Source organism: Mycobacterium sp. 012931 (genome assembly GCF_000419295.1).
Lineage (GTDB): Bacteria > Actinomycetota > Actinomycetes > Mycobacteriales > Mycobacteriaceae > Mycobacterium > Mycobacterium marinum.
In genome coordinates this window covers 5,301,757-5,417,099 of sequence record NZ_AOPX01000001.1, presented here as the reverse complement: position 1 = coordinate 5,417,099, position 115,343 = coordinate 5,301,757, and the positions used below count along the sequence as shown (strand labels likewise).

The 115,343-nt window shown below is 66.5% G+C and carries 79 protein-coding genes, 4 tRNA genes and 11 pseudogenes (2 of these 94 only partly in view); 52 read left to right on the top strand and 42 right to left on the bottom strand.

Annotation, left to right across the window (positions count from 1 at the left end; all coding sequences use genetic code 11):
- From MMSP_RS23720 to MMSP_RS23710, 3 genes and pseudogenes are all read right to left on the bottom strand, one after another.
- Positions 1 to 22, bottom strand: the 5' end (the start) of a protein-coding gene (locus tag MMSP_RS23720) for a SulP family inorganic anion transporter (protein WP_086084901.1). It extends 1,580 nt beyond the left edge of the window; only the first 22 of its 1,602 coding nucleotides appear in the window; it begins with the start codon at positions 20 to 22; its stop codon lies beyond the left edge, outside the window.
- 292 nt (positions 23 to 314) lie between these two features.
- Positions 315 to 1,868, bottom strand: a pseudogene (locus tag MMSP_RS23715) (SulP family inorganic anion transporter).
- A 232-nt stretch (positions 1,869 to 2,100) separates the two neighbouring features.
- Positions 2,101 to 3,126: an NAD(P)H-dependent glycerol-3-phosphate dehydrogenase gene (locus tag MMSP_RS23710; RefSeq protein WP_012392837.1), complete on the bottom strand. Its 1,026-nt coding sequence runs from the start codon at positions 3,124 to 3,126 to the stop codon at positions 2,101 to 2,103.
- A 159-nt stretch (positions 3,127 to 3,285) separates the two neighbouring features.
- On the opposite strand from MMSP_RS23710, the gene MMSP_RS23705 reads away from it, so the two are divergent.
- Entirely contained in the window at positions 3,286 to 4,782 is a 1,497-nt protein-coding gene (locus MMSP_RS23705) for a trypsin-like peptidase domain-containing protein (RefSeq protein WP_015354529.1), read from the top strand.
- A 28-nt stretch (positions 4,783 to 4,810) separates the two neighbouring features.
- Here the strand turns inward: MMSP_RS23705 and MMSP_RS23700 are convergent.
- Positions 4,811 to 6,317: pseudogene (locus MMSP_RS23700) on the bottom strand (flavin-containing monooxygenase).
- A 204-nt stretch (positions 6,318 to 6,521) separates the two neighbouring features.
- Here MMSP_RS23700 and MMSP_RS27690 point away from each other — a divergent pair.
- Entirely contained in the window at positions 6,522 to 6,683 is a 162-nt protein-coding gene (locus tag MMSP_RS27690) for a hypothetical protein (RefSeq protein WP_015354531.1), read from the top strand.
- Between the two features lie 83 nt (positions 6,684 to 6,766).
- On the opposite strand, the gene MMSP_RS23695 is transcribed toward MMSP_RS27690, so the two are convergent.
- The 3 genes from MMSP_RS23695 to MMSP_RS23685 all read right to left on the bottom strand — a co-directional run bounded on the left by MMSP_RS23695 (position 6,767) and on the right by MMSP_RS23685 (position 11,335).
- On the bottom strand, positions 6,767 to 10,057 hold the full coding sequence (locus tag MMSP_RS23695; RefSeq protein ID WP_020788647.1) for a type 2 lanthipeptide synthetase LanM family protein: 3,291 nt from the start codon (positions 10,055 to 10,057) through the stop codon (positions 6,767 to 6,769).
- 148 nt (positions 10,058 to 10,205) lie between these two features.
- Positions 10,206 to 10,742, bottom strand: coding sequence for a GNAT family N-acetyltransferase (locus MMSP_RS23690; RefSeq protein WP_015354533.1), 537 nt, complete (start codon positions 10,740 to 10,742; stop codon positions 10,206 to 10,208).
- Between the two features lie 101 nt (positions 10,743 to 10,843).
- Complete coding sequence (locus MMSP_RS23685) at positions 10,844 to 11,335, bottom strand: YajQ family cyclic di-GMP-binding protein (RefSeq protein WP_011738960.1); 492 nt, start codon at positions 11,333 to 11,335, stop codon at positions 10,844 to 10,846.
- Positions 11,336 to 11,401: 66 nt separating this feature from the next.
- Here MMSP_RS23685 and MMSP_RS23680 point away from each other — a divergent pair.
- A tRNA-Tyr gene (locus MMSP_RS23680) sits at positions 11,402 to 11,487 on the top strand.
- Between the two features lie 40 nt (positions 11,488 to 11,527).
- Here the strand turns inward: MMSP_RS23680 and MMSP_RS23675 are convergent.
- The 6 genes from MMSP_RS23675 to MMSP_RS23650 form a co-directional block, all read right to left on the bottom strand.
- Entirely contained in the window at positions 11,528 to 13,915 is a 2,388-nt protein-coding gene (locus MMSP_RS23675) for an FtsX-like permease family protein (RefSeq protein WP_036426918.1), read from the bottom strand.
- A complete protein-coding gene (locus MMSP_RS23670) occupies positions 13,909 to 14,643 on the bottom strand; it encodes an ABC transporter ATP-binding protein (RefSeq protein WP_020788645.1) in 735 nt (244 codons plus the stop codon). Before MMSP_RS23670 ends, MMSP_RS23675 begins: the two co-directional genes overlap by 7 nt.
- A complete protein-coding gene (locus MMSP_RS23665) occupies positions 14,640 to 15,245 on the bottom strand; it encodes a TetR/AcrR family transcriptional regulator (RefSeq protein WP_020788644.1) in 606 nt (201 codons plus the stop codon). The genes MMSP_RS23670 and MMSP_RS23665 overlap by 4 nt, the downstream gene beginning before the upstream one ends.
- Positions 15,246 to 15,367: 122 nt before the next feature.
- Positions 15,368 to 16,180 carry a mycofactocin-coupled SDR family oxidoreductase gene (locus MMSP_RS23660; RefSeq protein ID WP_020788642.1) on the bottom strand — a complete coding sequence of 271 codons (813 nt, stop codon included), beginning with the start codon at positions 16,178 to 16,180 and terminating at the stop codon, positions 15,368 to 15,370.
- Between the two features lie 121 nt (positions 16,181 to 16,301).
- Positions 16,302 to 17,522: a sodium:proton antiporter gene (locus MMSP_RS23655; RefSeq protein ID WP_020788641.1), complete on the bottom strand. Its 1,221-nt coding sequence runs from the start codon at positions 17,520 to 17,522 to the stop codon at positions 16,302 to 16,304.
- A gap of 157 nt (positions 17,523 to 17,679) precedes the next feature.
- Positions 17,680 to 18,192 (bottom strand): hypothetical protein, encoded by a 513-nt coding sequence (locus MMSP_RS23650; RefSeq protein WP_369797337.1) that lies wholly within the window; start codon positions 18,190 to 18,192, stop codon positions 17,680 to 17,682.
- Between MMSP_RS23650 and MMSP_RS29085 the strand changes: the two are divergent.
- From MMSP_RS29085 to MMSP_RS23615, 7 genes and pseudogenes are all read left to right on the top strand, one after another.
- Positions 18,092 to 18,628: pseudogene (locus tag MMSP_RS29085) on the top strand (PPE family protein); the annotation flags it as partial. The gene MMSP_RS23650 and the pseudogene MMSP_RS29085 sit on opposite strands and share 101 nt — an antisense overlap.
- Positions 18,629 to 18,841: 213 nt before the next feature.
- On the top strand, positions 18,842 to 19,021 hold the full coding sequence (locus MMSP_RS23640; RefSeq protein ID WP_020727472.1) for a hypothetical protein: 180 nt from the start codon (positions 18,842 to 18,844) through the stop codon (positions 19,019 to 19,021).
- A 104-nt stretch (positions 19,022 to 19,125) separates the two neighbouring features.
- A complete protein-coding gene (locus MMSP_RS23635; RefSeq protein ID WP_020727471.1) occupies positions 19,126 to 20,148 on the top strand; it encodes a methyltransferase in 1,023 nt (340 codons plus the stop codon).
- A 47-nt stretch (positions 20,149 to 20,195) separates the two neighbouring features.
- Positions 20,196 to 21,020 (top strand): adenylate/guanylate cyclase domain-containing protein, encoded by an 825-nt coding sequence (locus MMSP_RS23630; protein ID WP_020788638.1) that lies wholly within the window; start codon positions 20,196 to 20,198, stop codon positions 21,018 to 21,020.
- Between the two features lie 124 nt (positions 21,021 to 21,144).
- A pseudogene (locus MMSP_RS23625) lies at positions 21,145 to 23,487 on the top strand (sulfatase-like hydrolase/transferase).
- Between the two features lie 69 nt (positions 23,488 to 23,556).
- Positions 23,557 to 25,059 carry an amidase gene (locus MMSP_RS23620; RefSeq protein ID WP_020788635.1) on the top strand — a complete coding sequence of 501 codons (1,503 nt, stop codon included), beginning with the start codon at positions 23,557 to 23,559 and terminating at the stop codon, positions 25,057 to 25,059.
- 198 nt (positions 25,060 to 25,257) lie between these two features.
- Positions 25,258 to 26,651 (top strand): annotated as a pseudogene (locus MMSP_RS23615) (cytochrome P450).
- Here the strand turns inward: MMSP_RS23615 and MMSP_RS23610 are convergent.
- Positions 26,636 to 27,805, bottom strand: a complete 1,170-nt coding sequence (locus tag MMSP_RS23610; protein WP_020788632.1) for an FAD-binding domain — start codon at positions 27,803 to 27,805, stop codon at positions 26,636 to 26,638. The pseudogene MMSP_RS23615 and the gene MMSP_RS23610 overlap by 16 nt on opposite strands.
- A gap of 100 nt (positions 27,806 to 27,905) precedes the next feature.
- On the opposite strand from MMSP_RS23610, the gene galT reads away from it, so the two are divergent.
- The 3 genes from galT to MMSP_RS23595 are packed head-to-tail and all read left to right on the top strand — an operon-like array spanning position 27,906 to position 31,194.
- Entirely contained in the window at positions 27,906 to 28,994 is a 1,089-nt protein-coding gene (galT, locus tag MMSP_RS23605) for a galactose-1-phosphate uridylyltransferase (protein ID WP_020788631.1), read from the top strand.
- Positions 28,991 to 30,091 carry a galactokinase gene (locus tag MMSP_RS23600; protein WP_020788630.1) on the top strand — a complete coding sequence of 367 codons (1,101 nt, stop codon included), beginning with the start codon at positions 28,991 to 28,993 and terminating at the stop codon, positions 30,089 to 30,091. The genes galT and MMSP_RS23600 overlap by 4 nt, the downstream gene beginning before the upstream one ends.
- The gene (locus MMSP_RS23595; protein WP_232022758.1) at positions 30,088 to 31,194 is read left to right on the top strand and encodes a TIGR03086 family metal-binding protein; all 1,107 of its coding nucleotides are present in this window, start codon (positions 30,088 to 30,090) and stop codon (positions 31,192 to 31,194) included. The genes MMSP_RS23600 and MMSP_RS23595 overlap by 4 nt, the downstream gene beginning before the upstream one ends.
- On the opposite strand, the gene MMSP_RS29995 is transcribed toward MMSP_RS23595, so the two are convergent.
- A complete protein-coding gene (locus tag MMSP_RS29995; RefSeq protein WP_255342230.1) occupies positions 31,127 to 32,656 on the bottom strand; it encodes a PE-PGRS family protein in 1,530 nt (509 codons plus the stop codon). The genes MMSP_RS23595 and MMSP_RS29995 overlap by 68 nt on opposite strands.
- On the bottom strand, positions 32,538 to 34,715 hold the full coding sequence (locus MMSP_RS29990) for a PE family protein (protein ID WP_235065827.1): 2,178 nt from the start codon (positions 34,713 to 34,715) through the stop codon (positions 32,538 to 32,540). Before MMSP_RS29990 ends, MMSP_RS29995 begins: the two co-directional genes overlap by 119 nt.
- A 289-nt stretch (positions 34,716 to 35,004) precedes the next feature.
- Between MMSP_RS29990 and MMSP_RS23585 the strand changes: the two genes are divergently transcribed.
- A complete protein-coding gene (locus tag MMSP_RS23585) occupies positions 35,005 to 35,808 on the top strand; it encodes a sigma 54 modulation/S30EA ribosomal C-terminal domain-containing protein (RefSeq protein ID WP_020788628.1) in 804 nt (267 codons plus the stop codon).
- A gap of 42 nt (positions 35,809 to 35,850) precedes the next feature.
- Here the strand turns inward: MMSP_RS23585 and MMSP_RS29070 are convergent, their stop codons facing one another.
- On the bottom strand, positions 35,851 to 36,966 hold the full coding sequence (locus MMSP_RS29070; RefSeq protein WP_020788627.1) for an FUSC family protein: 1,116 nt from the start codon (positions 36,964 to 36,966) through the stop codon (positions 35,851 to 35,853).
- On the opposite strand from MMSP_RS29070, the gene MMSP_RS29065 reads away from it, so the two are divergent.
- Both MMSP_RS29065 and MMSP_RS23570 read left to right on the top strand, forming a co-directional pair.
- The gene (locus tag MMSP_RS29065; protein ID WP_232022760.1) at positions 36,941 to 37,927 is read left to right on the top strand and encodes a hypothetical protein; all 987 of its coding nucleotides are present in this window, start codon (positions 36,941 to 36,943) and stop codon (positions 37,925 to 37,927) included. The genes MMSP_RS29070 and MMSP_RS29065 overlap by 26 nt on opposite strands.
- Positions 37,928 to 38,158: 231 nt before the next feature.
- A pseudogene (locus MMSP_RS23570) lies at positions 38,159 to 38,943 on the top strand (Mut7-C RNAse domain-containing protein).
- Here MMSP_RS23570 and MMSP_RS23565 read toward each other — a convergent pair.
- From MMSP_RS23565 to MMSP_RS23550, 4 genes are all read right to left on the bottom strand, one after another.
- Entirely contained in the window at positions 38,918 to 40,438 is a 1,521-nt protein-coding gene (locus MMSP_RS23565) for an alpha/beta fold hydrolase (protein WP_020788624.1), read from the bottom strand. The pseudogene MMSP_RS23570 and the gene MMSP_RS23565 sit on opposite strands and share 26 nt — an antisense overlap.
- Positions 40,439 to 40,499: 61 nt before the next feature.
- A complete protein-coding gene (locus tag MMSP_RS23560) occupies positions 40,500 to 40,985 on the bottom strand; it encodes a hypothetical protein (RefSeq protein ID WP_036426909.1) in 486 nt (161 codons plus the stop codon).
- A 113-nt stretch (positions 40,986 to 41,098) separates the two neighbouring features.
- Complete coding sequence (locus MMSP_RS23555; protein WP_020788622.1) at positions 41,099 to 42,394, bottom strand: haloacid dehalogenase-like hydrolase; 1,296 nt, start codon at positions 42,392 to 42,394, stop codon at positions 41,099 to 41,101.
- Between the two features lie 203 nt (positions 42,395 to 42,597).
- Positions 42,598 to 43,284 carry an LpqN/LpqT family lipoprotein gene (locus MMSP_RS23550; protein ID WP_020788621.1) on the bottom strand — a complete coding sequence of 229 codons (687 nt, stop codon included), beginning with the start codon at positions 43,282 to 43,284 and terminating at the stop codon, positions 42,598 to 42,600.
- 250 nt (positions 43,285 to 43,534) lie between these two features.
- Here MMSP_RS23550 and MMSP_RS23545 point away from each other — a divergent pair, with 250 nt between their 5' ends.
- The gene (locus MMSP_RS23545; protein ID WP_020788620.1) at positions 43,535 to 46,174 is read left to right on the top strand and encodes a GH92 family glycosyl hydrolase; all 2,640 of its coding nucleotides are present in this window, start codon (positions 43,535 to 43,537) and stop codon (positions 46,172 to 46,174) included.
- Between the two features lie 22 nt (positions 46,175 to 46,196).
- On the opposite strand, the gene MMSP_RS23540 is transcribed toward MMSP_RS23545, so the two are convergent.
- Positions 46,197 to 48,572, bottom strand: a complete 2,376-nt coding sequence (locus tag MMSP_RS23540) for a lysylphosphatidylglycerol synthase transmembrane domain-containing protein (RefSeq protein ID WP_020788619.1) — start codon at positions 48,570 to 48,572, stop codon at positions 46,197 to 46,199.
- 496 nt (positions 48,573 to 49,068) lie between these two features.
- The gene (locus MMSP_RS23535; RefSeq protein ID WP_020788618.1) at positions 49,069 to 50,331 is read right to left on the bottom strand and encodes an amidohydrolase family protein; all 1,263 of its coding nucleotides are present in this window, start codon (positions 50,329 to 50,331) and stop codon (positions 49,069 to 49,071) included.
- 131 nt (positions 50,332 to 50,462) lie between these two features.
- On the opposite strand from MMSP_RS23535, the gene MMSP_RS23530 reads away from it, so the two are divergent.
- A complete protein-coding gene (locus MMSP_RS23530; RefSeq protein WP_020788617.1) occupies positions 50,463 to 51,404 on the top strand; it encodes a class I SAM-dependent methyltransferase in 942 nt (313 codons plus the stop codon).
- A 20-nt stretch (positions 51,405 to 51,424) separates the two neighbouring features.
- Here the strand turns inward: MMSP_RS23530 and recD are convergent, their stop codons facing one another.
- From recD to recC, 3 genes are read right to left on the bottom strand one after another with little or no spacing between them, the layout of a single operon-like run.
- Entirely contained in the window at positions 51,425 to 53,188 is a 1,764-nt protein-coding gene (gene recD / locus MMSP_RS23525; RefSeq protein WP_020788616.1) for an exodeoxyribonuclease V subunit alpha, read from the bottom strand.
- A complete protein-coding gene (gene recB, locus MMSP_RS23520; RefSeq protein WP_020788615.1) occupies positions 53,185 to 56,517 on the bottom strand; it encodes an exodeoxyribonuclease V subunit beta in 3,333 nt (1,110 codons plus the stop codon). Before recB ends, recD begins: the two co-directional genes overlap by 4 nt.
- Positions 56,517 to 59,816: an exodeoxyribonuclease V subunit gamma gene (gene recC, locus MMSP_RS23515; RefSeq protein WP_020788614.1), complete on the bottom strand. Its 3,300-nt coding sequence runs from the start codon at positions 59,814 to 59,816 to the stop codon at positions 56,517 to 56,519. The genes recB and recC overlap by 1 nt, the downstream gene beginning before the upstream one ends.
- A 50-nt stretch (positions 59,817 to 59,866) precedes the next feature.
- Between recC and MMSP_RS23510 the strand changes: the two are divergent.
- The 3 genes and pseudogenes from MMSP_RS23510 to MMSP_RS23500 all read left to right on the top strand — a co-directional run bounded on the left by MMSP_RS23510 (position 59,867) and on the right by MMSP_RS23500 (position 61,957).
- Positions 59,867 to 60,380, top strand: a pseudogene (locus tag MMSP_RS23510) (nitroreductase family protein).
- A 73-nt stretch (positions 60,381 to 60,453) separates the two neighbouring features.
- Positions 60,454 to 60,930 carry a cyanase gene (cynS, locus tag MMSP_RS23505; RefSeq protein ID WP_015354638.1) on the top strand — a complete coding sequence of 159 codons (477 nt, stop codon included), beginning with the start codon at positions 60,454 to 60,456 and terminating at the stop codon, positions 60,928 to 60,930.
- A gap of 22 nt (positions 60,931 to 60,952) precedes the next feature.
- A complete protein-coding gene (locus tag MMSP_RS23500; protein ID WP_015354639.1) occupies positions 60,953 to 61,957 on the top strand; it encodes a patatin-like phospholipase family protein in 1,005 nt (334 codons plus the stop codon).
- 28 nt (positions 61,958 to 61,985) lie between these two features.
- Here the strand turns inward: MMSP_RS23500 and MMSP_RS23495 are convergent, their stop codons facing one another.
- The 3 genes from MMSP_RS23495 to MMSP_RS23485 form a co-directional block, all read right to left on the bottom strand.
- Entirely contained in the window at positions 61,986 to 62,681 is a 696-nt protein-coding gene (locus MMSP_RS23495) for a crotonase/enoyl-CoA hydratase family protein (protein ID WP_020788612.1), read from the bottom strand.
- 81 nt (positions 62,682 to 62,762) lie between these two features.
- Positions 62,763 to 63,626 (bottom strand): hypothetical protein, encoded by an 864-nt coding sequence (locus MMSP_RS23490; protein WP_036426906.1) that lies wholly within the window; start codon positions 63,624 to 63,626, stop codon positions 62,763 to 62,765.
- Between the two features lie 160 nt (positions 63,627 to 63,786).
- Positions 63,787 to 64,503 carry an MBL fold metallo-hydrolase gene (locus MMSP_RS23485; protein ID WP_015354642.1) on the bottom strand — a complete coding sequence of 239 codons (717 nt, stop codon included), beginning with the start codon at positions 64,501 to 64,503 and terminating at the stop codon, positions 63,787 to 63,789.
- Positions 64,504 to 64,626: 123 nt separating this feature from the next.
- On the opposite strand from MMSP_RS23485, the gene MMSP_RS23480 reads away from it, so the two are divergent.
- The 12 genes from MMSP_RS23480 to rplA all read left to right on the top strand — a co-directional run bounded on the left by MMSP_RS23480 (position 64,627) and on the right by rplA (position 69,707).
- Positions 64,627 to 64,836 (top strand): type II toxin-antitoxin system VapB family antitoxin, encoded by a 210-nt coding sequence (locus tag MMSP_RS23480; RefSeq protein ID WP_012392884.1) that lies wholly within the window; start codon positions 64,627 to 64,629, stop codon positions 64,834 to 64,836.
- A 141-nt stretch (positions 64,837 to 64,977) separates the two neighbouring features.
- A tRNA-Thr gene (locus MMSP_RS23475) sits at positions 64,978 to 65,050 on the top strand.
- 52 nt (positions 65,051 to 65,102) lie between these two features.
- Positions 65,103 to 65,176: transfer RNA gene (locus tag MMSP_RS23470), tRNA-Met, on the top strand.
- Between the two features lie 47 nt (positions 65,177 to 65,223).
- On the top strand, positions 65,224 to 65,391 hold the full coding sequence (rpmG, locus tag MMSP_RS23465; protein ID WP_011738995.1) for a 50S ribosomal protein L33: 168 nt from the start codon (positions 65,224 to 65,226) through the stop codon (positions 65,389 to 65,391).
- Positions 65,392 to 65,441: 50 nt separating this feature from the next.
- Positions 65,442 to 65,921, top strand: a complete 480-nt coding sequence (gene hadA / locus MMSP_RS23460; RefSeq protein ID WP_015354643.1) for a (3R)-hydroxyacyl-ACP dehydratase subunit HadA — start codon at positions 65,442 to 65,444, stop codon at positions 65,919 to 65,921.
- Positions 65,908 to 66,336 (top strand): (3R)-hydroxyacyl-ACP dehydratase subunit HadB, encoded by a 429-nt coding sequence (gene hadB / locus MMSP_RS23455; protein WP_020788610.1) that lies wholly within the window; start codon positions 65,908 to 65,910, stop codon positions 66,334 to 66,336. Before hadA ends, hadB begins: the two co-directional genes overlap by 14 nt.
- A 10-nt stretch (positions 66,337 to 66,346) precedes the next feature.
- Complete coding sequence (gene hadC / locus MMSP_RS23450) at positions 66,347 to 66,847, top strand: (3R)-hydroxyacyl-ACP dehydratase subunit HadC (RefSeq protein ID WP_011738998.1); 501 nt, start codon at positions 66,347 to 66,349, stop codon at positions 66,845 to 66,847.
- A gap of 147 nt (positions 66,848 to 66,994) precedes the next feature.
- Positions 66,995 to 67,067, top strand: a tRNA-Trp gene (locus MMSP_RS23445).
- 148 nt (positions 67,068 to 67,215) lie between these two features.
- The gene (gene secE, locus MMSP_RS23440) at positions 67,216 to 67,692 is read left to right on the top strand and encodes a preprotein translocase subunit SecE (protein WP_020788609.1); all 477 of its coding nucleotides are present in this window, start codon (positions 67,216 to 67,218) and stop codon (positions 67,690 to 67,692) included.
- A 31-nt stretch (positions 67,693 to 67,723) separates the two neighbouring features.
- Positions 67,724 to 68,437 (top strand): transcription termination/antitermination protein NusG, encoded by a 714-nt coding sequence (gene nusG / locus MMSP_RS23435; protein ID WP_020788608.1) that lies wholly within the window; start codon positions 67,724 to 67,726, stop codon positions 68,435 to 68,437.
- A gap of 46 nt (positions 68,438 to 68,483) precedes the next feature.
- Positions 68,484 to 68,912 (top strand): 50S ribosomal protein L11, encoded by a 429-nt coding sequence (gene rplK / locus MMSP_RS23430; RefSeq protein WP_020788607.1) that lies wholly within the window; start codon positions 68,484 to 68,486, stop codon positions 68,910 to 68,912.
- 87 nt (positions 68,913 to 68,999) lie between these two features.
- Positions 69,000 to 69,707, top strand: a complete 708-nt coding sequence (gene rplA, locus MMSP_RS23425; protein ID WP_012392888.1) for a 50S ribosomal protein L1 — start codon at positions 69,000 to 69,002, stop codon at positions 69,705 to 69,707.
- An 86-nt stretch (positions 69,708 to 69,793) separates the two neighbouring features.
- On the opposite strand, the gene MMSP_RS23420 is transcribed toward rplA, so the two are convergent.
- The 10 genes and pseudogenes from MMSP_RS23420 to MMSP_RS23375 form a co-directional block, all read right to left on the bottom strand.
- The gene (locus tag MMSP_RS23420; RefSeq protein ID WP_020788606.1) at positions 69,794 to 71,020 is read right to left on the bottom strand and encodes an RNA polymerase sigma factor; all 1,227 of its coding nucleotides are present in this window, start codon (positions 71,018 to 71,020) and stop codon (positions 69,794 to 69,796) included.
- Positions 71,021 to 71,035: 15 nt separating this feature from the next.
- A pseudogene (locus MMSP_RS23415) lies at positions 71,036 to 71,735 on the bottom strand (YciI family protein).
- A gap of 104 nt (positions 71,736 to 71,839) precedes the next feature.
- Positions 71,840 to 72,739 carry a hydroxymycolate synthase MmaA4 gene (gene mmaA4, locus MMSP_RS23410; RefSeq protein WP_015354646.1) on the bottom strand — a complete coding sequence of 300 codons (900 nt, stop codon included), beginning with the start codon at positions 72,737 to 72,739 and terminating at the stop codon, positions 71,840 to 71,842.
- Between the two features lie 142 nt (positions 72,740 to 72,881).
- A complete protein-coding gene (gene mmaA3 / locus MMSP_RS23405) occupies positions 72,882 to 73,763 on the bottom strand; it encodes a methoxy mycolic acid synthase MmaA3 (RefSeq protein ID WP_020788605.1) in 882 nt (293 codons plus the stop codon).
- A 133-nt stretch (positions 73,764 to 73,896) separates the two neighbouring features.
- Positions 73,897 to 74,763 (bottom strand): cyclopropane mycolic acid synthase MmaA2, encoded by an 867-nt coding sequence (gene mmaA2 / locus MMSP_RS23400; RefSeq protein ID WP_020788604.1) that lies wholly within the window; start codon positions 74,761 to 74,763, stop codon positions 73,897 to 73,899.
- A 146-nt stretch (positions 74,764 to 74,909) separates the two neighbouring features.
- A complete protein-coding gene (gene mmaA1 / locus MMSP_RS23395) occupies positions 74,910 to 75,770 on the bottom strand; it encodes a mycolic acid methyltransferase MmaA1 (RefSeq protein ID WP_020788603.1) in 861 nt (286 codons plus the stop codon).
- 96 nt (positions 75,771 to 75,866) lie between these two features.
- The gene (locus MMSP_RS23390; protein ID WP_020788602.1) at positions 75,867 to 76,811 is read right to left on the bottom strand and encodes an alpha/beta fold hydrolase; all 945 of its coding nucleotides are present in this window, start codon (positions 76,809 to 76,811) and stop codon (positions 75,867 to 75,869) included.
- Between the two features lie 9 nt (positions 76,812 to 76,820).
- Positions 76,821 to 78,206 carry an AarF/ABC1/UbiB kinase family protein gene (locus MMSP_RS23385; RefSeq protein WP_012392896.1) on the bottom strand — a complete coding sequence of 462 codons (1,386 nt, stop codon included), beginning with the start codon at positions 78,204 to 78,206 and terminating at the stop codon, positions 76,821 to 76,823.
- A 164-nt stretch (positions 78,207 to 78,370) separates the two neighbouring features.
- A complete protein-coding gene (locus MMSP_RS23380) occupies positions 78,371 to 79,255 on the bottom strand; it encodes an alpha/beta fold hydrolase (protein WP_020788601.1) in 885 nt (294 codons plus the stop codon).
- A 50-nt stretch (positions 79,256 to 79,305) separates the two neighbouring features.
- Entirely contained in the window at positions 79,306 to 80,715 is a 1,410-nt protein-coding gene (locus MMSP_RS23375) for an amidase (protein WP_020788600.1), read from the bottom strand.
- A gap of 117 nt (positions 80,716 to 80,832) precedes the next feature.
- On the opposite strand from MMSP_RS23375, the gene MMSP_RS23370 reads away from it, so the two are divergent.
- The 6 genes from MMSP_RS23370 to rplL all read left to right on the top strand — a co-directional run bounded on the left by MMSP_RS23370 (position 80,833) and on the right by rplL (position 91,339).
- Positions 80,833 to 85,032 carry an NEW3 domain-containing protein gene (locus MMSP_RS23370; protein WP_020788599.1) on the top strand — a complete coding sequence of 1,400 codons (4,200 nt, stop codon included), beginning with the start codon at positions 80,833 to 80,835 and terminating at the stop codon, positions 85,030 to 85,032.
- Complete coding sequence (locus tag MMSP_RS23365; RefSeq protein WP_020788598.1) at positions 85,029 to 85,646, top strand: hypothetical protein; 618 nt, start codon at positions 85,029 to 85,031, stop codon at positions 85,644 to 85,646. The genes MMSP_RS23370 and MMSP_RS23365 overlap by 4 nt, the downstream gene beginning before the upstream one ends.
- A gap of 6 nt (positions 85,647 to 85,652) precedes the next feature.
- Positions 85,653 to 86,561 (top strand): ROK family protein, encoded by a 909-nt coding sequence (locus MMSP_RS23360; protein ID WP_020788597.1) that lies wholly within the window; start codon positions 85,653 to 85,655, stop codon positions 86,559 to 86,561.
- A 419-nt stretch (positions 86,562 to 86,980) separates the two neighbouring features.
- Positions 86,981 to 89,884 (top strand): PE family protein, encoded by a 2,904-nt coding sequence (locus tag MMSP_RS23355; RefSeq protein ID WP_036427509.1) that lies wholly within the window; start codon positions 86,981 to 86,983, stop codon positions 89,882 to 89,884.
- 374 nt (positions 89,885 to 90,258) lie between these two features.
- Positions 90,259 to 90,879 (top strand): 50S ribosomal protein L10, encoded by a 621-nt coding sequence (gene rplJ / locus MMSP_RS23350; RefSeq protein WP_011739013.1) that lies wholly within the window; start codon positions 90,259 to 90,261, stop codon positions 90,877 to 90,879.
- Positions 90,880 to 90,946: 67 nt separating this feature from the next.
- Complete coding sequence (gene rplL / locus MMSP_RS23345) at positions 90,947 to 91,339, top strand: 50S ribosomal protein L7/L12 (protein WP_012392902.1); 393 nt, start codon at positions 90,947 to 90,949, stop codon at positions 91,337 to 91,339.
- Between the two features lie 63 nt (positions 91,340 to 91,402).
- Here the strand turns inward: rplL and MMSP_RS23340 are convergent, their stop codons facing one another.
- Positions 91,403 to 92,143, bottom strand: coding sequence for a TetR/AcrR family transcriptional regulator (locus tag MMSP_RS23340; protein ID WP_020788593.1), 741 nt, complete (start codon positions 92,141 to 92,143; stop codon positions 91,403 to 91,405).
- Between the two features lie 77 nt (positions 92,144 to 92,220).
- On the opposite strand from MMSP_RS23340, the gene MMSP_RS23335 reads away from it, so the two are divergent.
- From MMSP_RS23335 to MMSP_RS29985, 6 genes and pseudogenes are all read left to right on the top strand, one after another.
- Positions 92,221 to 93,714, top strand: a complete 1,494-nt coding sequence (locus MMSP_RS23335; RefSeq protein ID WP_369797365.1) for a carotenoid oxygenase family protein — start codon at positions 92,221 to 92,223, stop codon at positions 93,712 to 93,714.
- Positions 93,715 to 93,892: 178 nt separating this feature from the next.
- Positions 93,893 to 94,879, top strand: a complete 987-nt coding sequence (locus MMSP_RS23330) for an ABC transporter ATP-binding protein (protein ID WP_020788591.1) — start codon at positions 93,893 to 93,895, stop codon at positions 94,877 to 94,879.
- A 620-nt stretch (positions 94,880 to 95,499) separates the two neighbouring features.
- Positions 95,500 to 99,012 carry a DNA-directed RNA polymerase subunit beta gene (locus MMSP_RS23325; RefSeq protein WP_223161171.1) on the top strand — a complete coding sequence of 1,171 codons (3,513 nt, stop codon included), beginning with the start codon at positions 95,500 to 95,502 and terminating at the stop codon, positions 99,010 to 99,012.
- Between the two features lie 52 nt (positions 99,013 to 99,064).
- Positions 99,065 to 103,015, top strand: a complete 3,951-nt coding sequence (locus tag MMSP_RS23320) for a DNA-directed RNA polymerase subunit beta' (RefSeq protein WP_020788589.1) — start codon at positions 99,065 to 99,067, stop codon at positions 103,013 to 103,015.
- A 644-nt stretch (positions 103,016 to 103,659) separates the two neighbouring features.
- Positions 103,660 to 103,746: pseudogene (locus MMSP_RS27685) on the top strand (transposase); the annotation flags it as partial.
- A 152-nt stretch (positions 103,747 to 103,898) separates the two neighbouring features.
- Positions 103,899 to 103,986 (top strand): annotated as a pseudogene (locus MMSP_RS29985) (PE family protein); the annotation flags it as partial.
- A gap of 49 nt (positions 103,987 to 104,035) precedes the next feature.
- Here the strand turns inward: MMSP_RS29985 and MMSP_RS23310 are convergent.
- Positions 104,036 to 105,949, bottom strand: a complete 1,914-nt coding sequence (locus tag MMSP_RS23310; RefSeq protein WP_015354659.1) for a neutral ceramidase — start codon at positions 105,947 to 105,949, stop codon at positions 104,036 to 104,038.
- A 197-nt stretch (positions 105,950 to 106,146) separates the two neighbouring features.
- On the opposite strand from MMSP_RS23310, the gene MMSP_RS23305 reads away from it, so the two are divergent.
- From MMSP_RS23305 to MMSP_RS23275, 7 genes and pseudogenes are all read left to right on the top strand, one after another.
- The gene (locus MMSP_RS23305) at positions 106,147 to 107,013 is read left to right on the top strand and encodes an alpha/beta fold hydrolase (protein ID WP_020788586.1); all 867 of its coding nucleotides are present in this window, start codon (positions 106,147 to 106,149) and stop codon (positions 107,011 to 107,013) included.
- 80 nt (positions 107,014 to 107,093) lie between these two features.
- Positions 107,094 to 107,852 (top strand): deoxyribonuclease IV, encoded by a 759-nt coding sequence (locus MMSP_RS23300; RefSeq protein ID WP_012392911.1) that lies wholly within the window; start codon positions 107,094 to 107,096, stop codon positions 107,850 to 107,852.
- Positions 107,853 to 107,916: 64 nt separating this feature from the next.
- A pseudogene (locus MMSP_RS23295) lies at positions 107,917 to 108,745 on the top strand (PHB depolymerase family esterase).
- Between the two features lie 61 nt (positions 108,746 to 108,806).
- On the top strand, positions 108,807 to 110,435 hold the full coding sequence (locus MMSP_RS23290) for an acyl-CoA dehydrogenase family protein (RefSeq protein ID WP_036426901.1): 1,629 nt from the start codon (positions 108,807 to 108,809) through the stop codon (positions 110,433 to 110,435).
- 8 nt (positions 110,436 to 110,443) lie between these two features.
- Positions 110,444 to 111,382 carry a crotonase/enoyl-CoA hydratase family protein gene (locus MMSP_RS23285; protein WP_020788583.1) on the top strand — a complete coding sequence of 313 codons (939 nt, stop codon included), beginning with the start codon at positions 110,444 to 110,446 and terminating at the stop codon, positions 111,380 to 111,382.
- Between the two features lie 13 nt (positions 111,383 to 111,395).
- Positions 111,396 to 112,127, top strand: coding sequence for a PaaX family transcriptional regulator C-terminal domain-containing protein (locus MMSP_RS23280; RefSeq protein WP_020788582.1), 732 nt, complete (start codon positions 111,396 to 111,398; stop codon positions 112,125 to 112,127).
- Positions 112,124 to 112,897 (top strand): crotonase/enoyl-CoA hydratase family protein, encoded by a 774-nt coding sequence (locus tag MMSP_RS23275; RefSeq protein ID WP_012392916.1) that lies wholly within the window; start codon positions 112,124 to 112,126, stop codon positions 112,895 to 112,897. The genes MMSP_RS23280 and MMSP_RS23275 overlap by 4 nt, the downstream gene beginning before the upstream one ends.
- A 56-nt stretch (positions 112,898 to 112,953) precedes the next feature.
- Here MMSP_RS23275 and MMSP_RS23270 read toward each other — a convergent pair whose 3' ends face one another.
- A protein-coding gene (locus tag MMSP_RS23270; protein ID WP_020788581.1) for an RND family transporter crosses the window boundary here: on the bottom strand, positions 112,954 to 115,343 show its 3' portion. 499 nt of this gene lie beyond the right edge of the window; 2,390 of the gene's 2,889 nt are visible here — the last part of the coding sequence; its start codon lies beyond the right edge, outside the window — the gene reads right to left on this strand; it ends in the stop codon at positions 112,954 to 112,956.

Sequence of the window (115,343 nt, the reverse complement as noted above, 5' to 3'; positions counted from 1 at the left end):
CGAGCTGTTCGATGTGTGGCATCGGCCGATCCCCTCGTTGGGCCTTAGCGGGGGATGTTGCGATATCCCGCCCCACATGCTGTAACGGACTCGTAACGTGTTCGCGCACTAGCAAATACGAATGGCCGAACTCCGCCGAACTTCATTGTGTCAGTCTGCTATGCGTCCGATCATCCGAGGCTATTGAGCGGGCCAAGCGACGGCAACCTGGTTCGCCCGCTGCATAGCGAATGCAAATGTTAGGCGTGACCAGGCGCGCAAGTCCAAGTGTGATGCGAACCAGGCCGGCCGGCGATGGTCCGGCGAATCCTTCGCTAAGCGGGAGTCTCAGTGCCTGCATTCTCGACCAGGTCGTCCATCGCCCGGCGAGCGCGGTGTCCGGTATGGACGCCACCGTGGATGTGAACCGACCCGCCAGTCGAAAGTTGTCGCTGCTGCCAGTCGGCAATCGCTTGATGCGCGGCATGATCGAGGTAGATGACCGACATCGTCACGGTAACCGCTTTGCCCGCGGGGATGGACGCGAGTACGTGGGTCAGCCGGGGCACGGACAGGAAGGTGCATGTCCCAGCGACGATCACGTGCCATTCGTCGCCCGAGGGCTCGGCGTGGATCCTGAACCACATCACCCGCCACGCGGTCAGCGCGATGGCCAAGGCGAGTCCGATCAGCACGCCCTGCATGAGATTGAGGAACACGACGCCGACGATGGTCACCACATAGACGGCCAGATCACCATTGCGCATGGCGGTTTCGATATGGGCAGGCTGCAGCAGCCTGATGCCGACGAAAACCAGCATGCCGGCAAGTGCGGCGGTGGGGATCTGTTGGATCAACCCCGCGAAAAACAGCGTGAAGACGAGGATCCACACACTGTGCATGATTGTCGAGGCGCGGCTCTTGGCGCCCGCCTGGACATTGGCCGAACTACGGACGATTGCGGCGGCGATGGGGAGACCACCGACCATACCGGATGTCATGTTTGCCACACCTTGTCCGGCCAGTTCGCGGTTGAAGTTGGTGGGTGTGCCGGGGTGCATTCTGTCGATCGACACGGCTGCCAGCAGGCTCTCGACGCTGGCAATGAAAGCGACGGTGACCACGCTCATCGCGATAGCGCTCCACTTGCCATCGGGTAGGGCCGGCAGCTGCAACGCATCCAGGGGCGATCCCGTGAGCGTGATCCGGGTCAGGTCGAACGGGAACACCAACGAGATGACGGTTGCGGTCACGATGGCCACCAGCGGCCCCGGAACGGCAGCCACTTTGGCCGGGGCCCAGCGCCAGGCGACCATGATGCCGATTACCAACACGCCCAGGAACACTCCCGGTTTATGCGCCTCGACGATTTATTCGGGTAGCTCAACAACGTTTTCCCAGGATGTGGTGTGGGACTCCCCGCCCAGCAACACGTGCGTTTGCTGAAGTGCGATCGTGATTCCGATGCCGGCCAGCATCGCGTGTACGACGACAGGCGAGATCGCCAGTACCGCTCGCGCAATGCGGATGAGTCCGAAAGCGAGCTGCAGGACACCTGCGACGACCGTGATGAAACACGTTTCCCGCCAACCAAATTGGGCGACGAGGCCGACCGTGACCACCATCATCCCATTCGCGGGACCGCTGACCGCCAGTGGTGCTCCGCCGATGAGTCCAACCACGATCCCCCCGATCACCGCCGAGATCAGGCCGGAGAGCACCGGTGCGCCCGAAGCGATGGCGATTCCCACCGATAGCGGTAGCGCGATCAGAAAAACCACAATCGACGCGGGCACGTCGTACCGGAGGACCGAGCGCAGTTGCTGAGTTCGCGACACCGGCGCGCCGTCGTCTTGGGCTTGCTTGCCAAGTCGTTTGATGGACGGCATCAATCATTCCCTCGTCGGTCAGTGCGGGGGACGGTTGGACAGTCAGCTCCGTATCACCCGGGTCACCCACCCGTAGGGCCTCCGACGAAACGGGAGCGTCGTTAGTTGGCACTGCTGTCGTATCGACAGTATACAAGCGGCCAAACCGGGGTCAACCTCACATGCGGCGCGCATACCAAACGCAGATCTCCCGGCGCACCGGCTTGCCAGCTGTGCAGAAACCCCAACCGGGCTAGAACCCGGCCCCGTACACCTCATGGCCGGGTACTTCGGCGGCCAGCCCGTGGTAGGCCTGTTCGACGGTCGATCCGTGATTGATCACGGCGTCGACCTCGCGGGCGATCGGCATGGGCAGCCCGAACTCATTGGCGAATTCCATGATGACGCTGGCCGCCTTGACCCCCTCGGCGACCTGGTTCATCGAGGCGATGATCTCATCGATGGGTTTGCCGGCGCCCAATTGTTCACCAACGTGGCGGTTGCGGCTGCGCTGGCTGGTGCAGGTGACGATGAGGTCACCCAGGCCGGCCAGTCCGGGGAAGGTTTCGGTGTCACCGCCCATCGCCACACCGAGCTTGGTCATCTCGCGCAGTGAGCGGGCGATGACCAGGGCGCGGGTGTTCTCGCCGATGCCCAGCGAGTAGCCCATGCCGACGGCGATGGCGAACACGTTCTTGAGCGCACCCGCCATCTCGACTCCGATGACGTCATCGGTGGTGTAGACGCGGAACCGTCGGGTGCGAAACAGCGCGGACAGTTGGGTGGCCAGATGCTGGTCGGGCATGGCCAGCACCGCGGCGGCCGCGTACCCTTCGGCCACCTCGCGTGCGATGTTCGGCCCGGCCAGGATGCCTGCCGGATGGCCGGGCAAGATCTCCTCGATAATCTGCGACATCCGCTTGTTGGTGCCCTGTTCGAGCCCTTTGACCAGCGATACCACCGGCACCCACGGGCGCAATTCCTTGCTCAGCTCGGTCAGTACACCCCGGAAGCCGTGCGAGGGCACGCCCATGACGACGACGTCGGCACAGTTGGCGGCCTCGGAGAAGTCGGTGGTCGCGCGCAGCGTTTCGCTTAGCACGACGTCGTTTCCGAGGTAGCGGCTGTTGCGGTGGTTGTCGTTGATGTCCTTTGCGGTCGCTTCCGAACGCACCCATTGCAGCGTCGGCCCCCGCCGTGCGCAGATCGATGCAACCGTGGTTCCCCAGGAACCGCCACCGAGGACAACGACGTTGGGTTCGCGCGTAGCAGGTGCCATGGCACCCAGCGTATTGCCGAGGCTCGACATTGAGAAGCAGCCAGTGTCAGGTCGCCAAAGTCGAAACCAATGACCACCCAGCATGGGACTTCGGTCCCTACCGTCTGACACCGTCGAGGCCCGATGGTGGAGATCAAAGGATGCCTACCAGGAGGAGTCATGGTCAGCCGCGCGCGCCCGGCAAGGTTTGGGTCCGGGCCTGTTGGCGGCCGGATATTTGCACTGCTGGCGGTGGCCGCGCTGCTCATGGCCGGCTCGCCGGGCATCGCGTACGCCGATGACGGTCGGCCACAGGCCAACCCGGAGGAAAGGGCTGCGGCGCTGATCCGGCCGGCGGTCATGTACATCGTGATTGGAGCCTATGGCTGGGTGCGGCTGCCCACCGGCCAGCGGCTCTCCCACTACGGCGACAACCCGACCAAGCCGTTCACCGCGGGCTGGGGTTGCACCGCGTTCACCGTGAACCCCGACGGCTGGCTGGCGACCGCCGGGCACTGCGTTGATCCGCAAAGCGCCAGGGACCTGATTTTCGAGCATGCGGCGAGCGACTACGTGAAGCAATTCCCGGACTCGCCCGAGGCGCTGAATCCGGTTGGTGCGGTGCAGTGGCTTCGCAAGAACGCCAGGGTCGAGGGTGAAACCGCCGAGCAGGGGCCAGAAGTCAGCATCACGGTGTTGTACGGAAGCGGGGCAAAGGTGGCCGCGACGATGAACGCCGACGTCGTGGACTTCCGGCCGATCGACAAGGGTGACGTCGCGCTGCTGCGGGTGGACCGGCGCAACATGCCCTCCTCGGAGCTGACCACCGACGCCGACGTCAGCATCGGCACCCGGATTCTGGCGGTGGGATATCCGAAGAGCACCCAGGACATCACCGATCCCTCGCTTGACCCCACCTACAAGAGCGGCACGGTCAGCAAGAAATCACTTCGCCAGACCATTCCCGAATACGAGATCGATGCGCCGATCTCCGACGGCATGAGCGGCGGGCCGACCATCGAACTCAACGGCAAGGTGATCGGGCTGAACAGCTTCCGCCCGGCCAGCGAATCGCAGCCGTTCAACTTTGTCGCGCCGGTGGCCGGCCTGGCCGCATTGCTGGCCGCCAAGGGGGTCGTGCCCACCCTGGGCCCGGCCGATCTGTCCTATCGAAAGGGGCTCGACCTGTACTACTCGGGCCACTACAGCGCGGCGATCAAAGAATTCGACACGGCGTTGTCGATGTCACCGGATTTTCCCGGGTTGGTCGATCTGCGCACCAGCGCTGTCAACCTGCGTCAGCAGTACGGCGACGTTTCGGTGCTACGTGGCTCGAATCTGATGTGGTACATCGGCCTTGTCGTGGTGCTGGCGGTCGGCGGTGGCGTGACCTTCACGGTGTTGAGAAGTCGCCGGCAGCGCTCGGCGGCCTCTCCGGTGCCCGACTTTCAGCCGATTCCGGATGGGTGGGCACCGGTTGGCGGCGGCGCCGAAGGTGCCGGTGAGCACGCGGCCGATGCCGCGGCTCCCGCGGACGCGGAGCATCTGACGGCCGGTGAACCCCACTTCTGTGCGAACTGCGGGGCGCAGCATCATCACACCGAAAAGTTCTGCCCCAACTGCGGTGAGCCGATCGTCATTGACGCGTCCGCGCACGGAAAGCACGAGAAGCCCTGACGCCGCCGCGACTATCGGCTACCGGTGTTCAGCCCGCCAGGGGCGCGCGGTCGGCGGCGCGGCCGAACACCATGGCCTCGTCGATGCGGTCGAACCGGTAGTCGATGGCGTCGGCGAAATAGTTTTGCCGCACGTTCCAGGGCCGCTTGGTCCCCGATTTGGGCAGTGCGTGCAGCGACCGCAACACATAGCCGGCCCGAATGTCCCAGGACGGTTTTTCCGGCATCGCCTCGTTGCCCCGGTCCGGGTAGGCGTGCGTATAGCCGTTGGCGGCCATGTGCGCCAGCAACTTCGCCGTGGCCCGCGCGGTCATGTCGGCGCGCAGCGTCCACGATGCATTGGTGTAGCCCACACACCAGAACAGGTTGGGCACCCCTTCGAGCATGTGCGCTTTGTAGACGAACCGGTCACAGGGGTTGATCTCGGTGCCGTCCAGACTGATCTGCACTCCGCCAAGTGCCTGCAACTGCAGGCCGGTGGCGGTGACGATGATGTCGGCATCAAGATGTCGGCCGGACTCGAGTGCGATGCCGGTGGCGTCGAAATGGTCGATGTGGTCGGTGACCACTTCGGCGCGCCCGCCGGCCACGGCGTTGTACAGATCGGCATCGGGGATCAGGCACAGGCGCTGATCCCACGGGTTGTAGTTCGGCTTGAAGTGGGTGTCGACGTCATAGCCGGCGGGCAGGTTCTTGATCGCAATGCGCCGCAGCAGCCATTTGATGAAGCCCGGCAGCTTGCGGGCCAAGAACCAGAGCACCGCTTCCAGCAGGGCGTTGTATGTTCGGATCGTCAAATGAGATGCTTTGCGGGGTAATACTTTACGCGCGATGGCAGCGAATTTGCTGTACTTGGAAGACGAGATGAGGTAGGTCGGCGAGCGCTGCAGCATGGTCACCTTGGCGGCCTGCTCCGCCATTGACGGGATCAGCGTGACCGCGGTAGCGCCGCTGCCGATCACCACGACCTTCTTGCCGGTGTAATCCAGGTCGGCCGGCTAGTGCTGTGGGTGCACCACGGTGCCGGTGAACCCCTCGATGCCGGGGAAATCGGGCGTGTAGCCCTGGTCGTAGTTGTAGTAGCCGCTGGCGAAGAACACGAACCTGCTGCGGCATTGCCTCTGCACGCCGTCCTGCTCGAAGGTGACCGTCCAGCTGTCGGTGCCCGAATCCCAGTCGGCCGCCCGGACATAGCTGTTGAACTGGATATGGCCGTCGATGCCGTACTTGTGAGCGGTGTTGGCCAGGTACTCCCGGATGTGCTCGCCGTCGGCCACGCCCTCCCTGCGGGTCCATGGTTCGAACGGAAAGCTCAACGTGAAGATGCTGCTGTCGGAGCGCACGCCCGGATAGCGAAACAGGTCCCAGGTGCCGCCGATTCGCTCACGGCGTTCCAGGATGGTGTAGGTCAGTTCGGGGTCGCTCTCGAGCAGCCGGTAGGCCGCTCCGAGGCCGGAGATGCCGGCGCCGACGATGACGACGTAGAGCAAGCTCCGCTCGACCGGAGTGCGTTGGGCTTTGGGGGGTCACGCTCATCGTGGACCTCGCCTGTTTCTGGGTTGCGTCATCAGAGTAGACACCCACCGGTTGGTCGAGCCAGGGCAGTTCGGCACTAGTGCTGCGGCGGTTGTTGGACGGTGAACCGGCGCCGAGCGTGGCATCCGGCCAGGGCGCCGCGGTTTGACGCATTGCGCAACCGAGCTTGACAAAAACGTTTAGATCGGGAAACAATGCGAAACCATGATGACCACTCTTGCCATGGAACTGCCGGCCGTTGACAGCATCCTCGACTGCCGCCTCACCGACGACATGATCGAGGCCGCCGCGGGAATGAACGGCCTGGGGCCTTGTGTGGATCAAGCTTTGACCGCTCCCTGCCTGGGTTTTGCACGCCTCTCCTGAGAGTTCGGGCGCTCTGGTAGCGATCGCCTGAATTTTGTTGAGGGCCTTGATGAATGGCCCGTCTCAATCCCGGTTGCCGGTGTCTATTCCCAGAGCAGCACATTGGGCAGGGGCCGGTTGATGCGACGCAGGGCGGTATAGCCTATGCCGGCGATTCCGCGAAACAATCCAGGGTTGAATGCTTGATCGCCGCTGTTCCATCGATAGTCGCCGCGTTGGGTCGCCGCGGACACGATGTCGCTCAGGCAGCGTGCCGCAAGACCCTGAAGATCAGGCTGGTCCAACGTCGTCGCGGCTTCGCTGAGCAATTCGATGCTGCCCAGAGCACCACAACAAAGCGTGTCCAATTGTTGCTCAGCCCAGCCTTGACGGACCGAAGTCACGGCGTTGGCAATGTCGGCCGACAGTGGCTGCGCCCAGCCGCGTCGTGCCAAGCCGATGCGCCCCAAACCGATTCCGGGTGCGCCGTGGCACCACTGCGCGGGCCAGCCTTTCCCCCCGTCCACATCCAGTGCGGGCCAGCCGCCGCGCTGCCGGTCGTAGCTGGCGTTTTCAAAGGCCAGGCACTCCGCCGCGTATTGTGCGAACTCCTCGTGACCGGTTGCTGTGGCCAATGACCCCAGGGCGTACGCATAGCCCGCTGCACCGTGCGCCATGCCGTTCAGATCGCAAGAGCCGGGCACCTGTCGGCGCCAGGTGCGCCTTCCGTGCGGGCCGACGCGGGGTTGGCGCAACAGGTGCTCGCCACACCGAATCGCACGCGCGAGCACGTCGCCGGAGCCGGTGTCTCGATAGACCCGGAGCAGCCCAAGGATCGCGCCGGCGCTACCCCCGACGACATCGAGTTGCCGGTCGGTCTCGATCAGATCGTCGGTGACCAGCAGCGCCGCCCTATGCGCGTGGGCGAGCAATTCGTCGTCCTCGAGGCACTTCGCCATGACCGCCAATGCGTAGGCGATCGACCCCAAACCGGAGCCGCCGCTGATTCCCAGCGAGCGGGCCACGCGCGGCGCGTTGCGGCCGGTCAGTTCGGTGCACACGTGTGCGACCCCGGCCCGGGCCAGCTCGGCCGACCGCTGGCAGCCCGAGCCGGCCGCGTGCGCGGCCAAGAAGAGGCCGATGCCGGACACGCCGTTATAGAGGCCGGCGCCCAGGCAGACGAGCTGGGCGGCATCCGAATCGCCTGACCAGTCCAACCCGATCCAGGCGGCGCCCGCATCTCGGCGAATCGCGTGAAGAGCCAGTTCCCCGGCGATTCTGTCGGCCTCGGCGGAAAAGTCCGCTTCGGCCGGTCGCCAGGCGCCACCGTCGGGCTGGGGCGGCTGCGGTGCTGGACCCGCTGTGCCCGGTGACCGCGCTTGTCCCGCATAGGTTTCCGTATTGTGCCGGATGACCGTGACTTGCCAGTCGATCTGTCGATCATCGAGGTCTTGAACGCGCGCAGACGCGCGTTCCAGGCCTGACATGCCCGCGCACCGGAACGAGACTCCAGCGAAATCATGGGCTTCGACACCGTCGCTGGCCATAAAAAAGTAGGGGACGTTCAACGACAACAGGGCCGATCTCTCCGCCTGTAGGAGCGGCCAATGCGGATCGCTGTCTTGGTTCCAATCAGCCAGTCTGGCAACGAAGTCCGCTTGCGTCGACCAAGCAACACCATCATGCATGGTGCGATGATCGGTGAGCTGCTGCAGCACCATGGTGTAGAAGGTGGTCGGGCGCCACACCCTGCGCACCGGCAAGCCGGCAAACTCCTGGAACAAACCGCCGGCCCCAGCATCGGCGCCTTGTCGAACCAGGAACTTGGCGTAGGCCACGAAACCGGCAATGAAGGCGTCGACGTAGTCGCTGAACTTGGCGTAGTGCCCGTTGACGTGGGGTAGGTTCGGCATGCTCGTGGCGGGCCGCGCCGCTTTTTTCGGCCGCATCGCGTCAGTGTTGACGTGCTCCCAACGGATCGTCGGCGTGGTGTTGTCATTCGCGATCAACCCACCGACCGCGGAACGCCCGTTGACGCCGGAGCTCCGATAGGACGGGATCAAGCCCACCGCCATCACCGAATCGGCGATGAGGTTGCATGCGGCTTGGTGGGCACGGCCTTCCCGATCACGGTCGTCGGGGACCTGCGTGCTCGCCTGCAGGATCGTCTCGATGTCCAGCGGCATCGGGTAGTCGCCGTGTGCGATGAAGTTTTCGTGGTGCATGTCGGTGGCGGCCAGGCAGTGCAGCAGTGCCAGCCAGGCGCCGGCGCGCCGGAAGTACAACTCGAGGCCTTCTTCGTCCGCGCACGATGCATGCTCGATGAACTCGCACCAGCCGTAGCCTTCGCGTCCGATCGTGCGGACCGCACGCAACGCCAGCGGGGGAGCGGCCCGGTTGAGCCTGCCGACCAGGGCGTGCAGGGCGGCATCCACCCGCAAGTCCTTCGGCTTGTAGACCACCTGCGCGCCGTTCTCGAACACGACGATCCGTACCGAGCGGCCGCCATTGTGTGGATCGGAGAGCCCGCCATCGATTCCGGCCACCTTCGTTTCGGGGGCGCCCGCGAGCAGGCCAGCGCGGATGGACGGCAGATCGGCGGCCAGACGTTCGATCAGCTCGCGCGTGGTGTCAATCCATTGGCGGGTGATCGTGGCGATCAGCCGCCACAGCACCGGTTTGGCTTCCAGCAGCCGGGACAGGCCCGCCGCTTTCATCTCTGCGACAAACCGCTGATAGAGCGCGACTCCCGAGTCCGGTCTGGGCTGCGCGTGAGCATCGTCTGGGGCCGCGAGCTCGCGCACCGAGTCAAAGAGCGCATACAGCGCCGGCGCGCACAGGTCGGACAGTTGTTGCAACAACGATCGCCGAATGCCTGCGCGTGCCGAATCGCTCAGTATCGCCGTGGCGGCGGCGTCCGTGGTTGACCAGAGTCGGGCCTGCGCCTCGTCGACCAGTGGCAACAGCAGGGCGTCGAATTGGCTGGGGGGCGTGGGCTCGGGCTCGGGCGAACCGGTGGTGGTGGCTCGGCCGGGTGAGCCGCACAACGACGCTCGGGACCACATCGCGTCAGCCACCCACGCCGGCAGCGGCAAGGACCGGGTGTGCCGGGCATTGGCGAAACGCGCCAGCACGCTTGCGAAGTCCCAACCGTCGCGAGCCAATCGCGACTCGAACTGCGCCCAGTCACGGCTTGCGCTGGAACGACACCACGCGGCAAGTCGGCGCGCGGCGGCATCGGTGTCGGCCTTCCGGCCGGGCAGCGCCTCGAAACGGGTAGACAACAGTTCATCGATCGTCGCGGCATGGACAACCAGCCACTCGCGCAGCGCATGGCGATCATGTCGCGCGGCTACCGAGCCGTCGACCCACTCATCCCCGACACCGTCACCCATCGCCCATCTGTCCAACCATCGGACCCGCGCCCGGCATTCGCAGTACCCAAGCTACGACTTCGCTGCCCGTGGTAATGCCGAATCGCGCAACCTGTTGCGGGCAAGCCGCTTTCGCGCGGTGGCCAAGGCTTGCGATGCGGCGATGAAGCTATCTGAGCGTCCTTGCGAACCGAAAGGCGTCCTGCGGCTCCGCGCCGAGGTTGGGGAACACGCAGTAGCGCTCCAGCCGGTCCTGCATGGACAAACCGTTGCGCTCCAGCGCTCGTGCGGCTCCGATGTTGTCAACGTGGCATGCGGCCCACACGCGATGCACGCTCGGATCCCGCTGTGCCTGTTCGATGAGCAAGTCCAGCGCCTCGGACGTGACATGTTGCCCCCACCAACGGCGGCCGAGGGAGATGCCCAGTTGAACCTCGGGGCCCTCCGGCCGGATCCAGGTGCAGAACCCGACCGGATCGCCGGTGCTGCGCCAGTTGATGATCCAACCGCGATTGTTGTCGTCCATGCACAGCTCGGTGATGAAGTGCCTGGTCTGCTCGACGTCGGAATGCGTGTTGCACGAAAGGTAGCGCATCACTTCGTCATCCGAGGTGACCTCGAAGAACACGACATCGGCGTCGGTGGGCCGCAGGGGGCGCAGGATCAGCCGCGGGCCGGTGAGGATTTCATCGTCGGCAGTCGCCATAGGGGCCCCCTAATGCGGACCTTCATAGCCTACGTGGCCAGCGTGTCCAGCACTTCTACGACCCGGACGACCATGATCGCTTCGGGCGCCCGCAGGGAGTTCTATCGGTAGTTGACGAACTGCAGCGCGACGTCCAGGTCGGCCTGCTTGAGCATGGCGATGACGGTCTGTAGGTCGTCGCGCTTCTTGCTGGTGACGCGAATCTCCTCGCCCTGGATCTGGGTCTTGACGCCCTTGGGGCCCTCGTCGCGGACGAGCTTGGTGATCTTCTTGGCGTCGTCACCGCTGATGCCCTGCTTGATGTCGCCGGTGACCTTGTAGGTCTTGCCGGACGCCTGGGGCTCGCCGGCGTCAAAGGCCTTCATCGAGATGTCGCGGCGGATGAGCTTTTCCTTGAAGACGTCCACCGCGGCCTTGACCCGCTCCTCGGTGGACGAGGTCAGTTCCACTGCTTCGTCGCCCTTCCACGCGATCTTGGTGTCGGTGCCGCGGAAGTCGAATCGCGTGGCCAGCTCCTTGGCGGCCTGGTTGAGCGCGTTGTCGACTTCCTGGTGGTCGACCTTGCTGACGATGTCGAACGATGAGTCGGCCATGCGATAAGTCCCTTCTTTGGAGAGCCGTTTGTGCTCTGTCTACCCGGTCGTTGTACCCTGCTATGCGGCAGGTTGCCCGAGCGGCCAATGGGAGCGGACTGTAAATCCGTCGGCTTACGCCTACACAGGTTCGAATCCTGTACCTGCCACCAACTTGAGCACTGCGCGCGTGCCCGCTGACCCCGGTGGATGTTATTGGGCCCGTTCGCGCACCACGCGCGCGATGTCGACATCGCGCACCATCCGCATGGCGGGTAGCTGCGAAATCGCGGCGGCGGCGAGCACGGCGACCGCCGCCAGCGCCAACGTCGACCACCCGAGGGCCAGCTGCATGTTGAACAGATCACTGTTGAAGGACTGCAGGAACAGCCACGCCGCCCCCGCGCCCGCGGCCAGCCCGAAGGGAAGTGCTGCCGCGGTGGCAAGCAGGTTCTCCAGGGTCAGCGTCGCGGTGAGCCGCGGTGTTGACACGCCGGCCGCGCGTAGGGTGGCCAACTCCGTGGTGCGTTCGGCCATGTTCACCGTCATCGTTACGTAGATCACCACGAAGGCCAGTGCCCCGCCCAGCGCCAGCATGACCCCGACGAACGCCCAAAACAACCCGAGGTAGCGGTTGACCGTGTTCTCGAGTGCGTGGGTGTCGGTGTAGGCGAGCACACCGGGCAGCGAGGTGATGTCCGCGCGCAACCCGGCGCGGTCGGCATCGGCGCCGAAGCGCAACAGGTACCCGTTGACCACGCTGCCGGTGATCGCGGCAACCGTCGAGTTGGTGGCATAGAGCACCGTTCCCAGCGGTTCGTCGACCAGGCCGGCCAACTTGGCATGCTGTGGCGATCCCCCCGCAGGGATGACGATCAGATCGGAGCCGACCCGCACGTCGAGTTTGTCGGCCAGTGCTGCCCCGGCCAGCACACCGTTTTCGGACAGGGCCAGCGTGCGCCCGTCGGTGCCCCGGAATCCGTGCATGGAGCTGTGTGGCACGAAACCGGTCAGCGTCGTCGCATAGGTGCGTCCGCCGGCGCGTACGGTCACCGCGACGGTGGTGCTGGGTTCGACCGCCGACACCCCGGGTAGGGCCGCCAATTGGCTCGCCAAGCCGCCGGGGCCCGCCGCGCTGGGCGCAACGAGCGCCGAAGCGTCCTGCCGTTGCATCTCACCGAACTGGACGTCGAGCATGGCGCGCATGCTGGTCATCATCCCGACCGAGGCCAACACCAGGATCAACGCCAGCGCCCCGCCCACCATGGTCGCGACGGTGCGCCCGCGGCTGCGGGTCAACGACCGCACGGCGAGTTGGATCACCGCGGGCAGCCGCCACCGCGCGGTCAGCCGGGTAAGTGGCCCCATCGCGGTGGCGAGCACTCGTTGGCCGCGCATGGCGTCAGCCGGCGCGGTGCGTGCCGCGGTGATGGCCGGCACCAGCACGGCGACCAGGCCGGTTGCCAGGCCGAGGGCGAAGCCCAGGACCGCGGTGGACACGTGGTGTCGGACCACCGTGTCGGGGACCCCGATGGCCGCGGTGTACAGGCCGGTGACCAGCGAGGTGGCGCCCGCACCGAGAACGACGCCGAGCAGCGCGCCCATGGTGGCCACCGCGACGCCGTATCCCAGGTAGTGCCGGATGACCGTGGCCGGCCGGGCGCCCATGGCCAGCATCGCGCCCATGATCCGCGGCTCGGCCTGCACGACCCTGGTGACGACGACGTACTCGGCGATCGCGGCGGCGGTCAGGAAGAGCACCGGGAATCCCACCGCGAGTTCGGAGAAGCCATTGAGGTCTTCGTGCAGCGCTGCGTTGGAAGGTTGCTCGTCGCGGGTCTGCACGTCCAAGGCGCCGCGGGACAGCAGTAGCCCGGCCACCCGGTCCCGATCGGCCGTGGTCGCTCCGGCGGCCATCTGGACCAGGGTCTGATTGGGCCCTGGCTGCCCGGTGAGCTGTGCGGCGAGCCGCGGTGGCGCGAACAGTACGGCGAAGGAATGTGGGTCGGGCAGGATGTCTTGACGACTACGCGCCGGCCACAAGTACTCGGGCGAGCGGGCCACCCCGGTGATCTCGGCGGTGCGCCAACCGGAGCCGTTGTAGACATCGACGCGATCGCCCGGGCTCAGCTGAAATGACTCGGCTGCGTGTTTTTCGATCGCGACCTGTGCGGGGGCATCGGGATCGGGTGCGCGTCCGTCGACGATCTCCACGTCGTCGACCCCGTGGCCGCCGCCGGTCAACCCGACCACCCGACCGATCAGTTGGGTGCCGTCGATGTTCACCGGTCGGTCCCGCACCACGCGGGTCGCGACGTTCTCGACGCCGGCGAGCTCCCGCGCGGCGGAGGCCAGCTGGGTGGGGTCGCCTCCGGAGGCGGTGAGGTCGGCGAAATGCAGCCGGTCATAGGTGCGGTTGTAGGACGCCGTGAGGTTGCGGAACGAGTCATAACTGGCGATGAAGAGCAGCACCCCGAGCATCACGATGACCGCGATGGCCACCGATTGAGCGGGGCGTCGCCGCAGATCACGGACGGTCTTGCGGAGCACGGTCCAGTTCGGCCGGGCGCGGGGCGGTTCGGTTGGCACCTCAGTCACCACCGCACGCTGCTTGCCTCGGCCGGGGCTGAGTTGCGACGCTGCTCGACGATCGCTCCGTCGCGCATCTGAATGATGCGGTCGGCGACATCGGCGGCCGCCCGGTTGTGGGTCACCATGATGACGCCCAGACCCGACCGGTTGGTCTGCTGCAGCAGTTCGAGCACGCGTCGGCCGGTGGCCACGTCGAGCGCCCCCATCGGCTCGTCGGCCAGCAGCAGGTCCGGGTCGGTGATCAGCGCACGCGCGATGGGCACCCGCTGTTGCTGGCCGCCGGAGAGCTGGCCGGGGAAACTGCCGGCCCGATCGGCCAGCCCGACCGCATCCAGCAATTCGGTCGCGCGGCGCCGATCACCTCGGCCGGTCAGCTCGACGATCACTTCGACGTTTTCCTTGGCGGTCAGCGTCGGGATCAGATTGAAGAACTGGAAGATGAACCCCACGTGGTCGCGGCGGAACTTGCTCAGTGCGCGCGGCCGGCACCCCGAAATATCTTGTCCGGCAACGTTAATAGAACCGCTGTTGGCCTCCTCGATGCCGCCGATGACGTTGAGCAGGGTGGTTTTGCCCGACCCGCTTTCCCCGACGATCGCCACCAGTTCACCGGGTTCGATGTCCAGGTCGATGCCGCGCAGCGCATGTACCGACGCTGCTGCGGTTCCGAAGGTCTTGTCGACACCGTGCAGAGAAACCCCACCGCGCGGTGAGGTAGGCGCTTGCGCTCGTGTCATGGTGGCGTCCTCTCGTCGGTCTGGGCCGTCGGCAGTCCCGCCAGCCGGCGCAACGCCGGCCGGATGGCCAGGGTGCGCAATCGCGGGTCGATCACCCGATGCAGCGCCAATCCGTCGATGGCCGCGAACATCAATGCCGCGGTCGCCTCGGGATCGATGGCGCCGCCCTGATCTGCGAGCCACTGACGCAGTGTGGATCGGTAGTCGCCGAGGATTTCCGCCAAGCCCATTCGCAGCCGCTCGTATCGTGTTGCTGCCAAGAGCATTTCGCCAAACACCAGGATCGCCGGGTTTTGGTTTCGATCATCGACGTCGTAGGACGAGACCGCGTCGATCAATCGGTCTATTCCCTGCGACGGTGAATCGCCGGCCAGTCCGTCCAGCACCTGAGCGGCTTCCTCGCGCGCTGCCTGCAGGGCCGCATCGATCAGCAGGTCGTTCAACGATGCGAAGTGATAGTGCACCAACCCCGGCGGAAGTCCGGCCCGTTCGGCCACCATCCGGGTGGTGGCCGCCCCCCAGCCTCGTTCGGCGATCACCGCTACCGCGGCGGCCATCAGCGCGGCCCGGGTTTGTGCGCCTCGCTCGGCAGCTGTTGGCATGCGACTACCTCAATTTGGACGATCACATTGGGCGTTTGACCAAATTGTACGCCGCGTGGAAGCGGGTCGCGAGGGTCAAAGTGGCTTGAACGTCGTTCGGCGCCGCTTCGGGCGCCGCCGAGTCAGTGCATGCGAGCGCTGCCGCCGAGCCCGACTTCCAGCACGCTGCCGGTGATGACACCCGGGTCGGTGACCAGATAGACCACCCCGCGGCTGACGTCCTCCGGTTGCAGCCACGGTTGAGGGATGGGGTTGGCCTTCATCATGCGCCGCACCAGATCGTCGGGAACTTCCTGATCATCTCCGATCCCGGCGGGCTGCACCATCGGTGTCTGCGTCGTGGTCGGACAGATGACGTTGGCCGTGATGCCTTCCTTGGCGACCTCGAGGGCGACGGACTTGATCAGGCCGATGATCCCCCACTTGGTGGCGTTGTAGGCCGCCAATTCCGGGATGCCCATTCGGCCGCCCATCGACGATGTCGCCACGATCCTGCCGAAGCGTTGTTGGCGCGTCACCGGAATGGCCGCGCGCAGGGTGTGGAACACGCCGGTCAGGTTGGTGTCCATCAGCTGCTGCCAAACCTGGTCACTTACCTCTTCGAGGCGCCCGGTGCTGACGATGCCGGCATTGGCCAGCACGATATCGAGGCTGCCCAATTCGCGCACCGTCCGCTCAACCGCGGTGTTCACCTGGGCCGGGTCGCGCACGTCGACCACCATCGGCAGGCAACGCCGGCCCAGCTGGCCGACGAGTTCGGCGGTGGCGAGCAGGTCTTCCTCGCTGCCCAGCGGGTAGGTCAGCTCCGCCATCGGGCCCGGCGCGTCGGCGAGGGAGATATCGGCCCCCTGGCCCGCCAGGGCCAGCGCGTGCGCGCGGCCCTGCCCGCGGGCTCCGCCGGTGATCAAGGCGACACGTCCGTCCAAGGCACCCATAGCGGGTTAGGTTAGCAGCCTGGCGGGCCGGCGACGGCGGCCCACGCCGACCAATTGTGGCTGCGAAATATGCTGTGGGGGAGTCGATTTAGTGTCGCTGCGGCCAACATTGCCGGCGGGATCAGACTTCTGCGGTCGCCTCTTCGTCGGCATCGGCGGGCTCGCGGCAGCCCGGCAGGTCGTCGGGGGGTTCGACCTGCAGCACCTTGGCTATCGGTACGTCGGTTGACGAATGCAGCACGATCGAGAGCGCAATGGTGACGGCGACGATATCGAACACCAGCTCCTTGCTGGCCAATCCCGACTGCAATGCCAGCAGGCCGTAGACCACCGAGGCAAAACCCTTTGGCCCGAACCATGCGGCAGTCAACCGCTCCTGTCGGCTGAGCTGGGTCCGCACCAGCGACAGCAACATCGCGGCCGGCCGGATCACCGCGATCACGACCACGGCCAACAGCCAATCGCGCCAACTGAGCCCGGACAACCGATCGGGGGTGATCAACGCGCCGAACACGATCAGCGCGGCGAACTTGGTGACTTCGGAGAGAAGATCACCGAACGGTTGAAACTGCTCGGCGGCGACATGGTCCAAGGTGGCCAGCGTGGAGCCGGCGGCAAAGGCGGCCAGGTATGGGTTGGCGTGGGTGAGGTGACAGGCCGAGTACACCACCACCGCGATCGCCAGTGGGCCCAACGGCTGCAGGTGCGTTTCGGCCGTCAGGATCTTTGCCCGCCACGCGAACGCCACGGCCGCGGCCACCCCGACCCCGAGCGCCAGCCCGAGAACGAGCTCCACCCCGACCCACAGCACGTCGGAGCCGGCGCCCTGGGCGGTGGCCAGGAAGATCATCACGAACGGCAGCGTCAATCCGTCATTGAGGCCGGACTCGACATTTAGCAGTCGGCGCAACCGTTCCGGGATGTCCGAGCGCCCGACGATGGCTGCCGCAAAGACCGGATCGGTGGGGGACAGGATGGCGCCCACCAGGAATGCGGTCGGCCAATTCAGGCCGGTGAGGAAGTGGGCCGGCACCGCGATCCCGATCATGGTCAACGGCATCCCGACGCCCAGGGCGCGCCCGGACAGCGTCCAGGTCTCACGCAATTCGCGGACATTGGCCCGCTGGCCGTCGGTGAACAGCACGGTAAACAGCGCCACGTCTGCGAGCGCGACGACGATCGGGTCGTTTGGGCCGATGTTGTCCAACCCGAGAATCCCGGGTCCCAGCAGGGCGCCGGCGACCAGGAACAACAGCGCGCTGGACAGCACCGTCCGGGCGGCGACCCCGGACAGGGACACGCTGATGAGCAGTACCACGCCGAACGCCAGGACAAGGCTCACAGTTACTCCGCTTCGGTCGTCGGTAGCCGGCTGTGGCTGCTGCGCGAAAACGCAGCCGCTAACAGCTTCCTCGATCACCCGAGTGTCAGCCACTCCGGTCAGCGGGCGTGAGCGCGGGCAAGGCGACCCAGGGTGAGTTTGTGAGTGGCGCCGCCGTTCACGCCGGGTTGAAGAACCCCGATTGCCCGCTGCCAGCGTTGAATCCACCCGAACTCGAGGTGCCGGAGTTTCCGAAGCCCGAGTTGCCCAAGCCTTTCACCTGGCCCGAGTTGCCCGAGTTGTCCCAGCCGCTGTCGTAGGCACCCGAGTTGAAGAATCCGATGTTTTCCAGGCCGGAATTCAACAAGCCGGCGTTGTGGGTGCCGGTGTTGAAGATGCCCGCGCTCAAGGAGCCGTCGCCGTAGTTGAAATAGCCGGTGCTTCCGCCGCCGGTGTTGGAGTTGCCGAAGCCCGCGTTGTATCCGCCACTACCGGAATTGGCGGCGCCGGAGTTGTGGCCGCCGCTTGACGAGTTGCCGAAGCCCGAATTGTCATCGCTGGAATTGAAGAATCCGGAGTTGCCGGTGCCGGAGTTCACGTTGCCGCAGATTTCGACTCCGCCGATCAGTACGGATCCGTTCACGATTGATCCAATCGCGGTTGCCGGGTTCACCCTGCCGCAAATCAACATCCCGGCATTCACCACGAACGAGTTCACCATTGCGCCAATCGGAATCGGTGGGTTCACGACGCCCCCGATCACCATCCCCAGCATCCACCTGCCCAGCACCACTCTTGCCGAATTCGCCATCCCGGGTGGACCGGGCTACCTCAACACAAGCGCCACACCTTCGTCGGGCTTCTTCAACACCGGCGCCGGCGGGAACTCGGGTTACGCCAACAACGGCTCGAGTTTGTCGGGTTGGTTCAACACCAACCCGGCGGGGCTGCTGGGCGGCTCGGGCTACCAGAACTACGGTGGCCTGTCCTCGGGCTTCTACAACCTGGGCAGCGGCGTGTCGGGGATCGCCAACACAGGCGTCCTGCCCTTCTCCGTCACCAGCCTCGTGTCGGGCGTTTCCAACATCGGCAACAATCTCTCGGGCTTCTTCCGAGGCATCTGGTAATGGCTGGTCGCATCGGCACTCAGGTCAGTGACGTGGGATTGCACCCAACCGGATGTGCTCAGGGTGGCGGCGACTCGGGCCCGCGTTGCGTACTTGAGCGTGTGGTGCGCCAGAGTCCTTCGCGAAAAAGACATGGCGAACAGCGTTAGCGGCATCAAGCCTTGGGTATCAAGGCCGTTCAGTTCGGTTCCAACGATCAGGGAGAAAACAACGATGATTGGTATCAGCAAGAATCGTCGGCCGGTGGCGCGCGGGTTGGTGGTGCTGGCCGCCGTGTTCGGGGCATTCGGGCTCGCCGGCTGCACGGTTGACACCTGGCAAGACAACGCGGCGCCAGCTCACGGTGTGGCTCCGCAAGCGCCGGCGGCCGCCGTCGACTCCGGCGCTGGATAGTCCGTTCCCGACCGTTGTGACGCGGACCGGCCCGGCACAGCTCGGTGACGGCCATAGACTGCTTGCTTGATGAGGTTGATGGACTGGGCTCGGCGGGGCGCGTAATGGATCAGTCGAGCCCCGATCGGATCATGGCAATCGGCGCCGGATACGGCCCGTCGAAAGTGCTGCTCACCGCGGTCGGACTTGGGTTGTTCACCGAACTGGGCGACCGGGCGATGACGGCGCAGGCCCTTGCCGAACTTCTCGGGCTGGTGCCGCGGCCGGCGACGGACTTCCTCGATGCCTTGGTATCGCTGGACCTGCTGGCGCGCGACGGCGACGGACCAGACGCTCGCTACCGCAACACAGCGGAGACCGCGCGATACCTGGATGAAGCCAGCCCCGAGTACCAGGGCGGTCTGCTCAAGATTTGGGACCAACGCAACTATCGGTTCTGGGCGGACCTCACCGACGCGCTGCAGACGGGCAAGCCGCAGAACGAGATCAAGCAGACGGGCCGGCCGTTCTTCGAGACGGTCTATGCCGATCCGCGACGTCTCGAGGTCTTCCTGGGTGCCATGGATTCCGCATCGCGGCGCAACTGCGAGCTGCTGGTGAAACGCTTTCCGTTCCAGCGCTACGGCAGCCTCTGCGATGTCGGCGGCGCCAACGGGCTGCTGTCACGGACGGCCGCCGCCGCCCATCCCCACCTGCAATGCATCAGCTTTGATCTGCCCGCGGTAACCGACATCACGCGGCGCAAGCTCAGTGAGCAGGGACTCGGTGACCGGGTGCGTGCGGTGTCCGGCGACTTCTTTGCCGATCCGCTGCCGAGCGCCGATGTCATCACGATGGGCCAGATCCTGCATGACTGGAACCTCGACGGCAAGCAACGGTTGATCGCGAAAGCCTACGAGGCCCTGCCCGAGGGCGGGGCGTTCATCGCGATCGAGACGCTGATCGACGACGCCCGCCGGAAAAACACCGCAGGACTGATGATGTCGCTGAATATGCTGATCGAGTTCGGTGACGCATTCGACTACACGGGCGCCGACTTCCGAAAATGGTGCGGTGCAGCCGGATTCCGTTCCTTCGAGGTGATCGCACTGGCCGCCGGCTCGAGCGCCGCCGTTGCCTACAAGTAGATGTCCGATGGCTGCGTCGACAGGGCCAGTGGTGTAAGAATCGACTGATGGCGCGCGGACGCACCCCACCGCGCCCGGACGGGGTGCAGGCCAACGCGGAGGAATGGGAGCGTTTCTTCGAGTACTTTGGCCACGCCTCGGTGCGTCGGGGAATTCGACTCATCTCCAGCCTTCCCGCGGCCCCGCGGTGCGAAGCCTGCGGCAATCCGTTCGCGGGATTCGGCGGCTGGCTGATGCGTCGCGTGGGCAAGAGCCCATCGCGAAAAAACCCGCGCTGGTGCCAACTCTGTTTTGAGAAGGCGCCCGGCGGTGGGGTCACGCTGCCGATCGGGGTTCTATTCGCCGACGTCCGCGGCTCCACCGCGCTGGCGGAGACTGTGCCGCCGGATGAAATGGTCGCCGCCCTCAATCGCTTCTACTCGAAACTGACGCAGGTGATTGTTCGGCACGGGATTGTCGACAAGCTCATCGGTGACGAAGTCATGGGTCTTTACTTTGCACCGCTCACCCGGGACGGCCGCTACGTCAATTCCATGGTGAGTGACGCCCGCGCCATCCTGCGGGCGCAGGGCTACGGCACTGCCGAGGGGCCGCAGTTGAAGGTCGGCATCGGTCTGGACGTCGGCCCGGCATACGTCGGCATCGTGGGTGAGGGCGAGATCCGCGACTTCACCGCGATCGGGGATGTCGTCAATACGGCGGCGCGACTACAGGCCGTGGCCGCGGGCGGGGAGATCGTGATGTCTGAGCGGGTGGCTGGTCTTGCGGGCGTGCAGGACGGCGAGGTCGTCACGCTGACCCTCAAGGGCAAGGCAGAACCCGTTGTAGCGCGCCGGATTACGGTCGACGGCGCGGCCCCGCCGACGCCGTGATACAGCCATCGGGCGTTGTCGTGCGGCGCGGCCGCCCGAAGCCACTGTCGTCAACTTGGCCTCCGAGAGTCCCAACCGACCTAAGCTGCTGTTGACGCGATTTCTGGACGGGTGGTGACGCGAAGTGGCGCAGTGGTCTGGGCGAGTGGCGACCGATATCCGCGATTCCGAGCCGGACTGGGGGCCGTTCTTGGCGCCGGCCGCACCCGCCGGCGCTCCCAACGTGCTGATGATCGTCTGGGATGACGTCGGCTACGGCGCGCTGGAACCGTTCGGCGGGCCGATCGAAACCCCGGCGATGCGCCGAATCGCCGACAGCGGCGTGCGCTACTCCAACTTCCACACCACCGCGTTGTGCTCGCCGACGCGCTCGAGCCTGCTCAACGGGCGCAATGCGACATCGAACAACATGGCCTGCATCACTGAGGCCTCGGCGGGGTTCCCAGGATTCTCGGGTCGGGTTCCGTTCGAGAACGGGATGATCTCGGAGGTGCTCAACGCGCGCGGCTGGAATACCTACGCGGTGGGCAAGTGGCATCTGACGCCCAGCGACGAGAGCGATGCGTCGTCATGGAAGGGCCGGTGGCCGCTGGGACGCGGATTCGAGCGCTTCTACGGATTCCTGGGTGGTGAGACCAACCAGTGGTATCCGGACCTGGTCTATGACAACCACACCGTCGAACCCCCGGCGACGCCGGAGCAGGGGTATCACCTGTCGGCCGATCTGGCGGACAAGGCGATCCGGTTCGTCCGCGACGCCAAGGCCGTTGCCCCCCAGAAGCCGTGGTTCATGTACTTCTGTCCGGGCTGCGGCCACGCGCCCCACCACGTGTTCAAGGACTGGGCAGATCGCTACCGCGGCCGGTTCGACGAAGGCTACCAGGCGATTCGGGTGGGGATCCTGGCCAACCAGAAGCGAATGGGATTGCTACCCCAGGACCTCGAACTGTCGCCGATCAACCCACACGGTGAACCCGATATCACCGGTCCAGACGGCCGGGCCTGGCCCGCACTCGATTTCGTGCGGCCGTGGGACTCATTGACCGACGACGAACGACGGCTGTTCGTGCGAATGGCCGAAGTGTACGCGGGCTTCGTGTCCTACACCGACGAGCAGATCGGCAGGCTCCTGGACTACCTGGCCGAATCCGGGCAGTTGGACAACACCATCATCGTGGTCGTCTCCGACAACGGCGCCAGCGGTGAGGGCGGGCCCAACGGTTCGTTCAACGAGAACAAGTTCTTCAACAACGTCCCCGACACCATCGAGGCGAATCTGCCCCGGATCGACGACCTGGGTGGCCCGTCCGCCTATAACCACTACAACACCGGGTGGGCGTGGGCGTTCGACACACCGTTTCCGTACTGGAAGCGGTTCGCCGGCTACGAGGGCGGGGTGGCCGATCCGCTCATTGTCTCGTGGCCGGCCGGCATCGCCGCGCGCGGCGAGGTTCGCGACCAATACGTGCACGCCGTCGACATCGTGCCGACGCTTTATGAACTGCTTGACGTCGACCCGCCCGCGGTTCTCAACGGCTGGACCCAAAGTCAGATCGAGGGCCACAGCTTCGCCGCTTCGATCAGCGATCCGCAGCTGCCCGGCCGGGCCACCCAGTTCTACTCCATGCTGGGCATGCGGGCGCTATATCACCAGGGCTGGCTGGCCACCACCCTGCACCCGCCGCTGTCGGGCTGGAGCAATTTCGACAAGGACCGCTGGGAGCTCTACGACCTGCGTACCGACCGCACCCAATTGCACGACCTGGCCGACGAAAAGCCTGAGCTGCTCGAAGAACTCAAGGGGCTGTGGTTCTACTACGCGGGTGTGTACAAGGGTCTGCCGCTCGATGACCGCACGGCGCTCGAGATCATGGCCTCACCGCGGCCGGAGCCCGGCGAGCCGCGGTCCCACTAGGTCTACTACCCGGACTCCGCCGATGTTCCCGAGGCGGTCGCGGTGAATGTCCGGCGCCGCTCCTTCACCATCGCCGCCGCCGTCACCATCGACACCCCGGAGGCCGAGGGCGTGCTGTTTGCCCAGGGCGGGGTGGCCGGCGGGCACAGCCTGTTCCTCAAGGACGGTCGGCTGCACTACGTCTACAACTGGCTCGGCGAGCGAATCCAGACCATCAGCGCACCCGAGCCCGTTGCCACCGGGACGCATGTGCTCACCGCCGAGTTCCGCAAGACCGCCGATGACCCGGACACATTCAGCGCCCTCGGCACACTGACGCTCTACATCGACACTGAAGCCGTGGGCGATGCCCAAATCGCCACCCAGCCGGGCACGTTTTCGCTGACCGGAGATGGACTGTGCGTCGGGCGCGACAGCGGCTCGGCGGTCGCTGACTACCCGGCACCATTCCCGTTCGTCGGCGGCACCATTGATCGGGTCATTGTCGATGTCAGCGGTGATCACTACGTCGACCACGAGAAGCAAGTCCTCGCCTATATCGCCCGCGACTGAGGCGGCAGCGGGCCGATCTGAACCGAACTGGACCCGCCGCCGGCGTGGCACCGCTTCCGGAGGGATCTCATGGAGTTGCCCGAGTTCACCATCGCCGAAACCCAGACGGCCTTCGAGCGGGGGGAGTGGACCGCCGCCGGCCTGACTGACTGCTACTTGAGACGGATCCGCGAGATCGACCAATCCGGTCCGATGCTGCGGTCGATCATCGAGGTTAACCCCGACGCCCTCGCGATCGCCGAGGCGCTCGATGCCGAGCGAAGCGGGGGACGGATTCGTGGGGCGTTGCACGGTGTCCCCGTCGTCATCAAAGACAGCATCGACACCGGTGACAAGATGGCCACAACGGCCGGTTCGCTGGCCCTAGAGGGCAACATCGCTACTCGAGATGCATTTGTGGTCAAGCAATTACGCGATGCTGGCGCAGCGATCCTCGGAAAAGCGAACATGAGCGAGTGGGGATATATGCGCTCCACGCGGCCGTGCAGTGGCTGGAGCAGTCGCGGCGGACAGGTGCGAAACCCCTACGTGCTGGACCGAAGTCCGCTGGGCTCCAGCTCGGGTTCGGCGGTCGCGGTGGCGGCCAACCTGTGTGTGGCCGCCCTCGGCGCAGAGGTCGACGGTTCCATCGTGCGGCCGGCATCGAGCAACTCGATCGTCGGTCTGAAGCCAACGGTGGGCCTGCTAAGCCGTTCCGGAGTCATCGGTGTGGCATCGCCACAGGACATGGTGGGCCCGATGGCGCGCACCGTCACCGACGTTGCGACGCTGTTGACGGTGATGACGGGTGTCGATGACAGTGACCCGACAACGCGAGCGGGCGGCGCGCACACGGCAACCGACTATCGCCGATTTCTTGACCCGGCAGCCCTGCAGGGGGCCCGACTCGGTGTGGCCCGGGAGCGCTTCGGTGCGCACGAGGCGACGGATGCACTGATCGAGGGTGCGCTCGGTCAGCTGGCGGCGCTGGGCGCCGAGATCGTCGATCCGATCCAGGCCAGTTCGCTGCCCTTCTTCGGCGATCTCGAACTCGAACTGTTCCGCTATGGGCTCAAGGCGAGTTTGAATGGCTATCTCGGCGCCCATCCGCGCGCCGCGGTCGGCAGCCTCGACGAACTCATCGCGTTCAACAGAGCCCACGCCGGCCAGGTGATGCCGTACTTCGGGCAGGAGTTTCTCGAGCAGTCGCAAGCCAAGGGCGACCTCACCGACTCGCAGTACCTGCGGGTGCGGGCCGAACTGCGCCGCCGCGCAGGTGCCGACGGCATCGACAAGGCGCTGCGCGAGCACCGGCTGGATGCGATCGTCGCGCCCACCGAGGGTTCACCGGCGTTTGCCATCGACCCGGTCGTCGGTGACAACATCCTGCCCGGCGGTTGCTCGACGCCACCGGCGGTCGCCGGCTACCCCCACATCTGCGTTCCCGCCGGTTATTTCTGTGGTCTGCCGGTCGGCCTGTCGTTGTTCGCCGGCGCATTCCAGGAACCCAAACTCATCGGGTATGCCTACGCCTTCGAACAGGCCACCGGGGTTCGGCGGCCGCCTCGGTTTGTGCCGACGCTGTCAACCTAAGTCAACCTAAATGGCAAAGAGCTAAGCGGTAGCGACTGTCTTTCAAGATCATTCACCGAATCCGGAAATTGAACAGCGTGAAATATGTTGGTGTAATTTATATTTGGACCGGGTAGCAAGTAGTTGCCGCTAGCGCAACAATTTTGCTCTCTGTGAAACCCGATCTTTGTTCTCGACAACGCCCGTAAAATCACCGTCATGACGAAAACCGCCACGCTGCCACCCGGACCTTGTCTTCCCCGCGCGGTGCAGGCTGCGCTCATGTTGCGGCACGCCCCGAGATTCCTCACCGCCTGCAAACGCCGCCACGCGCAGCGTTTTCACGCTGCGCGTGGCGGGGCTGGGCACCATGGTCAATGTGACCGATCCGGTGGTGATCAAGAAGGTGTTCGCCGGAGATCCGCGCGTCTTTCATGCCGGCGAAGCCAACACGATGCTGGCCGGACTGCTCGGAGAGAGCTCGTTGCTGGTGGTCGACGACGATGTGCACCGCGACCGGCGTCGCATGATGCTGCCGCCCTTCCAACGTGAAGCCGTTGCGCACCAGGCTCAGCTGATGTCCGAGATCGCAGCGGAGAACATCGCCGGGTGGCCGGTGGGCCGGACCTTTTGCGGTCGCTCCCAAGATGGCTGAGAGCACCCTCGAGGTGATCCTGCGCACCGTGATCGGTGCCACCGACCCGGACCGGCTGGCCGCCCTGCGCAAGGTCATGCCGCGGCTACTCAACGTGGGGCCGTGGGAGACGCTGGCGCTTGCCAAGCCGGACCTGCTGAGTCGCCGTGCCTGGCGCCGGTTGCGCCGCGCTATCGACGAGGCCAACGAGCTGCTTTACGCCGAGATTGCCGAGCGGCGCGCCGACCCGAATCTCGCCGAACGCACCGACGTGCTGGCCACGCTGGTCCGGGCGGTCGACGGGGACACCGCCAAACCGTCGGGCCGGATGACCGACGAGGAACTACGCGACCAACTGATGACTCTGCTGGTAGCCGGGCACGACACCACGGCCACCGGCTTGGCCTGGGCGCTGGAGCGGCTGACCCGCCACCCGGCGATACTGGCCAAGGCGGTGCGGGCGGCCGAGGCCAGCGCGGCGGGTGATCCATCCGGCGACGAGTATCTCGACGCCCTGGCAAAAGAGACGCTGCGCATCCGCCCGGTGGTGTTCGACGTGGGCCGCATCCTGACCGAACCCACCGAGTTGGCCGGCTATCAACTGCCGGCCGGAACCATGGTGGTGGCCGGTATCGGTCTGGTGCACGCCAATGCCGAGGTGTATCCGGACCCGGACCGGTTCGACCCCGATCGGATGATCGACGCGACCCTGACCCCGACCACGTGGCTGCCGTTCGGCGGCGGAAATCGACGCTGCCTCGGGGCGACCTTCGCCATGGTCGAGATGCGGGTCGTGCTGCGCGAGATTCTGCGCCGGGTTGACTTGGCCACCACCACAGCACCCGACGAGCGCTACAAGCTCAAACACGTCATCTTGGTGCCGCACCGGGACGCGCGCATCCGTGTCCGCGCGATCACCGCGGTGTCACCGGCGGTGCCGGAGGCGCCGGGCTGCCCGGTCGCTCACGCCAAGTCGTAGTCGGGCAGTTCGAAGTCGTCGCGCACGCTACCGGCGAAAAGCGTTGCCAACGGGCCGATGTTCATCGTGCGCATCGCAATGTTGCGGAACCACAAACCAAATCGGGTGCGCGTGGCGAAAAACCCGATGAACCTGGCCGCCCCGGCCTGCTTGTCCGCGATGAAGGGGCGCAACTGCGCCTCGTAGGCATCGAAAGCGCGGCGGTGGTCGCCGCCGGCGCGCTCCAGTTCCCCGGCCAGCACATACGCCTCGGTCATGGCCAGACCGGTGCCCTCGCCGCCGAGCAGTGAGATGCACCCGGCCGCGTCTCCGATCAGCAGCACCCGATCGCGTGACCAGCGGTCCATCTTGATCTGGCTCACCACATCGAAGTAGAGGTCATCAACGTTGTCCAGTGCGGCCAAGATTTCATTACACTCCCAGCCGGCATCACCGAATTGGTTGCGCGACTGCTCTTTTGGTGTGAGGTCGGCGCCGTCGTGCTCATCGCGAAAGATGAACAGAAACATGGTGCGCGCGCCGCGCAGCGCAACGCGCCCCACTTGCTTTCCGGGAATGTTGTAGAGGACGTACGTCAGCTCGTCGCGCGGCCAGTAATCGTTAACCACGCAGGCCGCGACCTTGCAGCCAAGGTAGTGCTCATAGTCGTGCTCCGGTCCGAAAACCAGACGGCGCACGTTGGAGTGCAATCCGTCGGCGCCGATGAGTAGATCGAAATCGCGCGGCGCATTTTTCTCGAAGGTGAGATGGACGCCGTCGCTGTGCTGGTCGATGGCGGTGATGGAGTCGCCGAAAATCGTTTCGACCTTGTCCTCGACCGTGGCATAGATCGCGGCGGCCAGGTCACCGCGGGGCAGGCTGGTGAAATCCTCGCCGATCATCCGGCGAAAGACGTCCACGTTCAGGTCGGCCTTGACTTCGCCGCGGGAGCCGACCGAACGCAATCGCTCAATCTGGTATCCCGCGGCGCGGACCGGGTCCTCGATGCCCATTCGTTTGGCCGCCTGATAGCCAACGCCCCAAAAGTCGATCATGTAGCCGCCGGTACGGAATTTCGGTGCCCGCTCGATCAATGTCGGGGTGTGGCCGGTTCGATGCAGCCAGTGGGCAAGTGCCGCTCCCGCTACGCCGGCGCCGCTGATCGCTACTTTCACACTGCAATTGTGCCCCGCGGCATGATTCTGTGTGCGGCGGGGATCACACCGCACGCCAGCAACGGCGGGGATGGCCGCTGCCCTCGCCTCGGTTCGGTTAGTGTTCGATATCGTGACGGCGCCGACCCGGGCGAAGCTGGCCGATGGCCGTGAGGTGCTCTTTTTCGCGTTGCCCGGGAACGTTCCGGCGGCGGTGGCCGACCGCCGCCCGCTGCCGCCACGGCATCCGCATCAATCGGAGCTGCGGTTCGACCGATCAACGGGGCAGTGGGTGATCGTCGCGGCCCTGCGTCAGGACCGCACCTACAAACCGCCGCCGGATCAGTGTCCGCTGTGTCCGAGCCCGACCGGGCTGACCAGCGAGGTGCCGGCGCGCGACTATGACGTCGTGGTCTTCGAGAACCGATTTCCGAGCCTGTCGGGCAGTGGTGGGCCGCCACCGGGTGGCGACGGCTTTGTGTCGGCGCCGGGCGATGGCCGCTGCGAGGTGATCTGCTTCTCCAGCGACCACGGCGGCTCGTTCGCCGATCTGCCGGCTCCGCATGCCCGCCTGGTCATCGAGGCGTGGCGGCATCGCACCGGCGACCTGATCGGTCAGCCGGGTATCGAGCAGGTGTTCTGCTTCGAGAACCGTGGTGAGGAAATCGGCGTGACCCTCACCCATCCGCACGGTCAGATCTACGGCTACCCGTTCCTCACCCCCCGCACCTCGGTCATGCTCGAGCAAGCCGGCCGGCATCGAATGCGGCACGGCTGCAATCTGTTCGAAGATCTGCTGGCACGCGAGGTTGCCGACGGTAGCCGCATCGTCGCCCGCGGTGACCGGTTCACCGCGTTCGTGCCGTTCGCCGCGCGCTGGCCGGTCGAGGTGCACATCTACCCGAATAGGTTCGTGCGCAACCTTGTTGATCTCGATGCCGCTGAGTGCAACGAGTTCACCGAGATCTATCTCGACGTGTTGCGCCGGTTCGACCGGATGTATTCGGGCCCGCTGCCCTACATTTCCGCGCTGCATCAATACCGCGACACCGAAGCCCAGCGCGAGGGCTATTTTCATGTGGAGCTGATGTCTATCCGTCGCAGCGCGACGGCGCTGAAATACCTCGCCGCCTCCGAGTCGGCGATGGGCGCGTTCATCAGTGACGTGACACCGGAAACGGTGGCCGAGCGGCTGCGGGAACTCGGGTGACCATCCGCTACGCCGCACCGGGGCGGATCAATCTGATCGGGGAGCACACCGACTACAACCTGGGCTGGGCGCTGCCGATCGCGCTGCCGCAGCGCGCGGTGGCGACGCTTGTGCCCGACCACGGCGATGCGCTCACCGCCAGCAGCGACCTGATGGACGGCGCGGTGCGGATTCCGCTGGACACCGTGCCCGGTGGGGTGAGCGGCTGGGCCGGATACGTGGCCGGGGTGATCTGGGCGCTACGCTGCGCGGGTCATCCGGTGTCCGGTGGCGCGATATCGATCAGCAGCGACGTCGAGATCGGCTCGGGGCTCTCATCCTCGGCCGCGCTCGAGTGTGCGGTGCTGGGGGCGATCACGTCGGCGGCCGGTGTCGAGATCGACCGGATCGAGCAGGCCCGGCTCGCGCAGCGGGCCGAAAACGAATACGTCGGGGCCCCAACGGGTTTACTCGACCAACTGGCCGCGCTTTTCGGGGCGCCGGCGACCGCGCTGCTGATCGACTTCCGGGACCTGAGCGTGCAGGCGGTCCAGTTTGATCCGGATGCCCACGGGGTTGCCCTACTGCTCATCGATTCCCGGGCCCGGCATCGGCACGCCGGCGGCGAATACGCGGCACGGCGCGCCTCGTGTGAGCGGGCGGCCAAGGCGCTGCACGCGCCGTCCTTGCGCGACGTCGCGGAGCTCTCGTCGCTGACCGCGATCGGCGACCCCATCGATGCTCGTCGCGCCCGCCACGTGCTGACCGAAAACCGGCGCGTGCATGAATTCGTTGCCGCGCTGCGTGATTGCGACTTCACCGCCGCCGGGCGCATCTTCACCGCCTCGCACGCGTCGATGCGCGACGACTTCGAAATCACCACCGAACACATCGACCTGATCGCCGATGCCGCGGTCCGCGCGGGTGCCCTGGGCGCCCGAATGACCGGCGGGGGGTTCGGCGGCTGCGTGATCGCCTTGGTGGTCGAAGCCGGAGTGGAAGCCGTGATCGCAGCGGTGCACCGCGAGGTGCGTGGCGCCGGTTACCCACCGCCGGCGATCTCCCGAGCCCATGCCGCGGCGGGAGCCGGCCCGCTGCGCGGCAACGCGCGAAGTTGAACTCGCCAGAGAGCCTAGACTCGGGCTATGAGCCAGCCTCGCCTGGTCGACCGGCGGAAACCGTCTCAGGAGAGCGCGCCATGCCGTTGGAAAATGCAGTCGTTCTGCCGGTGGATCCAGCCCAGAGCTTCGCGCTGTTCACCCGACCCGAAGGCCTGCGGCGCTGGATGGCCATCACGGCTCGCATCGAGCCTTACGACGCGGGTGTGTACCGCTGGACGGTGACTCCGGGACACACCGCGGTGGGAGCCGTTGTTGAAGCGGACCCGGGTCAGCGGCTGGTCTTGTCCTGGGGCTGGGAAGGCTACGGCGATCCAGCGCCGGGGGAGTCGACGGTGACCGTCACGCTGGCGCCGGCCCCCGACGGCACCGAGATCCGGTTGGTCCACGAGGGGCTGACCGAGCAACAGGCCGCTCGTCACGCCGAGGGCTGGAGCCACTATCTGGATCGGCTGGTCGCCGCCGCCCTGCAGGGGGACGCCGGCCCCGATGAATGGGCGGCGGTTCCCGATCCGCTTGACGAATTATCCTGTGCGGAAGCGACATTGGCAGTGGTTCAGCACGTGCTGCGTGCGCTCGAGCCTGCCGACCTGGCGCGCCAAACGCCGTGCAGCCAATACGATGTCGTGCAGCTTGCCGACCACCTGATGCGTTCTCTGACGATCATCGGCAGCGCTGCCGGTGCACAGCTGGCACCGCGCGATCTGGATGCGCCCCTGGAAACCCAAGTGGCGGATGCGGGCCAGGCCGTGCTGGAAGCGTGGCGGCGACGGGGCGTGGACGGCACCGTCGAACTGAACGCTAACCAAGTTCCTGCCGCGGTGCCGGTGGGCATTCTCTGTCTGGAATTGCTGGTTCATGCTTGGGATTTCGCGTTCGCAACCGATCGGCGGGTGGTGGTGTCCGACACGGTGACCGAGTATGTGCTCACGGTCGCCGGCAAGGTGATCACCCCGGCAGCACGCAATTCCGCGGGCTTCGCCGCGCCGGTGGCGGTCGGCGCCTTTGCCCCGGTGCTTGATCGGCTGATCGCCTTCACCGGCCGCCGGCCGGTGCACCCAACGGGCTTGACCAGCCCGATACGGGCAGACCCGGGGAGCTAGAAGCTGCCGCCAGCGCCGCCAGGCCCACCTTGGCCGCCGGCTCCGCCGTTGCCGTCAACCACGGGGGCCCCGACTGACCGGGATCGCCGGATTGGCCGTGGATGGCCAACGGGCCCAGGTGCGCGGTTCCGCCGGTGCCACCGGTTCCGCCCTTGCCGCCCGCGCCGTCGAACGAGAAGCCGATGGGGGCGTTGGAGCCCTTGCCGCCCGTGCCGCCGTTGCCGCCGTCTCCGGCCGTCCCGAGGCCGTCGCCACCCTGGCCCTTGTTCCCGCCGGCCCCACCAGCACTGCCGTCGAACCCGGTCCCGCCGGCGCCGCCGGTCCCGCCGCCACCGCCGGCGCTGGTGCTGCTGGAGCCGCCGCTGCCGCCGTCGCCGCCGGTGCCGCCGGGACCGAAGGCCGAGCCCAAACCCCCGTTCCCGCCGAATCCGCCCGTTCCGGCGCGGCCGGTTGCACCCGCCGCGCCAGTGCTACCCGGGATCAAACCGGTGCCGGGAGCGCCGCCCGCACCACCGGCTCCACCGTCGCCGCCGGTGCCGCCGTTACCGCCGGTGCCGCCCGTCCCGGCCAGGCTGCTGAACAGCGTGCCGTCCGCGCCGCTGCCTCCGCTACCGCCGAAGCCGCCGTTTCCACCGGTGCCCCCGGCTCCGCCATTTCCGCCGGCGCCCTGGGCGCCATCCTGGCCCGTTGGCGAGATCGCCTTGCCGCCCGCCCCGCCATTTCCGCCTACGCCCCCGTTGCCGCCGGTGCCGCCGGTACCGCCGGTGCCGCCAGCGCCGCCGCGACCATCCCCGCCATTGTCGAAAGTGCCGTTGGCGCCGGTGCCGCCGGTGTTGCCGAACTGCCCCGCACCTCCAGTGCCACCGGACCCACCCTTGCCGCCGGCGCCGCCGTTGCCCGAGCTACTGCCCCCGCTGCCGCCGGCGCCGCCCTCGGCGCCGTTGCCGCCGATCCCGGGCCCGCCGCCCGCATTGCCGTTGCCGCCGTTGCCGCCGTTGCCGCCGTCACCGCCGGTTCCGCCCCCACCCTCCTGCAGCCCGGCGTCGCCTCCGGTACCGCCGGCGCCGCCGTTGCCGCCGCCTCCGCCGCTGCCCTGCGGGCTGGAGCCGCCCGCGCCGCCGTTGCCGCCCTGGCCGCCATTGCCACCGTTTGCGACGACGTTGCCGGTGGCACCGTGTGCGCCCACGGTCAGCCCGGCGCCACCATCCCCGCCGGAACCGCCGACCCCCGCGTCGCCACCATCGCCGCCGTTGCCGCCGGCCTGGCCGCCGAGGCCCGAAATGCTGCCGTCCGCGCCGTTGGCGCCACTGCCGCCGTTACCGCCCGCACCGCCGCCTCCGCCGTTACCGCCCGCGCCGCCGTCGCCGCCAGCGCCGCCCTGCCCGCCAGTCCCGCCTGCACCGCCGTTGCCGACGGTGGCGCCGTCGGCACCGGTAGCGCCCGCCGTCTTGACCGTTGGCACCCGCGGTGGCGCCGGTGCCGCCGGTAGCGCCGTTGCCGCCGTCACCGCCGGTGCTCCCGACCCCACCGGCGCCGCCGTTGCCGCCGTCACCGGCAAAAAAGCCGCCGGTGCCACCGGGATCGCCGCCGGTGCCCGACGAGCCGGGGAAGCTGTTGGTCAGGCCCCCCAGGCCGGTCCCGCCGGCCCCGCCCGTCCCGCCGTCGCCGCCGTTGCCGACCAGGCCACCATTGCCACCACGACCGCCATTACCGCCGGTTTGGCCAAAGCCGGTGGCATCAGCGCCGTCGCCACCCTTTCCGCCGTTGCCGCCGCTGTGGGGGGTGGCGCCGTCGGAGCCGGTGGCCCCGTGGCTGCCGCCGCCGCTGTCGCCGCCGGCCCCACCGGTCCCGCCGATGCCAGGGGTACCGCCGTCGCCGCCATTGCCGCCGGTGCCGTTGTTGACGCCGCTGACTCCCTTGGCGCCGTTGCCCCCGTTACCCGCGGAGCCGCCCGCCCCGCCGTTGCCCCCGGCCCCACCCGTACCGTGGCCGCCGTCGTGACCCGTGGCCGCCAGCGCCAGACCGGCGGTCCCGCCGTTGCCGCCGGCTCCACCCGTGCCGCCCTTGCCCCCGTTACCGCCGGGCGAGCCGTCGGCGCCTGAGAAAGCCTCGTCAAAACCGTTGGTGCCGCTGCCGCCGGTCGCCCCGGCACCACCGTGTCCGCCCGCGCCACCATCACCGCCGTTACCGGCCTGGATGCCACCGTTTCCGCCGGCTCCGCCGGCCCCACCGTTGCCGCCGTTGCCGCCGGGATTGCTGGAAAATGCGGGTGCCCCCAGGAAGCCATTACCGCCGGCCCCACCGTTGCCGGCGTCCGCGCCGGCCCCGCCGTTGCCGCCGTTGCCGCCGCTGGTGGGACTGTTGCCGGTGGCGCCGTCTGCGGCGCGCGCTCCGCCGGCACCGGTGCCGCCGGCTCCGCCGGCCCCGCCGACGCCCGGATTGCCCCCGTTGCCGCCGGAACTCCCGTCCCCCCCGCTGACGCCGGTAGCGCCGTCGCCGCCGTCACCGGCAGCCCCACCCGCGCCGCCGGATCCGCCCGTCCCACCGCCGCCGTGCGCACCCGCGAGGCCGAGCCAGCCGCTCTTGCCCCCGCCGCCACCATCCCCGCCGGCCCCGCCGGCCCCACCGTTGCCGCCATCCCCGCCGACCCCACCCAATCCGCCGAGGCCGCCGGCCCCGCCATTACCGATCAACAGCCCGCCGGCGCCGCCGGCTCCGCCATCACCGCCGATGCCGCCGGCCCCGCCATCGGTGCCGGAAACACCCGCGCTGCTGGCCGTGGTTCCCGCGGTGCCGGCCACTCCGTGGCCGCCGGCGCCGCCGGCCCCGCCGATGCCGAAGAGCCGGGCGGCCCCGCCGCTACCGCCCGCCCCGCCCAGCGCACCGGCTCCACCCTGCCCACCGATTCCACCGTTTCCGTAAAGCCATCCGCCGGCGCCGCCCTGCCCGCCGATGCCACCGGTTGCTCCCGCGGCGGCCCAACCGCCTGCCCCGCCGGTTCCACCGCTGCCGCCGGAGCCAATGAATCCGGCGGCCCCGCCGTTGCCGCCGGACTGGCCGGGCGCTCCAGATCCGCCGGCGCCGCCATTGCCCCACAAGAGCCCGCCCGCCTGTCCGGTCTGTCCGGTACCGGGTGCGCCATCGGCACCGGGTGCGCCATCGGCGCCGTTGCCGATCAGTGGGCGACCGAACAGCGCCTGCGTCGGCGCGTTGATCAGCCCCAGCAGGTTCTGCTCGACGCTGGCCACTTCGCTGGCCGCATACCGACTCGCCGCCCGCGACAGCGCTTGCACAAACCCGTCATGAAACGTCGCAGCCTGCGCGCCAATGGCTTGATACGCCAGGGCATGGGTGCCGAACAGTGAGGCGATGGCCGCCGACACCTCATCAGCGGCCGCGGGCAGCAAGTTGGTGGTCGAGGCGGCTGCCGCGGTGCTCACCGTATCGATCGCCGCACCAATCTTCGCTAGATCCGCGGCGGCCGCCGTCAACATCTGCGGCTCCACGACCGTGAACGACATGTGCCCCTCCGAGAGATCCTGGTAACCCGCTTATCGGCTTAGGTTCAATGCCAGCAAGGCGTATTGCAGTCAGATGCGACGCTGCAGCCGAATGCATCCCGGTCGCGATGTTTCTGCTCGAAGAGTCCCACTCACAGGTAGGCGGCGAAAGGGCAAATTGCACAGTGCTCGGACGTGCGGTGGATGGGCCGATCGTCAAGGCCCGGACTTGCCGGGGGTGACTTTCCGTCCCTGGCGCGAGGACCTTTGGCCCTGCCCCGCATCCAGATTCGCCGCGTAGGAATGAGTCATGCGGCACAAAGCAGATTTGCCACCCGTTATCGATGTCGAGGTGAGCGCCCGCGGCGACTTGCCCGGTGCGGCCGAATACGCGCGCACCAAGATCGGCCAACTCGGCCGCTTGGCGCACCGGCCGGTGCTTTCTGCCCGCGTTCGAATCTCCCAGCATCCCGATCCGACGGTGTCGCGACCGGTGGTCGCGCAGGCCAATTTCAACGTCGACGGGCGGTTGGTCCGCGCCCAGGTTCATGGCGCTACCGCGCAGGAGGCGATCGATCGGCTCGATGCGCGACTGCGGCGCCGGCTGGAGCGGGTGGCCGAGCACTGGGAGGCGCGACGCGGTCAGCAGCCCGACGCCGGTCGCGCCGAATGGCGGCACGAATCCGAGCCCCGGCAACGCGACACCTACTTTCCGCGTCCGCCCGAGGAACGCGAGGTCATCCGCCGCAAGTCGTTCACCATGGCGCCCTGCACGGTCGATGACGCCGCCACCGAAATGGGTTTGCTCGACTACGATTTCCACCTTTTCACCGAGCAGGGCACGGGCATGGCCGGCGTCCTCTACCGCGGCGGTCCGACCGGCTATCGGTTGGCGCTGGTTGCACCCGCTACCGCCGATCAGCTCAGCCCGTTCGAGCTGCCGCTGTCCATCAGCCCGCATCCGGCGCCCATTCTGACCGAGGCGGAGGCGGCCGAGCGACTTGGCGTCCTTGGTCTACCGTTTTTGTTCTTCATCGATGCCGCCCAGGGCCGCGCCGGGGTGCTATACCGCCGCTATGACGGGCACTACGGGTTGATTACGCCGGCCGGTTAGCCGCGGAATTGCGGACCGACTCGGCAGCCGCGCCGGCGCGATTCACCCTGGCTGATCGTGCGCCATCAGGTCTGCGTCGGCGCCGAAATGGACGGCCGCGTTGACGACAGCACCTTCGATCCGGCGCAGCGAGTTCACCGCGGCCAGCAGGTGACGCGGATTGGACCCGGGGTCGGCCCGATCGAGGCCATCGGCGTGCTGCCTGACCACCGCCTCGGCCGCATCGAGGGAGTCGGCGGCGGGCGTGATGGCCACGTCCTGGGTCCCGTCGAGGGCAGTGACCAGCGCGTCGATGTTGCGCCGGATCTGGGCCGCCGCGGTCGTGATGGCATCGGAAAGTCCGTGGGGACATCCCGGATCCAGGTATTGCTCGCTTCGGCGGGCCAGAATCCGTGCGTAGCGGTCACAGATGGTGAGCAACCGCACCGAGTGCTGGATGCTTCTTCGGCCGGCGAATCCGGCGACACCAGCGAGCATCGGTTTGGCCGTGACCCGGAACTGCTGCAGGTCTCGGTCGAGTTCACGCGCCCGCTCGGTGGGGCTGTCGGTCACGTCGTCGTCGAACATGGTCGCGATGGAGATCTCGATCAATTCGGACAGCGTCGTCAAGAAGGCCCGGGTATCGCGGCGTACCACCGTGCCAATGGTGGTCGGCAGCACCAGGATTGCGACGGCAACGCCAATGACGGCGCCGATCGCGGTCTCCTCGATCCGCAGCATCAGCACACCGAAGGTGAACTTGCCGAGCAGCCCGTAGAGCAGCGCCAGCATCGTGGTGATCCAGAACGTCATCAGGCTGTAGGTGACCTGCATGAAATAGACGGCGAAGAACAGGCACGCGAAGATCATGACGACCGAGAAGACCTTGTCGCCGGCGACCACCGTGGCGACCAGCACGCCGCAGGGCACGCCGAGCACGGTGCCCAGTAACCGCTGCCAACCCTTGGTGAGGGTTTCGCCCCACGAATTGGTGCCGGCAAAGACCACGAATGCCGCAATCACCGCCCAATACCAGTGCAGCGGCGAAACCAACTCGCCGGTGACGATGGCCAGTGACGCCGCGATGCTGACCTGGATGGCTTGTCGTGTGGTGGGCGCCAGCCCGGCTTCGCCGGGCCCACCATCTGCCGCAGTGTCCTCGGGTACCGGCTGCACCACGTCGTTGTTGTCCGGATCGGGCGGGGCGCACGGCGCCCTGGCTCGGGTCGTCGGTCGGGGCCGGGGCGGGCTGACCGTCCAGGAGCCGCTGAGCCCGGCTGGCGGCCTGGTGCAGGCCCTCGGTTCGCGGCCCCCGGATGGCCCACGCGAGTTGGGTAAGCGTGTCAGCCAGCTCGATACGGGTGGCGGCCGGTATCTCCTCGGCGATGGCCATGGCACGGTGGCCCGCGATGGCGACCCATTCGACCGAGAGTTCGGCGTCGAACAGCCACGGTGCGAGTTGCTCTGCGCTGATCCCCGGCCACAGCGTGGCGGGATGGGTCTTGTCCTCGATCTGGCTCTGCACCAGCAAAGCGGTCTCGTTGAGCCGGGCAATCCGGGCCCGCATGCGGCGGCGCCGCCGCTCATCGAGCCGACCCGCTCGCACGGTGTCGGCGGCGGTGTCCACCACGATCGCCATCCGCGCTCGCAGCGAGCGAATCGTGGCGCGCAGCACACTTTCTGGGCGGTCGGGCAGCACATGGGTGCTCATCACAAACGTGCACAGGGTGCCCACCAGCACGGCGCCGATCATCCAGGGCAACTGGGCCACCCCGGCCCGCAGATACAGGCTGAAGAAGTAGGCCATGAATGCGACCATGCCCAGCGCCCGTCCACGCGGCCCGAAGCGGCGGACATAGACCGCGGCGAACACGATCACCACGAACGCCACCTCGGCGGCGATCAGGTGCGGCGCGAGCAGCGCGGCCACGCTGATCGACAGCGCCGCGGGTACCGGCAGCAGCGCCATGGTGATCTGCTGTTGTCGGGAGTCGGGATCATCGACGGAACGGGCCGCGATCATGGTGATGACGACACCGATCAGAGCGACGGTCAACGGCTGCCCGGTCGCCATCGTCAGCAGGTACAACACCAGCAGCGAACAGCCCAGCGCCGCGGTGGTCCGAGTGGCCATCCGTAGCCGCAGCAGTCCGGGGTCGGAGCCAATTGCCCAGCTCTGTGCCCGCTGCAAACGTGCCGCCATCGACTCCGGTATCCGGGTGTCAACGGCCGGCCGGCCCTGCACGTCATCTCGACGGGACACCCCGAACCATCCTTCTTGTGGTCTAGTCGCTGCTCACGACGTTACGGAAAGCATGCCGCGGATCGGGTGGATGGGCTCGCCGGGCGTCCCGCGCGGTACATATGAATGATGGACGGCTATCTGGACGTCCGGGCCTACGCCGAACTCGGCGACTTCCTGGAGCCCCAGGCACGCGGCGCGACCGTGCGCCGGCCGTTCCGCAGCCATCAGACGGTCAAGGATGTGCTGGAGGCGATGGGCATCCCGCACACCGAGATCGATCTCATCCTGGTGAACGGAGAACCCGCAGAGTTCGGCCACCGGCCACCGGCCACCGGCCGGCGGCCGGCGACCGGATCGCCGTGTACCCGATGTTCGAGGCGCTCGACATCGGGCTGACCAGCAGGCTGCGGCCGGTGCCGCTGCGTCATCCACGGTTTGTGGTCGACGTCAATCTCGGTCGGCTCGCCCGGCTGATGCGACTACTCGGACTCGATGTTTGGTGGTCCAGCGTGGCCGACGACCCGGCGCTGGTCGACATCAGCCTGGCCGAGCAGCGGATCCTGCTCACCCGCGACAGCGGGCTGCTGAAGCGTCGTGCGGTCACCCATGGCCTGTTCGTGCACTCCCAGCAACCCCAGGAACAGCTGCTCGAAGTGATACGGCGATTGGACCTGCGGCAGCGGTTGGCGCCCCTGTCGCGCTGCGTGCGGTGCAACGGCCGCTTGGTCCCGGTTGCCAAGGAAGAGGTCATCGATCGCCTGGAGCCGCTGACTCGCCAGCACTACGACGATTTCAGCCGTTGCTCGGACTGCGGACGGATCTACTGGGCCGGCTCCCATCATGCCCGGCTGGCCGGGCTGGTGCAGGCAATCCTCGGCCAGCTGGCTAGCGGGCCGGCTCGGGCAGACTGAAGGTGGGCATCGTCATTTTCCAGACACAGGATTTGTCGATGTCGCGGCTCGGATCGTCGACGAATGCCGTCACGATCGACTGGGCGCACGCCGAATTCGGCAGGACACCATGGCCCACCCCGGGAAACCGCACCAGCTGCGAGTTGCCCAGCCCGGGGGTGATCTCCTCGGCCCACTGTGGCGCGGTGCTGGAGTCGAACGTGCCCGACAGGATGAGGGTGGGCACCCCGCTGGACACCGACAGACGATCGGCAGTGTCGGATCTACCCAACCCCCAGGCGGCGCACTCGCGGAAGATCCAACTGCCGGTCGGGGTGATGCGCAGCACCGAATCGGGCAGGCCGGGGATCGCTGTTCGTGCCCGCGACAGCGCCTGCTCCGGCGTGGTCCAGTTGGCCATCTCCTGGCAGTAGGTGCCCAGCGCCAGACCGGCGCCCAGCAGGCCGCGTTGCTCGGGTGGCGGGACAGTCTCGGCAATCCCGGCGGCGGCCAGCCTGCCCTCACCCCTGGCCAGCGCGAATATCATCCGCGGAATGTCGGTCACCTTGGCGGGGTCGGCGCTCCAGCTGAGCGCCAGGGGCACCACCTTGAACCCATCGATAGTGACCTGCACCGGGTCGCCGTTGGCATCAGAGGTGCTGACCTTCAAGGGTTTCCGGCTCAGCGTGCTGACCACGTTGACGAACACCGTTGCCAGATCCGGATAGGCTTGCGCGCACCCGGGTTGGTCATTGCACGCTCCAATGATCGCGGCCAGGCCGCTTGCGGGGGCTTGCCACCAGCGGTCGATCAGGTTGAACGACGTCGGGACCACCGAGTCCAACACCATAGACCGGATGCCTTCGCGGTGGGTACGCAGCAGCTGCTGCGCCAGGTCGCTGCCGTATGAGACCCCGTAGATGTTCCACTTCTCGATGCCCAGTTGCTTGCGTAGCGCAGCGATGTCCGCCGCGTTCTCCCGTGAGCTGTAGGACGCCAGATGAAAGCCCTCAGCCACCAGCCTGTTTCGGCATGCGGTGACGGCCGCCGCGTCCAGATCCGCGGTAGCCGGGGCCTCGAAGTCCAAATCGAGGGCCCGCACCGCGAAGTCATCCATTTCCGGACAGCTCAGGTGTGGATCGCTGTGTAGGGTGCCGCGCTGGTTGACGAAGATGACGTCGCGGTCGGCGTTCAAACCGCCGGCGACAACCCGGGGTGCGCTCAGTGTTGCGGCGCCCCCGGGTCCACCCGCGAGGTAGACGATGGGGTCGGCCTTGGGCTTGTCGCTGACCGCTTTTACCCGTGCCACCAGGAGTCGGATGGTGCGACTCTGCGGATCCAGGCGATTTTCCGGGACGGTGAGATAACCGCAGCTGTAGTTGGCTCCCAGCTCCGCCTGGGGCACGCCGGGAAAATTCGGCTCCGGACATGGCGCCGCGTCGTAGTGAGTCTTTTGGCGCCCACCGCCACACGCGACCAGGCTCACCGCTATCACCACACACAACAGCCAGGCCATGGTCCCGCGTAGAACATGGGAAGCGTTATTTCGCAATGTATTTCGCACGGTTTCTGAAGTGTCACCCGGCCGGAGTCAACTTGATCGCGGCAAACTGCAGCCGGTCGACGGCCTCGGTGAACTCCTCGAGCGTGGGGATCCGCCGGTCGCGAAACTTCAAACCCATCATCCGCTGCGCGCGGCGCAGGCCGTAAGACCGGGCACATCGCAGACACAGGTCGGCGACCACGTCCGGGTCCCGGATGAGGTCGCCGCGCATGGCGGTCGTCTTCCCGTTGTGCACTACCTGGGCGGTGGCGCCACCGCTGAAGTTGTACTTCCATGCGGCGCCGGTCAGGGCGTACAGCACGTTGTCGATGACATGGGCGCTCAACGGAAGTGAGAAGTGCCGTCCCGACTTGCGGCCGGTGAAGTCGAGCACCATCAGCTGGTTGCCCAGTGAGCCGGCGAGCGGTGTGCGCAAGAGAAAACCGAGCACCGGGTTGATGGCACGAAGTAGTGCTGACGGTGGATGCTCCACCTCCACCGGATACGACTGCTCTGTCATGCAAACACCGTAGGACAACACGATGGTGCGCGGTAGTGCCGCCGCGAGTGCAGCTCTGTTCGGCGATCACGCCGGCCCCGCCCAGCAGCGTCGCAGTGGCAGGCACCCACCGATCAGAAGATCGAGTCGACCTGGTCCGCGATGGGGTTGCCGGCGGCGTCGCGGACCGGTCCTTTCGACCCGTCGGAGTTGACGAACGCCTGCCCACACGGATACGGCGGGTGCTGGGGGAGCGGGTCCATGAACATCGGGTTGACGGCCCACTTGCCGCCTTTGGCGTACAGGCCGTCGTAGGCCCGGCACATGAGCTCGGCTTTGTTGCGGTTGATGGCCAGTGACACCGCGGTCGCGTCGCCCACGAAGGTGGCGTCGCTGTTCGAGTCACCCGCAGCAAGCACCTGGCGACGGTCCTGCGGGAGTTGGTCGAAGGCTTGCGGGCCGTCAACGCCGAAGATGACTTGATTGGCCCAACAACGCTTGCCGTCGGCAAACGGCATCACCGAATCCTCGCCGTCGCGAACCCCGCCGCAGCCGAGGAGATGAGCGGTCAGTTTCCCGGATCGGTCGGCAACGCTGCGGACACCCACGACGTGCTGGTCATCGATGCCCACTTCGCCCGCCCACACCTTGATGACCGGTTCGGGAGATGCCGACACCACCCAGGCGTCGATGCCATGGGCCTGCAGAGTCGCGATGAGGTCTTTGATCTGCGGATAGACGCGAATGTAGCCGTCGACATCCTCAGTGCCCACCTTCTGGGTGGCGCCGACATCGGCGGCGAGGTTCTGTTGCTTTGCCGCGGCGGCGAATTGGGCGAGTTCCTCGGCGCTGTAGCCGGCCGACAGCGCGTTGCCCCAGGCGTAGGAACCCTCCAGGCGACGCGCGTCACTGCCGGCAAAAGCGGGCCGTCCCGTCGTCGTTTGGCCCCCAAGAAGCGACAGGATCTCGTCCGCGCACAACGCATTGCTGCTGGTCGGAAGCGGCTCGCCGGCGGGCGCATCCTTGCCGCAAGCCGCACTCAGCGCGTCGGCGGCCGCATCGGTCAGGTAGCGCCCCGTGTTGTGCCAATCCTGGTTGGCGGGCTGCAGCACCAAATCGTGCGTCAGCATGTAGTAATTGGTCGCATAACCGATGTCGTTCTTGACGACGGTGTTGTCCCAGTCGAAGATCGCGACCTTGTGTGCAGCGCCGTCGGCGGTGCCGGTGCACTTGCTGTTGGCATTGATGGCGGATTGCAGAAACTCGCGTACGCCGTCATGCCATTCAAGGGACGCGTCGAGTTCACGACAGCCGGACCCGTGATCGCCGGATGCTGGGCTGGTGGGTCGATCGGTCGAGCAACCGCTGACGCCGCCAAGCAGAGTCGCCACTGCCAACAGCGCAACGATGAGTCGGGCCGGTGGTATCAATGGGCGCCCTTCGTCATGTCAACGAACACCGGCCAGCGGCTTGATCGGAAGCTGAGTCGCTTGTCCGACCTGACGATTGTGACTGATTGCGGGTCGGCCTGCCCCGCAAGGCGACGGCGCCACGCCGGCCTGGCGGACGGGATAGGAAAAACGCACCGCGGAGTGCGTGCAGCTCCGCGGTGCGTTTTGGTTGGCGCGCCCGGCTAGGGGGTGATCTTGGTCTGGTCGTCGATCACGCTGGTGGCATCCATCAACACGTCTTGCTCGCTGTCGAGGGCATCGGCGTCGAGCTGAAGCACGAACAGGCCGTCCTGGCTGGGGATCACCACCGTCTTCTGCGCGACCGCCCGCTGCTTGCCGTTCTTGGTGTAGGAACCGCCGAGCTGCCATGCCTGGAAGCCGCTGAGTGTGGAGGCACTGCCGTTGTTGCTGCCCTCGTACCCGGGCAGGTTTTTCAGCTCGCCCGGGGCGAATTCGAGAATCTTGGCGGCCTCGACGTTGCCGGTGAGTTTGGACAAGATCGCCACGATGGTGGGCGGGTCGCTGGGATCAGCGGGTTGGGTGTAGGCGATGCCACCGTAGGGTGCGCCCGAGCCTTCGGGTAGCAGTTGCCAGCCGTCGGGTACCGGCAGATCGATGTTCGGGGATCCGGGGTCGCCGTGGTGCACGGGGGTTTCCTGGATGTCGTTGTCCCGGATGTAGTCAGCGATCGTGTAGTTGGCTTGGGCGCCCGGTGTTGGGCTGGTCGCCGACGTCGTGGTGGACGTCGACGTGGACGTGGACGTGGACGTCGATGTGGAGGTCTTGTTGTCACTCGTCGTGCCAGACCCGCAGGCAACCAGCGTCAGGCTTAGCGCCGCAGTTGCCAGCACCGCGGTGAGGTCCTTCATGTCTTGCATCTCCTGAATTTTGGGGCCCCGGTATCTGCTCCGGCGACATCCGGACCGACATTAGCCCAACCGGTGCGCAGCGTTGCGGCAATGCCCCAACTACCGGTGCTAACGGTGTCGAGCCGGCGGATGCCGGCGGTTGCCCTGGAACCGATCGCCGAAAATGTGATGGCGCGCATTGTCCTGTCATCGGCCTGGATTAATGCCGAAATCCCCACGGGAAGGCTCGGCGTGCAGTAATGAGACACGTATGCGGTCACCGAGGTTGCTGCGGGGCCTTGCTGCGCTCCTCGCGGTGCTGGGCCTGTTGCTGCCGTTGATTGCGGCCGCGCCGCCGCGTGCCTACGACGGGGAACCGTCGTTGGTGGCTAACCCCGTCGACTACGTCGACACGCTGGTCGGCACCGGGACCGGGGGCGAGATCGTCGGGGAGATCAACAATTTCCCCGGCGCAGCGGTGCCGTTCGGCATGGTGCAGTACTCGCCGGACACCACCGACAACTATGCCGGCTACGACTACCAGAATCCCCGTTCCACCGGGTTCAGCATGACGCACGCCTCGGTGGGCTGCGCTGCCTTCGGCGACATTTCGGTGTTGCCCACCACCACCGCGATCAGTGTGCAACCTTGGCGCGGGGCCGAGCGGATTGCCCACGATGACAGCGAAGTGGGGGTCCCCGGCTATTACTCGGTGCACTTTCCGGCCACCGGGGTGACCGCGGAGCTCACTGCCACCACCCGCACCGGCTTCGGCCGGTTCAGCTACCCGCGCGATGGCCGGCCGGCCTTGCTGCGGGTGCAGTCCGGGGCGTCGCTGGCGGGCAACTCGCGCTCGACAATCCAGCTCGGGGCGGACAACACCACGATCACCGGTTGGGCGACCAGCGGCGGATTCTGCGGCAAGAACAACACCTACACCGTGTACTTCGCGATGAAGTTCAACCAGCCGTTCATCTCCTACGGCGCGTGGGACGGCTACGCCGTCTACGCCGGGGTCCGCGGCGCGCATTCCCGGCGCAGCGGGGCTTATGTGGAGTTTCCGTCCGGCGCCGCACTCGAGGTGCAAACCGCGATCTCCTACGTGGGCATCGACGGCGCACGAGCGAACCTCGCGGCCGAGGGGGCGGCGAGTTTCGACGATGTTCGCACCGCCGCCGCGAGGGAGTGGAACGCGGCGCTGCTGCGCATCGCGGTGGCCGGCCGTGACCCCGACGAACTGGTGACCTTCTACAGCTGCCTCTACCGTTCACTGTTGCACCCCAACACCTTCAACGATGCCGACGGTCGATACCTCGGGTTTGACGGTGCCATTCACACGGTGCCCCAGGGCCATACCCAATATGCCAATTTCTCCGACTGGGACACCTATCGCAGCCTGGCCGCTCTGCAAGGGCTGCTCTTCCCCAGCCAGGCCAGCGACATGGCCCAGTCACTGGTCAACGACGCAGAGCAGAGCGGTGCGTTTCCGCGCTGGCCCCTTGCGAATTCGTCGACGGGCATGATGACCGGGGACAATGCGGTGCCGCTGATCGTAAATCTCTATACCTTCGGCGCCAAGGACTTCGACGTTCACACCGCGCTGCGTTACATGGTGAACGCGGCGACGCGGGGCGGCGTCGGCCTCATCGGTTATGTCGAGCGGCCGGGAATCACCACCTACCAAGAGTTGGGTTTCGGGCCGCAGGTGAGCGAATTCGCTACCGGCGGGCGCATCGCGGGCGCATCGATCACCCTGGAATGGGCCATCGACGACTTCACCATCTCCCGATTCGCGCAGGCGTTGGGCGACGACAAGACCGCCGCCGAATTCCAGCACCGGTCGCAGTACTGGCAGAACCTGTTCAACCCCAGCACCGGTTTCATCTCGCCACGGGATCGGATGGGATTCTTCCCCGACGGCCCGGGATTCACCGAGATCCCGGAGGGGTTTGGTCAGGACGGATTCGACGAGGGCAACGCCGAGCAATATCTGTGGATGGTGCCGCAAAACATCGCCGGCCTGGTGACAGCGCTGGGCGGCCGTGCGGCGGCGGAAAACCGGCTGGATCGCTTCACCAAGAAGCTCAACGTGGGCCCAAACCAGCCCTACCTGTGGGCCGGCAATGAGCCGGGTTTCGGGGTGCCGTGGATCTACAACTACCTGGGAGCGCCGTGGAAGACGCAGCGGACGGTCAACCGAGTGCGCGGCCTGTTCGCGGCCACGCCCGACGGCGCGCCCGGCAACGACGATCTGGGCGCGCTGTCCAGCTGGTATGTCTGGGCGGCCCTCGGTCTGTATCCGATCACGGCGGGGACTCCGATCCTGACGGTGAATACCCCATTGTTTGACCGGGCCGTAATCAGCCTCCCCGCAGACAAATTCATCCGGCTTTCCGCGCCCGGCGCGTCCGCGCCCAGCCACATGAGGTACATCAGTGGGCTGCGCATCAACGGTGCGGCCACTGACCAGACCTATCTTCCGGAGTCGATCATCACGACAGGCGGCGACGTCGCCTTCGAGCTTGCCGCCGTTCCCAACAAGCAGTGGGGTAGCGGACCGTCATCGGCGCCACCGTCGTTCGGCGCGGGCGGCTCGGCGGTGACGGTCAATGTCCCGCAACCCATCATCAGGATTGCGCCCGGAACGACACGAACCGTCAGGGTCGACCTACAACGGATGATCACCGGCATAGACGAGTTCACCATCACCGGAGAGTCCTCGACCGGCGGGATCACGGTGGTACCCACCTCGGGACGATTCGCCGAGAATGGATCGGCCACGACCCGGGTCGGAATCACGGTGGACAAGTCGGTCGACAACGAGTACTACCTGACGTATCTGACCACCACCGCCGGTGCAACCAGCCGGACATCGACCGTGCTGGTTGTGGTCCTCGGCTATGACGAGTGACCCGCGCGCGCCGCGGCCAGCGCTAGATCATTTCGCTCTTGGTCAGCCACCGCATTATCGGCCAGCCCAGAAACACCGGTAACCAGCAGGTGAGCACGCGGTACAGCAGTACCGAGGGAACGCCGATCGCCGCGGGCACCCCGAACGCGGCCAGTCCACCGATCAGTGCCGCCTCGACGGCGCCGACACCGCCGGGTGTCGGCGCGGCCGAGGCCAGCGTCCCGCCGACCATCGTCACCACCGTGACGGTGACAAATGTGGTTCCGCCGCCGAAGGCTTCGATGCTGGCCCACAGCGCCAGCGCGGCACCGAGAGTGGTTCCCGCACAACCCAGCAGGATGATGGCGAATCGCTTGGGCTCCCGGCCCAGCACAATCAGGTCGCTGGTGACCTCTTTGAGCTTGGGCCGCACCTCCGTCGACAGCCAGCGCCGCAAGTTGGGCACGAACAAGAACGTTCCGATGATGCCCAGCGCCACACCCGCGATCAGGTACACCACGGTGCCGGTGGGCACGAAATGCGATAGATCGGTTGAGGTTCCCGCGACGGTGCTGAACAGGATCAGCAACGCCAGGTGAACAATCACCTGGACCGACTGCTGCAGCGCTACGGCTGCGGTGGCCCGTAACGCGCTCAGACCGCTCTTCTGCAGGAAACGGGTGCTCAGCGCGAGGCCACCGACGCCGGCCGGGGTGGTTGTTGCCGCAAAGGTATTGGCCACCTGCACGATCGAGAGCTTCCAGAAGCTGACCTGCCCGTCGGCGCAGGTCCACAATGCCGCCGCAGCACCGACATAGGTCAGTGCCGACACCGCCAACCCGAGCAGTGCCCACGTCCAGTTGGCGGTTCTGAGCTGGGAGAAGAAGGTCGGCACGGTGCTGATGAACGGATACGCGACGTACACCAGCGCGCCGATCAGCACCAGTTGGATGAACTGGCTGCGACTGAACCGGGTGATCGTCTGGCTCTCGATCTGATCGGCACCGGTCTGGCGCTTGACCTCGGTGCGGGCGCCGGCGATGACGGTCTTGGCGTTGGCCACAGATTCGCGGATGCGCTTGGGCACGGCGGATTTGGTGAGCCGGCGCGAGGCCATCAGGATGGTGTCTTTGCCGAATGCTTCGATCGCGGCGCTCACCGCGGGCTGCGCGCCGTACAGTGCCGAGGTGGTCACCAGGAGTTGGGCGATATCCGACTGGAGTTGGGCGTCGGTGGCCCCATATTCGGCGTTGCCGAACCCCCCGAACAGGACCTTGTCCTCATCGACTGTGATCTCGTGGCAGCGCAAGTCCCCGTGCGAGATCTGGTAGTCGTTGAGCGTTCGCAACGATTCCCACACCCGGCCAACCGGTGTCTGGGCGGTGCATTCATCCAGCGGTGTCCCGCGTACCGGGTTGTGCGCGTACAGCGTCCATTCGCGGTCGAGCGCGGCCAGCGCGATGGTCGAGGTATTGGCGACACCCGCTTCCCCGATCGCGATGGCCATCAGGGCGCGGTGCTCGACCGCGCGGCGCATGGAGGCCTGCAGCGGCGCGGTTTCGGAGCCGCGCAGTCGCAGCTTCCACCAGAGTTGCCGCAGCGCGCCGCCGCTGCGCTGATGCGGGCCGTACAACTCGATAGCCGCCCGGCATTCGGGGTCGGGGGAGGTGGCCGCCAGCACTAGTGGACCGGCGCCGCCCGGCCGCACCACCGTGAGCATCGATACCGCGAATCCACGCTTGGCCATGGCGCGGACCGCACCTTCCAAGGGCACCTCGAGAGCGGGCGTGCCAACGACTAGGACCACCAGCGCGCCGACTAACCACCCCACGGCCAGTCCCAGCAACGAACGGGCCGGCACGATGGCGCTGATGACCAGGTGGATCGGCACGAAGGCCAACAACAAGCCCCACCACCAATGTCGCCAGCGGGCGGGCAGCCAGGGGCCTGACACGGTGAGTACCGCCGCGACCATCGCTATCCACCGCGGGTCATCCAGAAACTGGGCCGGCAGGGTGGTGAGCTTCTCGGACAGGTTGAAATGCCACCGGGGGGCCGAAATTCGGTTGCTGCTGATCGACAACGGCAGAGCGGCCATGATTGCCGCGACCGCGTAGGCGCCGAGCAGTTTCCATTGTCGGCTCACGATCAGCCCGATCAGAATCACGAATGGCAACGCCAGAATCGCCGCACCGTAAGCCAGGTAAACCAGATCGGATTGGGTGGGGGTAAGAACGCCGACAATTTCGGAGATCGATTTCTCCAATGCCACCCACCGCGGGCGGGTGATCACCGAACTCGTCACCACGACCACGAGGAAGACCACCGCTACGACCAGCCAGATGATGTCGTTGGTGCGTCTGGTTATCGGAGGCAGCAAGCTACCGGAAACGGTGATCTCGCGTCCGTCAACTCGCATATGCCCAACGGTCCGGTGGACCGATTCCCCTCTCCATGGCTCGCTGACAACTTACCTGTGGGAACAGGATTACAGGTGGGCCTAGGCAATCCAAACCGCCGCACGCGAATCGGCGCCCGCGATGTTCATGGACCTTCCTTGTCGCTGCGTCAGAACCGCTGCGGATGAAAAAGGCGTTGGTGCGGGCCCGGTTACCCACAACCGCGTCGAGGTGCGCCGCAGGAATCCATTCGGTGGTGGGGTTGTTGAGCTTTCGGTTCGCCCACACTCGGCCCAGTCGCTCACCTGATGCACTTCGGTGAGGCGACCGGCAGGTCCAGCCGGCGAACGAGTAGCCACGGTGCTTGGCGTGCAGCACAATTCGATGCCAGCGCGAGGCAATGTGGCGGGTGTGATACGGGCCGGGTCAACGTCTGGCGGTGAAGACCCGCGTGACTGGGCACCTGATGCTTGGGAAATGACCTAACGGACACCGTTTTCCGGTGCCGTTGCTGGACTAACTCGCCGCACCCTTGACCACCCGGCCGTTCTTGATGATGGTGGTGAACGTCTCGTCGGGTCGGGCGATCAGCGAGATGTCGGCAATCGGATCCCCGTCGACCAGGATCAGGTCGGCCAGCGCGCCTTCGGCAACCACGCCCAGCCGCCCCGGGTACGGGTTGCGCGGCCCCGACATCGCCAGCAACTCGGCGTTGCGGATCGTCGCCTGCTGCAACACCTCGGCGGGCGTGAACCAGCGCGTGAGCTTTGCTAGCTGAGCACCCTGGCGGCTGGCGAGCTTGGCGTCGAACAACGTGTCGGTACCGAACACGATCTTGACGCCGTGCTTGATCGCCAGCTGATACGCGGTGTCGGCGCCCGCGACCATCTGCTTGAACTTGGGCACGCTCGGGGGAGGCACCGCCACCGCGTCCTCGTCATCCAGGAACGGTTGCAGGCACCACCAGATGTCCTTTTCGGCGAGCAGCGCGGCGGTCGGTTCATCGATCAGTTGACCGTGTTCGACGCAGCGGACACCGGCGGCGATCGCGGCCCGGATGGCGCGAGGGGTGTAGGCGTGCACGGTGACGTAGGTGCCCCAGTTTTCGGCGGCCTCCACCGCCGCGCGCATTTCGGTCTCGGTGAACTGGGCAACATCGAGCGGGTCGTATGCGGAGGTGACGCCACCGCCGGCCATCAGCTTCAGTTGTGACGCGCCGCGGCGCAGCGTCTCCCGCGCCCCGCGCAATACCTCGGCCTCGCCGTCGGCGATCACGGCCGCGCCGATGATCTCGGTGTAGCTCAGGTGGCCGCACACCCCACGCGGCACCTCGTTGGGCAGCCGGAAATCCCCGTGCCCGCCCGACTGGGAAATGAAGCCGCCCGCCGGGTAGATCCGCGGGCCCGGAATCGAGCCCTCGTCGATCGCCTGCTTGACGCCGAACACCGGACCACCGAGGTCGCGGACGGTGGTGAAGCCGCGCAACAGTGTCTCGCGGGCACTGACCACGGCCCTGGCGACCACGTAGCCGAACTCGCTGACCTGGGCCAGCGCTGCCGGGATGGTGGTGAACATCGCATGCCAGTGCGCATCGATCAGCCCGGGTAACAGTGTCTTGCCGGTGCCGTCGATGGCTGGGCCGGACAATGCCGCGGCGCCCGCCGGTGCGATGCTGGCGATCACGGGGCCGCGGACGGTCACGTCGACCGGCCCGGTGATCCGGCCGTCGACGCTGTCGAAGACCTTGACGTTTGAGATATGCAGCTCGTTTGGTTCCATCCGGGCTCCTCGTCGAGTGTGCTTGTAGGTTACGTGTATCCCCGCGCCTGAACCGCCGGCGGCTCACGTCGGTGCGCGTGCTGCTGACGTATGTTCGCCAGGGAGGCGTTGATCGACGGGAGGAGCCGGGCATGGCGCGGACCGAGGACGACAGCTGGGAAATCACCGAGAGCGTCGGGGCGACGGCGCTGGGTGTGGCTTCGGCGCGGGCGGCCGAGACTCGAAGCCAGCATCCGTTGATCAGCGATCCATTCGCACAGGTATTCCTCGACGCGGTCGGCGACGGCGTGTGGAACTGGCACTCGGCGCCGCAACTGCCGGCCGAACTGCTCGAAATCGAACCGGATCTGCCGCTGCAGATGGAGGCGATGGTCAGCTACATGGCCTCGCGGACGGCGTTTTTCGACGAGTTCTTCCTGGACGCGACGCGCGCGGGGATCGGTCAGGCGGTGATCCTGGCGGCCGGACTGGACTCGCGCGCCTGGCGGCTGCCCTGGCCAGCCGGCACGACGGTGTTCGAACTCGACCAGCCCAGGGTGCTGGAGTTCAAGGCTGCGACGTTGGCCGAGCACGGGGCCGAACCCGCCTGCGGCCGGGTCGCGGTCGCGGTGGACCTTCGTCAGGACTGGCCGACCGCGCTGCGCCAGGCCGGTTTTGACCCTTCGGTGCCCAGCGTCTGGTCCGCCGAAGGGCTGATGCCGTACTTGCCCGCGGTGGCCCAGGACCTGCTGTTCGAGCGGGTTCAGGGACTGACCGTGCGCGCAAGCCGCATCGTCGTCGAGGCGCTGGGGCCGAAGTTCCTCGACCCGCAGGTTCGGGCCAACCGAAGTGCCCGGATGGCGCGGATCCGGGCGGTGATGGCGCACGTGGAGCCGCAGCGGGAGATCCCCCGCACCGACGAACTGTGGTACTTCGAGGAACGCGAAGACGTCGGCGACTGGTTCCGGCGTCACGACTGGGACGTTACGGTGACGCCGTCGGGCGAGCTGATGGCCGGCTACGGCCGCGCGGCCGCAGCTCAGGTCGAGGACCGGGTGCCCACGAACCTGTTTGTGGCCGCGCAGCGCAACTAGTCGCGACTAGGCGGGCGCCGTCACGGCTGCAATCGGGAACGCAACCCGGTCGCCCGGATCGCCCGGCGCGCGATCGCGGCCCGTACGTCGCACTCCGGCCCGACGATGCGCACCTTGCGGGCGGCCCGGGTGACCGCCGTGTAGAACAGTTCCCGGGTCAGCAACCGGGAATCCGCCGGCGGCAGCAGCACGGTCACGTCGTCGGCTTGACTGCCCTGGCTCTTGTGGATCGTCATGGCATGCATGGTTTCCACATCAGATAGTCGGCTGGTCGCGAACTTCAGCGGCTCCTGCGCGCCGGCGATGACGACCCGCAGCGCGCCCGGAGCCGCGGCGCGGTTCGTGCCATCCAGGACGGCCACCCCGGTGTCGCCGTTGTACACGCCGAGCCCATAGTCGTTGGCGGTCACCAACACCGGCCGTCCGGCATACCAGTTCGACCAGATCGGCTCGCCCGTTGCTTCGGTGAGCCATCTCTGCACTTGGTGGTTCCAGTGCGCGATTCCATACGGTCCACGCCGGTGTGCGCACAGCAGCCGTTGCTCGTCGAGTGTTGCCAACGCGGCCGCGGTATCACCGAGCGCGCCGGCGCGTCGAAGCTCAAGGGCGTGTGGAAGCAGCACATTGCGCAGCTGCGGGGTCGGGTCGGCGGCGTTGATCCACTCGATGTGGTCGTCGCCCGCCCGCAAGATCTCGACAACCCGGTCGGCGTCGCCGCCGCGGATGGCCGCCGCCAACTGGCCGATCGACTCGCCGAACCGATGCAGTCTGCGCAGTGCCGCGACGTGGGTGTCGTGGCGCGCGCCCAGCCCGTCCACCAGGTCGGCCAACACCGCGCCCGCCTCCACCGACGCCAGTTGGTCGGGATCGCCGACAAGAAGCAGCCGCGTCTGCGGACGCACCGCTTCGAGCAGGCGAGCCATCATGGTCAGCGACACCATCGACGTCTCATCGATGACGATCACGTCATGCGGCAGCCGGTTGCCGCGATGATGGCGAAACCGTGATGAGGTGTCGGGCCGGCTGCCCAGCAGCCGGTGCAATGTGGTCGCCTGTAGCCCACGAACCCTTTGCTGATCGATGGCATCGAGTTTGTCGATCTGCGACTGCACCGCCTCGTGCAGTCTGGCCGCGGCCTTGCCGGTCGGTGCGGCCAGTGCAATGCGCAGTCGCGCCTTGCCGGCGAGCTGTGCCTGCTCGGCGAATAGGGCCAACAGCCGCGCCACCGTGGTGGTTTTGCCGGTCCCCGGTCCACCGGTCAGCACCGTCAAGCCCTGCGCCAGCGCAATCTTGGCGGCCGCGCGCTGCTCTTCGTAGCCGGGTGGAAACAGCCGGTTGACCTCGATAGCCGGGCCCGATGCGCTGGCCCGGGCGGCCAGCAGGGCCAGGATGTCGTCGGCGACCTGCTGTTCTTCGCGCCAGTACCGGTCCAGATAGACCAGATTGTCCTCGTACAGGCGCAGCACCGCCGGTGACCCGACCAGTGGGCTGGCCCGAACCGCGGCCAGCCATTCGCCGGCCGCCGGCCAGGGGAGGTCGGCGATCCCGACTTGTGCCTCGATGGTGGACAGGTCGACACACACAGAACCGCCCCGCAGCGCGCGCACCACGAACGCGATGGCCAGCAACACCACCGGGTCGGACTCGCCAGACATGGCCGCAAGGCGTTGCGCGACATGGACATCGGCCGCATCGATGACACCGGCTTCGTTGAACGTCCGCAGCGGTCCGGACGCGCTCGCCGCCTGCCGCCAGTCCGCCGGGTCGACAACCTCGATGGTCATGCGACCGCCCTGCCCGCATCAAGCAGATCGGACAACGCCGTCACCAGTGCGGCCGGAGGCGACCAGCTGAACACCCCGGCGGGGTGACTGTCGAGCATGGGAGTGTCGGGACCGCACATCCCGCGGACGAACAGGTACAGCACGCCGCCCAGGTGTCGGGCCGGATCGTATCCTGGCTGGCGCCAGCGCAGAAAACGGTGCAGCACAACGGTGTACAGCAACGCCTGCAACGGATAGTCGGAGTGCAGCATCGCCTCGATCAGCCGGGGACGGTGGTAGTCGGCGGCGGTCAACGGGCGGTCGGGGTCACCCAGCCAGTTGGTCTTGTAGTCGACGACCAGATACCGCTGGCCCGGCCCGTCGGGAATCCGTAACACCACGTCGACCGAACCGCTGAGATATCCGCGCAGCGTCTGACCACCAAGCGCGTCCCCGCTCAACCGATCGGCATATGGCGCCAGCGGGTCGGATGCGTCCAGGTGCGCCCGCAACAGCGCCCCGACGTCGGCCAGCCGGAGATCGGGTGCGTGGCCCCCGGCATCAGCCTCATCGCCTCCGGCCAACGGAAACTCGAAGTCCATCTCCCGCAATCGGTCCGGTAGCCCGATTTGGCGCAGCGTCAATCCGCCGGCCAGCGGGCCCAGCGGGGTGTCGTGCATCGGGACCAACGCCGCGGCAAGCTGGGCCGCGGGCACCTGCACCGGCCACCACGCGGATTGCACCCGGATCTGGGATTCCAGCTCGGCGGCGAGATCGATGGCGAAGGGATCGCTGGTCTCCAGCACGGCGTGCACCAGCGAGCCGAACTTCGCGCCGGATGGGAGATCCGCCATGGGAGAAGGCTGCTCGGGCCCGGACATCACCACCTCGGTCAACGGAACCTCGGCGACTTCATCATCGCGTTCGGTCACCTCCGGCTCACTGCTGACGCCGGTCGCCTCGGCCATCCTGATCAATCCCGAATACGACGTGCGCCGCCACCTGATGTCGATGCCGCGGTCAAACCGGCGGGTGGCCAGCTCGGACGGCGCCGGCTGGCCGGCAATCGCCGGTGCCGCGGCGATGACGGACTCTTCCACCGTCGGCCCTCCGGCGGCCTGCCATTGCTGAAACCGGTCCCAGGCATCCTCGTCGGTGATCTTGGCAGGGGTGGCGCGGTCAGGTACCACCGAGTCGCCGGGACGCCGGCCCCGCAGCAGCCGTGACAGCCCGCCGTTGGGTTCGTCATAGGCCGGTGACCACCAGGCCACCACTTGCGACTGCGCCCGCGTCATCGCAACGTAGGTCAATCGGCTGTCGTCGTTGGCAGCCTCTTTGGCGCCCAGCCTCTCGACCGTGCCGAAATCAGGGGAGTCCTTGCCGCCGATATGCAGGCAGCGCGTGCCCCGGTCGTGAAACAGCACCAGTTCGCGTTCCTGAATGTTGCGGTTGAAGGCGAATGGCAGGTACACCACCGGATACTGCAGACCCTTGCTCACCCACACCGTCATGATCTGGACGGCCGCGGCGTCGCTATCGATCCGGCGGTTGCGCTCGGTAGCGCCACCGCGATCCTTGCGCTGGCCGCGCAGCCAGTCTCGCAGCGCCGGAAGGGTATAGCGCTCCCGGTGGGAGACCTTCTGCAGCAGCTGCGTCACGTGGGCCAGGTCGGTCATGTGCCGCTGGCCCTCCTGCCACGACAGCACGCGGTCGCTCATACCGCCCAACTGCGCGGCCTCGAAGATGGCGGCCACCCCCCGCTCGCGGGCGTAGTCCGCCCACTCCCGCAGGGTCTCTGCGACGCGATCGGTGAGCGCATCGCCGCCGCGGGCAAGATCGTTGGCGGTCTTGCCGAAGAACATCGTCGCGGCGGCGGCGCGCACGATCCCGGGGCGATGCGGCTGGTCGAACGCCTCCAGCAGCGCTAGCCAGTCGTCGGCGGCTTCGGAGCTGAACACATCGGTGTCGCCGGTGTAGACCGCGTGAATCCCGGCGTCGGTGAGCGCGCGATGGCAGGCCCGCGCGTCCTTGTGCTTCTCGACAATCACGGCGATGTCATTGGCCTGCAGTGCTCTGCCGGCAAATGTTGCCCCGGAGGCCAGCAACGCACCGATGTCGGAGGCGAGATCACGGCCGATGTGATCGCGCAGAATATCGATGGGCAGGTTCTGGATTCCCCTGCGGCCCAACGTGGCCCGGCGCACCACCCGCAGCCGCAGGGCGTCGTTGTACGGCGCGCCCGCGAGCCGGTGGCCCTGGTGGTGGGCCTTGACATCGCGCACCACGATTGCGGGATCGCCGAGTTCAGCGCCACGCAACACCACCTGCAACCGATCGACCAGCGCGCTGTCGCTGCGCCAGTTGGTGGCCAGTGTCCGCTTGTCCCCGGCGGTTTGCGCCGCGTGCAGGTAGGTGACGATGTCGCCACCGCGGAATGCGTAGATGGCCTGCTTGGGGTCGCCGATGAGAATCAGTGTGCAGCGCCCACTGAACGCGCTGTCGATCACCTGCCACTGCACCGCGTCGGTGTCCTGGAACTCATCGACCATGACCACCGGCCAGCGCTGCTGCATTCGCGCCCGGGCCGCAGAGTCCTCGCTAGCGAGGGCATCGGCCAGCCGCAGCAGCAGGTCGTCGTAGCCGAGGATGCCCCGACGCCGCTTGCGGGTTTCCAGCTCTTCGAGAACGTGATGGGCGAAACCGGCACAGGCCGCGGCCCGGGATCTGGGCGGCGCATCCAGCGGCCGCAGCTGGGTGGACGGGTTGGCGACCACCGCCCTGGCGATCCGCAGTGCGTCGCGGTAGGTCAGCGGGGGGTCATCGCGGTCACGGCCGAAGTGCACCAGGTAGAGATCGTCGATAATCTCGGTGACCAGCTCGTCGAGGTCTTCGACCAGCGTCACACCCGCGTCGGTGTCACCCGCGACGCCCAAAGACTTGAGCACCAGCTGGCAGAACTGGTGTGTGGTGGCAATGGTCGCCGCATCGAATCCGGCCAGCGCGTCGCGCAGGCGCTGCTGACGCGCGTCGCGCTCGGCGGCGGTGCCGTCGAGCAGGTGAGCCAGCAGTTGGTTGTCGCCGGCGGGGTCCGCGTCATCGGAGCCGTTGCGGGAGTCGTGGAAAACCCGCACCGCATTGACCATTTGGCATCGGACCCGCTCACGAAGTTCCTGACTGGCCGCCCGCCCGAAGGTGATGAGCAGCATCTCGTCGAGCCGGGCCCGTCCCTCCGCGACGTAGCGGGTCACCAGCGCGGCCAACGCGAATGTCTTGCCCGTTCCGGCGCTGGCTTCGAGCACCGTGGTGGAATTCTCGGCGGGCAGTGGGCCGAGCAGATCGAAGGGGCGCATCAGCCGGGGTCCCGCTCGGCGCGCAGCATCGGCAGCCAGAGCCGCGCGGCGAAGGCCCCCAGCCGGTTGTCTTCACCGTTGGGGCAGGCCGCACGCTCGGATTCGGCATGCACCGGTTGCATCAGATCGGTCAGTCTCGCGTTCCTTCCCCAGGTCCGAACGTGAGCCGGTGCCTGGTCCTCAGCCGGGTAGCGGTCGCTGGACTTCCACCGAAATGACGCCTCCCGCACCGGATCGTCGCCGCAGTGCCGGGCGGCCGCCCAGGCATAGGATGTCTTGATCGGCAACGGAATTGGCTCACGGCGTCCAGCGTCATAGATCGCCACCAAATCTCGAAGCAGCTCCACCGGCTGTTCGCGGGGGCGCCCCAGCCCCGCCTGGCGGGGCACGGTACCCCGTTTCTGCCGGCCGATGCAGACGGCCGACCAGTCGTGGGCCCCAGCGTGAGCGAACAACGCCAACAACGGTATCCAGGATTCGAGTAGATGTTTGCCGTCGAGCTTGGAATAGGTCACCGACACCAGACGATCGCCGAACACTTGCGCCACCGTGCCGGTCAACCTTCGCGAACCCAGGTCGATGTCAACGTCATATGCCGCCGCGTCGTCTCGGCGGTGCCGCAGCGCCGCGGCGGCCAGCAAGGCCGCTTGGTCACGGATTTCGGTCACTTTGCGCCAGCCGAGCTGGCCGGGCGGCAACGTGCCGCGCCGCCATTCCGCCTGTCGGGCCTCATCCGGTGCCATGCCGCTGAGGATGTCGGCCAGCATCCGATCGCCGACCGTCCACTCCTCGAGCGCGTTGATGTCGACCGGCATGGCGTCTTCGACACCGTCGACATCCCACGGCAGCGTGTAATCGAGGGCCCGGAAGAAACCCTTCACCGGGTCCTTGAAGAAGGCGACCAGGTCGGCGAGCGCCACGTCATCGGCGGGTGGGGGTGCCAAGGGTGCGCCGATGAACCTCGGCTGCTGTGCGCGTTCGCCGGCGGCCGCCCGCGCCGCCCGCAGCACGGTCGGATCGAAGCTGAACGGCACGCCGGGCATCAGCGCCCCGCGCGTCACGTTGCGAACGTCGAACGGCTGCAACGGGTGCTCGACCACGACGCGGCCGCGGACCTGCTCTGTTGTGGTCATGTCCAGGGTGTCGAGTAGCTCGGCCAGCGGTACCGCCGGTGGCTTGCGCTGACCCGAATACTCATTGGCGCCGGTATAGGTGATGACCAGGTTCTCGGTGGCCGCACCGATCGCGTCGAGCAGCAATTGGCGATCCTCCGAACGGATGTCACGCTCACCGGTCATCGGGCTGCGGGCCAGCACGTCGTCGCCGTCGACGACACCTTGGCGTGGAAACACGCCGTCGTCGAGGCCGACCAGGCAGACCACCCGGTGGGGGACCGAGCGCATCGGAACCATGGTGCAGACGGTCAAGGTACCGGTGCGGAAGTTGGCGCGGGTGGGCCGTCCGGCGAGGTGCCGTTGCAGCAGCGCGCGGATGTCGGGCACCCGCAACATCGTCTCGACCCACCGTCCGGCTGTGCGCGATACCTCGGCGAACTCGCGTTGCATCTGATCAGACTGCCAGGCTTCGCCCTCGTCGACGCGGGTCAGCAGGGCGATGCCGTCGGTCAACGCGGCCAGCCACTCCCGCAGCGGTCGGGTGCCGGTGAGCGAACCGACCACCTGTCGCAGCCGGTCGATGTATTCGGCGAATCGACCGGCCAATTCCACCCGGTTGCTGCCGACATCGTCGAGCGGCAGCGTCGCGTCGATCCAGGCGTGCGACGCTTCCGACATGGCGACGCCGGCCAGCACCCGGTCGATGCCGAAACGCCAAGTGTTGTGCACGAAGTCGACCCCGTAGGGCTTGCGGTGCTCCTGGTCGAAACCCCACCGGATATTCGACTGCCGGACCCATCTGGTGATGTCCTCGAGGTGGTCGTCGGCGAAGCCGAACCGGGCCCGCACCGGGGCGGCCTGGGCGAGGTTGAGCACCTCGCTGGCGGTGACCCTGCTACCGGCCAGCATCAGCAGCTGCGACGCCACGCCGAGCAGCGGATTGGTTTGCAGCAGTGAGCGGTCGGCGAGCCGTACCCGAAGCCGATGCGCGGGGTGCACGCCGTGCATCACGTCACCGAGCCCGAAATCCGCGACGATCAACGGCGCATACGTTTCGATGTCGGGGCACATCACCAGGATGTCGCGAGGTTCCAGCGTCGGGTCATCGGCGAGCAGGCCGAGCAGGACCTCACGCAGCACGTCGATCTGACGGGCGGGCCCGTGGCAGCTGTGCACCTGGATGGACCGGTCGCCGGCGACCAACGTTCGGTTTTCCGGCCGGACCTGGTTGGCGGCCAAGTCGGACTGCAGCCAGCCGAGCAGGGTGTCCGGTCGGGTAGTGGCGCCGAGTGCCTCGTCGGTCGCCGGATCGGCGGGGAGGCCGCGTTGCAGCTCGCGCAGGTCCCGCCCGAGGGTCGCCAGCAGCGGATGGACGACGCGGCGATGGCTGGCGTCGGCGCGCCGCGGCACCACACCGTGCAGGTCGGCCAGCGAGCGCCACAAGGCCGCACTGGGGTGGGGCAGCCACAGGTGCAGTTCGTGATGGGTGGCCAGCGCGCCCAGCAGCTCGATGTCGGTGACCGCCATCCGGGTGTGACCGAATAGCGACAGCCGCGGCGGCAGGCCGGCCGGTCGGGCACGCAGCGCGGTGAGGGTCTTTTCGTGGCGGAGGTGTGGGGGATCGGCGCCCACGACCGCGACCAGCGCGCACCACAGTTCGGGCTGCCAGCTCAGATCGGGATCCAGGTCGCCCCGCCCGCCATCGAGCCAATCGGACAGCACCCGGGGACGCTGCCGGGCGTAGGAGGCGAACAGTCCGGCCAGGCGGCGCGCCACCGAATACCGGCGTCCCCGACGCAACTCGGCCTCAGGCCCGACGTCGAAGTGGCCCAGATGTCTTGCCAGCGTCGCGCACCAGGGTTCTTCCAGTGAACCGTCGATGACTTCCAGCAGGGGCCAGGTCATCGCTTCCGCTGACCAGGGATCGTCGGCGGCGGTGCCGGTGATCTCGGCGATCAACGATCGCGGATTACGGAAGGACACACCCGCACACACCCCGTCGCCGCCGCCGGGTGCATGTCCCAACAGGTGCGAGAGACGCTGACTGAGCCAGCGTTCCACGCCGCGTGCCGGAACCAATACCAACTCTTCGGCGAACGGATCCGCCAGCGGTTGAGCCAGGAGCGCGCCGAGGCCATCGGCAAGTAGATCGGTGCGCTCGGCGCGGTGGAGGTGAAGGGGCATCGGCCGCCACGATAGACCGGCCCGACCACGGCGATGGCAGCATGGGTTGCATGCAAGCTTGGGATGCGATCTGCGCGCGGCGCAATGTGCGTCAGTACCTGCCGGCCGGTGTCAGAGGACGACCTGAACCGGATCGCCGAGGCCGGGTGGCGGGCCCCATCGGCCAAGAACCGCCAACCGTGGGACTTTGTCCTCGTCACCGAACGGTCTGCGCTGCAGGAACTCTCGACGGTCTGGATGGGCGCCGGCCATATTGCCGCGGCCGCGGCCGCGATCGCCCTGGTGATTCCGGTCCCGCCGGATGAGCGCAGGAAGGTGATAGACCAGTACGACGTCGGTCAGGCGACGATGGCGATGATGATCGCGGCCACCGACTTGGGGATCGGCACCGGTCATTCCTCGGTGGGCGACCAGGACAAGGCGCGCGCGATCCTCGGTGTCCCCGACGACCACCTGGTCGCCTACCTGCTTGGCGTCGGATATCCCGCTGACCGCCCGCTCGTTCCTATCCGTAAGCCGAATCGGCGGGCCTTCGCCGAGGTCGTGCACTACGGACGCTGGTGATCCACCCGGGCGGGCCGGCGGCGGCCGGTCCTGCCGGTAGCACCTGAGGCAGGCGGCGTCGTCGCCGACCGGCATGCTGGGGGCCATGAACAGAAACCAGATCACCGAAGAGATCGTCGTCGCCCGGTTGGTGCGCGGGTTGACGTGGCAACAACTTGCCGATGCCATCGACCGGCCGGTGCTGTGGACCACCTCGGCGTTGCTCGGCCAGCACCCCATTCCCGTCGAGCTGGGCAAGGTTCTGGTCGAGATGCTGGCCCTGGACGAGTCCGTGGTTGCGGTGCTCGCGGCGCCGCCGATGCGTGGCGGGCTGCCCGACGCGGTTCCGACCGACCCCACCATCTACCGCTTGTACGAGGCGCTTCAGGTCTACGGCGGAGCCATCAAGGAGCTGATCCACGAGCAGTTCGGCGACGGCATCATGAGCGCGATCAACTTCAGCGTTGACATGCACAAGAAATCCCATCCGACGGGGGACCGGGTGGTGCTGACCCTGGACGGAAAGTTCCTTCCCTACCAGTGGGTTTCGGCAGAAGACAACCGCGGGTAACGGTATTGCGGGCGGTCAGTCGATGAAGCACGGTTCCAAGCCCGTGGACCTGGTCTTGTCCGGGGGCGGCGTCAAGTTCATGGGCTTGGTCGGAGCGATCGCCCGGCTCATGGACGACGGCTATCAGCCCTATCGGGTGTCGGGCGTTTCGGCCGGATCGGTGGTGGCGGTGATCGCGGCCGCCGGGACGCAGGGTAACCAGCTCTCCAGCGACCAGATCCGCGAACTCGCATTGTCGGTGCCGCTGAGCACATGGCGTGACGCGGCACCGGTTCCGATCCTCGGTTCCGCGTGGGGGTTGGTGCGAGATTCGGCAATGTACCGCGGCGACGCCGCATATGACTGGATCCGTAGCGAACTCGAGAACCTCGGCGTGACGACATTTGGTGATCTAGCCCTCGATGACGACGAGCTGCCGGCCGAAGAGCGCTACCGGGTGGCGATCACGGTCGCGGATGTGACCAGGGCGCAGCTGGTGCGGCTGCCGTGGGACTATCGCCGGGTCTACGGGGTGGACCCGGCCGAACAATCGGTGGCATCGGCAGTTCGCGCATCGATGGCGATTCCGTTCATCTATCCACCGGTCACGCTGACCAGCAGCGATGGGCTGCGCTCCACCCTCGTCGACGGCGGTGTGCTGTCGAACTTTCCGGTCGACTCACTGGACCGCACCGACACCAAGCCGCCGCGCTGGCCCACCTTCGGGATCACGGTGATACCCAAACTGGCGGAGGGCATCGAACAGGCGTTTCCCGCGTTGCGGCCGCTGCGTTTCCTGCAGCAGTCGGCACTGCTGGAAAGCCTGTTCACCACCATGCTGGTCGGTCACGATCAAGCCCATCTCAGCCAGCCGTGGGTCAGAGCCCGCACGATCGCGGTGGCATCGACCGACGTCGGCGTGCTCGATTTCGGTATCGGCAGAGCCCGCCTGGAAGAGCTATACCAGCGGGGCTATGCGGCGGCGGAGGCGTTTCTGTCGACCTGGGACTGGGCCGACTACCTGCACCGGTTCCGGCGGTTCGGCTAGCCGGCGCGGTGGCCGGCGACGGGGACTTCTACAGTCCGAACTCTGCTTCGATCCCGTCGATGGCGGCGCGGATGGCCTTGAGTGCCTCAGCGCGGGCCCGCAACTTGGTGGCGTTGTGGGCCTGCTGATTGAGTCCGGCGAATTCGCGCGCGGCCTCTTCGGCGCGGCTGAGCACCACCTCGGGAAGCGAGATCTCATCGATGAATCCGGCCGCCAGCGCGGTTTCGCCGAAGAAGGTCTTGGCTAGTCCGGCGGCTTGCTGGTATGCCGACGGGGTCAGCCGCAGCTTCAACACTTCCATCGCCGCGTAGGGGATCGTCATACCGATCGCGACCTCGTTGGCCTGGATGTTGTAGGCGTGGGCGGCCACCCGGTGGTCGCCGGAGCACAACAGGAATGCGCCCATCGCGATCGCGTGGCCGGTGCAGGCGATCGCCACCGGCTTGGGGTAGGACAACAGCCGGTAGGACAGCTCGAATCCGCCGCGGAGCATGTCGATCGCGGGCTTTGCCTCGCCCGAAGTCAGCACCTTGAGGTCGAAGCCGCCGCTGAACACTCGATGGTTGCCCGCGATCACCAGCGCACCGACGTTGTCGCGGTCGGCGGCGTCAATCGCTTCGTTGAGTGCCTGCTGCATGGTCGGGCCCAGCACGTTGACTTTGCCGTCATCCATTCGGATGACGCCGATGGCGTCGTCGTGGGTGTAGGTGACCGGCCCGCTCATGGTTACTCCTTCGATACGGCAGCCCGTCGATTGAATCAGATCACCATGGCGGCGTGCCGCGCGACCGGATGTTGTGGACCGTCAGACCTGTTGGTTGCGGTGTTTGCCCAGCTCGTTTTCGACATCGCCCCAGCGCAGGCTGACGTCGGTGGGCTGGTCGACCTGCCGGGTGCGCCACCGGTCCTGGGTTTCCGCCACGGCGCGATTGATCCGCTCGATCTCGCTGCGGAAGACGTCGGGGCGCGTCTCCTTGCTGGCGTAGTGGAAATAGGTCAGCACGCTGCGCAGCAGCTCCAGCTTCTGCTTCTCCCGCTTTGCCAGATCGTGGGTGGTCATCAGCTCGATCCGCTGGACGGGCGGCAGCGCCTCCCAGTCGAGCACCACCTGCGTTTGCAGTTGGCGCCGCGGCCGATGCCAGAATCGCCACCCGCGCGGCTGGTCGGGACGGTCGTAGTAGGTCACGGTCCCCTCGAAGCGGGATTCAACCCCCTGACCGATTTCGGCGCGGTCCAGCGCGGAGTCCCACACCATCCGCCATTCCTGACCGGGTGCCAGCGTCGGCAACTCGCGGGGCAACTGCAGTTCCACGACATCGGCGTAGCCGTCGGACGCATTCTCGTATTCGGCCACTGTGGGAGGACGGGGAAAGGAGAACTGAACGTTGTAGGCGGCGGTGCGGCCGAAGTTCCTGACCACCAGCTCGATCACATGCCAGTCCGTGATGTGCGGCCCCATCAGCATCGATACGTAGGGTCTGGCCTGCTCGGAGGTCAGCTGCTGGTTGCGCTGGATCTGGCGATACATCACGATCAGCGCCACGGCGACAACCGCCAGCGCTGCCCAGGCGGCAATGGCCAACCAGGTGCTGGACTCGACGTTGCCTAACCCGGCCGTCCCGGCTTTCCCAGCCATCACTTGCCAGCTATTGCTTTGCCCCCACCCCATGGACTGCACCTTTCGCTTGTACCACCGCAGCGATTACGCGGCGAACTCCAACTGACCTGATCGTAGACGGCCGTCCCACGCATTGTCGTGGGTGTAATCGGCGGCGACGTGAGCGATGGCCGCCTCGCGGGTACCCGGCAACCGGACGCGAGCGGGCCCGTCAGCCACCCATCAGCATGCGCCACTGGGCCAGATCGGCGGCGCGGTAGACGAAATTGGAACGCTTGACCTCCGACAGCGACGCGCTCGGTTCCGCCGAATACCAATGCCCGGGGAACACCGTCGGATCGCCCGGAAGCGCGGCAAGCTGTTGCAGGCTGCGGAATATCTCATCGGAGTCGCCGCCCGGAAAATCGGTCCGTCCACAGCCTTCCAGGAATAGCGTGTCGCCGGCCACCAACCGTCCATCGAGCAAGAAACACTGACTGCCCGGGGTGTGGCCCGGCGTGTGCAGGAGCTCAATTTTGATATCGCCGACGCTGACCTTGTCGCGGTGCTCGTGGGTGGTCAGGTCGCTCATCGGGATGCCGGTGACGCGCGAAACCCACACCGCTTCATGGGTGTTCACGTGCACCGGCACGCTAACCCGCTCCAGCAGCTCGGCCAGTCCCTTGAGCTCGAAACCCATCATTGAGCCGCCGACGTGGTCGGGATGATGGTGGGTCACCAAAACCCCGGATAAATGCATGTCATCGGCTTCCAGCGCGTTGACGAGATCTCCGGCGGCGTAGGCGGGGTCGACCACGACGCAGTCCCCGGTCTCGCGGTCGCCGATCAGGTAGGCGAAGTTGCGCATTTGCGCGGCGATCATGTCGTTGACGGCGAAGTCGCGGCCGGAAAGCAGCTGCCGGAAGTACAACCGATCCGAATCTGACACGCCTTCAGCCTAGATCCGCGCGGTTACAGGTCCAATTCCGGTGGGGCGGACGCAGTGACTTCTGCGGGATCTCTGGGTTCTCCTGGTCGCTCCTCATGGCATCCCTGTGGGTATTGTTGGCCCATGCTGAAGAAGGTCGAGATCGAGATTGACGACGATCTGGTCCAAGAAGCGATCCGTCGCTACCGTCTGGCGGGTCCGCGAGAGGTCGTCCACCTCGCACTACGAACCCTTCTCGCCGAGGCCGGCGAGAACGGTGGTGGCGACGACGAGTACGACGAGTTCAGCGATCTCAGCGTCTGGGATCCGCACAAAGGCGGTCGTAGCGGCTGATCCCAGTGGTGCGCGACCCTCCGGCGGTGATGGGAAGATCGGTGGGCGACGCACGCGATCTTGCTCGTGGTTTGGTTAGGCCACGGGGCAGGTTGTACCCTCTTTTTTGCCCGTGACACGACCGGTCGCCGCGGGTGCACGGCCCCCTTAGCTCAGTCGGTAGAGCGTTTCCATGGTAAGGAAAAGGTCAACGGTTCGATTCCGTTAGGGGGCTCGGCGGACGCCGAGCAGGCGGGCGGCCCCGACCCAAGTCGGGTTGGGTCAGAGGCGATGTAGCTCAGTCGGTTAGAGCGAACGACTCATAATCGTTAGGTCGCCGGTTCGAGTCCGGCCATCGCTACAACACAACAACGAGATTTTTGACAGAGATTTGAGAGAGAAAGCGCCATGGCTTCAAGTACCGATGTCCGGCCGAAGATCACCTTGGCATGCGAGGTGTGCAAGCACCGCAACTACATCACCAAGAAGAACCGTCGTAACGACCCGGACCGGCTGGAACTGAAGAAGTTCTGCCGCAACTGCGGTTCGCACCAGGCTCACCGCGAAACGCGTTAACCGACCGTGCTCGACGAGTCGTTTGCGGTGATTAGGTAGGTTTTAGAACCGTGGCCTTGACCGAAGACATCGTCGGGATGCATTTCCGGTATCCCGATCATTATGTGGTGGAGCGGGAAAAAATCCGCGAGTATGCCGTGGCTGTCCTGAACGACGACGCGTCGTTCTTTGAGGAAGGGGCGGCCGCGGACCTCGGACACAAGGGTTTGTTGGCTCCGTTGACGTTCATCAGCGTGTTTGGGTACAAGGCCCAGTCTGCCTTTTTCAAGCACGCGAATATCGGGGTCAGCGATCAGCAGATCGTCCAGGTGGACCAGGTCCTGAAATTCTCCAAGCCGATCGTCGCGGGCGACATCCTCCATTGCGATGTCCATGTGGATTCGGTACGTGAGGCGCACGACACGCAGATCATCGTGACCAGGAACATTGTCACCAACGAAGCAGGCGAGATCGTCCAAGAGACCTTGACGACCCTGGCGGGTCGGGTAGGCGAGGACGGGGGAGAAGGATTTTCTGATGGCACTGCGTGAGTTCAGTTCGGTCAACGTCGGAGACCAGCTCCCCGAACGGACCTACCCGCTGACCCGCCAGGATCTGGTGAACTACGCCGGTGTTTCGGGCGACCTGAACCCGATTCACTGGGACGACGAGATCGCCAAGTTGGTCGGGTTGGACACCGCGATCGCCCACGGCATGCTGACGATGGGTATCGGCGGCGGTTATGTCACGTCCTGGGTCGGTGACCCGGGCGCGGTGACCGAATACAACGTGCGTTTCACGGCGGTGGTGCCGGTGCCTAACGACGGCAAGGGCGCTGAACTCGTTTTCAACGGCCGGGTCAAGTCGGTGGATCCGGACAGCAAGTCGGTGACTATCGCGCTGACGGCCGCCACCGGTGGCAAGAAAATCTTCGGTCGGGCGATCGCTTCGGCCAAGTTAGCTTAGGAGGGCAGCTATGGCTCTCAAGACCGATATCCGCGGGATGAGCTGGAAATATCCAGACTGCTTTGTGGTCGGTCGCGAGCAGGTTCGCGGGTTCGCGCGGTCGGTCCAGTGCGACGATGCCGCCTGCTACGAGGAGGATGCGGCCGCCAAACTGGGCTATGGCGGCATCGTCGCGCCGATGACCTTTGTGTCGATCCTGGCCAAGCTGGTTCAGTCCGATTTCTTCCGCAACGTTGACGTCGGCATGGAGACCATGCAGATCGTCCAGGTCGACCAGCGCTTCGTGTTCTACAAGCCGGTGTTGGCCGGGGACAAGCTATGGGCCCGGATGGAAGTGCACTCGGTGGATGAGCGTTTCGGTGCCGACATCGTTGTCACCAAGAACGTCTGTCACAACGACGACGGGGAGGTTGTGCTGGAGGCCTACACCACCTTGATGGGCCAGCAGGGTGACGGCTCCGCCAAGCTCAAATGGGACAAAGAGACCGGGCAGGTCATCAGAACCGCGTAATTAGTATCTGACTCCTGTGCCGATGTACACTCGGACCTCGGGGTTTTCCCAACATCAGCGCGCTGTCCGTCGGTTCGCGATCACCGACCGGAGGGCGCGCGTGTCATGTAAGCCCCGAGCACAAGCTGGTTGGCTCGCCAACCGCGAAGGGGCGTAGCTCAACTGGCAGAGCAGCGGTCTCCAAAACCGCAGGTTGCAGGTTCAAGTCCTGTCGCCCCTGCTGAAGGCAAGACGTCCGACGACGATGCAGGTCCCGATGGCCTGAGGAGGAGACGGACCATAGGTAACGTGCCATGCTGGACACTGGGAGGGTCCCCCGGTGCCGGCGGGACGGCCAGCGGGACAGTTAGCGAACAAAGGAGCACGCGGTGAGCGACGAGGGCGACGCTGCCAACGACGCCACGAGTGACGGCGGCGCAACTGGGGACGACCGCGCCAGCGGTGGCCGGACTGCCCTGGTAGCCAAATCGGCGGCGCGTCCCCAACGCCCGACCGGCAAGCGGTCCAGGCAGCGCGCGACGGCAGCCGAAGACGCCGACGACGAGCAGTCATCGACCGAGCCCCAGGCGTCCGAGGAAGGCGCCAAAAAGGAAACGTCGAAGGCTGCCAAGGACAAGAAGCCGAAGACGGCCAGCAAGCCGGCGGCGCGGGCCGCCAGCCCGTTCGTATTCGTCTACAACTACCTGAAGCAGGTTGTAGCCGAGATGCGGAAGGTGATCTGGCCCAACCGCAAGCAGATGCTCACCTACACGTCAGTGGTGCTGGTGTTTCTGGCCTTCATGGTGGCGCTGGTCGGCAGCGCCGATTTGGGCTTGAGCAAGCTCATGCTGTTGGTGTTCGGCTGAGACTTCGAAGTGATAGAGAGGACTGAAGACCGTGACTACCTTCGACGGTGACACGTCCGCGGGTGAGGCGGTCGACCTGCAAGAGCCCGGTATCCCTGCGGACGTAGAGGTCCCGGCTGAAGAGGTCGACCCGGCCGTTGCGCTCAAAGCGGAGCTGCGCAGTAAGCCCGGCGAGTGGTACGTCGTGCACTCCTACGCGGGCTACGAGAACAAGGTCAAAGCCAACCTCGAAACCCGTGTGCAGAACCTTGACGTCGGCGACTACATCTTCCAGGTGGAAGTGCCCACCGAAGAGGTGACCGAGATCAAGAACGGCCAGCGCAAGCAGGTCAACCGCAAGGTGCTGCCCGGCTACATCCTGGTGCGGATGGACCTGACCGATGATTCCTGGGCCGCGGTACGCAACACGCCCGGAGTCACCGGGTTCGTCGGTGCGACCTCGCGTCCGTCGGCGCTCACCCTTGACGACGTGGTGAAGTTCCTCTTGCCGCGGGGTGCCGCGAAGAAGACCGCCAAGGCCGCCCGCACCGCTGCCGTCGCCGAAGCGGGCGGCTTGGAACGCCCGGTGCTCGAGGTCGACTACGAAGTCGGCGAATCGGTCACCGTCATGGACGGACCGTTTGCCACCCTGCCGGCGACAATCAACGAGGTCAACGCGGAGCAGCAGAAGCTCAAGGTGCTGGTCTCCATCTTCGGCCGGGAAACACCGGTGGAATTGACCTTTAACCAGGTCTCCAAGATCTAACTGGGCAAACCAGGTCTTTAATCAGGGAAGGAACAATCGAGACGTCATGGCCCCGAAGAAGAAAGTCGCCGGTCTGATCAAGCTGCAGATCGTAGCTGGGCAGGCCAACCCGACACCGCCAGTCGGCCCCGCGTTGGGCCAGCACGGCGTCAACATCATGGAGTTCTGCAAGGCGTACAACGCCGCGACGGAAAGCCAGCGTGGCACCGTTATTCCGGTGGAGATCACGGTCTATGAGGACCGTAGCTTCACGTTCGCGCTGAAGACGCCGCCGGCCGCCAAGCTGCTGCTCAAGGCCGCGGGCGTGGCCAAGGGCTCCGCGGAGCCGCACAAGACCAAGGTCGCCAAGGTCACCTGGGATCAGGTTCGCGAAATCGCCGAGACCAAGAAGACGGACCTCAACGCCAACGACATCGACGCCGCTGCCAAGATCATCGCCGGCACCGCCCGGTCGATGGGCATCACCGTCGAATAGGTTTGCAGCACCGACAAATCAAGACCCGTGGGAGGGCCAGCTTCGGCCTGCTTGATAACCACGACCCAACATCGGATTGGATAACACATGAGCAAGAACAGCAAGGCATACCGCGCCGCGGCCGAGAAGGTGGACCGCAGCAACCTCTACACCCCCCTGCAGGCCGCCAAGCTGGCCAAGGAGACCTCATCGACCAAGCAGGATGCGACCGTCGAGGTGGCCATCCGGCTTGGTGTCGACCCGCGTAAGGCCGACCAGATGGTGCGTGGCACCGTCAACCTGCCGCACGGCACCGGTAAGACGGCCCGTGTCGCGGTGTTCGCAGTGGGTGAGAAGGCTGACGCTGCCGTCGCCGCCGGAGCCGACATCGTCGGCAGCGACGACCTGATCGAGAAGATCCAGGGCGGCTTCCTGGACTTCGACGCCGCGATCGCGACGCCTGACCAGATGGCGAAAGTTGGGCGCATTGCCCGCGTGCTGGGCCCGCGCGGTCTGATGCCCAACCCCAAGACCGGCACCGTCACTCCCGACGTCGCCAAGGCCGTCGCCGACATCAAGGGCGGCAAGATCAACTTCCGGGTGGACAAGCAGGCCAACCTGCACTTCGTCATCGGCAAGGCGTCCTTCGAAGAGAACAAGCTGGCGGAGAACTATGGCGCCGCTATCGATGAGGTGCTGCGGCTCAAGCCGTCGGCGTCCAAGGGCCGCTACCTCAAGAAGATCACCGTGTCGACGACCACGGGGCCGGGCATCCCGGTCGACCCGTCGGTCACCCGGAACTTCACCGAGGCCTAACCCCTCGCGACCCCCTCGCGAGCAGACACAAAATCGCACCCAAATCGCCGAGGCGATGCGATTATGTGTCTGCTCGGCGGGTAGGTCTACCCCTGGCATTCGGCGATGCGCCGTTGCAGGAACCCGCGGCTCGGTTCGGAGCCGTTGGAGTCCAGCGCAACTCGATACCACCGGAGCGCGTCGGCGCCTCGTCCGGCGCGTCGCAACAGGTCGGCCCGCGCCGACGCAACCAGGTTCGAGTGGCTCAGCCGCGGGTCGTGGGCCACTTCTTCCAGCGCGGCCAGGCCGGCGTCGGGACCATCGCGGAAACCCACCGCCAGCGCGCGGTTGGCTACCACCACCGGCGAGTCCGTCAGCTGCAACAGCCGGTCATATGCCGCGCAGATGGTGGTCCAGTCGGTGTGCTCCCAGGACGGCGCGGTCGCATGCAATGCGGCGATCACCGCTTGCGGTAGATAGGGGCCCCTGGATCCGCTGGCCCGCCGCAGCCGGTCCAGCCCACGGGCGATGCGGCCGTGATCCCATCGGGACCGGTCTTGCTCGTCGAGGGGCACCAGGGCCCCGGCCTCGTCCACCCGCTTCGCCCGTCGTGAATCATGCAGCAACACCAGCGCCGCCAGGGCATGCGTCTCCGGCTCCTGCGGCATCAGCGCGCACAGCTCTTGCGCCAGCCGGCCCCCCTCATCGCAGAGCTCGTCGCGAATCGCCGACGGGCCTCCCGTCGCCCAATACCCCTCGGTGAACACCGAGTAGATGCAGCCCAGTACGTGAGGCGTGCGTTCGGGCAACAGTTCCGCGGGCGGCACCCGCAGCGGGATGTTGGCATGGCGGATCTTGTTCTTGGCGCGGGTGATGCGCTGGCCGATGGCCGCATCGGTCTGCAATAGTGCCCGGGCGATCTCGGTGACGGTCAACCCGGACACCAACCGCAGCGTCAGTGCCAGTTGCGATTGGCGGTCCAGTGCCGGGTGCGCGCAGGTGAACATCATGCGCAGCTCATCGTCGCGAACCGGATGTGGGTCGCTGTGTTCGGTTCGCGCCCGGATAGCACCGATGTCGTTCACGACGTAGGCCAATTCTTTCGCGGGACGAGCGGATTCGCGTCTGAGCCGGTCTCGCGCGCGGTTGCGCGCCACCGTGACCAGCCAGCCGCCGGGACTGTCGGGTAGGCCGTCCCGGGGCCAGGCGCGCAGCGCCTCGGCACAGGCTTCCTGGGCGGCGTCCTCGGCGATGGTGAGGTCGCCGGACCACCGCGCCAGCGCGGCGACGGCAGATCCCCACTCCCGGCGGAAGACGCCGTCCAGGTTGGCCATTGGTGACGTCTGAGGCTAGAGGCCCGAAACGCCGGCCAGTCCTCGCACCAGCACGGTCGAGGCGGGGATCATCGATGCCAACTTGACGGCCTCGTCCCGGTCTGCGGCGCTGAGCACGTAGTAGCCATTGGCGACCTCGGCGCCTTCGACATACGGGCCGTCGGTGATGAGAACCTGGCCATCGCGCACCCGCACCGTGGTGGCCGTGGACGGCGGATGCAGGCCGGCGCCGGCCTTGATGTGCTCGCTGGCCGCCGCGCCGAACTGCTGGTGCTGTGCGGCCATTGCCTCCCACTCCGGGGTGCCGGGCGCGACCGCTCGCTCGGGCGGCTCGAGCAACAGCGCAATCCAATTGCTGCCCTGCAGTGGCTGTGTGGGCAGACCCGGCCCGGCCATCGGCCACACCTCAACCGCACCGTACTTGGCGGCCGGAATAGCACGGGCCAGTTCGAGTACCTCATCGAGGTTCTCGGTTTCGAATACGTAGTATCCGCCCGCGACCTCGGCGCCTTCGGCGAACGGGCCGTCGGTAATGACCGGCGCATTCGGGCCCCCGGTGATCTGCGCGGCGTCAGCGGCGGATAGTAGCGCGTCGCCGCCGCGGATCGCCGAGGCGGCCTGGGCATGGAACGCTTCGTAGGCCGCCATCTCGGCTGCCCCCCTCGCTGGGTGTGCGGTCGCGCTCCTTGCTGATCAACAAGGCGAAGTAGTGCATTTGCGGTCACCTCCGGATAGCGAGCGAAACCCGTTGTCTCACTCTCTACCCTTTTGCCGAACAAGGTGGCGGCAATCCGACACCCGCGCCCGGATACGCGGAAATCAGGCGCTAACCGCACCTGGTTTGAGGTAGGTCACCAGGCTGCAGTCCAGCATCTCGTCGGTGAAGTAGTGTTCGCAGCCGCGCAGATACTTGATGTAGCGGTTGTAAACCTCTTCGGAGGTGACCTCGATGGCCTTTTCCTTGTTGGCCTCGAGGTTGTCGCCCCAGATCCGCAGCGTCTTGATGTAGTGGGGGCGCAGCGAAAGCGGCTCGGGGACGACGAAACCAGCCTTCTCGCCGTGTTCGACCATCATCCCCGTCGACGGCAACCGCCCGCCCGGGAAGATCTCGGTCACGATGAACTTGATGAAGCGCGCCGTCTCGAAGGTCAGCTTCTTGCCGCGGGCGGCCATTTCGAAGGGGTGGTAGCTGACGCTGCTCTGGACGGTCATCCGGCCGTCCTCGGGCATGATGTCGAAGCATCGTTTGAAGAAGTCGTCGTAGTTCTCGTGCCCGAAGTGCTCGAAGGCCTCGATCGAGACGATCCGGTCGACTGGCTCGTTGAAGTCTTCCCAGCCGTGCAGCCGCACCTGCCGTGAGCGGTTGGTGTCGATCTCGCCCAGCACACTCTCGCAGCGGGCGTGCTGATTCTTGGACAACGTCAGGCCGATCACGTTGACATCGAACCGCTCGACCGCGCGCTTCATGGTGGTGCCCCAGCCGCAGCCGATGTCCAGCAGGGTCATGCCCGGCTTGAGGTCCAGCTTGTCAAGGTTGAGGTCGATCTTGGCGTACTGGGCTTCTTCGAGGGTGAGCTCCGGCGGCTCGAAGTACGCGCAGCTGTAGATCCGGGTGGGGTCCTGGAACAGGGCGAAGAAATCGTCGGAGACGTCGTAGTGCGCCTGGATGTCTTCCGAGCGCGTCCGCATCTTCGTTGGTGTCGGCGGAATTTCAGCCATTGTCGTCCTGTTCTCCTGATGTTCGCAGCTCCGACGCACCCGCGAAGCCTCGCCCTGACTATGCGCCCGTACGGGATTCTCGCATTAACTGGCGGCGCGGAAGGTTAGCCCGCGCCCGTACCCCTTACTGTGGCAGGAAAGTCTACTTGGCCAGAGTGAACTGATTGCAGTCGATGTAGCCGATCCGGAATGCGCGGGCGCAGCCGGTCAGGTACTTCATGTACCCCTCGTAGACCTCTTCTGACTGGATCTTGATCGCTTCGTCCCTGCGCTCCTCCAAGGCCTCGGCCCAGAAGTCCAGTGTCTTGGCGAAGTCGAGTTGCAGCGACTGCCGCCGGGCCACCTTGAACCCCACCTTGTCCGCGTGCTCTTCGACGGTCTCGATCATCGGCAACCGCCCACCCGGGAAGATGTCGGTCACGATGAACCGGATGAACTTGGCCATCTCCATGGTCAACGGGATGCCGCGCTCCATGACCTGCTTGGGGTGCAACCCGGTGATCGCGTGCAGCAGCATCACACCGTCGGCGGGCAGGGCCTCGTAGGTGAACTTGAAGAAGTCGTCGTAACGGTGAAAGCCGAAGTGCTCCAACGCTTCGATGGTGACGATACGGTCAACCGGCTCATCGAATTCCGCCCAGTCGCGCAGCAGGACCCGGTGGGAGCGATTGGTGTCGACCTCGTCGAGTACCTGCTGGCAGTACGCGTGCTGGTTCTTGGACAGGGTCAGCCCGACGACGTTGACGTCGTACTTCTCGACGGCCCGCTTGAGCACCGAACCCCAGCCGCAACCGATGTCGAGCAACGTCATCCCGGGTGTCAGTCCCAGCTTGTCCAGCGTCAGATCGATCTTGGCGATCTGCGCTTCCTGCAAGGTCATGTCCTCGCGCGGGAAGTAGGCGCAGCTGTAGGTCCTGGTCGGGTCCACGAACAGCGCAAAAAACTCGTTGGACAGGTCGTAATGAGCCTGAACATCGTCGAGATTGGACCGCTTGCGCGAAGCGGCTACTGCTTTACCGGACATTTGCCCTCCCGATCGGGACCGACACCCTCACGAGGTGACCATTCATCGGCACCCTACACGCGGCGAAGCGTTTCCTATGCATTTGACGGCGTTCCCGCTGGTCCGCGTCGATCCGAATCGGACCGCCGCGATATCACGACTTCTCCAGGGTGAACTGGTTGACGTCGATGTAACCGACGCGGAAGCCGTCGGCGCAGCCGGTCAGGTATTTCATGTAGCGCTCATAGACTTCTTCGGACTGAACCTCGATGGCCTCGTCCCGGCGGGCTTGCAGGGCTTGGGCCCACAGGTCCAGGGTCCTGGCGTAGTGCGGCTGCAGCGACTGGCGGCGCGTCAGCGTGAAGCCCGCCTTCGACGAATGGTCGGCCACCTTCTCGATCGACGGCAACCGCCCGCCCGGGAAGATCTCGGTCACGATGAACTTGATGAACCGGGCTATCTCGAACGTCAACGGCATGCCGCGGTCGGTGGCTTGCTGGAAGGTCAGCCCCGTGATCGTGTGCAGCAGCATCACCCCGTCGCTGGGCAAGATGTTGTGGGCCAGGGTGAAGAAGTCGCCGTAACGGTCGTGACCGAAGTGCTCGAACGCGCCGATCGAGACGATACGGTCGACGGGCTCATCGAACTGCTCCCAGCCCTCCAGCAGCACCCGCCGGGTGCGTGCGGTGTCCAGCTGGTCGAACGATTTCTGCACGTGGGCGGCCTGGTTCTTGGACAGGGTGAGGCCGACGACGTTGACGTCGTATTTCTCGATCGCGCGGCGCATGGTGGCGCCCCAGCCGCAGCCGACGTCGAGCAGTGTCATGCCGGGCTCCAAGCCCAGCTTGCCCAGCGCCAGGTCGATCTTGGCGATCTGCGCCTCTTCCAGCGTCATGTCATCGCGCTCGAAGTAGGCGCAGCTGTAGGTCTGGGTGGGGTCCAGAAAAAGTCGGAAGAAATCGTCGGATAGGTCGTAATGCGCCTGTACGTCGTCGAAATGCGGCTTTAGCTCTTTGGCCATGACCCTGATGCCTTTCCGGGCCGAAACCGACCCTGCGGTGCGCGCATTGGCACCGGAACGTCCCCCTAGCGTTCTGGGGGGATGTTATCCGATTCGGGGGTGACACACGAAACCGCGAACCAGTGTGGTGAGCGCCTCCTTCGCCGCTATTTGGTGAGGGTGAACTGGCCCACGTTGACCAGGCCTCGGCGGAATCGCTCGGCGCATCCGGTGAGGTAGTGCATGAAGTTGTCATAGACCTGTTCGGACTGCACGGTGATGGCCCGATCCCGGGCGGCCGCCAGATTGGCGGCCCAGATGTCCAGGGTGTGCGCGTAGTGCTGCTGTATGAGTTGGATCTGTTCGACGGCGAAACCGGCGGCCTGGGCATTGTCGACGATGTCGGATTCGGACGGCACCTCGCCGCCCGGGAAAATCGACTCCCGCAGGAACTTGAGGAACCGCAGATCGCTCATGGTCAGGGCTATGCCCTGTTCGTGTAGCCACCTGCGGTCGTAGGTGAACAGGCTGTGCAACAACAGGCTGCCGCCAGCAGGGAGGATGTCGTAGGAGCGCTGGAAAAATGCGCCATAGGGTTCTTTGCGGAAGGCATCGAACGCCTCGAATGAGACGATCCGGTCCACCTGCTCGTCGAACTCTTCCCAGCCCTGCAGCCGCGCCTCGGCCCGCCGCTTGGTGCCGAGCGCGGCCAGCCGGTCCTGGCTGCGCTGGCAGTGGTTGCGGCTGAGGGTCAGACCGATGACGTTGACGTCATATTTCTCGACCGCCCGGACCAGCGCACCGCCCCAGCCGCAGCCGACGTCGAGCAGGGTCATCCCGGGCTCGAGGTGCAGCTTGTCCAACGCCAAATCGAGCTTCGCCAATTGAGCTTCTTCGAGGGTCATGTCGTCGCGCTCGAAGTAGGCGCAGGTATATACCCAGGTGGGGTCCAAGAACAGGCCGAAGAATTCGTCTGAAATGTCGTATGTTGCTTGGGAGTCTTCAAAATACGGTTTCAGTTCGGCCATTTGGCGCAACCTCCTGCGCCAACGGTACCGCTCGGCGGCAATCACCGAAACTGGTCGTGAGAAAGCCGTATCAGATACCGGGCGCCCTATTACGGGCTATTCGGCCTGCTCGAAGTTGCCCGTGAGGACGCCGATCACCTGGTCCCAGAGTTGCCGTGGCAGGTCATGGCCCATCCCGTCGAATTCCACCATCCGGGCGCCGTTGATGGCTTTGGCGACGGCCCGCCCGCCGAAGGGGCGCATCAGCTTGTCGGCGCGTCCGTGGATCACCACGGTGGGTGCCACGGTCCGGCGGTTGTAGCCCAACAGGCTGCCACTGCCCAGGACCGCGCTGAACTGTCGGCGGATGCCCCACGGGTAGTAGCTGCGGTCGTAGTTCTCCGCGGCGTCAGCGCGAATCCACTCCTCGGTCGGTTGGTAACCCGGACTGCCGGTGATCCTGGTGACCCGCACGACGTTGTCGATGATCACTTCGCGCGGCGAGCCCGGGGGCGGGCCGTTGAGCACCGCGAGCAAGGCCCGGGGTGCCGGCGGCGGCAGAAACGGGCGATTGTTGCTGGAGAAGATGACCGCCAGCGAGTTGGTCCGCTCGGCAAAGCGTGCGGCGAAGATCTGGGCGATCATGCCGCCCATCGAGGCCCCGACAATGTGGGCCCGCTCGATATCGAGGTGGTCCAGTAGCGCCGCCGCATCGTCGGCCGTGTCTTCCAGCGTGTATGGCGTTTGGCTGCGCCGGCCCAGCCAGGAGCGGATCAACTGCGGCATCAGGGGTTGCCTGGCGCTGGGCTGCTCCATCTTGGTGGACAGGCCGACATCGCGGTTGTCGTAGCGGATGACACGCAGGCCCTGGTCGACCAGCTTCTGGCAAAACCCGGTGCGCCACAGCAACAGCTGGGCGCCGAGGCCCATGATCAGCAGGACGGGCGGGGCGTTGATGTCGCCCATGTCCTCGTAGTATAGCTTCAGATCACCGGCGGGCTGCCGCTCGGACGTGGCCCCCGATCCGACCCCTGATTGGGCATAGCCGGTGCGGATTTCCATCGCGATTCGCTACGCCTCGACGTCGCTGGCATCGCCGCTGGCGTCGCTGGAGTCGCCCTGATGCTCGCGGCTCACCTCGACCATGAAATTGGCGAAGTAACCGGTCAGCTGCGGATCGGACATCATCTGCCACTTCGGAGCCAGCAGCTTCATGTACCGCTCGACGTAGAGGAACTGTTTGCCGATCAGCACCAGCTCGCGAGGCAGCTTGACGTCGTAGGCGTCGGCCAGCGCCGAGAGCTGACGACCGATGTCGGCGTAGGACATGTCGCCCAGCGACTGCATCGTCAGCGGCGTGGCGAATTTCTCCAGGTCCTTGGCGGCCTGCGCCTCGGGCTTCATCGTCCCGACGGCGCCCATCAGCACCACGATCTTGCCGGCCGCGGCGTGGTCCTTCTTCACCAGCAGCGCGTACACCAGCTCACGCAGCAGCCATCGGGTGCGCGGATCGATGCGGCCCATGATGCCGAAATCGAAGAAGACGATGCGGCCTTCCTCGTCCACGTAGAGGTTGCCCGCGTGCAGGTCGCCGTGGAACAGCCCGTGCCGCAGCCCGCCCTCGAACACGCTGAACAGCAGCGCTTTGACCAGCTCGGTGCCGTCGAAGCCGGCCTTGCGGATGGCGGCGACATTGTCGATGCGGACGCCGTGCACCCGCTCCATCGTCAGCACCCGTTCGCTGGTGAAGTTCCAGTGCACCTGTGGCACCCGGATGTTGCGGCCCAGCGGGGACGCGTGCAGGTGTGCGACCCAGGCATCCATCGACTGCGCCTCGAGACGAAAATCCAGCTCCTCGGCGAGGTTGTCGGAGAAGTCGGCGACAACGTCTTGAGCCGAGAGTCGACGGCCCAATTTCGCCAGTTCGACGGCCTGAGCAAAGCGCTGCAGGATTTGCAGATCGGCGGCCACCCGGCGGCGGATGCCCGGGCGCTGGATCTTGACCACCACCTCCTCGCCGGTCTTGAGCGTCGCGTAGTGGACCTGCGCGATGGAGGCCGATGCGAAGGGCTCTTCTTCGAAAGCGGCGAACAGTTCGGCCGGTTCGGCGCCGAGCTCCTCGACGAACAGCTTGTGCACCTGGTCGGTGTCGGCCGGCGGCACCCGGTCCAGCAGTCCGCGGAATTCCCGCGACAGTGACTCGCCGAACGCTCCCGGGCTGGACGCGATGATCTGACCGAACTTGACGTAGGTCGGGCCCAGGTCGGCGAACGTCTGCGGGATCTCCTTGATGATCTTCTGCTGCCAGGACGAGGCGAATCCTTTGCCCGGCAGCTTCGTGACGAAGCGAGCCGCGGTGCGGGTGACCTGCCAACCAGTGACGGCTACCCGGGCCGCTTCGACCGGCAACGGCACCCGGTCCAGCTTGGCCACCTCGCGGTGTTTGGTAGTAGTCATTTGAGCAGTGTGCCAAATCGACAGTGTCAAGTCACAATTGTTGTGAGCCCATTCACGCGCTGGGTAATGCTCGCCGAGCGTGCCTCCATTGCGAAAATCAGGCCGGAATTTCGCAATGATTACACGTGCGGCGGCGCGGCTCGCGAGAAGTTTTCGGTAAGGGTTTACAATATTGGGCGCCATACCGGCTGGGGGAGATCATGGCCCATTCCGTCGACAACGACGAAGCGTGCGTCCGGGATCGCCGCGGCGACCGCCCGCCCGTTGCGCAGCCGCACCATCGGGTCTGCCGAACCATGCAGCACCACCGTCGGCGCAGTGATCGCCTTGCTGTACCCGAGCAGGCTGCCGGTGCCCAGCACGGCATCAAACTGGCGCAGCATGCCTGGCGGGTAGTTGCAGCGGTCGGCGAGTAGCCGCACGCGCTGGCGCAGGTCGCTTTGAGGCGGCAAAAAGTTGGGCCCGTTGAACACGGCGACGTTGCGCACCTCGAATGCCAGCTTCTCTTCGGCAGACGCGTTCGGGCCGGGCTGGCCGAACGCCAGCTTGATGACCCGCCACGCCGGTGGCGCCGAGAACGCCTTTCCGGTGGTCGACATGATGATTCCCAACGACGCCACTCGCTGGGGCTGATCGGCGGCCAGGATCTGGGCGATCATGCCGCCCAGTGACGCCCCCACCACGTGTGCCCGGGCGATGGACAAGTGGTCCAGCAGGGCCGCAACGTCCTCGGTCATGTCGAGCAGGGTGTAGGGCACCGGGCTGGGCCGGCCCAGCAGGTAGCGCCCTATCCGTCGGTAGACCGAGCCCGGTGCGCGCATCCCGCGCATCTTGGCCGACAGACCGGTGTCGCGATGATCGAATCGGATGACGCGGTAGCCGGCCGCGACCAGGCGGGCGCAGAATTCGTCCGGCCACATCGGCAGCTGGGCGCCCAAACCCATGATGAGCAGCACCGGCTGACCGCTCGGGTCGCCCAGTTCTTCGTAGAACAGTTCGACGTCGCCCGTAGTCGTCTCGCGGCGCGCAACGCCGCTGCTGGTGCGCACGCCTCATTTCTACCTACCGCCGCGACGCCCGCGTCGCGGCGGCACGAGGCTCATTGCACGGGTGGGCGGCGAAGATGCCAGTCGGTGGCGCTTTGAAAGGCTCGCCCGGCCCGGATCAGCAGCGGTTCATCGAAGTGTCGAGCCACGAATTGGAAACCGATCGGTCCGCCGTGGGAATCGAAGCCGCCCGGCAGGGTGATCGTCGGGCTGCCGGAGAAGTTGAACGGTCCGGTGAAGCGCAGCAAGTCCGGCAGAGTCTCGGGATTGAACAGCAACTCCCTGAACCGATCGAGGGTCAGGTTCGCCAGCGGCAAGACGGGCGCGACGAGCAAGTCGACATCCTCGAACAGCGCCGCCAGTCTCCCGGCGAACAGGTTTCGCTCGCGCTGGATGCGGGCGATCTCCATGCCGGACACCGCGTGACCGGCGTCCAGGAGCTGGCTTGCGAATGGGCCGTACTCCGCGGATCGGGACGGATAGGTCCGCTCGTGCACGACGGCGATTTGGGCTCCCACATAAGCCCCCCACCCGGCCGCCAGCGCCGCGGTCGACGGCAGCGACACCTCGCGAATGTCCGCGCCGAGGTCCGCCAGCACGCGCAGCGCGGTGCGGACCACCCGCGCCACATCGGGCTCGACCCCGCCGAGCGCGTACTCCGGATCGAACCCGATCCGCACGGTGCGAATCTCGGGTGAACCCGTCACGTACTCGGGTACCCCAACTCTGGTGGCGGTTGGATCCTGCGGGTCGGCACCGGCGATCGCCCGCAACACATGGCCGGTGTCCTCGGCGTTTCGCGCCATCGGTCCGATGGTGTCCAGTGACGGCGCCATCGCGAACACACCGTGGACGCTGACGCGTCCCCAGGTCGGCTTGAGGCCGGTGGCTCCGGTCATCGTGCACGGAGTGCGAATCGACCCGCCGGTGTCGCTGCCGAGGCTGGCCGTGCACAACCCGGTGACGGTGGCCACGGCCGAGCCGCTGGACGACGCTCCGGCCCAGCGTTCGGCGCTCCACGGGTTCACCACCGCCGGGAAATCCGGGTGGTACTCGGCGCCGGCGGCCTCGCACATATGCAGCTTCCCCAGCAGCACCGCTCCGGCCCGCCGCAAACGGGAAACCACCGTTGCGTCGTAGCTGGGTCTGAAATCCCGATGGATCGCCATGCCCGCGGTGGTTGGGATCCCCTGGGTAAAACAGAGATCCTTCACGGCAATCGGAACACCATGCAGCCGGCCGCGGTGGTTACCGCGTGCGATCTGTTCCTCGGCTTGTCTCGCCTCATCGAGTGCGCTGTCGGCCAGCACCGTCATATATGGGTGCAGCACGGGATTGAGCCGGTCGATGCGTTGCAGGTGCGCTCTGGTGACCTCCACCGGAGAGAGCGCCCGAGTCGCGAACGCGTGCGAAAGCTCAGCGATCGTTGCGTAGCACGGATCGATGTCGCTCACATCCGCCACGGTTGATCAACGTAGCGAACACGGGCAGCATTCGATGGTCGACATGCTGTGCCAAAGGGCCGCCAAAGGGTTGCCCAATAGCTTTGTCGAGTCGCCACGGCGCCGTAGGGTGCGGTCATGCAGGTGGTTTCGGTGGAATCGACCGAACTTTTCGTGGGCCCGCCGGATGCCCCACTGCAGCTGGTCCGGGTGAGGATCGCCGAGTGCACCGAGCCGACATCAATCCGTGTCGACGGTGCCGGCCTGAGCGGACAGGCCCTCGCCGCGGTGGGGGCCGAAATCCTCGAGGTGCCGGTTGTGCTCAAGGACCCCGTCGTGGGACAACGGCGGGATGCGCGGGTCTGGGCGGGTTCCGCCGGCGCAGCCTGCACATTCACATTCACGTTCACCGTGGCCGAGCCGGGCTGGACGATGTTCATGGTCAGCCACTTCCACTACGACCCGGTGTGGTGGAACACCCAGGGGGCCTACACCAGCCAGTGGCACGAAGACCCGCCCGGGCGCGCCCGTCAGACCAACGGGTTCGAGCTGGTACACGCCCATCTCGAGATGGCGCGCCGCGATCCCGACTACAAGTTCGTGCTGGCCGAAGTCGACTACCTCAAGCCGTACTGGGACACCCATCCGCAGGACCGTGCCGACCTGCGCCGGTTTCTGGCGCAGGGCCGGGTGGAAGTGATGGGCGGAACCTATAACGAACCCAACACAAACCTCACCAGCCCAGAGACGACCATTCGTAATTTGGTGCACGGCATCGGTTTTCAGCGTGACGTGCTGGGCGCCGACCCGGCCACCGCATGGCAGCTCGACGTGTTCGGCCACGACCCACAGTTCCCGGGGATGGCCGCCGACGCCGGCTTGACGTCGAGCTCGTGGGCGCGTGGACCGCACCACCAATGGGGTCCCGCGCAGGGCGGCCGGGGCGAGGGTGTCGAACGGATGCAGTTTTGCAGCGAGTTCGAGTGGATTTCGCCATCGGGTCGGGGCCTGCTCACCCACTACATGCCGGCGCACTATTCGGCGGGCTGGTGGATGGACTCGTCGAGCTCGCTGGCTGAGGCCGCGGCGGCCACCTACGCGCTTTTCGACGAGCTCAAAAGGGTCGCCTTGACCCGTAACGTGCTGCTGCCGGTCGGAACCGACTACACCCCGCCGAACAAGTGGGTTAGCGAAATCCACCGCGACTGGGCCGCCCGCTACACCTGGCCGCGATTTGTCTGCGGCCTGCCGAGGGAGTTTTTTGCCGCGGTGCGTGCCGAACTGGCCGACCGTGGTGCGGTCGCGTCGCCGCAGACGCGCGACATGAACCCGATCTATACGGGCAAAGACGTGTCCTACATCGACACCAAACAAGCCAACCGGGCCGCCGAGAACGCGGTCCTGCAGGCCGAGCGCTTCGCCGTGTTCGCCGGGGTCCTCTGCGGTGCCCCGTATCCGCAGGCGGCGTTGGCCAAAGCGTGGGTGCAACTGGCCTACGGGGCACATCACGACGCCATCACCGGCTCCGAGTCCGACCAGGTCTATCTGGATCTACTCACCGGATGGCGCGACGCGTGGGAGATCGGCCGCACCGTCCGGGACAACTCGCTGCAGCTGCTCTCGCGCGCGGTGGCCGGCCCGGGGGAGGCGGTCGTGGTGTGGAACCCGTTGACCCGGCGGCGCACCGACATCGTCACGATTGAGCTGCAGCGGCCGTTGGGCGCCGGCGTGGCGGTGCGCGGACCCGACGGTGCACACACCCCGGCGCACGTCGATGCCGACGGGCGGACCGTCAGCTTCCAGCCCAGCGATGTCCCTTCGCTGGGCTGGAAGACCTACCAGTTGATCCCGACCGACGCGGCTACGGGCTGGGAACCGGTAACCGGGACCGAGATCGCCAACGAGCACTACCGCCTGCGCGTGGATCCCGAACGCGGTGGCGGCGTGGAATCGCTGGTGCGGGACCACCGCCAGCTCATCGCGGACGGGCGGGTGGGCAACGAGCTTGCGGTTTACCAGGAATATCCATCGCACCCGACGCAGGGCGAGGGCCCGTGGCATCTGTTGCCCAACGGGCCGGTGGTGTGCTCGTCGGAATCGGCCGCCGAAGTGCGCGGCTACCGCTGCCCGATTGGGCAGCGGCTGGTGGTGCGAGGCCGGATCGGCACGCTGCTGCGTTATACCCAGACCCTGACCTTGTGGCGGGGCGTGGCCCGGGTGGACTGTCGCACCACCATCGATGACTTCAGCGGCAACGACCAGCTGGTGCGCTTGCGGTGGCCCTGCCCGGTGCCGGGCGCGATGGCGGTCAGCGAGGTGGGCGATGCCGTCGTCGGGCGAGGTTTCGCGCTGCTGCACCCGGTCGGTGAATCGGGAGCTCGGTCGGTGGACACGGCCCAACACCTGTGGACATTGGACAACCCGGCCTACGGCTGGTTCGGATTGTCCTCGGCGGTGTGGGTCCGCGCCGGCAGCGACGCGGTGCGCGCGGTATCGGTGGCCGAGGTGGTGTCCCCCTCGGAGGCGACATCGGGCCCGCTGGCGCGCGAGCTGATGGTCGCGCTGGTGCGCGCCGGTGTGACGGCCACCTGCAGCGGCGCCGACAAACCGCGCTACGGAAACCTCGACGTGGACTCCAATTTGCCCGACGTCCGGATCGCGCTGGGCGGGCCCGCGCGCAACGTGTTCACCAAGGCCGTGCTGGCGGACGCGGATCCGGGCTACACCGCCGAGTTGGAGCGCCAGTTGGCCAGCGGCGGGCGGGCCCGGGTGTGGGTGCCGGCCGCGACCTCGTTGGCGTCGGTCTGGGTGCCCGGGGCGGACCTGCGCGCGCCACGTGCGCTGCCGGTGCTGGTGATCGACGGTCGCGACGACACGGATCTCGCCGCGGCGATCGCCGCGCTGGTCGACGATCTGGCCGATGCCGAGATCTCCGTCCGGCAGCAGGCGCCGGCAGACATGGAACCGTTCGAGGCCCGCACGATCGCGTTGTTCAACCGCGGAATGCCCAGCTTTGCCGTCGACTCCGAGGGCACCCTGCATACCGCGCTGATGCGGTCCTGCACCGGCTGGCCGTCCAGGGTCTGGATCGACGAGCCCCGCCGCACCGCGCCCGACGGCTCCAACTTCCAGCTGCAACACTGGACCCACGATTTCGACTACGCCCTGGTCTGCGCCGACGGCGATTGGCGGCGCGCCGACATCCCGGCCCGCAGCGCTGAGTTCTCCCAACCATTGCTGGCCGTGACTGCGCGCGACCGCGCGGGCAAGCTGGCGCAGGTCGGATCGCTGCTAGAGATCGAGCCGGCCGGCTCGGTGCAGCTGGGCGCGCTCAAGGCGGCGGGTAACCCGCTGACCGCCGGCAGTGCCCGGTCCGTCGACCCCGCCGCGGTGACGCTGCGCCTGGTGGAAACCACCGGGGCGGCGGCGCCGGTGACGCTGCGCTGCGAATTGGGCGAGCTGAGCGAGCTTCGGATGGCTGACCTGCTCGAGCATCCGCAGCGAGCTACCCCAGGGGTTAATCTGCATGGCTTTCATGTCGCCACCACGCTGGCCCGGCTCGAGATGCCCGCGGTGCTGTCGTGTTCTGACGCGCTTGCGCCGCAGCACGAGGCGGCTCAACCGCTCTACGCGCGGTATTGGCTGCACAATCGGGGCCCCGCACCACTGGGCGGGCTACCCGCCGTCGCCTACCTGCACCCCGAGCAGGTGACGGCCGAGCCGGGAAGCCAGGTGACGTTGCGTTTGACCACCGCCAGCGACTGCACCGATTCCTCGCTGTGTGGCCTGATCGAGGTGCGGTTTCCAGATGGCTGGTCGGTCGCACCCCGCCGGTTGCCGTTCGACTTGGGCGCCGGTGAGTATGTGGAGACCAACGTCATGGTGAGGATTCCGGCCACCGCCGGACCCGGGCTGTATCCGGTGCGCGCCCAGTTGAGCATTACCGAGCCGGAAGTCCCGGCGGCGTGGCGGCAGATGGTCGAGGATGTCTGTGTGGTGGCCGTCGGGACCGATCTCAGCCAGCTCGTCTATCTCGCCGAGGAACCGGCCGACCTGGAGCTGGCCGCCGGAAGTTCGGCCCGGCTTGCGGTGACCGTCGGCAGCCGCGCCCAAACCGACCTGACGCTCGAGGCGCACCTCATCAGCCCCTGGGGCACCTGGGAGTGGATGGCCCCGGCCGCGGCCGGGGCCGTGCTGCCTGCCTGCGGCAGCGCCGAACTCGTCTTCGATGTGGCCCCGCCGGGCTGGCTGGCCCCGGGACAGTGGTGGGCGCTGGTGCGGGTCGGCTGCGCCGGCCGACTGGTCTACTCCCCAGCGGTACGGGTGACGGTGACATGACCGGTTCCCTGGTCGCGACCGTCGCGGGCGCACCCATTGCCGTCGGTGAGGTCGACGCGCGCGAAGCGCGGCTGCGCAACGGCCCGCGGGCGGCCGCACTGCCGGTCAGCGGCACCAGCGAGGGGCGGCAGCTGCGGCGCTGGCTGGCGCAATTGATCGCGACCGAGCGGGTGCTTGCCGACGAAGCCACAGCGCGCGGCGTCACCGGGCATCCGGCGCCGTCGGGGGCCGAACTGCTGCCCGATGTCACCGCGCGCCTGGAGATCGGCAGTGTGGCCGCTGCGGTGCTTGCCGATCCGCGGGTGCGGGCGCTGTTCGCCGAGGTCACGGCGGACGTCCGGGTCGGTGACGACGAGGTGGCCGCCTACCACGCCCGCAACCCGCTGCGGTTTGCGGCTCCGGTGCCGGGGCGGCACGGTTGGCATGTCCCGCCGGTGGCCGCCCCGCCGCTGGAGCGGGTGCGCGACGCGATCGCCGAGCACCTGTTGGGGGCCGCGCGCCGACGCGCGTTCCGGGTGTGGCTGGACGGGCGCCGTGCCGCGCTGGTCCAACTGGCCCCGGGTTATGAGCATCCCGGCGATCCGCGCCAACCCGACAACACCCACCGGCACTGAGCGCTCATGTTGACCCTCTGTCTGGACATCGGCGGCACCAAGGTCGCCGTCGGGCTGGCCGACGTCGACGGCGCGCTGGTGCACACCGCCCAGGTGCCGACCCCGGCGCGATGCGCGGCCGAGCAGGTCTGGGCCGCGGTCGCCGAGGCGATCGCCGAGGCATTGCGGGTGGCCGACGCCACGGTGGCTGCGGTGGGCATCGCCTCGGCCGGGCCGGTCGACCTGGATAGCGGGACGGTCAGCCCGATCAATATCGGCTCCTGGCGCGGCTTCCCGCTGCGAGACCGGGTTGCGGCCATGGTGCCCGATGTGCCGGTGCGGCTGGGCGGCGATGGGGTCTGCATGGCGCTCGGCGAGCACTGGCTGGGTGCGGGACGGGGAGCACGTTTCCTGTTGGGCATGGTGGTGTCCACCGGTGTCGGCGGGGGGCTGGTGCTCGGCGGCGTCCCGTATCCGGGCCGCACCGGCAACGCGGGACACGTGGGGCATGTCGTGGTCGATCAGGATGGCCTGCGGTGTTCCTGCGGTGGCCGTGGCTGTGTCGAGACGATCGCCGCTGGCCCGTCGATGGTTCGATGGGCTCGGGCCAACGGTTGGTCGGCGCGACCCGAAGCGGGCGCCCGGGAATTGGCGGCCGCGGCAGCCGCCGGAGATGCCGTGGCGCTGGCGGCCTTTCGCCGGGGCACCCGTGGCCTGGCCGCCATGATCGCCTCGGTGGGCGCGGTGTGCGACCTCGACCGGGTTGTCATCGGGGGAGGGGTCGCCAAAGCCGGGCGCCTGTTATTCGACCCGCTGCGCGCGGCATTGGCCGACTACCTCGGGCTGGACTTCTTGGCCGGCCTGCGCGTTGTGCCCGCCGAGCTAGGCGGACAGGCCGGTCTGGTCGGTGCCGCCCGCCTTGCCGGGCTCGGCTAGCCGGCTGTGGCGAACGACGTCCGCGTCCCGGCCGACCCCTCGCACAGACGAGTTGGGGTCCCCGATGTTACGGGGGTTTCTCGTCCTCGTGTCGTGCTGATTTCACGCCGGTGTCGCGCAATCCCGACGGCGGTTTTTCTTGGGCGACGAGCCGGCAATTAGTGGCCCCTGGCTAGACGCGGTTCCCGCGCTCGAGCTCATTGATGCGTCTTAGCGGTGAGACGCAACCCCGCGCTTTGGCCGTCGTTGTTGCCGGTTGAGTTGCCGCGGTGAGACGCGTGCCGGCCGGGCGCTGCGCCGGGCATTGTTCAGTTTTTGGCGGTGCCGTCGATTCGCGTTGTACGCCGTTTACCTGCGTGTATAGCGTGTTGGCAGTCGCTTGGGGCGGCATTCTTGGCTGGGCTGATGGGGGTGGGGTCATGTCGTTTGTGAGTGTTTCGCCGGAGCTAGTGATCGATGGTGCGGCGGCCTTGACACAGATTGGGTCATCGATCGATGAGGCCAATGCGGCGGCTGGTGCGACGACGGCCGTGCTGCCTCCCGGGGTGGATGAGGTCTCGGTGGCGCTGGCGGCATTGTTCGTCGCTCATGGGCGCGAGTACGAGTCGCTCAGCGCTCAGGTGGCGCTGTTTCACCGGCGGTTTGTGCAGATGCTGGCCGCCGCCTCGGGGGGCTATGCGGAAGCTGAAGCTGCCAACATATCGGCGGTAGCCGGTTTGGAGACCGTCGAGCAGTGCGTCTTGGACGTGATCAATACGCCCACTCAAGCGTTGTTCGGGTGGTCGTTGATCGGCAACGGCACCGACGGCGCGCCCGGTAGCGGGCAGGCGGGCGGCAACGGGGGGTTGTTGTGGGGCAACGGTGGTAACGGTGGCTCAGGTGGAGTAGGTCAGGCCGGCGGGTCCGCGGGTCTACTCGGCCATGGCGGTGCCGGCGGCGCCGGCGGAGTCAGTGGAGTCTCGGCCGTGGGTGCGACCGGCGGCGCGAACGGTACCAACGGTGGTGATGGTGGTGCCGGGGGAGCCGCGGGGTTGTACGGCCTCGGTGGCGCCGGTGGTGCCGGCGGCGATGGTGGTGCTGGCCTTTCCGGCGGGGCTGGTGACGCCGGTGGTGCGGGCGGCCACGCGGGCAACGGCGGTGCCGGTGGTCGCGGTGGCTGGTTGGTCGGCAACGGGGGCGTCGGGGGGCTCGGCGGTGTCGGGGGCACCGGTGGTGCGGGTGGTGCCGGCGGGGACGGGGTTGTCCTGGGCAGCGCCGGCGGAACTAGCGGCGACGGTGGTGTTGGCGGGACCGGCGGAGTTGGCGGGACCGGCGGCGAGGGCGGTTTTCTGGGTCAGCGGGGCGCTGGCGGTGCCGGCGGAGCCGGCGGTGCCGGTGGATTGGCTGGCGACGGTGGCCGAGGCGCGGCGGGCACGTTTGCCGGCGGTACCGGTATCGGAGGTGCAGGGGGCGACGGCGGCAACGCGGGTGTCGGCGGGGCCGGGGGAGCCGGTGGGGCCGGCTCCGTGACAGGTGCCCACGGCGCGGAGGGGGCGCGTCCGATCAGTGGTAATGGTGGCGCCGGGGGCCGCGGCGCCGACGCGATAGCGGCTGGCAAATCGGGTGGGGCTGGCGGGGCTGGTGGTAACGGCGGGCTGTTCGGCCACGGCGGAGACGGTGGTGACGGCGGTGTGGGCAAGGCCGGTGAAGCGGGGGCCTCAGGTTTGCTCCCCGGTGAGGCTGGCTTCGCGGGCGAGGCCGGCGGTGCCGGCGGGAATGGTGGTGCCGGCGGTAGCGGTGGCGCCCTCGCCGGCGATGGCGGCGACGGCGGCGCGGGTGGTGCCGGCGGTATCGGCGGGAATGGTGGTGCCGGCACCACCGGCCTGGCCGGGCACATCGGCATAGACATGAACGGCGGTGCCGGCGGGGTTGGCGGTGCCGGCGGGAATGGTGGGGCCGGCGGCACCGGTGGCGACGCAGGTCATGCGCAGGCGGGCGGCTACTCCGATGGCCTCCAGGGCGCCGGTGGTGACGGAGGCCACGGCGGGAGCGGGGGCGTGGCCGGTGATGGCGGCCGTGGTGCCGATGCCGCGGCGGGCTCGGGGTTGGCTGGCGGCGATGGTGGGCGAGGTGGCGATCCGGGTGCTGGGGGCGAGGGTGGCGCCGCTGGGGGCGGCTCTGTTGCAGGTACCGCCGGCCTTGACGGGATTGGCCCGACCAGTGCGGTAACGGAGGCAACGGCGGTCACGGCGGCAGCGGCGAGTGCTGGCGGCGCCGGCGGCCGGGGCGGCGACGGCGGTGCCTATGGCAACGGAGGAGTCGGCGGTAACGGCGGTGCGGGCGGGGCAGGTAGTCCGGGCGCCCATGGCGGAACCGCGGGTGAAGACGGGTTCAATGCCGGTGATGGCGGGCACGGTGGTGCTGGCGGTGCCGGCGGCGGCGGTGGTGCAAAGGGTGGTGTCGGCGGTGCCGGCGGGTCAGGTGGCGTCGGCGGTCAGGGCGGCACCGGCGGTGATGGCGCCACGGGGTTGTCGGGGAAGGCCGGTACCGGCACGGACGGCGAATCGGGCGGCAGAGGCGGTCACGCGGGTAACGGTGGCAACGGCGGTGACGGCGGCGCGGGCGGTGTGTCCCACGCACCCGGATTCCTCGACGGCGCCGACGGTGCCGGCGGTTCGGGGGGCGCCGGCGGTAATGGCGGTAACGGCGCCAACGGTGGTAACGGCGGTTCCGGTCCGAATCCCATCGGGTTCGAGAACGGGCACAACGGTGGCAACGGTGGCAACGGTGGTTACGGCGCGGCGGGCGGTGTCGGTGGCACCGGCGGAATCAGTGGTGACGGCTCCACCCACGCCGCCCCGGGCGACGACGGAATCATGGGCAATGGCGGTCATGGCGGTCATGGCGGTCATGGCGGTCATGGCGGTCATGGCGGTCATGGCGGCCATGGCGGCGATGGCAGTAGAGACAATCCCGACGGCGGCGGCCACCCCGGCGACGGTGGCTACGGCGGCAACGGCGGATCCGGTTTCAACGCCGGCAACGGCGGCAACGGTGGCCGAGGCGGCAGCGCCCACGCCTCGCTGGTCGGCAAGGCCGGCAACGGCGGTTTCGGCGGCACCGGTGGTAACAGTTTTGGCGGGGTGTCGGGTAACGGCGGCGACGGCGGCCACGCCCTGCATGGGCAGCCGGGTGGTCACGGCGGTCAAGGCGGTCACGGTGGTGTGGCACATATCGACGGTTCGGACTATCCCGGCTGGCCCGGCCTGCCCGGCGATGTGGGTTACCAGGACGGCACCGGCGGTGGTGGAGGCACCGGCGGGGCCGGCGGCCACGCCCCATAGATCCGCGTTACTCAAGTGGCTGGAGTAGCTGAAGTGGCTTGGGCGGCCTCGCGTGGCGGTTCGGGCCCAACTTCCCGTGCGGCGCTGCGGGGGGCATACTCGCCCGTTTTGGCTGATCGGGCGGGCCGCGCTATTGTGGTGTCCGATCCACCGAAGACCGTCGGTCACCGAGAAATCGGTTGAAGGTCCGGGAGTAATCCCGGCGGCCCACGCAGGAGGACGAGGCAAGTATCGCCGGCCCGTGTGCTGGCGCGCATTCACGCCCCGGCCGCATCCTGCGCCGGGGCGTTCGACGTTTTGCGGCGATCACAGACGACACGTCGCACCAGCTAATACCGGAAACTTCCACCGGACTTCGACTTCAGGAGGCATGCATGGCCAGGGCTGACAAGGCCACTGCCGTTGCGGACATCGCAGAGCACTTCAAGGCGTCGACCGCAACTGTCATTACCGAATACCGTGGTTTGACGGTCTCCAACCTGGCCGAATTGCGCCGGTCGTTGGGCGAGTCGGCCACCTACGCCGTAGCCAAGAACACCCTTATCAAGCGCGCAGCTTCGGAGGCCGGTGTCGAAGGCCTCGACGAGCTGTTCGCGGGCCCCACCGCGATCGCGTTCGTCAAGGGCGAGCCGGTCGACGCGGCCAAGGCCCTCAAGACCTTCGCCAAGGAACACAAGGCGCTGGTCATCAAGGGCGGCTACATGGACGGTCACGCGTTGACCGTCGCCGAAGTTGAGCGGATCGCCGACCTGGAGACCCGCGAGGTGTTGTTGGCCAAGCTGGCCGGCGCGATGAAGGGCAACCTCGCCAAGGCTGCCGGGCTGTTCAATGCGCCGGCCTCGCAGTTCGCCCGGTTGGCGGCGGCGCTGCAGGAGAAGAAGGCAGCGGAGCCCGGCTCGGCGCCGGCCGCAGCTACCGAGACTCCTGAAGCCGCGGGGGCCGCTGAAGCCTCCGAAGCCCCCGAGGCGACTGACACGGCGACCGACGCCGAATAGCCACCTGTATCGAGAAACCACCAAATAACCCAAGAAACCCCCAAGAAACTAGGAAGGGACCCAAACCATGTCAAAGCTCTCGACCGACGAGCTGCTCGACGCGTTCAAGGAAATGACCCTGCTGGAGCTCTCCGACTTCGTGAAGAAGTTCGAGGACACCTTCGAGGTCACCGCGGCCGCCCCGGTCGCCGTCGCGGCCGCTGGTGCCGCCCCGGCCGGCGGTGCCGCTGAGGCCGCCGAGGAGCAGTCCGAATTCGACGTCATCCTCGAGGCCGCCGGTGACAAGAAGATCGGCGTCATCAAGGTGGTCCGTGAGATCGTCTCCGGCCTGGGCCTCAAGGAAGCCAAGGACCTGGTCGACGGCGCACCCAAGCCGTTGCTGGAGAAGGTCGCCAAGGAGGCCGCCGAGGAGGCCAAGGCCAAGCTCGAGGCCGCTGGCGCCAGCGTCAGCGTCAAGTAGGTCTGCACGCAGAACCCACGCAAACCCCCGGAGCCGTTCCTGGTTTCCGGGGGTTTGCTGTATTCAGCCCGCGCCGGTCGCCAGGCGCTGCGACCGCTTTGCCAGCTCGGGCGAATCTCCCAACGCGACAAGCAAGTTCGTTGTCATCGACGCGAGTACCGGCTCGATGGCCGCTCCCTCATCGCCGAAGAAGCCGGCTAGTTCGAGCATCACGAACCCATGGATCAGTGCCCAGAACTGGGCAGCGGTCGCGACGATCTCCGCGTCGGGAACGTCCGTGGCCAGACCATCGGGTGCCGCCGCCCGATTGCGGTCGTCCCCGCCGTTCACGGTGATTCGCCCGGCCAGCATCGACCGCCGGACACCCCGCACCACGTGCGCAAAGCTGGGATGGCGCTGCTCGATCTGCGAGATCGTCAGGGGCAGGACGTTTTGTGCGGGCGCGTTGATGCCGTGCGCGCTGGTGCTGCCGAACATCAGCCGATACATGTGCGGGCGCTCGATGGCGTACCGGCGATAGGCGGCGCCGGTGGCCACCAGATCGGCCACTGGGTCATCGGATGGTGGCACCGCGAGCGCGGTGTCGAACTGTCGCAAGCCCTCATCGGCGACTTCGGCGATCAGTTCGGGCATTCCGCCGAAATGGGTGTAGACCGCCATCGTGGAGGTGCCGGCGGCCCCCGCCACCTTGCGGGTTTGCAGCGCATCGGGTCCGTGCGCGTCGAGCAGCGCGACGGCGGCATGCAGCATCTCGTCGCGAACGCCGCTACGTTGGGTCGGTGACGTTGTTTCTCCAATCATCATTGCCATCTTCTCATTGGGAGCGTACGGTCTCAATAACAGAGAAATAACAATATTATAGTAGCTCAGACGTGACGACCATGCGCAGCGCCCAACCCCGGAATCCCTATCTCGAGGGCTTTCTGGCCCCCGTGCGCGCCGAAGTGACCGCAACCGACCTGGAGGTCACCGGGCGCATCCCCGACTACCTCGACGGGCGCTATCTGCGCAATGGGCCCAACCCGGTGGCGGAGGTCAACCCCGCCACCTACCACTGGTTCACCGGCGACGGGATGGTGCACGGGGTCGCGCTGCGCGACGGGCGGGCCAGTTGGTACCGCAACCGTTGGGTGCGCAGCATGCCGGTATGTGCTGCGCTGGGGGAGTCGCCGCCCGCCAGGCTTGACCCCCGGGCGGGCATGCTGGGGCTGGGGGCCAACACCAACGTGCTCAGCCACGCTGGGCGCACCCTCGCCCTGGTGGAGGGGGGCGTCGCAAACTATGAGCTCACCGACGACCTCGACACCGTGGGCACCTGCGACTTCGACGGCACCCTGCCCGGCGGTTACACCGCCCATCCGCACCGCGACCCCCAGACCGGCGAGCTGCACGCGGTGTCCTACTCGTTTACCCGCGGGCACACGGTGCAGTACTCGGTGATCGACACCCAGGGGCGGGCGCGTCGCACCGTTGACATCGAGGTCACCGGGTCGCCGATGATGCACGACTTCTCGCTGACCGATAAGTACGTCGTGATCTACGACCTGCCGGTCACCTTCGACTCGGCACAGGTGATGCAGGTGAAAATGCCCAGCTGGCTCGGGGTGCCGGCCCGGCTGGTGATGGCCTCGTTGATCGGAAATGTCCGGGTGCCCAGCCCGATCGCGGCAATGCTGAACCGCAATCCCAAGCCGTCCAACCAGCTGCCCTACGCATGGAACCCCGCCTACCCGGCCCGGATCGGGGTCATGCCCCGGGAGGGTGGTAACCGGGATGTCAGATGGTTTGATATCGAGCCCTGCTACGTCTACCACCCGCTCAACGCGTATTCGGAGCACCGCGATGGGGCCGAGGTGTTGATACTCGACGTGGTCCGCTACCGGCGGATGTTCGACCGTGACCGTCGTGGCCCCGGAGATACCAGTCCCTCGCTGGATCGCTGGGTGATCAACTTGACCACCGGCGCGGTCAGCACCGAGTGCCGTGACGACCGGTCCCAGGAGTTTCCCCGGATCAACGAGACGTTGTTGGGCAAGCGGCACCGGTTTGGCTACACCCTGGGCGTGGACGGCGGTTACCTCACGGGTGGCACGTCGGACATGTCGACCTCGCTGTACAAGCAGGACTATGCGACCGGGTCCAGCCAAGTCGCCCCGCTCGATCCGGACCTGCTGCTTGGTGAGATGGCCTTCGTGCCGAGCCCGACGGCCGCCGCCGAGGATCACGGGGTCCTGATGGGATACGGCTATCACCGTGGCTCCGACGAGGGGCAGCTGGTGTTGCTGGACGCCCAGACGCTGGAGCTGGCGGCGTGCGTGCATCTTCCGCAGCGGGTGCCGCTAGGCTTCCATGGCAATTGGTCGGCCTCGACATGACCGGCGCCCAATGACGGGCGCGTAACGGGCGTGTGACCGGTGCCTGCGGGTGGCTGGCGTGGCCTGCGGGAGATTTGTTATCTATCCAACCCTGATATCCCGCCCATGACGTGCGCTACAGTGACTCAAGCCACATCAACGGTGCAGGTCACGGGCATCGGCATTGGAAGGATTTCCCATGGGCGTCGCTATCGAGGTCAACGGACTGACAAAGTCCTTCGGATCCTCGAGGATTTGGGAAGACGTCACGCTGACGATCCCGGCCGGGGAGGTCAGCGTGTTGCTTGGTCCCTCCGGTACTGGCAAGTCGGTGTTCCTGAAGTCCCTCATCGGTCTGCTGCGCCCAGAGCGCGGCTCGATCCTCATCGATGGCACCGACATCATCGAATGTTCGGCCAAGGAGCTCTACGAGATCCGGACGTTGTTCGGTGTGTTGTTCCAGGACGGTGCGCTGTTCGGGTCGATGAACCTCTATGACAACACCGCCTTCCCGCTGCGTGAGCACACCAAGAAGAAGGAAAGCGAAATCCGTGACATCGTCATGGAGAAGCTGGCCATGGTCGGTCTCGCCGGTGATGAGAAGAAGTTCCCCGGTGAGATCTCCGGTGGTATGCGCAAGCGCGCCGGCCTGGCCAGGGCGCTGGTTCTCGACCCGCAGATCATTCTCTGCGACGAGCCCGACTCGGGTCTGGACCCCGTCCGTACCGCCTATCTGAGCCAGTTGATCATGGACATCAACGCCCAGATCGATGCCACCATCCTGATCGTGACGCACAACATCAACATCGCGCGCACCGTGCCGGACAACATGGGCATGTTGTTCCGTAAGCACCTGGTCATGTTCGGCCCCCGCGAGGTGCTGCTCACCAGCGATGAGCCCGTGGTTCGGCAGTTCCTCAACGGCCGCCGCATCGGCCCGATCGGCATGTCCGAGGAAAAGGACGAGGCCACCATGGCCGAAGAGCAGGCCATGATCGACGCCGGACAGCACGCCGGCGGCACCGAGGACATCGAGGGTGTGCCACCGCAGATCCAAGCGACTCCGGGCATGCCGGAACGTAAGGCCGTCGCCCGCCGCCAGGCACGGGTTCGCGAGATGCTGCACACGCTGCCCAAGGACGCCCAGGCGGCAATCCTCGAGGACCTCGAGGGCACCCACCGCTGACCGCCGTCCAGGGTCTAGCGCGTCGCGCGGCCGCGGGCGGCAAATCCGAATTGCGTTTCCGGGGAACCTACGTCGGGGTTTGGGTGGGCCAAATCGTCGGTATCCGGGGCGGCGCAAGCCCGTGTTGGCAGACGCTGCCCGGCGTGTCGTCCGGCGCATGTGGGCTGAACCGGTTCAGCGAGTCGAGGTTGCCGAAATTCCGGATAACTCGGCGTAACTTGCGGCCCGTCCCCCTTGACGGCGGGGCGCAAACGGGTCAATCTGTTGGTCAGCATGTGTCCTATGTGTCCTATGTGTCCGAGGGAAGTCGAGATCGCCAGCCAGCGCCGATGCCCGCGGATAGATAATTGTCATGGGCATTTGAGGAATGCGCCGTCCTGCGCTATTGTTGGACGTTGCGCTGGCTACTTCCTGCCCACCTCACCCGCCACTTGACGCTGTGGTCCTAGCCTGAGCCGCTTGCGGCTCAGCCGTTCGGTTGCGTGCGTGAGATCCGGGTAGTTCGTTCGCCGGCCAAAACCGACACAATTATCTGCGGCGAACAGGCTTTGGTGGGCACCGGCTCGCACCGGACTCTTCTTGGTCCTCGTTAGTCGCACGAGGTGCTGGAAGGACGCATCTTGGCTGATTTCCGCCAGACAGACGCTAGTCTCCATCAGGGTCGCCCGCAAAGTTCTTCAAACAGCTCCGTACCGGGGGCGCCCAACCGGGTTTCGTTTGCCAAGCTTCGCGAACCGCTTGAAGTGCCCGGGTTGCTGGACGTTCAGACCGATTCGTTCGAGTGGCTGATCGGCTCGCAGCGCTGGCGCGAATCGGCTGCCCAGCGCGGTGACGCCACCCCGGTAGGTGGGCTTGAAGAGGTGCTCTACGAGCTCTCGCCGATCGAGGACTTCTCCGGATCGATGTCGCTGTCGTTCTCCGACCCCCGCTTCGACGAAGTCAAGGCACCGGTCGATGAGTGCAAAGACAAGGACATGACGTACGCGGCCCCGCTGTTCGTCACGGCCGAGTTCATCAACAACAACACCGGTGAGATCAAGAGCCAGACGGTGTTCATGGGTGACTTCCCGATGATGACCGAGAAGGGCACCTTCATCATCAACGGGACCGAGCGTGTGGTGGTCAGCCAGCTCGTCCGGTCGCCGGGTGTCTACTTCGACGAGACCATCGACAAGTCCACCGACAAGCTGCTGCACAGCGTCAAGGTGATTCCCAGCCGTGGTGCTTGGCTGGAATTCGACGTCGACAAGCGCGACACCGTGGGCGTGCGTATCGACCGCAAGCGTCGCCAGCCGGTTACCGTGCTGCTCAAGGCCCTGGGTTGGTTCAACGAGCAGATCCACGAGCGGTTCGGTTTCTCCGAGATCATGATGGGGACGCTGGAGAAGGACAACACCGCCGGCACCGATGAGGCGCTGCTGGACATCTACCGCAAGCTGCGTCCGGGCGAGCCGCCGACCAAGGAGTCCGCGCAGACCCTGCTGGAGAACCTGTTCTTCAAGGAGAAGCGCTACGACCTGGCTCGCGTGGGTCGGTACAAGGTCAACAAGAAGCTCGGCCTGAACGCCGGCCAGCCCATCACCAGCTCGACGCTGACCGTGGAAGACGTCGTCGCCACCATCGAATACCTGGTCCGCTTGCACGAGGGCCAGACCGCGATGACCGCTCCGGGCGGTGTCGAGGTGCCGGTCGAGACCGACGACATCGACCACTTCGGCAACCGCCGGCTGCGCACGGTGGGTGAGCTGATCCAGAACCAGATCCGGGTCGGCATGTCGCGGATGGAGCGGGTGGTCCGGGAGCGGATGACCACCCAGGACGTCGAGGCGATCACGCCGCAGACGCTGATCAACATCCGTCCGGTCGTTGCCGCGATCAAGGAGTTCTTCGGAACCAGCCAGCTGTCGCAGTTCATGGACCAGAACAACCCGCTCTCCGGTCTCACCCACAAGCGCCGCCTCTCGGCGCTGGGGCCGGGCGGTCTGTCCCGTGAGCGCGCCGGTCTGGAAGTTCGTGACGTGCACCCGTCGCACTACGGCCGGATGTGCCCGATCGAGACGCCGGAAGGGCCGAACATCGGTCTGATCGGTTCACTGTCGGTGTACGCCCGGGTCAACCCGTTCGGGTTCATCGAGACGCCCTACCGCAAGGTGGTCGACGGGGTCGTTTCCGACGAGATCCACTACCTGACCGCCGACGAGGAGGACCGCCACGTCGTGGCGCAGGCCAACTCGTCGATCGACGCGCAGGGCCGCTTCGTCGAGCCGCGCGTGCTGGTCCGCCGGAAGGCGGGCGAGGTCGAGTACGTGCCCTCGTCAGAGGTGGACTACATGGACGTGTCGCCGCGCCAGATGGTGTCGGTGGCCACCGCGATGATTCCGTTCCTCGAGCACGATGACGCCAACCGCGCCCTGATGGGTGCCAACATGCAGCGCCAGGCGGTCCCGCTGGTGCGCAGCGAGGCACCGCTGGTCGGTACCGGTATGGAGTTGCGCGCGGCGATCGACGCCGGCGACGTCGTCGTTGCCGACAAGGCCGGGGTGATCGAGGAGGTGTCCGCCGACTACATCACCGTGATGGCCGACGACGGCACCCGGCACACCTACCGGATGCGCAAGTTCGCCCGCTCCAACCACGGCACCTGCGCCAACCAGAGCCCCATCGTGGACGCTGGTGAGCGCGTCGAGGCCGGCCAGGTGATCGCGGACGGTCCGTGTACTCAAAACGGTGAGATGGCGCTGGGTAAGAACCTGCTGGTGGCGATCATGCCGTGGGAGGGACACAACTACGAGGACGCCATCATCCTGTCCAACCGCCTGGTCGAAGAGGACGTGCTGACCTCGATCCACATCGAGGAACACGAGATCGACGCGCGCGACACGAAGCTGGGCGCCGAGGAGATCACCCGGGACATCCCGAACGTCTCCGATGAGGTGCTCGCCGACCTGGACGAGCGCGGCATCGTGCGCATCGGTGCCGAGGTCCGCGACGGCGACATCCTGGTCGGCAAGGTCACCCCCAAGGGTGAGACCGAGCTGACCCCGGAGGAGCGGCTGCTGCGGGCGATCTTCGGTGAGAAGGCCCGCGAGGTCCGCGACACCTCGCTGAAGGTGCCGCACGGTGAGTCCGGCAAGGTGATCGGCATTCGGGTGTTCTCCCGCGAGGACGACGACGAGCTGCCGGCCGGTGTCAACGAACTGGTCCGCGTCTACGTGGCCCAGAAGCGCAAGATCTCCGACGGTGACAAGCTGGCCGGTCGTCACGGCAACAAGGGCGTCATCGGCAAGATCCTGCCCGCCGAGGACATGCCGTTCCTGCCGGATGGCACGCCGGTCGACATCATCCTGAACACCCACGGTGTGCCGCGACGGATGAACATCGGTCAGATTCTGGAAACCCACCTTGGTTGGGTCGCCAAGTCCGGCTGGAACATCGACGTCGCCAACGGAGTGCCGGAGTGGGCGGGCAAGCTGCCCGAAAACCTGCTCTCGGCTCAACCGGACAGCATCGTGTCCACCCCGGTGTTCGACGGCGCGCAGGAGGCCGAGCTCCAAGGCCTGCTGTCGGCCACGCTGCCCAACCGTGACGGCGAGGTGCTCGTCGACGGTGACGGCAAGGCCAAGCTGTTCGATGGCCGCAGCGGCGAGCCGTTCCCGTACCCGGTGACGGTTGGCTACATGTACATCATGAAGCTGCACCACCTGGTGGACGACAAGATCCACGCCCGTTCCACCGGCCCGTACTCGATGATCACCCAGCAGCCGTTGGGTGGTAAGGCGCAGTTCGGTGGCCAGCGGTTCGGTGAGATGGAGTGTTGGGCCATGCAGGCCTACGGCGCGGCGTACACGCTGCAGGAGCTGTTGACCATCAAATCCGACGACACCGTCGGACGCGTCAAGGTCTACGAGGCGATCGTCAAGGGCGAGAACATCCCCGAGCCGGGTATTCCCGAGTCGTTCAAGGTGCTGCTCAAGGAGCTGCAATCGCTGTGCCTCAACGTCGAGGTGCTCTCGTCCGATGGTGCAGCGATCGAGCTGCGCGAAGGTGAGGACGAAGACCTCGAACGGGCCGCGGCCAACCTCGGAATTAACCTGTCTCGCAACGAATCTGCGTCTGTCGAAGATCTCGCTTGATCTTTTGGAACCAGCTAGTAGTTACTAAACCCGCAAGGGGAAAGGGAGTTACGTGCTAGACGTCAACTTCTTCGATGAGCTCCGGATCGGCCTGGCTACCGCGGAGGACATCCGTCAGTGGTCCTACGGCGAGGTCAAGAAGCCGGAGACCATCAACTACCGGACCTTGAAGCCCGAGAAGGACGGCCTGTTCTGCGAGAAGATCTTCGGACCGACTCGCGACTGGGAGTGCTACTGCGGCAAGTACAAGCGCGTTCGCTTCAAGGGCATCATCTGTGAGCGCTGTGGCGTCGAGGTGACTCGGGCCAAGGTGCGTCGTGAGCGGATGGGCCACATCGAGTTGGCCGCGCCCGTCACCCACATCTGGTACTTCAAGGGCGTCCCGTCGCGGTTGGGGTACCTGTTGGACCTGGCGCCGAAGGATCTCGAGAAGATCATTTACTTCGCCGCATACGTGATCACCTCGGTCGACAACGAAATGCGCCACAACGAGCTGTCCACGTTCGAGGCCGAAATGATGGTGGAGCGCAAGGCCGTCGAGGACCAGCGCGATGCCGATCTGGAAGCCCGTGCCCAGAAGCTGGAGGCCGACCTGGCCGAGCTGGAGGCCGAGGGCGCGAAAGCCGACGCACGGCGCAAGGTTCGTGACAGCGGTGAGCGCGAGATGCGTCAGCTGCGCGACCGGGCCCAGCGTGAGCTGGACCGGCTCGAGGACATCTGGAGCACCTTCACCAAGCTGGCCCCCAAGCAGCTGATCGTCGACGAGAACCTCTACCGGGAACTGCAGGACCGCTACGGCGAGTACTTCACCGGTGCCATGGGCGCGGAGTCGATCCAGAAGCTGATCGAGACCTTCGACATCGACGCCGAAGCCGAGATCCTGCGGGACGTCATTCGCAATGGCAAGGGGCAGAAGAAGCTTCGTGCCCTCAAGCGCCTGAAGGTGGTCGCCGCCTTCCAGCAGTCGGGCAACTCCCCGATGGGCATGGTGCTCGATGCGGTGCCGGTGATTCCGCCGGAGCTGCGCCCGATGGTGCAGCTCGACGGTGGCCGCTTCGCCACCAGCGACCTCAACGACCTGTACCGCCGCGTGATCAACCGCAACAACCGTCTCAAGAGGCTGATCGACCTCGGCGCACCCGAGATCATCGTCAACAACGAGAAGCGGATGCTGCAGGAGTCGGTGGACGCGCTGTTCGACAACGGCCGTCGCGGCCGGCCGGTTACCGGTCCGGGTAACCGCCCGCTCAAGTCGCTGTCCGATCTGCTCAAGGGCAAGCAGGGCCGGTTCCGCCAGAACCTGCTCGGTAAGCGTGTTGACTACTCGGGCCGTTCGGTGATCGTGGTCGGTCCGCAGCTCAAGCTGCACCAGTGTGGTCTGCCCAAGCTGATGGCGCTGGAACTGTTCAAGCCGTTCGTGATGAAGCGACTGGTCGACCTCAACCACGCGCAGAACATCAAGAGCGCCAAGCGGATGGTGGAGCGCCAGCGTCCGCAGGTGTGGGACGTGCTCGAGGAAGTCATTGCAGAGCACCCGGTGCTGCTCAACCGCGCGCCCACCCTGCACCGCCTCGGCATCCAGGCCTTCGAACCGATGCTGGTGGAAGGCAAGGCCATTCAGCTGCACCCGTTGGTGTGTGAGGCGTTCAACGCCGACTTCGACGGTGACCAGATGGCCGTGCACCTGCCGCTGAGCGCCGAGGCTCAGGCCGAGGCCCGCATTCTGATGCTGTCGAGTAACAACATCCTGTCGCCGGCCTCGGGTCGCCCGCTGGCCATGCCGCGACTGGACATGGTGACCGGGTTGTACTACCTGACCACCGAGGTCGAGGGTGACAAGGGTGCCTACCAGCCCGCTGGGCAGGACAGCCCGGAGACGGGTGTGTACTCGTCACCGGCGGAAGCCATCATGGCGGCCGACCGGGGCGTGCTCTCGGTCCGCGCCAAGATCAAGGTGCGGCTGACGCAACTGCGTCCCCCGGCCGAGATCGAGGACGCGCTGTTCGGCCACAACGGCTGGCAGCCGGGCGATGCGTGGACGGCCGAGACCACCTTGGGTCGTGTGTTGTTCAACGAGCTGCTGCCGCTGGGCTACGCCTTCGTGAACAAGCAGATGCACAAGAAGGTGCAGGCCGCGATCATCAACGACCTGGCCGAGCGCTACCCGATGATCGTGGTCGCGCAGACCGTCGACAAGCTCAAGGACTCCGGTTTCTACTGGGCGACCCGCAGTGGTGTCACGGTCTCGATGGCCGACGTGCTGGTGCCGCCGCGCAAGAAGGAGATCCTCGACTCCTACGAGGAGCGGGCGGAGAAGGTCGAGAAGCAGTTCCAGCGTGGTGCTCTGAACTATGACGAGCGCAACGAGGCACTGGTGGAGATCTGGAAGGAAGCCACCGACGAGGTCGGCCAGGCGCTGCGCGAGCACTACCCGGCCGACAACCCGATCATCACGATCGTCGACTCGGGCGCCACGGGTAACTTCACCCAGACTCGAACGCTGGCCGGCATGAAGGGTCTGGTGACCAACCCCAAGGGTGAGTTCATCCCACGCCCGATCAAGTCCTCGTTCCGTGAGGGCCTGACCGTGTTGGAGTACTTCATCAACACCCACGGTGCCCGAAAGGGCTTGGCGGACACCGCACTGCGTACCGCCGACTCCGGCTACCTGACCCGTCGTCTGGTGGACGTCAGCCAGGACGTGATCGTGCGCGAGCACGACTGCCAGACCGAGCGCGGCATCATGGTCGAGCTGGCCGAGCGTCAGGGCGACGGCACGCTGATCCGCGACCCGTACATCGAGACCTCGGCGTACGCGCGGACCCTGGGCGCCGACGCGGTCGATGAGGCCGGCAATGTCGTTGTGGCGCGTGGTGAGGACTTGGGCGACCCGGAGATCGAGGCCTGCCTGGCGGCGGGTATCACCCAGGTCAAGGTTCGCTCGGTGTTGACCTGCACCACGGGCACCGGTGTGTGCGCGACCTGCTACGGACGTTCGATGGCGACCGGCAAGCTGGTCGACATCGGTGAGGCAGTCGGCATCGTCGCCGCCCAATCCATCGGTGAACCCGGCACGCAGCTGACGATGCGTACCTTCCACCAGGGTGGTGTGGGTGAGGACATCACCGGCGGTCTGCCGCGTGTCCAGGAGCTCTTCGAGGCTCGGGTGCCGCGTGGTAAGGCGCCTATCGCCGATGTCACCGGTCGGGTCCGGCTCGAGGACGGTGAGCGCTTCTACAAGATCACCATCGTCCCCGACGATGGCGGCGAGGAAGTCGTCTACGACAAGCTGTCCAAGCGGCAGCGGCTGCGGGTGTTCAAGCACGAGGACGGCTCGGAGCGGGTGCTTTCCGACGGCGACCACGTCGAGGTGGGCCAGCAGCTGATGGAAGGCTCTGCCGACCCGCACGAGGTGCTGCGTGTGCAGGGCCCGCGTGAGGTGCAGATCCACTTGGTCCGCGAGGTCCAGGAGGTCTACCGGGCGCAGGGTGTGTCGATCCACGACAAGCACATCGAGGTGATCGTGCGCCAGATGCTGCGCCGGGTCACCATCATCGACTCGGGCGCGACGGAGTTCCTGCCCGGCTCGCTGATCGACCGTGCGGAGTTCGAGGCGGAGAACCGCCGGGTGGTGGCCGAAAGCGGCGAGCCCGCGGCCGGTCGTCCGGTGCTGATGGGTATCACCAAGGCATCGCTGGCCACCGACTCGTGGCTGTCGGCGGCGTCGTTCCAGGAGACCACGCGAGTGCTGACCGATGCGGCGATCAACTGCCGCAGCGACAAGCTCAACGGTCTGAAGGAGAACGTGATCATCGGAAAGCTGATCCCGGCTGGTACCGGTATCAACCGCTACCGCAACATCGCGGTGCAGCCGACCGAAGAGGCCCGTGCCGCGGCGTACACGATCCCGTCCTACGAGGACCAGTACTACAGCCCGGACTTCGGCCAGGCCACCGGTGCTGCGGTTCCGTTGGACGACTACGGCTACAGCGACTACCGGTAGCTAGACGTCAGGGAAGGCGACCCGAGGCCCTAGGCCTCGGGTCGCCTTGCTTATGTCGGTTGCCGAGGGCGGATGAGTACTCGCCTCGGTAGCACCACCGTCGCAGTGGCACCCTTTGCCGCGCTCGGCCCAGAGCCGACGGCGCACCGCTGTGGACGTTGCGGCCGTGCCCGTACGAGACCTGCAGCGATGTGAGATGGGCAGAGCCGTCTCATCCGCCTCGGGGCGCGCCCTATCCAGGTACGCGGCCCTGCAGTTCCTCATGCATTGCTCGAAAAGAATTCCACCACAACATATTTCGATGGATTCGGGCCCCGGAACGACCTGGGGGCCAAGGTGGCACTGCCGGGTGTGCAGGTCCGGCCACCCGTCGCGCCCCTGCTCGCAGCCTGGCGGCGATCGTTTTCGGGGCCGCGGACAATGGCGCGTTTCGGCCAATGGAATTTCGCGCGACGGTGATACGAGTGGAAGTCACCACGCGCCATTCAATTGCTTTCCAAGCAGCGGCTTTTGGGGCGCAACAAAGGTGGAGAATGCGACTTGAAAGCGAATTTTCCTGCCTGCTAACGATAATGCGCAAATGGATCTTCGGGGGCTCCGCAGGGCTCCGGCGTTGTTGATTAGCAGGCTTGTGAGCTGGGTTGATGATCTTTGGTGCCGCGCTATTGGGGCCGGAGTGTAGGCACGGGCTATCTGGAGAACGATCGAGTTGGTTACTGTCCCTGGGGGGCTCCGGACGCCAATGCGTATCGATTGACGCGAATAGTCGCCGAATAACCTGCAGGGGGGAACATCGGTGTCTTACGCCGTGGCGGTTCCGGAGATATTGGCCGACGCAGACGCCGAGGCCGCCAATCACTCGATCCTGCGGACTGCGCGCGACGAAGCGCTGGATGTTATCAACGCACCCACCCAGGCGTTGCTGGGGCCGTCCGTTGATCGGCAACGGCACCGACGGGGCGCCGGGATCGGTGGGGCGGGTGGCTGACCTTGCCGCGCGGCCACCTCAGCAGTGACTAGCTACCCGACGGTGAACTCGCGAGTCGTCGCGGTGAACGGTGTCAGCGCGCCGACCCCATTGCGCGCGGCCCCGTGGTGGACGATGCGGTATTGCCCAGGGGCGGTGTCGCAGGGGATCTCCCAGCGAATGCTGACCCGTGAGCCGGCTCGCCCTTGCCGTTCCCAGTGGAAGCTGGTCGACCAGTCGCCATCGTCGGCGACTCGCGCCCAGTCCTGGCCCTCGCGGCGCTGCACCTCGAGGTAGGTGTCGCCGCGGCGCAGATCATTGGAGGGCAGCGCGCTGACGAATGCGGCTTGCACCGCCTCACCGGGGCGGTAGCTGGCGGCGGGTTCGGCGATGACGGCTCCGAACGAACCGGTATCGGCGGGGGCGGCACGCCCCCAGCTCAGTGGCCGGGCAAGCCGCGGACGGGGACCGGGCGCGATCGGCCGACCGTCTCGCATCGCCTCGGCAAGGCCGGCCACGATCTGCATGAAGGCGGGCAGTTCCCATCGGCCAAAGAGCGTGCTGCCGCCCTCATAGCGCTGCTCCAGGTACTCCTCGGGCGTGGTCAGGTAATGGATGTAGGCATTGCAGTAGCCGACGCACAGGACGTCGGCCAGCTCGGCGCCGACGATCGAGGCCACGGTGCGCCGTAGCCGAAGCCCCGCGACCACGGTCGGCTCGCCCGGGATGCCGATGAGATAGAGCCGCCCGATGCGCACCAACTGCACAGGCGCAATTTCCTGGACGAACGGATGTACCCGGTTCGGCAGGCCCGCGGGTACCACGATGCCTTTGGGGGCCTGCGTCGCGCCGAGGGCCCCGGCCAATCGGAACATGGCCCCGGACAGCTTGTCCCAGAACAGGTTTTGGCCCTGGTGAAAGCCCTGGAAGCCCTTGCCTTCTTCGGTTCCGGCCATGCCACCGGCGCCGACGGTCGGAGACCCGGTGCGATGCTCCTGACCATCCGGTGTGAATTCGCCGCGCACCCGTACCGAGCTGAGATCGACATAGGTCAACCGGGCATCGATGCCGGTGCCGATGGATGTGGTGGCGCCCAATTGGGTGGAGGCATCCTCGAACTGGCGCAACCCAATCTGGCGGGTGTTCTCCAGAGCACATTGCGGCGCGGCGCCGGGCGGCAGCGGCCCGTCGACGTTCGGGCTCATGTCGCCGGGGTTGGTCTGCGCGAAAGCGGCGATGAAATCGGGCTGCCCGGCGAGGTAATCGGCGCCGCGGACGGTGCGTTCCCAGTGGTAGGCCGCGAAGCCCTTGTTGTCGCCGGAGATCATGCGGTTGCGGTTGGTCATGCTGGTGCCGTGGGTGGCGAAGAAATGGATGGCGCCCACGGTGTGCTCGCCCCGATCGATACGCACGAGCGTGGTTTGGGGGTCGATGCGGTTGGGGAAGAAAGCCTTGTCGGCCTCCGGGTTGCGGTCGAACGCCGATGGGGACCGGTTGATGCTCGCGCTGTGCAACTCGCCATGCGACAGCATCACCTCGGCGGGGGCCACGTCGTCATGGGCGTGGGTCACCGACTCGACGATTCCGTCGACGATCGCGGCAAAGGTCGCCGGCCGGAAACCGTTCGTCGTCAAGTTGTACATCAGGTATCCGCAGTACCCGCCGGGCCCGGCGTGCGTGTGCGTCGTGGTGATCAGGGTGTTCTGCTCGGTGTAGGTGTCGCCATAGGACTCCGCCAAGCGGCGCAGCACTTCGTCATTCACGTTTTGCATGGGCATCGGCAGCTCGGCCACCACCAACAGCAATCGTGGGTTCTCGTCTTGGGAATCATCGCGGAAGACAAACGCCCGTGACCGGAGCCGAAGATGGATGCCGGCGGTGCGCTGGTCGGACTTGCCGTATCCGAGCATGCCGCAATCGGCCGCCTCACCGGTGATGTCAGCGATGCCGCGTCCGACTGAAAGCATTGCCAAATCCTCATCCTCCACGACGCCGGCGAATTCACGGGCACTGGCAAAGTGCGGCCCGCGGGCATCCTATCCCCACCACAACGCGCCCCGCGCCGAGCGTGTGCCGGTGCTGGCCGGCCGCAGACCCCGTGACCAGACGTTGGCAGTAGGCCTAGCGTCATGGGAAACGCCGGGTGTGATTCTGGGAAGGACCGATGGAATCTCTCACGCTGGCCGATGGCCGGACACTGACGTATCTGACCTACGGCGATCCCGGCGGTCTGCCCGTCATCTTCAGCCATGGTTTCGCGGATTCGGCGGTGATCCGAAACCCCGACGACGATCTGACCGCATCACTGGGTGTGTGGATGATTGCCGCCGACCAGCCTGGTGTCGGAGGATCCACGCCCCGGCCCGGCCGCAGGATGGTGGATTGGGGTGCGGACATGGAGCAACTCGCTGATCACCTGGGTCTTGGCGCCTTTGCGGTCGCCGGCCACTCGGGTGGCAGCCCGCACGCGCTTTCGATCGCGGTGCGGCTGCCAGATCGAGTCACCCACGGCGTCCTGGCCGCACCGGTCGGGCCGTTGGACCAGGACGGGTTCGCCAAGCTGCTGGCCATGCGGGACCTCAGATACGTTGTCAGGCTTCGCCGCCTGCGGCGCCTGCTGAAGTGGATCTACCACATCGAAAGCAGGAAGGCCCAGCGCGACATCGGCGGCCACCTGGACAACATGGCCCATAGGGACGCCTCGGACGCGCCGACGTTGCTGTGCGACCCGCCGCAGCGGGCAATGTTTGAGGCCAACTTCATCGCCGGGACGCAGCAGGGCGGCGAAGGGCTCTACGAGATGACGCTGGCCCTGTGGGATTGGGGCTTCGAGCTCGAGGACGTGCGTGCGCATTTCGACGTCTTCTACGGAGACGCGGACGACATCATCTCGCCGGACATGCCAAGACGCGTCGCCGAACGGCTGCCCGACGCCACCGCGGGCGTTTGGCCTGGAGCCGGCCACTACGGTTTTGTCGACCGCACCCGCTGGTCGGAGTACCTGGACGCGCTTACCGATCGGGCACGGTAAGTCCGCCATGGCAACTCGGGCCGTCGCCCACAGCGATGTCATCGAGTTGGGCGACCGCAGTGCCTAGCTAGACTGACGTCGTGCTTATCGGTTCGCATGTCAGTCCGCAGGATCCGTTGGCCGCGGCTCAGGCCGAGGGCGCTGAGGTAGTGCAGATATTCCTGGGCAATCCGCAGAGCTGGAAAGCGCCCAAACCCCGTGAAGACGCCGCACAACTCAAGGCCGCCGCGCTGCCGATCTACGTGCACGCGCCCTACCTGATCAACCTGGCATCGGCGAACAACAAGGTGCGCATCCCTTCGCGCAAGATCCTGCAGCAGACCTGTGATGCGGCCGCGGACATCGGCGCGGCGGCGGTGATCGTGCACGGCGGCCACGTCGCCGACGACAACGACCTCGACGAGGGTTTCCAGCGCTGGCGCAAGGCGCTTGACCAACTGCAGACCGATGTTCCGGTGTATCTGGAGAACACGGCCGGCGGGGAGCACGCCATGGCGCGTCATTTCGACACCATCGCCCGGCTCTGGGACGTCATCGGCGACACCGGCATCGGATTCTGCCTGGACACCTGTCACGCGTGGGCGGCCGGTGAGCAGCTGGTTCATGGTGTGGACCGGATCAAGGCCGTCACCGGCCGGATAGACCTGGTGCACTGCAACGACTCCAGGGATGCCGCGGGATCGGGTCGGGACCGCCACGCCAATCTGGGCGCCGGGCAAATCGATCCGGAACTGCTCGTGGCGGCGGTACGCGCCGCGGATGCCCCAATCATCTGCGAAACCGCCGAAGAAGGCCGCAAGGATGACATCGCGTTCCTGCGGGAAAAACTCAACAGCTGATTTTCAGCAATTTTTTCGGCTTCGTTGGCGCGTAACCACGGCTAATGGCGCCTACGGTTAATCTGTGCGCCGCCATTTGTTCACGTTACTGGCCGTTCTGGTGGCGCTGGCCGGCTGTGGGCACCGGGGAGCACCGCCGCCCGCCGGCTTTGCCGAGGGCACCAGTTTCCACACGATCGATGTTGGCGGTGTCGATCGCACCTATCGGCTCTACCAGCCCGAGGGATTGCCCGCGGGTGCTGCGCTGGTGGTGATGCTGCACGGCGGGTTCGGCAATGCTCGCCAGGCCGAACGCTCCTACGACTGGGATGAGTTGGCCGACTCGGAGAAGTTCGTGGTCGTCTATCCGGATGGACTCAACAGGGCCTGGAACGTCAACGGCGGAGGCTGCTGCGGCCGGTCCGCGCGCGATGGCGTGGACGACGTCGCATTCATCGGTGCGGCGGTGGCCGACGTCGCCCACAACGTCGGCATCGACGCGAACCGGGTCTATGCCGCGGGGATGAGCAACGGCGCCATGATGGCCTACACCATGGCCTGTAACACCGGCATTTTCGCGGCGATCGGCCCGGTCTCGGGGACGCAGCTAGACCCGTGCCGGTCTCCACATCCGGTGTCGGTGATGCACATCCACGGCACCGGAGATCCGCTGGTTCGCTACGCGGGGGGCGCCGGGGCCGGCGCCGCCTCCCATATTGCGGGGCCGCCGGTGCCGGACCTGAATGCGTTCTGGCGCCACGTGGATCGGTGTGACGCGCCGGTCGCCACGGTCAGCGGTCTGGTTGCCACCTCCGTCGCAAGCTGTGCGAACAACCGCAGTGTGGTGCTGGTCAGCATCGATGATGGCGGCCATCGAGATGCTGTGGGAGTTCTTCGCCCTGCATCCCCGGTAGCCGGACCATCACCAGCATTACACCTTTTGTGCGGTTGTTGGAAAAATGTAACATTGATCGCATGTCAGATACCCATGTCGTCACCAACCAGGTTCCGCTGCTGGAGAACCACAACCCCGCGACGTCGCCGATGCTGGTCGAAGCGCTGATCCGGGAGGGCGGACAGTGGGGCCTGGAAGAGGTGAGTGAACTCGGTGCGATCTCGGGAAGCGCCCAAGCGCAGCGCTGGGGTGAGCTGGCCGACCGCAACCGGCCGATCCTGCATACCCACGATCGAGTCGGTCATCGCATCGACGAGGTGGAGTTCGATCCGGCGTACCACGAGCTGATGCGCACCGCGATCGGCCATGGCTTGCACGCGGCGCCGTGGGCCGATGATCGGCCGGGTGCCCACGTGGTGCGGGCCGCCAAAACCTCGGTGTGGACCGTCGAGCCGGGCCACATCTGTCCCATCTCGATGACCTATGCGGTGGTGCCCGCGCTGCGCTACAACCCGGAGCTGGCGGCGGTGTACGAACCCCTGCTGACCAGTCGTGAATACGACCCGGAACTGCGGCTGGCCAGCACCAAGCCCGGCATCACCGCCGGTATGTCGATGACCGAGAAACAGGGCGGCTCCGACGTGCGCGCCGGCACCACCCAGGCAACCCCGAACTCCGACGGCACCTACCGGCTCACCGGGCACAAGTGGTTCACCTCGGCCCCGATGTGTGACATCTTCCTGGTGCTCGCCCAGGCTCCAGGCGGACTGTCCTGTTTCATGCTGCCGCGCATCCTGCCCGACGGCACCCGCAACCGGATGTTCCTGCAGCGGCTCAAGGACAAGCTCGGTAACCATGCCAACGCCTCCAGCGAGGTCGAATACGACGGCGCTACCGCGTGGCTGGTCGGGGAGGAGGGGCGCGGAGTCCCGACCATCATCGAGATGGTCAACCTCACCCGGCTGGACTGCACCCTGGGCAGCGCCACCAGCATGCGTTCCGGGCTGACCCGGGCGATGCATCACGCCCAGCACCGCAAGGCCTTTGGCGCCTACCTGATCGATCAGCCGCTGATGCGCAATGTGCTGGCTGACTTGGCGGTGGAGGCCGAGGCCGCGACGACCGTGGCCATGCGCATGGCCGGTGCCACCGACAAGGCGGTGCGCGGTGACCAGACCGAGGCGCTGTTCCGCCGCATCGGATTGGCGGCCAGCAAGTATTGGGTGTGCAAGCGTTCCACGCCGCACGCCGCCGAAGCGCTGGAATGCCTGGGCGGCAACGGCTACGTGGAAGAGTCCGGCATGCCGCGGCTGTACCGCGAAGCGCCCCTGATGGGGATTTGGGAAGGGTCGGGCAACGTCAGTGCGCTGGACACGTTGCGTGCCATGGCAACTAAGCCCGAATGCGTCGAGGTGCTCTTCGATGAACTGGCGCACAGCGCGGGCCAGGATGCCCGCCAGGACAACCACGTCGAGGGGCTGCGGCGCCAACTGGGTGACCTGGAAACCATTGGCTACCGGGCCCGCAAGATCGCCGAGGACATCTGCCTGGCGCTGCAGGGATCGCTGCTCATCCGGCACGGGCATCCGGCGGTGACCGAGGCGTTCCTGGCCACCCGGATCGGCGGTCAGTGGGGTGGGGCATTCGGGACCATGCCCACCGGCCTGGATCTCGCGCCCATCCTCGAACGTGCCCTGGTCAAGGGCTGAGCCCCGAGATGACACATGCCATCAGGCCGGTCGACTTCGACAACCTGAAAACGATGACCTACGAGGTCACCGACCGGGTTGCCCGGATCACCTTCAATCGGCCCGAGAAGGGCAATGCGATCGTCGCGGACACCCCATTGGAGCTCTCGGCGCTGGTGGAGCGCGCCGATCTTGACCCGGCGGTGCACGTCATTCTGGTGTCCGGCCGGGGCGAGGGATTCTGCGCGGGATTTGACCTGTCGGCCTATGCCGAGGGGTCGTCCTCATCCGGCGCCGAGGGCGGCTATCGCGGAACGGTGCTCGACGGCAAGGCCCAGGCCGTCAACCACTTACCCAATCAGCCCTGGGACCCGATGATCGACTATCAGATGATGAGCCGGTTTGTGCACGGGTTCTCCAGCCTGATGCATGCCGACAAGCCGACCGTGGTAAAGATCCACGGTTACTGCGTTGCGGGCGGCACCGACATCGCGTTGCACGCCGATCAGGTGATCGCCGCCGCCGACGCGAAAATCGGCTACCCGCCGACGCGGGTATGGGGTGTTCCGGCGGCGGGCCTATGGGCACACCGGCTCGGTGACCAACGCGCCAAACGGCTGTTGTTCACCGGCGATTGCATCACCGGTGCGCAGGCCGCCGAGTGGGGCCTCGCGGTCGAGGCCCCCGACCCCAAGGACCTGGATGAGCGCACGGAGCGCCTGGTCGAGCGGATCGCCGCGCTGCCGGTCAATCAGCTGATCATGATCAAGCTGGCGCTCAACTCGGCACTGCTGCAGCAAGGGGTGGTCAACAGCCGGATGCTCAGCACGGTGTTCGACGGCGTGGCTCGGCACACCCCCGAGGGGCACGCCTTTGTCGCCGACGCGGTCGAGCATGGCTTCCGGGATGCGGTGAAGCATCGAGACGAGCCGTTCGGAGACTACGGCCGCCGGGCGTCTTCGGTTTGAGAAGGGTGCCACCGTGGCGGCGATGACAGCGCGATCAGTGGTGCTCAGCGTTTTGCTGGGTGCTCATCCCGCTTGGGCCAGTGTCAGCGAATTGATCAGGCTCACCGCCGATTTCGGTATCAAGGAGACGGCTCTGCGGGTCGCCCTGACCCGCATGGTCAGCGGCGGCGACCTGATCCGCTCGGCCGATGGCTATCGCCTCTCGGATCGGTTGCTGGCGCGCCAAGCGCGGCAGGACGAGGCCATGCGCCCGCGGGTGCGGCCGTGGCAGGGGAACTGGCACCTGGTGATTGTGACCAGTGTCGGCACGGATGCGCGAACCCGTGCTGCGCTGCGAACAACCATGCACGACAAGCGTTTCGCAGAACTGCGCGAAGGGGTATGGCTGCGTCCCGACAATCTCGACCTGGAACTGGCCGCCGACGTCGCCGAGCGGGTGCGGATGCTCACGGCGCGTGACGACGCCCCGGCCGAGTTGGCCGGGCAACTGTGGGACCTGACCGAATGGGCTGGGGTAGGTGACCGACTGCTCGGCGAGATGGCCGAAATGGCAGAGGCAGCAGACATTCCGGGACAGTTCGCCCTGGCCGCGGCGATGGTGCGCCACCTGCTTTCGGATCCGATGTTGCCCGAGGAGCTGCTGCCCGCGAAGTGGCCGGGGGCTCAGCTTCGTAGCGCCTACCACGACTTCGCCACTGAACTGGCGAAACGCCGCGGCACAAACCAACTCCTGGAGGCGAAGTGAGTGATCTAGTACAGGTCGAGCGCAACGGTCCGGTAACCACCGTGATCATCAACCGGCCGCAGGCGCGCAACGCGGTCAACGGTCCGACGGCTGCCGCGCTCTACTCGGCATTCGCCGAATTCGACCGGGATGAATCCGCTTCGGTGGCCGTCTTGTGCGGAAATGGCGGAACCTTCTGCGCGGGAGCGGATTTGAAGGCTTTCGGCACCGCGGAGGCCAACGCCGTGCACCGGACGGGTCCGGGCCCGATGGGCCCGTCGCGAATGATGCTGTCCAAGCCGGTGATCGCCGCGGTCAGTGGCTACGCGGTGGCCGGGGGACTGGAGCTGGCGTTGTGGTGCGATCTGCGGGTGGCCGAACAGGACGCGGTATTCGGCGTGTTCTGTCGGCGGTGGGGAGTGCCGCTCATCGACGGCGGCACGGTGCGGCTGCCGCGGCTGATCGGCCACAGCCGGGCGATGGACATGATCCTTACCGGTCGTGCGGTGCAGGCCGACGAGGCGCTGGCAATCGGGTTGGCGAATCGGGTGGTACCCAACGGACAAGCCCGGCAAGCGGCCGAGGAGTTGGCGGCCCAGCTGGCGGCGCTGCCGCAACAATGCCTGCGATCGGATCGCCTCTCAGCGCTTCAGCAATGGGGCTTGCCCGAATCCGCGGCTCTCGATCTGGAATTCGCCAGCATTTCCCGAGTGGCCGCCGAGGCCTTGGAGGGGGCCGGGCGCTTCGCCGCGGGTGCCGGTCGCCACGGCGCCCAGGCGAGCCACGACTGAGCGCAACCCGTTGAGCCGCCGGGCGGGCGCCGCATCGGGTTGCGTGCTGGGTGAACTCAGACGGAGGTGGTGGCCGGTGCCGGCGTGGGCCACGGCTGCGGAGCTGGCCGTTGGCGGACAACCTGGGGCCACCAGAACCACTTGCCCAGCAGGGCCGCAATCGACGGTGTCATAAACGATCTGACGATCAGGGTGTCGAACAGCAGGCCCATGCCGATAGTGGTGCCGACCTGAGCCATCACGGTCAGTTCACTGACCGCAAACGACATCATGGTGAAGGCGAACACCAGTCCGGCCGCGGTCACCACCGACCCGCTGCCGCCCATCGCACGGATGATGCCGGTGTTGATTCCGGCGTGGATCTCCTCCTTGAGCCGGGCAACCAGCAGCAGGTTGTAGTCCGCGCCGACGGCCAGCAGGATGATGACCGCCATCGCCAGCACCAACCAATGCAGTTCGATGCCGAGGATGTGTTGCCAGATCAGCACCGACAGCCCGAACGAGGCGCCCAGCGACAAGACCACCGTGCCGACGATCACCGCGGCCGCAACGACGCTGCGGGTGATGATCAGCATGATGATGAAGATCAGGCAGAGCGCGGAGATGCCGGCGATCATCAAGTCGAAGGTATTGCCGTCGGACAGGTCCTTGAACATCGCCGCCGTACCGCCGAGGTAGATCGTGGATCCCTCCAGCGGCGTGCCCTTGATGGCTTCCTTGGCGGCGGTCTTGATCTTGTCGATGTGGTTGATGCCCGCCTGGCTCATCGGGTCGCCCTCATGGCTGATGATGAACCGCACGGCGTGCCCGTCCGGGGACAGGAACTGTTCCAGCCCCCGTTTGAAGTCGGGGTTGTTGAAAACCTCGGGAGGCAGATAAAAGGAGTCGTCGTTGCGCGACGAGTCGAAGGCCTCGCCCATCGCGGACGAATCCTCCTGCATCGCGGCCATCTGATCCTGCAGCCCTTGCTGGGTGGAGTGCATGCTCAGCATCTGGGCCTTCATGCTTTTCATGGTCTGGATCATCTCGGGCATCATCGCCGTCATCTGGGGCATGAGCGTGTCCAGGCGTTCCATCAGCGGCAGCAGATTGTTGATGTCTTCGGTCATCAGGTCGACGCCATCGAGGGTGTCGAACACAGACCGTAGCGACCAGCAAACCGGGATGTCGAAGCAGTGCTTCTCCCAGTAGAAGTAGCTGCGGATCGGGCGGAAGAAATCGTCGAAGTCCGCGATGTGGTTACGCAACTCCTCGACGTCGACCACCATCCCCTTCATCTGGATGACCATCTGGTGGGTGACATCGGCCATCTGCTGGGTGAGATCGTGCATCCGCTCCATCTGGTCGATGTTGGTCTGAATGTCGTTGACCTGCTGCAGCATGCTGGTGGTCAGGTCTTGGTTGTACTTCTCGGTCAGCTTTTGACTGGTGCCCTGCATGCTGATCAAAAACGGGATCGAGGTGTGCTCGATCGGCTTGCCGTCCGGCCGCGTGATGGCCTGCACGCGGGATATCCCCTCGACGCCGAAGATGGCCTTGGCGATCTTGTTGATCACCAGGAAGTCAGACGAATTACGCATGTCATGGTCGCTTTCGACCATCAGGACTTCGGGGTTCATCCGGGCCTGGGAGAAATGGCGTTCCGCGGCCGAATAGCCTTCGTTGGCGGGTAGGTCGGCGGGTAGGTAGTTGCGGTCGTTGTAGTTGGTCTTGTATCCGGGCAGGGTCAGCAGTCCGACCAGCGCCAGGGCCACCGCGCCGATCAGGATGGGGCCGGGCCAGCGCACGATGGCGGCTCCGATCTTGCGCCAGCCCCGGACCCGGGCCATTCGCTTGGGCTCGAGCAGCTTGCCGAACCTGCTCATTACGGCGATCAGCGCCGGACCCAGGGTCAGCGCGGTGGCGACGACGATGACCATGCCGATCGCCAGTGGGACACCGAGGGTCTGGAAGTACGGAAGTCGGGTGAAGCTCAAGCAGAAGGTGGCACCGGCGATCGTCAGACCTGAGCCCAGCACGACATGGGCAGTGCCGCCGAACATGGTGTAGTAGGCCGATTCTCGGTCCTGACCGAGCCCGCGCGCTTCCTGATATCGGCCGATCAGGAAGATGGCGTAGTCGGTGGCGGCCGCGATCGCCAACACCACGAGCAGGTTGGTCGCGAAGGTCGAGAGCCCAATGATCCGGTGGTAACCAAGGAATGCCACGCCCCCACGGGTGGCGAGCAACCCGAGGACCACCATGGTCAGCATGATCGCCGCCGTGATGATCGACCGGTAGACCAGCAGCAGCATCACGATGATCACCGTGAACGTGACCATCTCGATCAACTGCAGGCTGCGGTCGCCGGCCAGCTGCTGATCGGCGACCAGCGCGGCCGAACCGGTGACATACACCTTGACGCCGGGTGGCGCCTGCAGGCTGTCGACGATTGTCTTCACCGCTT

Excerpts from the sequence above, each read along its gene's own strand:
- MMSP_RS23710 (WP_012392837.1), bottom strand. The coding sequence starts at position 3,126 with ATGGCACCTGCTACGCGCGAACCCAACGTCGTTGTCCTCGGTGGCGGT.
- MMSP_RS23705 (WP_015354529.1), top strand. The coding sequence starts at position 3,286 with ATGGTCAGCCGCGCGCGCCCGGCAAGGTTTGGGTCCGGGCCTGTTGGC.
- MMSP_RS27690 (WP_015354531.1), top strand. The coding sequence starts at position 6,522 with ATGATGACCACTCTTGCCATGGAACTGCCGGCCGTTGACAGCATCCTC.
- MMSP_RS23695 (WP_020788647.1), bottom strand. The coding sequence starts at position 10,057 with ATGGGTGACGGTGTCGGGGATGAGTGGGTCGACGGCTCGGTAGCCGCG.
- MMSP_RS23690 (WP_015354533.1), bottom strand. The coding sequence starts at position 10,742 with ATGGCGACTGCCGACGATGAAATCCTCACCGGCCCGCGGCTGATCCTG.
- MMSP_RS23685 (WP_011738960.1), bottom strand. The coding sequence starts at position 11,335 with ATGGCCGACTCATCGTTCGACATCGTCAGCAAGGTCGACCACCAGGAA.
- MMSP_RS23670 (WP_020788645.1), bottom strand. The coding sequence starts at position 14,643 with ATGACACGAGCGCAAGCGCCTACCTCACCGCGCGGTGGGGTTTCTCTG.
- MMSP_RS23665 (WP_020788644.1), bottom strand. The coding sequence starts at position 15,245 with ATGCCAACAGCTGCCGAGCGAGGCGCACAAACCCGGGCCGCGCTGATG.
- MMSP_RS23660 (WP_020788642.1), bottom strand. The coding sequence starts at position 16,180 with ATGGGTGCCTTGGACGGACGTGTCGCCTTGATCACCGGCGGAGCCCGC.
- MMSP_RS23650 (WP_369797337.1), bottom strand. The coding sequence starts at position 18,192 with ATGTTGATTTGCGGCAGGGTGAACCCGGCAACCGCGATTGGATCAATC.
- MMSP_RS23640 (WP_020727472.1), top strand. The coding sequence starts at position 18,842 with ATGATTGGTATCAGCAAGAATCGTCGGCCGGTGGCGCGCGGGTTGGTG.
- MMSP_RS23635 (WP_020727471.1), top strand. The coding sequence starts at position 19,126 with ATGGATCAGTCGAGCCCCGATCGGATCATGGCAATCGGCGCCGGATAC.
- MMSP_RS23630 (WP_020788638.1), top strand. The coding sequence starts at position 20,196 with ATGGCGCGCGGACGCACCCCACCGCGCCCGGACGGGGTGCAGGCCAAC.
- MMSP_RS23620 (WP_020788635.1), top strand. The coding sequence starts at position 23,557 with ATGGAGTTGCCCGAGTTCACCATCGCCGAAACCCAGACGGCCTTCGAG.
- MMSP_RS29990 (WP_235065827.1), bottom strand. The coding sequence starts at position 34,715 with ATGTCGTTCACGGTCGTGGAGCCGCAGATGTTGACGGCGGCCGCCGCG.
- MMSP_RS23585 (WP_020788628.1), top strand. The coding sequence starts at position 35,005 with ATGCGGCACAAAGCAGATTTGCCACCCGTTATCGATGTCGAGGTGAGC.
- MMSP_RS23565 (WP_020788624.1), bottom strand. The coding sequence starts at position 40,438 with ATGGCCTGGCTGTTGTGTGTGGTGATAGCGGTGAGCCTGGTCGCGTGT.
- MMSP_RS23560 (WP_036426909.1), bottom strand. The coding sequence starts at position 40,985 with ATGACAGAGCAGTCGTATCCGGTGGAGGTGGAGCATCCACCGTCAGCA.
- MMSP_RS23550 (WP_020788621.1), bottom strand. The coding sequence starts at position 43,284 with ATGAAGGACCTCACCGCGGTGCTGGCAACTGCGGCGCTAAGCCTGACG.
- MMSP_RS23545 (WP_020788620.1), top strand. The coding sequence starts at position 43,535 with ATGCGGTCACCGAGGTTGCTGCGGGGCCTTGCTGCGCTCCTCGCGGTG.
- MMSP_RS23540 (WP_020788619.1), bottom strand. The coding sequence starts at position 48,572 with ATGCGAGTTGACGGACGCGAGATCACCGTTTCCGGTAGCTTGCTGCCT.
- MMSP_RS23535 (WP_020788618.1), bottom strand. The coding sequence starts at position 50,331 with ATGGAACCAAACGAGCTGCATATCTCAAACGTCAAGGTCTTCGACAGC.
- MMSP_RS23530 (WP_020788617.1), top strand. The coding sequence starts at position 50,463 with ATGGCGCGGACCGAGGACGACAGCTGGGAAATCACCGAGAGCGTCGGG.
- recD (WP_020788616.1), bottom strand. The coding sequence starts at position 53,188 with ATGACCATCGAGGTTGTCGACCCGGCGGACTGGCGGCAGGCGGCGAGC.
- recB (WP_020788615.1), bottom strand. The coding sequence starts at position 56,517 with ATGCGCCCCTTCGATCTGCTCGGCCCACTGCCCGCCGAGAATTCCACC.
- recC (WP_020788614.1), bottom strand. The coding sequence starts at position 59,816 with ATGCCCCTTCACCTCCACCGCGCCGAGCGCACCGATCTACTTGCCGAT.
- cynS (WP_015354638.1), top strand. The coding sequence starts at position 60,454 with ATGCTGGGGGCCATGAACAGAAACCAGATCACCGAAGAGATCGTCGTC.
- MMSP_RS23500 (WP_015354639.1), top strand. The coding sequence starts at position 60,953 with ATGAAGCACGGTTCCAAGCCCGTGGACCTGGTCTTGTCCGGGGGCGGC.
- MMSP_RS23495 (WP_020788612.1), bottom strand. The coding sequence starts at position 62,681 with ATGAGCGGGCCGGTCACCTACACCCACGACGACGCCATCGGCGTCATC.
- MMSP_RS23490 (WP_036426906.1), bottom strand. The coding sequence starts at position 63,626 with ATGGGGTGGGGGCAAAGCAATAGCTGGCAAGTGATGGCTGGGAAAGCC.
- MMSP_RS23480 (WP_012392884.1), top strand. The coding sequence starts at position 64,627 with ATGCTGAAGAAGGTCGAGATCGAGATTGACGACGATCTGGTCCAAGAA.
- rpmG (WP_011738995.1), top strand. The coding sequence starts at position 65,224 with ATGGCTTCAAGTACCGATGTCCGGCCGAAGATCACCTTGGCATGCGAG.
- hadB (WP_020788610.1), top strand. The coding sequence starts at position 65,908 with ATGGCACTGCGTGAGTTCAGTTCGGTCAACGTCGGAGACCAGCTCCCC.
- hadC (WP_011738998.1), top strand. The coding sequence starts at position 66,347 with ATGGCTCTCAAGACCGATATCCGCGGGATGAGCTGGAAATATCCAGAC.
- rplK (WP_020788607.1), top strand. The coding sequence starts at position 68,484 with ATGGCCCCGAAGAAGAAAGTCGCCGGTCTGATCAAGCTGCAGATCGTA.
- rplA (WP_012392888.1), top strand. The coding sequence starts at position 69,000 with ATGAGCAAGAACAGCAAGGCATACCGCGCCGCGGCCGAGAAGGTGGAC.
- MMSP_RS23420 (WP_020788606.1), bottom strand. The coding sequence starts at position 71,020 with ATGGCCAACCTGGACGGCGTCTTCCGCCGGGAGTGGGGATCTGCCGTC.
- mmaA4 (WP_015354646.1), bottom strand. The coding sequence starts at position 72,739 with ATGGCTGAAATTCCGCCGACACCAACGAAGATGCGGACGCGCTCGGAA.
- mmaA3 (WP_020788605.1), bottom strand. The coding sequence starts at position 73,763 with ATGTCCGGTAAAGCAGTAGCCGCTTCGCGCAAGCGGTCCAATCTCGAC.
- mmaA2 (WP_020788604.1), bottom strand. The coding sequence starts at position 74,763 with ATGGCCAAAGAGCTAAAGCCGCATTTCGACGACGTACAGGCGCATTAC.
- mmaA1 (WP_020788603.1), bottom strand. The coding sequence starts at position 75,770 with ATGGCCGAACTGAAACCGTATTTTGAAGACTCCCAAGCAACATACGAC.
- MMSP_RS23390 (WP_020788602.1), bottom strand. The coding sequence starts at position 76,811 with ATGGAAATCCGCACCGGCTATGCCCAATCAGGGGTCGGATCGGGGGCC.
- MMSP_RS23385 (WP_012392896.1), bottom strand. The coding sequence starts at position 78,206 with ATGACTACTACCAAACACCGCGAGGTGGCCAAGCTGGACCGGGTGCCG.
- MMSP_RS23370 (WP_020788599.1), top strand. The coding sequence starts at position 80,833 with ATGCAGGTGGTTTCGGTGGAATCGACCGAACTTTTCGTGGGCCCGCCG.
- MMSP_RS23365 (WP_020788598.1), top strand. The coding sequence starts at position 85,029 with ATGACCGGTTCCCTGGTCGCGACCGTCGCGGGCGCACCCATTGCCGTC.
- MMSP_RS23360 (WP_020788597.1), top strand. The coding sequence starts at position 85,653 with ATGTTGACCCTCTGTCTGGACATCGGCGGCACCAAGGTCGCCGTCGGG.
- MMSP_RS23355 (WP_036427509.1), top strand. The coding sequence starts at position 86,981 with ATGTCGTTTGTGAGTGTTTCGCCGGAGCTAGTGATCGATGGTGCGGCG.
- rplJ (WP_011739013.1), top strand. The coding sequence starts at position 90,259 with ATGGCCAGGGCTGACAAGGCCACTGCCGTTGCGGACATCGCAGAGCAC.
- rplL (WP_012392902.1), top strand. The coding sequence starts at position 90,947 with ATGTCAAAGCTCTCGACCGACGAGCTGCTCGACGCGTTCAAGGAAATG.
- MMSP_RS23340 (WP_020788593.1), bottom strand. The coding sequence starts at position 92,143 with ATGATGATTGGAGAAACAACGTCACCGACCCAACGTAGCGGCGTTCGC.
- MMSP_RS23335 (WP_369797365.1), top strand. The coding sequence starts at position 92,221 with ATGCGCAGCGCCCAACCCCGGAATCCCTATCTCGAGGGCTTTCTGGCC.
- MMSP_RS23330 (WP_020788591.1), top strand. The coding sequence starts at position 93,893 with ATGGGCGTCGCTATCGAGGTCAACGGACTGACAAAGTCCTTCGGATCC.
- MMSP_RS23310 (WP_015354659.1), bottom strand. The coding sequence starts at position 105,949 with ATGCTTTCAGTCGGACGCGGCATCGCTGACATCACCGGTGAGGCGGCC.
- MMSP_RS23305 (WP_020788586.1), top strand. The coding sequence starts at position 106,147 with ATGGAATCTCTCACGCTGGCCGATGGCCGGACACTGACGTATCTGACC.
- MMSP_RS23290 (WP_036426901.1), top strand. The coding sequence starts at position 108,807 with ATGTCAGATACCCATGTCGTCACCAACCAGGTTCCGCTGCTGGAGAAC.
- MMSP_RS23285 (WP_020788583.1), top strand. The coding sequence starts at position 110,444 with ATGACACATGCCATCAGGCCGGTCGACTTCGACAACCTGAAAACGATG.